Source organism: Streptomyces sp. NPDC048604 (assembly GCF_043199435.1).
GTDB lineage: Bacteria > Actinomycetota > Actinomycetes > Streptomycetales > Streptomycetaceae > Streptomyces.
Map to the genome: position 1 here is coordinate 56,393 of NZ_JBICVX010000006.1, position 115,343 is coordinate 171,735.

General features: G+C 73.5%; 92 protein-coding genes, 1 tRNA gene and 1 pseudogene (2 of these 94 running past the window's edge). 40 read left to right on the plus strand and 54 right to left on the minus strand.

Going from position 1 to position 115,343, the window contains the following annotated elements; genetic code table 11:
• The 3 genes in view from ACGFMM_RS14335 to ACGFMM_RS14345 are tightly spaced (at most 54 nt apart) and all read right to left on the minus strand, a layout consistent with a single transcriptional unit that may run on beyond the window.
• On the minus strand, positions 1–98 hold the start of the coding sequence (locus tag ACGFMM_RS14335) for a phosphoribosyltransferase family protein (protein ID WP_393646410.1). Its footprint begins 1,198 nt before the window's first position; 98 of the gene's 1,296 nt are visible here — the first part of the coding sequence; its start codon is at positions 96–98; its stop codon lies off the left edge, out of view.
• A 13-nt stretch (positions 99–111) separates the two neighbouring features.
• The gene (locus ACGFMM_RS14340; RefSeq protein ID WP_393646412.1) at positions 112–1,224 is read right to left on the minus strand and encodes a CapA family protein; all 1,113 of its coding nucleotides are present in this window, start codon (positions 1,222–1,224) and stop codon (positions 112–114) included.
• Positions 1,225–1,278: 54 nt separating this feature from the next.
• On the minus strand, positions 1,279–2,040 hold the full coding sequence (locus ACGFMM_RS14345) for a hypothetical protein (protein ID WP_393646414.1): 762 nt from the start codon (positions 2,038–2,040) through the stop codon (positions 1,279–1,281).
• 112 nt (positions 2,041–2,152) lie between these two features.
• Here ACGFMM_RS14345 and ACGFMM_RS14350 point away from each other — a divergent pair, with 112 nt between their 5' ends.
• The 4 genes from ACGFMM_RS14350 (at position 2,153) to ACGFMM_RS14365 (ending at position 5,960) form a co-directional block, all read left to right on the plus strand.
• Entirely contained in the window at positions 2,153–2,539 is a 387-nt protein-coding gene (locus ACGFMM_RS14350; RefSeq protein WP_393646415.1) for a PadR family transcriptional regulator, read from the plus strand.
• Positions 2,536–3,120, plus strand: coding sequence for a hypothetical protein (locus ACGFMM_RS14355; protein ID WP_393646417.1), 585 nt, complete (start codon positions 2,536–2,538; stop codon positions 3,118–3,120). Before ACGFMM_RS14350 ends, ACGFMM_RS14355 begins: the two co-directional genes overlap by 4 nt.
• 73 nt (positions 3,121–3,193) lie before the next feature.
• The gene (locus ACGFMM_RS14360; RefSeq protein ID WP_393646961.1) at positions 3,194–3,364 is read left to right on the plus strand and encodes a hypothetical protein; all 171 of its coding nucleotides are present in this window, start codon (positions 3,194–3,196) and stop codon (positions 3,362–3,364) included.
• Positions 3,365–3,581: 217 nt separating this feature from the next.
• A complete protein-coding gene (locus tag ACGFMM_RS14365; protein ID WP_393646419.1) occupies positions 3,582–5,960 on the plus strand; it encodes an ATP-binding cassette domain-containing protein in 2,379 nt (792 codons plus the stop codon).
• 60 nt (positions 5,961–6,020) lie between these two features.
• Here the strand turns inward: ACGFMM_RS14365 and ACGFMM_RS14370 are convergent, their stop codons facing one another.
• The 7 genes from ACGFMM_RS14370 to ACGFMM_RS14400 all read right to left on the minus strand — a co-directional run bounded on the left by ACGFMM_RS14370 (position 6,021) and on the right by ACGFMM_RS14400 (position 16,650).
• Entirely contained in the window at positions 6,021–7,589 is a 1,569-nt protein-coding gene (locus ACGFMM_RS14370) for a GMC family oxidoreductase (RefSeq protein WP_393646421.1), read from the minus strand.
• Entirely contained in the window at positions 7,589–9,145 is a 1,557-nt protein-coding gene (locus ACGFMM_RS14375) for an APC family permease (protein ID WP_393646423.1), read from the minus strand. The genes ACGFMM_RS14370 and ACGFMM_RS14375 overlap by 1 nt, the downstream gene beginning before the upstream one ends.
• Positions 9,146–9,188: 43 nt before the next feature.
• Complete coding sequence (locus ACGFMM_RS14380; RefSeq protein WP_393646425.1) at positions 9,189–10,661, minus strand: aldehyde dehydrogenase family protein; 1,473 nt, start codon at positions 10,659–10,661, stop codon at positions 9,189–9,191.
• A gap of 130 nt (positions 10,662–10,791) precedes the next feature.
• The gene (locus ACGFMM_RS14385; protein WP_393646427.1) at positions 10,792–11,940 is read right to left on the minus strand and encodes an aromatic ring-hydroxylating dioxygenase subunit alpha; all 1,149 of its coding nucleotides are present in this window, start codon (positions 11,938–11,940) and stop codon (positions 10,792–10,794) included.
• A gap of 10 nt (positions 11,941–11,950) precedes the next feature.
• On the minus strand, positions 11,951–13,105 hold the full coding sequence (solA, locus tag ACGFMM_RS14390; protein ID WP_393646429.1) for an N-methyl-L-tryptophan oxidase: 1,155 nt from the start codon (positions 13,103–13,105) through the stop codon (positions 11,951–11,953).
• A 24-nt stretch (positions 13,106–13,129) separates the two neighbouring features.
• Complete coding sequence (locus ACGFMM_RS14395; RefSeq protein WP_393646940.1) at positions 13,130–15,541, minus strand: FAD-dependent oxidoreductase; 2,412 nt, start codon at positions 15,539–15,541, stop codon at positions 13,130–13,132.
• A 311-nt stretch (positions 15,542–15,852) separates the two neighbouring features.
• Positions 15,853–16,650 (minus strand): IclR family transcriptional regulator, encoded by a 798-nt coding sequence (locus ACGFMM_RS14400; RefSeq protein WP_393646431.1) that lies wholly within the window; start codon positions 16,648–16,650, stop codon positions 15,853–15,855.
• Between the two features lie 188 nt (positions 16,651–16,838).
• Here ACGFMM_RS14400 and ACGFMM_RS14405 point away from each other — a divergent pair, with 188 nt between their 5' ends.
• Positions 16,839–17,159, plus strand: coding sequence for a bifunctional 3-phenylpropionate/cinnamic acid dioxygenase ferredoxin subunit (locus tag ACGFMM_RS14405; protein WP_393646941.1), 321 nt, complete (start codon positions 16,839–16,841; stop codon positions 17,157–17,159).
• Positions 17,156–18,328: an NAD(P)/FAD-dependent oxidoreductase gene (locus ACGFMM_RS14410; RefSeq protein ID WP_393646433.1), complete on the plus strand. Its 1,173-nt coding sequence runs from the start codon at positions 17,156–17,158 to the stop codon at positions 18,326–18,328. The genes ACGFMM_RS14405 and ACGFMM_RS14410 overlap by 4 nt, the downstream gene beginning before the upstream one ends.
• 48 nt (positions 18,329–18,376) lie before the next feature.
• Here the strand turns inward: ACGFMM_RS14410 and ACGFMM_RS14415 are convergent, their stop codons facing one another.
• Positions 18,377–19,339: a LysR family transcriptional regulator gene (locus ACGFMM_RS14415; RefSeq protein WP_393646435.1), complete on the minus strand. Its 963-nt coding sequence runs from the start codon at positions 19,337–19,339 to the stop codon at positions 18,377–18,379.
• 83 nt (positions 19,340–19,422) lie between these two features.
• On the opposite strand from ACGFMM_RS14415, the gene ACGFMM_RS14420 reads away from it, so the two are divergent.
• Positions 19,423–20,118 (plus strand): type 1 glutamine amidotransferase domain-containing protein, encoded by a 696-nt coding sequence (locus ACGFMM_RS14420; RefSeq protein ID WP_393646437.1) that lies wholly within the window; start codon positions 19,423–19,425, stop codon positions 20,116–20,118.
• 86 nt (positions 20,119–20,204) lie between these two features.
• Positions 20,205–22,016, plus strand: coding sequence for a tetratricopeptide repeat protein (locus tag ACGFMM_RS14425; protein WP_393646439.1), 1,812 nt, complete (start codon positions 20,205–20,207; stop codon positions 22,014–22,016).
• Positions 22,017–22,070: 54 nt separating this feature from the next.
• Here the strand turns inward: ACGFMM_RS14425 and ACGFMM_RS14430 are convergent, their stop codons facing one another.
• The 4 genes from ACGFMM_RS14430 to ACGFMM_RS14445 all read right to left on the minus strand — a co-directional run bounded on the left by ACGFMM_RS14430 (position 22,071) and on the right by ACGFMM_RS14445 (position 26,752).
• On the minus strand, positions 22,071–23,363 hold the full coding sequence (locus ACGFMM_RS14430; protein WP_393646440.1) for a serine hydrolase domain-containing protein: 1,293 nt from the start codon (positions 23,361–23,363) through the stop codon (positions 22,071–22,073).
• A gap of 123 nt (positions 23,364–23,486) precedes the next feature.
• Positions 23,487–24,716: a PP2C family protein-serine/threonine phosphatase gene (locus ACGFMM_RS14435; protein WP_393646442.1), complete on the minus strand. Its 1,230-nt coding sequence runs from the start codon at positions 24,714–24,716 to the stop codon at positions 23,487–23,489.
• 10 nt (positions 24,717–24,726) lie between these two features.
• Complete coding sequence (locus ACGFMM_RS14440) at positions 24,727–25,323, minus strand: phosphatase PAP2 family protein (RefSeq protein WP_393646942.1); 597 nt, start codon at positions 25,321–25,323, stop codon at positions 24,727–24,729.
• Positions 25,324–25,405: 82 nt separating this feature from the next.
• Complete coding sequence (locus ACGFMM_RS14445; protein WP_393646943.1) at positions 25,406–26,752, minus strand: diacylglycerol/lipid kinase family protein; 1,347 nt, start codon at positions 26,750–26,752, stop codon at positions 25,406–25,408.
• A gap of 134 nt (positions 26,753–26,886) precedes the next feature.
• Between ACGFMM_RS14445 and ACGFMM_RS14450 the strand changes: the two genes are divergently transcribed.
• A complete protein-coding gene (locus ACGFMM_RS14450) occupies positions 26,887–29,841 on the plus strand; it encodes a HAMP domain-containing protein (RefSeq protein ID WP_393646444.1) in 2,955 nt (984 codons plus the stop codon).
• 7 nt (positions 29,842–29,848) lie between these two features.
• Here the strand turns inward: ACGFMM_RS14450 and ACGFMM_RS14455 are convergent, their stop codons facing one another.
• Positions 29,849–32,164, minus strand: coding sequence for a SpoIIE family protein phosphatase (locus ACGFMM_RS14455; RefSeq protein WP_393646446.1), 2,316 nt, complete (start codon positions 32,162–32,164; stop codon positions 29,849–29,851).
• A gap of 149 nt (positions 32,165–32,313) precedes the next feature.
• Here ACGFMM_RS14455 and ACGFMM_RS14460 point away from each other — a divergent pair, with 149 nt between their 5' ends.
• Positions 32,314–32,646 carry a DUF3040 domain-containing protein gene (locus ACGFMM_RS14460; protein ID WP_393646448.1) on the plus strand — a complete coding sequence of 111 codons (333 nt, stop codon included), beginning with the start codon at positions 32,314–32,316 and terminating at the stop codon, positions 32,644–32,646.
• 33 nt (positions 32,647–32,679) lie between these two features.
• Positions 32,680–33,606: a glutaminase gene (locus ACGFMM_RS14465; RefSeq protein WP_393646450.1), complete on the plus strand. Its 927-nt coding sequence runs from the start codon at positions 32,680–32,682 to the stop codon at positions 33,604–33,606.
• 25 nt (positions 33,607–33,631) lie between these two features.
• On the opposite strand, the gene ACGFMM_RS14470 is transcribed toward ACGFMM_RS14465, so the two are convergent.
• Positions 33,632–35,269 carry an FAD-dependent monooxygenase gene (locus ACGFMM_RS14470; RefSeq protein ID WP_393646452.1) on the minus strand — a complete coding sequence of 546 codons (1,638 nt, stop codon included), beginning with the start codon at positions 35,267–35,269 and terminating at the stop codon, positions 33,632–33,634.
• Between the two features lie 168 nt (positions 35,270–35,437).
• On the opposite strand from ACGFMM_RS14470, the gene ACGFMM_RS14475 reads away from it, so the two are divergent.
• The 12 genes from ACGFMM_RS14475 (at position 35,438) to ACGFMM_RS14530 (ending at position 49,565) form a co-directional block, all read left to right on the plus strand.
• The gene (locus tag ACGFMM_RS14475; protein ID WP_393646454.1) at positions 35,438–36,283 is read left to right on the plus strand and encodes an N-formylglutamate amidohydrolase; all 846 of its coding nucleotides are present in this window, start codon (positions 35,438–35,440) and stop codon (positions 36,281–36,283) included.
• A 95-nt stretch (positions 36,284–36,378) separates the two neighbouring features.
• The gene (locus ACGFMM_RS14480; RefSeq protein ID WP_393646456.1) at positions 36,379–36,975 is read left to right on the plus strand and encodes a TetR/AcrR family transcriptional regulator; all 597 of its coding nucleotides are present in this window, start codon (positions 36,379–36,381) and stop codon (positions 36,973–36,975) included.
• Positions 36,976–37,126: 151 nt separating this feature from the next.
• Positions 37,127–39,196 (plus strand): discoidin domain-containing protein, encoded by a 2,070-nt coding sequence (locus tag ACGFMM_RS14485; protein ID WP_393646458.1) that lies wholly within the window; start codon positions 37,127–37,129, stop codon positions 39,194–39,196.
• A 196-nt stretch (positions 39,197–39,392) separates the two neighbouring features.
• Positions 39,393–41,741, plus strand: coding sequence for a collagenase (locus tag ACGFMM_RS14490; RefSeq protein WP_393646460.1), 2,349 nt, complete (start codon positions 39,393–39,395; stop codon positions 41,739–41,741).
• A 52-nt stretch (positions 41,742–41,793) separates the two neighbouring features.
• A complete protein-coding gene (locus ACGFMM_RS14495) occupies positions 41,794–42,510 on the plus strand; it encodes a GntR family transcriptional regulator (RefSeq protein WP_393646462.1) in 717 nt (238 codons plus the stop codon).
• 65 nt (positions 42,511–42,575) lie between these two features.
• Positions 42,576–43,742 carry an NAD(P)/FAD-dependent oxidoreductase gene (locus tag ACGFMM_RS14500; protein ID WP_393646464.1) on the plus strand — a complete coding sequence of 389 codons (1,167 nt, stop codon included), beginning with the start codon at positions 42,576–42,578 and terminating at the stop codon, positions 43,740–43,742.
• A 33-nt stretch (positions 43,743–43,775) separates the two neighbouring features.
• A complete protein-coding gene (locus tag ACGFMM_RS14505) occupies positions 43,776–44,096 on the plus strand; it encodes a (2Fe-2S)-binding protein (RefSeq protein ID WP_393646466.1) in 321 nt (106 codons plus the stop codon).
• Positions 44,077–45,543, plus strand: a complete 1,467-nt coding sequence (locus ACGFMM_RS14510) for an NAD(P)/FAD-dependent oxidoreductase (RefSeq protein WP_393646468.1) — start codon at positions 44,077–44,079, stop codon at positions 45,541–45,543. The genes ACGFMM_RS14505 and ACGFMM_RS14510 overlap by 20 nt, the downstream gene beginning before the upstream one ends.
• A 76-nt stretch (positions 45,544–45,619) precedes the next feature.
• Positions 45,620–46,531 carry a dihydrodipicolinate synthase family protein gene (locus ACGFMM_RS14515; protein WP_393646470.1) on the plus strand — a complete coding sequence of 304 codons (912 nt, stop codon included), beginning with the start codon at positions 45,620–45,622 and terminating at the stop codon, positions 46,529–46,531.
• A gap of 32 nt (positions 46,532–46,563) precedes the next feature.
• Positions 46,564–47,568 carry a proline racemase family protein gene (locus ACGFMM_RS14520; protein WP_393646472.1) on the plus strand — a complete coding sequence of 335 codons (1,005 nt, stop codon included), beginning with the start codon at positions 46,564–46,566 and terminating at the stop codon, positions 47,566–47,568.
• Positions 47,565–48,956, plus strand: a complete 1,392-nt coding sequence (locus tag ACGFMM_RS14525) for an aldehyde dehydrogenase family protein (RefSeq protein WP_393646474.1) — start codon at positions 47,565–47,567, stop codon at positions 48,954–48,956. The genes ACGFMM_RS14520 and ACGFMM_RS14525 overlap by 4 nt, the downstream gene beginning before the upstream one ends.
• A gap of 54 nt (positions 48,957–49,010) precedes the next feature.
• Positions 49,011–49,565 carry a flavoprotein gene (locus tag ACGFMM_RS14530; protein WP_393646476.1) on the plus strand — a complete coding sequence of 185 codons (555 nt, stop codon included), beginning with the start codon at positions 49,011–49,013 and terminating at the stop codon, positions 49,563–49,565.
• A gap of 30 nt (positions 49,566–49,595) precedes the next feature.
• On the opposite strand, the gene ACGFMM_RS14535 is transcribed toward ACGFMM_RS14530, so the two are convergent.
• Positions 49,596–52,148, minus strand: coding sequence for a PEP/pyruvate-binding domain-containing protein (locus tag ACGFMM_RS14535; protein WP_393646478.1), 2,553 nt, complete (start codon positions 52,146–52,148; stop codon positions 49,596–49,598).
• Positions 52,149–52,249: 101 nt separating this feature from the next.
• Here ACGFMM_RS14535 and zapE point away from each other — a divergent pair, with 101 nt between their 5' ends.
• Positions 52,250–53,311: a cell division protein ZapE gene (gene zapE / locus ACGFMM_RS14540; protein WP_393646480.1), complete on the plus strand. Its 1,062-nt coding sequence runs from the start codon at positions 52,250–52,252 to the stop codon at positions 53,309–53,311.
• Between the two features lie 160 nt (positions 53,312–53,471).
• A complete protein-coding gene (locus tag ACGFMM_RS14545) occupies positions 53,472–54,275 on the plus strand; it encodes a pyridoxamine 5'-phosphate oxidase family protein (protein ID WP_393646482.1) in 804 nt (267 codons plus the stop codon).
• Here ACGFMM_RS14545 and ACGFMM_RS14550 read toward each other — a convergent pair.
• The 5 genes from ACGFMM_RS14550 to ACGFMM_RS14570 all read right to left on the minus strand — a co-directional run bounded on the left by ACGFMM_RS14550 (position 54,226) and on the right by ACGFMM_RS14570 (position 61,818).
• Positions 54,226–55,701 carry an oxidoreductase gene (locus ACGFMM_RS14550; protein ID WP_393646484.1) on the minus strand — a complete coding sequence of 492 codons (1,476 nt, stop codon included), beginning with the start codon at positions 55,699–55,701 and terminating at the stop codon, positions 54,226–54,228. The two genes, ACGFMM_RS14545 and ACGFMM_RS14550, sit on opposite strands and share 50 nt — an antisense overlap.
• A gap of 22 nt (positions 55,702–55,723) precedes the next feature.
• A complete protein-coding gene (locus ACGFMM_RS14555; protein ID WP_393646486.1) occupies positions 55,724–57,790 on the minus strand; it encodes a protein kinase in 2,067 nt (688 codons plus the stop codon).
• A 79-nt stretch (positions 57,791–57,869) separates the two neighbouring features.
• Positions 57,870–59,495 carry an ABC-F family ATP-binding cassette domain-containing protein gene (locus ACGFMM_RS14560; protein ID WP_393646488.1) on the minus strand — a complete coding sequence of 542 codons (1,626 nt, stop codon included), beginning with the start codon at positions 59,493–59,495 and terminating at the stop codon, positions 57,870–57,872.
• A 258-nt stretch (positions 59,496–59,753) separates the two neighbouring features.
• Entirely contained in the window at positions 59,754–60,497 is a 744-nt protein-coding gene (locus tag ACGFMM_RS14565; protein WP_393646489.1) for a class E sortase, read from the minus strand.
• Between the two features lie 70 nt (positions 60,498–60,567).
• Complete coding sequence (locus tag ACGFMM_RS14570) at positions 60,568–61,818, minus strand: FAD-dependent monooxygenase (protein ID WP_393646491.1); 1,251 nt, start codon at positions 61,816–61,818, stop codon at positions 60,568–60,570.
• A 102-nt stretch (positions 61,819–61,920) separates the two neighbouring features.
• Here ACGFMM_RS14570 and ACGFMM_RS14575 point away from each other — a divergent pair, with 102 nt between their 5' ends.
• Positions 61,921–62,670, plus strand: a complete 750-nt coding sequence (locus ACGFMM_RS14575; RefSeq protein WP_393646493.1) for a TetR/AcrR family transcriptional regulator — start codon at positions 61,921–61,923, stop codon at positions 62,668–62,670.
• Positions 62,671–62,677: 7 nt separating this feature from the next.
• On the opposite strand, the gene ACGFMM_RS14580 is transcribed toward ACGFMM_RS14575, so the two are convergent.
• Positions 62,678–64,024 (minus strand): YhgE/Pip domain-containing protein, encoded by a 1,347-nt coding sequence (locus ACGFMM_RS14580; RefSeq protein WP_393646495.1) that lies wholly within the window; start codon positions 64,022–64,024, stop codon positions 62,678–62,680.
• Positions 64,025–64,075: 51 nt separating this feature from the next.
• Here ACGFMM_RS14580 and ACGFMM_RS14585 point away from each other — a divergent pair, with 51 nt between their 5' ends.
• Positions 64,076–64,288 (plus strand): hypothetical protein, encoded by a 213-nt coding sequence (locus ACGFMM_RS14585; RefSeq protein ID WP_393646497.1) that lies wholly within the window; start codon positions 64,076–64,078, stop codon positions 64,286–64,288.
• Between the two features lie 150 nt (positions 64,289–64,438).
• Complete coding sequence (locus ACGFMM_RS14590) at positions 64,439–66,976, plus strand: ATP-dependent Clp protease ATP-binding subunit (RefSeq protein WP_393646499.1); 2,538 nt, start codon at positions 64,439–64,441, stop codon at positions 66,974–66,976.
• 285 nt (positions 66,977–67,261) lie between these two features.
• Here ACGFMM_RS14590 and ACGFMM_RS14595 read toward each other — a convergent pair whose 3' ends face one another.
• The 5 genes from ACGFMM_RS14595 to ACGFMM_RS14615 form a co-directional block, all read right to left on the minus strand.
• Positions 67,262–68,179 (minus strand): LysR family transcriptional regulator, encoded by a 918-nt coding sequence (locus ACGFMM_RS14595; RefSeq protein WP_393646944.1) that lies wholly within the window; start codon positions 68,177–68,179, stop codon positions 67,262–67,264.
• 1 nt (position 68,180) lies between these two features.
• Positions 68,181–69,053 carry a formate dehydrogenase accessory sulfurtransferase FdhD gene (gene fdhD, locus ACGFMM_RS14600; RefSeq protein ID WP_393646501.1) on the minus strand — a complete coding sequence of 291 codons (873 nt, stop codon included), beginning with the start codon at positions 69,051–69,053 and terminating at the stop codon, positions 68,181–68,183.
• A 52-nt stretch (positions 69,054–69,105) separates the two neighbouring features.
• The gene (locus ACGFMM_RS14605) at positions 69,106–69,441 is read right to left on the minus strand and encodes a hypothetical protein (RefSeq protein ID WP_393646503.1); all 336 of its coding nucleotides are present in this window, start codon (positions 69,439–69,441) and stop codon (positions 69,106–69,108) included.
• A 63-nt stretch (positions 69,442–69,504) separates the two neighbouring features.
• Positions 69,505–71,799 (minus strand): FdhF/YdeP family oxidoreductase, encoded by a 2,295-nt coding sequence (locus tag ACGFMM_RS14610; protein WP_393646505.1) that lies wholly within the window; start codon positions 71,797–71,799, stop codon positions 69,505–69,507.
• Positions 71,800–72,002: 203 nt separating this feature from the next.
• Positions 72,003–74,318, minus strand: a complete 2,316-nt coding sequence (locus ACGFMM_RS14615; RefSeq protein WP_393646507.1) for an FdhF/YdeP family oxidoreductase — start codon at positions 74,316–74,318, stop codon at positions 72,003–72,005.
• 210 nt (positions 74,319–74,528) lie between these two features.
• On the opposite strand from ACGFMM_RS14615, the gene ACGFMM_RS14620 reads away from it, so the two are divergent.
• From ACGFMM_RS14620 to ACGFMM_RS14635, 4 genes are read left to right on the plus strand one after another with little or no spacing between them, the layout of a single operon-like run.
• Positions 74,529–75,521 carry a Dyp-type peroxidase gene (locus ACGFMM_RS14620; protein ID WP_393646509.1) on the plus strand — a complete coding sequence of 331 codons (993 nt, stop codon included), beginning with the start codon at positions 74,529–74,531 and terminating at the stop codon, positions 75,519–75,521.
• Positions 75,521–76,333, plus strand: coding sequence for a family 1 encapsulin nanocompartment shell protein (locus ACGFMM_RS14625; protein ID WP_393646511.1), 813 nt, complete (start codon positions 75,521–75,523; stop codon positions 76,331–76,333). The genes ACGFMM_RS14620 and ACGFMM_RS14625 overlap by 1 nt, the downstream gene beginning before the upstream one ends.
• Positions 76,334–76,374: 41 nt before the next feature.
• Positions 76,375–77,001 (plus strand): DUF1345 domain-containing protein, encoded by a 627-nt coding sequence (locus tag ACGFMM_RS14630; RefSeq protein WP_393646513.1) that lies wholly within the window; start codon positions 76,375–76,377, stop codon positions 76,999–77,001.
• Positions 77,002–77,045: 44 nt separating this feature from the next.
• Positions 77,046–78,482 carry a phytoene desaturase family protein gene (locus ACGFMM_RS14635; protein WP_393646515.1) on the plus strand — a complete coding sequence of 479 codons (1,437 nt, stop codon included), beginning with the start codon at positions 77,046–77,048 and terminating at the stop codon, positions 78,480–78,482.
• Between the two features lie 25 nt (positions 78,483–78,507).
• Here ACGFMM_RS14635 and ACGFMM_RS14640 read toward each other — a convergent pair whose 3' ends face one another.
• Positions 78,508–79,014, minus strand: coding sequence for a GreA/GreB family elongation factor (locus tag ACGFMM_RS14640; RefSeq protein WP_393646517.1), 507 nt, complete (start codon positions 79,012–79,014; stop codon positions 78,508–78,510).
• 192 nt (positions 79,015–79,206) lie between these two features.
• Here ACGFMM_RS14640 and recQ point away from each other — a divergent pair, with 192 nt between their 5' ends.
• Positions 79,207–81,168: a DNA helicase RecQ gene (gene recQ, locus ACGFMM_RS14645; RefSeq protein ID WP_393646519.1), complete on the plus strand. Its 1,962-nt coding sequence runs from the start codon at positions 79,207–79,209 to the stop codon at positions 81,166–81,168.
• A gap of 29 nt (positions 81,169–81,197) precedes the next feature.
• Positions 81,198–81,392: pseudogene (locus ACGFMM_RS14650) on the plus strand (SAV_915 family protein); the annotation flags it as partial.
• A 140-nt stretch (positions 81,393–81,532) separates the two neighbouring features.
• Here ACGFMM_RS14650 and ACGFMM_RS14655 read toward each other — a convergent pair.
• The 6 genes from ACGFMM_RS14655 to ACGFMM_RS14680 all read right to left on the minus strand — a co-directional run bounded on the left by ACGFMM_RS14655 (position 81,533) and on the right by ACGFMM_RS14680 (position 87,785).
• Entirely contained in the window at positions 81,533–83,773 is a 2,241-nt protein-coding gene (locus ACGFMM_RS14655) for an MMPL family transporter (protein WP_393646521.1), read from the minus strand.
• 100 nt (positions 83,774–83,873) lie between these two features.
• A complete protein-coding gene (locus ACGFMM_RS14660; RefSeq protein WP_393646523.1) occupies positions 83,874–84,713 on the minus strand; it encodes a DUF4097 domain-containing protein in 840 nt (279 codons plus the stop codon).
• 295 nt (positions 84,714–85,008) lie between these two features.
• The gene (locus ACGFMM_RS14665; RefSeq protein WP_393646525.1) at positions 85,009–86,586 is read right to left on the minus strand and encodes an adenosine deaminase; all 1,578 of its coding nucleotides are present in this window, start codon (positions 86,584–86,586) and stop codon (positions 85,009–85,011) included.
• 81 nt (positions 86,587–86,667) lie between these two features.
• The gene (locus ACGFMM_RS14670) at positions 86,668–87,141 is read right to left on the minus strand and encodes a DUF5990 family protein (RefSeq protein ID WP_393646527.1); all 474 of its coding nucleotides are present in this window, start codon (positions 87,139–87,141) and stop codon (positions 86,668–86,670) included.
• A gap of 35 nt (positions 87,142–87,176) precedes the next feature.
• Positions 87,177–87,404, minus strand: a complete 228-nt coding sequence (locus ACGFMM_RS14675) for a twin-arginine translocase TatA/TatE family subunit (RefSeq protein ID WP_393646528.1) — start codon at positions 87,402–87,404, stop codon at positions 87,177–87,179.
• An 84-nt stretch (positions 87,405–87,488) separates the two neighbouring features.
• Complete coding sequence (locus ACGFMM_RS14680) at positions 87,489–87,785, minus strand: antibiotic biosynthesis monooxygenase (protein ID WP_393646530.1); 297 nt, start codon at positions 87,783–87,785, stop codon at positions 87,489–87,491.
• A gap of 100 nt (positions 87,786–87,885) precedes the next feature.
• On the opposite strand from ACGFMM_RS14680, the gene ACGFMM_RS14685 reads away from it, so the two are divergent.
• The gene (locus ACGFMM_RS14685; RefSeq protein ID WP_393646532.1) at positions 87,886–88,512 is read left to right on the plus strand and encodes a DUF998 domain-containing protein; all 627 of its coding nucleotides are present in this window, start codon (positions 87,886–87,888) and stop codon (positions 88,510–88,512) included.
• A gap of 55 nt (positions 88,513–88,567) precedes the next feature.
• Here the strand turns inward: ACGFMM_RS14685 and ACGFMM_RS14690 are convergent, their stop codons facing one another.
• The 3 genes from ACGFMM_RS14690 to ACGFMM_RS14700 all read right to left on the minus strand — a co-directional run bounded on the left by ACGFMM_RS14690 (position 88,568) and on the right by ACGFMM_RS14700 (position 91,473).
• A complete protein-coding gene (locus ACGFMM_RS14690; protein ID WP_393646533.1) occupies positions 88,568–89,923 on the minus strand; it encodes a radical SAM protein in 1,356 nt (451 codons plus the stop codon).
• 22 nt (positions 89,924–89,945) lie between these two features.
• Positions 89,946–90,431, minus strand: a complete 486-nt coding sequence (locus tag ACGFMM_RS14695; RefSeq protein WP_393646535.1) for a VOC family protein — start codon at positions 90,429–90,431, stop codon at positions 89,946–89,948.
• A gap of 145 nt (positions 90,432–90,576) precedes the next feature.
• A complete protein-coding gene (locus ACGFMM_RS14700; RefSeq protein ID WP_393646536.1) occupies positions 90,577–91,473 on the minus strand; it encodes an alpha/beta hydrolase in 897 nt (298 codons plus the stop codon).
• 108 nt (positions 91,474–91,581) lie between these two features.
• Between ACGFMM_RS14700 and ACGFMM_RS14705 the strand changes: the two genes are divergently transcribed.
• Complete coding sequence (locus ACGFMM_RS14705) at positions 91,582–92,616, plus strand: PucR family transcriptional regulator (protein ID WP_393646538.1); 1,035 nt, start codon at positions 91,582–91,584, stop codon at positions 92,614–92,616.
• A 7-nt stretch (positions 92,617–92,623) separates the two neighbouring features.
• On the opposite strand, the gene ACGFMM_RS14710 is transcribed toward ACGFMM_RS14705, so the two are convergent.
• Positions 92,624–93,346, minus strand: coding sequence for a hypothetical protein (locus ACGFMM_RS14710; RefSeq protein ID WP_393646540.1), 723 nt, complete (start codon positions 93,344–93,346; stop codon positions 92,624–92,626).
• 114 nt (positions 93,347–93,460) lie between these two features.
• On the opposite strand from ACGFMM_RS14710, the gene ACGFMM_RS14715 reads away from it, so the two are divergent.
• From ACGFMM_RS14715 to ACGFMM_RS14725, 3 genes are all read left to right on the plus strand, one after another.
• The gene (locus tag ACGFMM_RS14715; protein ID WP_393646542.1) at positions 93,461–94,027 is read left to right on the plus strand and encodes a PadR family transcriptional regulator; all 567 of its coding nucleotides are present in this window, start codon (positions 93,461–93,463) and stop codon (positions 94,025–94,027) included.
• A gap of 54 nt (positions 94,028–94,081) precedes the next feature.
• Positions 94,082–95,806: an acyl-CoA dehydrogenase family protein gene (locus ACGFMM_RS14720; RefSeq protein ID WP_393646543.1), complete on the plus strand. Its 1,725-nt coding sequence runs from the start codon at positions 94,082–94,084 to the stop codon at positions 95,804–95,806.
• 79 nt (positions 95,807–95,885) lie between these two features.
• Entirely contained in the window at positions 95,886–97,589 is a 1,704-nt protein-coding gene (locus ACGFMM_RS14725) for a serine/threonine-protein kinase (protein ID WP_393646545.1), read from the plus strand.
• Between the two features lie 54 nt (positions 97,590–97,643).
• Here the strand turns inward: ACGFMM_RS14725 and ACGFMM_RS14730 are convergent, their stop codons facing one another.
• Together ACGFMM_RS14730 and ACGFMM_RS14735 are read right to left on the minus strand one after the other, a co-directional pair.
• Positions 97,644–97,865: a ferredoxin gene (locus ACGFMM_RS14730; RefSeq protein WP_393646547.1), complete on the minus strand. Its 222-nt coding sequence runs from the start codon at positions 97,863–97,865 to the stop codon at positions 97,644–97,646.
• Positions 97,866–97,879: 14 nt separating this feature from the next.
• Positions 97,880–99,079, minus strand: coding sequence for a cytochrome P450 (locus ACGFMM_RS14735; protein WP_393646549.1), 1,200 nt, complete (start codon positions 99,077–99,079; stop codon positions 97,880–97,882).
• A gap of 162 nt (positions 99,080–99,241) precedes the next feature.
• Here ACGFMM_RS14735 and ACGFMM_RS14740 point away from each other — a divergent pair, with 162 nt between their 5' ends.
• Positions 99,242–100,576 carry a TerD family protein gene (locus ACGFMM_RS14740; protein ID WP_393646550.1) on the plus strand — a complete coding sequence of 445 codons (1,335 nt, stop codon included), beginning with the start codon at positions 99,242–99,244 and terminating at the stop codon, positions 100,574–100,576.
• A 22-nt stretch (positions 100,577–100,598) separates the two neighbouring features.
• On the opposite strand, the gene ACGFMM_RS14745 is transcribed toward ACGFMM_RS14740, so the two are convergent.
• The 12 genes from ACGFMM_RS14745 to ACGFMM_RS14800 form a co-directional block, all read right to left on the minus strand.
• Positions 100,599–100,671, minus strand: a tRNA-Ala gene (locus tag ACGFMM_RS14745).
• A 56-nt stretch (positions 100,672–100,727) separates the two neighbouring features.
• Positions 100,728–101,615, minus strand: coding sequence for an arginase family protein (locus ACGFMM_RS14750; RefSeq protein ID WP_393646551.1), 888 nt, complete (start codon positions 101,613–101,615; stop codon positions 100,728–100,730).
• 14 nt (positions 101,616–101,629) lie between these two features.
• Positions 101,630–101,971 carry a VOC family protein gene (locus ACGFMM_RS14755; protein WP_393646553.1) on the minus strand — a complete coding sequence of 114 codons (342 nt, stop codon included), beginning with the start codon at positions 101,969–101,971 and terminating at the stop codon, positions 101,630–101,632.
• 9 nt (positions 101,972–101,980) lie between these two features.
• On the minus strand, positions 101,981–103,231 hold the full coding sequence (locus tag ACGFMM_RS14760; RefSeq protein ID WP_393646554.1) for an amidohydrolase: 1,251 nt from the start codon (positions 103,229–103,231) through the stop codon (positions 101,981–101,983).
• Positions 103,232–103,346: 115 nt separating this feature from the next.
• Positions 103,347–105,308, minus strand: coding sequence for a TOMM precursor leader peptide-binding protein (locus ACGFMM_RS14765; protein WP_393646555.1), 1,962 nt, complete (start codon positions 105,306–105,308; stop codon positions 103,347–103,349).
• Complete coding sequence (locus tag ACGFMM_RS14770) at positions 105,305–106,060, minus strand: ABC transporter permease (RefSeq protein ID WP_393646557.1); 756 nt, start codon at positions 106,058–106,060, stop codon at positions 105,305–105,307. Before ACGFMM_RS14770 ends, ACGFMM_RS14765 begins: the two co-directional genes overlap by 4 nt.
• Complete coding sequence (locus ACGFMM_RS14775) at positions 106,057–107,073, minus strand: ATP-binding cassette domain-containing protein (RefSeq protein ID WP_393646559.1); 1,017 nt, start codon at positions 107,071–107,073, stop codon at positions 106,057–106,059. The genes ACGFMM_RS14770 and ACGFMM_RS14775 overlap by 4 nt, the downstream gene beginning before the upstream one ends.
• Before the next feature lie 41 nt (positions 107,074–107,114).
• A complete protein-coding gene (locus tag ACGFMM_RS14780; protein WP_393646561.1) occupies positions 107,115–108,251 on the minus strand; it encodes a metalloprotease in 1,137 nt (378 codons plus the stop codon).
• A complete protein-coding gene (locus ACGFMM_RS14785) occupies positions 108,248–109,381 on the minus strand; it encodes a lantibiotic dehydratase C-terminal domain-containing protein (RefSeq protein ID WP_393646563.1) in 1,134 nt (377 codons plus the stop codon). The genes ACGFMM_RS14780 and ACGFMM_RS14785 overlap by 4 nt, the downstream gene beginning before the upstream one ends.
• Complete coding sequence (locus ACGFMM_RS14790; RefSeq protein ID WP_393646565.1) at positions 109,369–112,161, minus strand: lantibiotic dehydratase; 2,793 nt, start codon at positions 112,159–112,161, stop codon at positions 109,369–109,371. The genes ACGFMM_RS14785 and ACGFMM_RS14790 overlap by 13 nt, the downstream gene beginning before the upstream one ends.
• A 19-nt stretch (positions 112,162–112,180) precedes the next feature.
• Positions 112,181–113,818, minus strand: a complete 1,638-nt coding sequence (locus tag ACGFMM_RS14795) for a nitroreductase family protein (protein WP_393646567.1) — start codon at positions 113,816–113,818, stop codon at positions 112,181–112,183.
• Between the two features lie 61 nt (positions 113,819–113,879).
• Positions 113,880–115,343: the 3' portion of a TOMM precursor leader peptide-binding protein gene (locus ACGFMM_RS14800; RefSeq protein WP_393646569.1), read on the minus strand. 489 nt of this gene lie beyond the right edge of the window; the window shows 1,464 of its 1,953 coding nt (coding positions 490–1,953); the start codon falls outside the window, past its right edge; its stop codon occupies positions 113,880–113,882.

Here is a 115,343-nt window from a genome sequence, read left to right on the forward strand (position 1 = left end):
CCCCGCGGCAGCCCCAGGACCACCGCGTCCGCGTCCTTGAGATGCGTCAGCCGGGCGGCGAGCTGCCGGCCCGCGTCGATCCGGTCGGTGAAGTACATGTCGCGCTCCTCGTCAGGCCGGCCGGGCCGTCGGCGTCCCGTCCGGCGCGAGCTCCACGCGCACGCCGAAGGGCCGGCTGATCCGGTCGAGCACCTCGTGCAGCCACTGCCCGTCCCCGGCGGAGGCATGCTCGAGACGCAGCCGCCTCGACCGGAACGGGGTCAGCCGGGCCTCCAGGAACGCGCCGTCGTCCGCGCCCACCGCGACGACCGGCAGCAGCCGCAGGTCGTCGCGGTACTGCTCGTAGCCGGAGATGCCCTCGTAGTCGTTGATCAGGTCCCCGCAGCCGTGCAGGACGAGCCGGCCCCGGTACGCCTCCAGGGGGCGCGGGTGGTGCGAGGAGTGCCCGTGCACCACGTCCGCGCCCGCGTCGACCAGCCGGCGCGCCAGGACGGCGAGGTCGCGCGGCACGCCGTAGCCCCAGTTCGAGCCGCCGTGCACGGACACCACGACGACGTCCCCGGGGACCTTGTCGGCGCGGATCCGCGCGGCGAGCCGGACCGCGGTCCGGTCCGCGGGACCGGCCGCGTAGTGGACCCCGGCGCGGTCCGGCCCGGCTGCCCAGTCGGGCGGGACGCCGCTGGACGCCAGGCCCAGGGCGTACACCACGACCCGGCCGCCGTGCGGCAGCGGGACCACGGCGGGCCGCCGGGCCTCCTCGTCGTCCCGGCCCGCCCCGGCGGTGCGCAGGCCGGCGGCCGCGAGCGTCGCGAGGGTGTCGTGCAGGCCGGCCGGCCCCAGGTCCAGGACGTGGTTGTTCGCGAGCACGCAGACGTCGGGGCGGGCGACGGTGAGTGCGGGCAGGTTCGCCGGGTGCATGCGGTAGTGCAGGGGCTTGCCGGGCGCGCGCTCGCCGTCCTCGGTCACCGCCGTCTCCAGGTTGACGATCCGCGCGTCGGGCGCGGCCCGCTCCAGGACGCCGAGGGTCTCGCCCCACGGGTAGGAGGGGTCCACCGGCCGGGGAACCGGCCCGTTGACCGCCTCGGCCAGCGCCACGTAGTCCCGTGCGTCGCGCACATACGGCTCGGCCAGCGCCGGATCCACCGGATGCGGCAGGATCTGGTCGACGCCCCGGCCGAGCATCACGTCACCGCACAGGAACAGCCTGACCTGCGCCCTGCCCACCCCTCCAGGGTAGGCCGACGGCCTGTGGTCGCGGTCCGTCGCCGGCCGTCACCCTCAGTGGCCGCCGACCTCGATGCCGGGCTCGTGGTTGGTCAGCACGCAGCCCGCGACGCTCGACTGCTCCAGGCGGTAGCCGGCCGGGGCGGTGAAGCCCGGCTCGCAGTTCAGGTACAGGAACTGCAGCTGGTACAGGCCGTACCGGACGCTGGGATCGTTCGTCTCGACGGCGATGTTCTCGCCGACGAGCAGCCGGCTCGCGGTGGCCTTGAGGCGGCCGTCGTCCTTCAGGTCCTCCTGCTGGGCGGCCTTCGCCCGTTCCTGAAGGGTCGTCATGTCGTCGACGATGTCGAGCCAGTTGAGGTCGCTCGCGCGCTGCGCGCCGCCCGGGTTGCCGCAGACCGCCCGGTCCTCGACGCCCCAGGAGCGGTGCTCGCCGGTGACGACGGGCTGGTAGTCGATCGACTCGATGGCGAGGTCGGCCGGATCGGTCGAGTAGTTGGTGCAGTCGACGGTGTGCGGGTGGACCATCTTCTTCAGTTCGTCCAGGCTGCCGGCGCGAGGCAGGCCGAGGCTGCCGGTGCTCGGTTGCCCCGGCTTCTCGGACGCGCCTCCGCCCGCCGGGTCCCGCGGGGCCCCGGTGGATGCGGTGGGCGCGGTGGACGGGGTGGGGCCGGTCACGGCGCTCGTGCGGTCGGTGTCCTCGCAGGCGGTGAGAAGGGCGAGGGAGGAGAGCGCGGCGGTCGCGGCGAGTATCCGCTTCAGGTGCATGGTCCGCTTTCGTGGAGGCGATTCGGCGCCGGTGGGTGACGTGGCCATGCTAGGCGGTGTCGATCTTCGACCGGGAATCGCCGGACGGCGGAGGCCGCTTGAGCCGGGAGCCGTCGAACTGTTTTGCGGTGCAAGGCAGTCGCCGACTATCTTGTGCCGCATGACAATGGAGCTGTCCGGGGCCGCCGGCGACCAGCGGCGCAGTCAGCTCCTGCGCGGTGTGCTCGACGTGTGCCTGCTCGCGCTGATCGCCGAACGACCGCGATACGGCTTCGAGTTCAGCCAGGCGCTCGCCGGCGCCGGCCTCGACCTGGTCCGGGAGGGCAGCATCTACCCGCTGCTCGCCCGGCTCGAACGAGGCGGCCTCGTCGACTCGTACCGGGCGGCGTCCGCCAGCGGCGGCGCCCCGCGCAAGTACTACCGGCTCACCGATGCCGGCCGCGCCGCGCTCGCCGAGGGGCAAGCGGCCTGGCGGGACTTCGCCGGCCCGGTGAGCCGGATGCTCGACGGCACCACATCCACATCCACGGGGGACCCCACGCCATGACGACCACGGACGGCACCACGCACGACCGCATCCTCGCGATCTGCCGCAGCAACTGGGAGTACCGCGGTATCGACGACGCCTCCGTGCGCGAGATGCTCCAGGAGCTCGAAGCCCACCTGGCGGACGCCGAGGCCGCCGGCCGGACGGCGCGGGACGTCGTCGGCGACGACGTTCCGGCCTTCGCCGCCGCCTGGGCCCGCGGCCGTGCGCCCCTGCACCGGCGCGCCCTGCGCCTGGCGGCCATGGCCTGCGCGGCCGTCGGCACGGTATGGCTGCTGCGCCACCTCGTGCGCTGGACCGCCGAACTGCCCGTCGAGGCCGCCGACCTGGCCTTCTGGGGGATGATCGCCACGGCCACCGTCGCCTGGGAGCTCAAGCGCGGCAGCCTCGGGTTCCGCAAGAGCTGGCTGCTCGCCTTCGTGGTCGGACTGCCCACGGCGCTGGCCGTCCGGCTGCTGGCCGGGGACGGGGTGCTGTTCACCCTGCCCGTGTGGGCGGCCCCGATCCTGCTGCTGCCCATGGTCCCGTACGCCGTCGCGGACACCCGCGCGAAGAAGGCCGAGGCAGCGGCGGCAGCCTGACATGCACCGTTTGTCCCCTTGTGTGAGGCTGGGGGTATCCCCTCGCCCGGGATCCACCACAGGAGGGATGATCGTGGGCAAGAAACAGACGCGCCGAAACGCCGGCGCCCGCACCGGCGGACACGCCGAACGCACCCCGCCGACGGAATCCAGGCCCGAGCCGCAACGATCCCCCACGACCGAGACCACCCGAGCCATCTCCGAGCCGTCGCACCGCAAGGAACGGAAGTTCGGCCACAACTAGACCACCAGGGACCCCGCGTCCCCGAGGGCGCCCGGCTTCGTCACTGCGACGGGCCGGGCGCCCTCTGCGTGCACGTGAGGGCACCCTCCGTGATGTTCCGGGGCCGGTCACGAATCGAGAAGCGCCGAGGGCGGGGGGTGGCTAGGTTGGCGGGAGAGCAAGGGGCCGCGGGCCTCGGGGACGGCGGCCGGCGGGGCGCCGGAGGGACGGAGAGACGATGAGCAGGACCAGCAAGACGGAGACGCACGCCGCGGACAGTCACGATCTGATCCGGGTGGTGGGGGCGCGGGAGAACAATCTCAAGGACGTCAGCATCGAGATCCCCAAGCGGCGCCTCACCGTGTTCACCGGCGTGTCCGGGTCCGGCAAGAGCTCGCTCGTGTTCGACACCATCGCCGCCGAGTCGCAGCGGATGATCAACGAGACGTACAGCGCCTTCGTCCAGGGCTTCATGCCCAGCGCGGCGCGCCCCGAGGTCGACGTGCTCGACGGGCTGACCACCGCCATCTCGGTCGACCAGAGCCGGATGGGCGGCGACCCCCGCTCCACCGTCGGCACCGCCACCGACGCCAACGCGATGCTCCGCATCCTCTACAGCCGGCTCGCCAAGCCGCACATCGGCGGCCCCAAGGCGTACTCCTTCAACGTCGCCTCCATCAGCGGGGCCGGCGCGGTCACCGTGAAGAAGGGCGGACAGACCGTCAAGGAGCGGCGCAGCTTCAGCATCACCGGCGGCATGTGCCCGCGCTGCGAGGGCCGCGGCGCCGTCTCCGACATCGACCTCGCCCAGCTCTACGACGACACCAAGTCCATCGCCGAGGGCGCGTTCACCATCCCGGGCTGGAAGTCCGACAACGTGTGGACCGTCGGCATCTACGCCGAGTCCGGCTTCCTCGACCCGAACAAGCCGATCCGCGAGTTCACCAAGAAGGAGATGCAGGACTTCCTCTACCGCGAGCCGACGAAGGTCAAGGTCAACGGCGTCAACCTGACCTACGAGGGTCTGATCCCCAAGATCCAGAAGTCCTTCCTGTCCAAGGACCGCGAGGCGATGCAGCCGCACATCCGGGCCTTCGTGGAGCGGGCGGTCACGTTCACGACCTGCCCCGAATGCGAGGGCACCCGGCTCACCGCCGAGGCCCGCTCCTCCAAGATCAAGCGGAAGAGCATCGCCGACCTGTGCGCCATGGAGATCCGGGACCTCGCCGAATGGATCCGCGGTGTGGACGAGCCGTCCGTCGCGCCGCTGCTCGCCACCCTGCAGCAGACCCTCGACTCCTTCGTCGACATCGGCCTCGGCTACCTCTCCCTCGACCGCGCGGCGGGCACCCTCTCCGGCGGCGAGGCCCAGCGGGTCAAGATGATCCGCCACCTCGGCTCCTCGCTCACCGACGTCACGTACGTCTTCGACGAGCCCACCGCCGGTCTGCATCCGCACGACATCCAGCGGATGAACGGCCTGCTGCTGCGGCTGCGCGACAAGGGCAACACCGTGCTCGTGGTCGAGCACAAGCCCGAGGTCATCGCCATCGCCGACCATGTCGTCGACCTCGGCCCCGGCGCGGGCACGGCCGGCGGCACCGTCTGCTACGAGGGCACCCTGGACGGCCTGCGCTCCGCCGACACCGTCACCGGCCGCCACCTCGACGACCGCGCCCGCGTCAAGGAGACCGTCCGCACGGCCGTCGGCGCACTCAAGATCCGCAAGGCGAGCGCCAACAACCTGCGCAACGTGAACGTCGACGTCCCGCTCGGCGTGCTCAGCGTCATCACCGGCGTCGCCGGCTCGGGCAAGAGCTCCCTGGTGCACGGCTCGATCCCGGCCGAGGAGGGCGTGATCTCCGTCGACCAGGCTCCGATCCGCGGCTCCCGCCGCAGCAACCCGGCCACGTACACCGGTCTCCTGGAGCCGATCCGCAAGGCGTTCGCCAAGGCCAACGACGTCAAGCCGGCCCTGTTCAGCGCCAACTCCGAGGGCGCCTGCCCCACATGCAACGGCGCCGGCGTCATCTACACCGATCTCGGCATGATGGCCGGGGCCAGCACCACCTGCGAGGAGTGCGAGGGCAAGCGCTTCGACGCCTCGGTCCTGGAGTACCGCTTCGGCGGCCGTGACATCAGCGAGGTCCTGGCGATGTCCGTCACCGAGGCCGAGGAGTTCTTCGGCGGCGGCGACGCGCACACCCCGGCCGCGCACCGGATCCTCCAGCGGCTCGCCGACGTCGGCCTCGGCTACCTCACCATCGGCCAGCCCCTCACCACGCTGTCCGGCGGCGAGCGCCAGCGGCTCAAGCTCGCCACGCACATGGGCGACAAGGGCGGCGTCTACGTCCTCGACGAGCCGACCACCGGTCTGCACCTCGCCGACGTCGAGCACCTCCTCGGACTGCTCGACCGGCTCGTCGAGTCCGGCAAGTCCGTGATCGTCATCGAACACCACCAGGCCGTCATGGCCCACGCCGACTGGATCATCGACCTCGGCCCCGGCGCCGGCCACGACGGCGGCCGGATCGTCTTCGAGGGCACCCCCGCCGAACTCGTCGCCGCCCGCTCGACCCTCACCGGCGAGCACCTCGCCGACTACGTGGGGGCCTGAGCCCGAACACACGGCGGCCCGGCCTCCACCCGGGACCGGGCCGCCGCACCCGCGCTCATCTCAGCGGGCGTCCTCCCGCAGCAGGTCCGCGCACTTCTCGCCGATCATCATGGTCGTGATGCACGGGTTCACCGTCACCAGCTCCGGCATCACCGACCCGTCGGCGACCCGCAGGCCCGGCACGCCCTTGACCCGCAGCCGCGCGTCCAGCGGCGCCGTCGCGTCGTCGTCCGCGCCCATCTTCACCGTGCACGCGGGGTGGTAGACCGTGTTGTGGGTGGTCCGGATGTACTCGAGCAGCTCCGTGTCGGAGCGCACGTCCGGTCCCGGCGCCAGCTCCGCGCCCGTCCAGCCCGACAGCGCCGGCTGCGCCGCGATGCGGCGGGCCAGCTTCAGACCGAAGGTCATCACACGCTCGTCGTGCTCGTGCGTGAAGTACCGCGGGTCCACCATCGGCTTGTCCCGGAAGTCGCGGGTCCGCAGCCGCACCGTGCCCCGCGACCTGGCCCGGGTCACGTTCGGCGTGAGGCAGAACGCGTTCTCCGACGTCGGATAGCCGTGCCGGGCGGTGTTCATGTCGAACGGCACCGAGCCGTAGTGGAACATCAAGTCGGGCCGGTCCAGGCCCGGTTGGGTGTCGTAGAAGATCCCGGCCTCCCACCACTGGCTCGACGTGGCCGGCATGGGCTGCTTCGCCTCCCACATGATCACGCCCTCCGGGTGGTCCTGGAGGTTCTCGCCCACGCCGGGCGCGTCGACGACCACCTCCACGCCGACCTCCCGCAGATGCGCCGCCGGGCCGATCCCGGACAGCATCAGCAGCTTCGGGGTGTCGATGGCGCCGCACGACACGACGACCTCGCGCCGGGCCCGCACCGTCCGGGTGTGCACCAGGTCCGGGTCGAGGTACTGGGCGCCCACGCACCGCCCGTCCTCCAGGACCAGCTTCTTCGCCCGTACGCCGGTGCGTATCTCCAGGTTGGGCCGCTTGCCCATGATCGGGTGCAGGTACGCCACCGACGAGGACTGCCGGATGTTGTTCTCGTCCGAGTTGATCTGGAACCAGTTGGCCCCGCGCACCACCGTCCGCCCGGTGTTGAACGGCGTCGTCGGGATGCCCGCCTGCGCACACGCCTCCAACAGGGCCGTACCGCACGGGTCGTCACCCTTGAGGGTGCGCAGCTTCACCGGGCCGGTGCGGCCGTGGTGCTCGCCCGGCGCGTCGTTGTTCTCCAGCCTCCGGTACAGCGGGAAGAGGTCCGCCGCGCTCCAGCCGGTGCAGCCGCCCGCCGCCCAGCCGTCGAGGTCCTCGGCCGGCGCCCAGAACGCGATGCACGAGTTGTGCGAGGAGCACCCGCCGAGCACCTTGGCCCGCGCGTGCCGCATGAAGCTGTTGCCGCGCTCCTGCGGCTCGACCGGGTAGTCCCAGTCGTAGCCGGACTCCAGGAGCCCCATCCAGCGCTCCAGCTTCATCACGTCGTCGTCGCCGACGTCGCTCGGCCCCGCCTCCAGGACGCACACGGTGACACCGGGGTCCTCGCTGAGCCGCGCGGCGACGACGTTGCCCGCCGTGCCGCCGCCGACGACGACGTAGTCGAAGATGTCGGAGTGTTCGTTCGGTGCGCTCATCAGTGGGAGACCTCCTTGGGCGCGGCGGTGTCCGGCGGCGTCACGGCCGCGTGGTCGGCCAGCACCCCCGTACGGTGCCGCTGGACGAACCAGTAGTACGCGAAGCCGCCGGTCGCGATCGCGCCCACGAACAGCACCGCGCCCCAGCGCAGGTACCAGTGGTGGGGTTCGGCGGCGTTGTAGACGGCGGCCCGCGGCCAGATCAGGTTGAGGGTCATGAATCCGCCCCACAGGACGGCCGCGAGGTTCACCGGAAGGCCCCAGCGGCCCAGCGAGAACTTCCCCTCGGCCGGCTGCCACCTGCCGCGCAGGCGGGCCACCAGCATGGGCCCCGTGACCAGCAGATAGGCGATGTAGATCATGACGATGCCGATGCTGGTGACCACCGTGAAGATCTGCGGCTGGCGGATGTTCACCAGCAGGATCGCCAGCGCGAGCACACCGATGATCACGGTCGGCAGCACCGGGGTGCCGAAGCGCGGGCTCACCTTCGCGAGCCGCGCCGCCCCCGGCAGGTTGTTGTCCCGCGCCATCGCGAACGCCAGCCGGACCGCCGCGGTGTGCACGGCCAGGGCGCACACGGTGACCGCGATCAGCACGCACCACAGCATCGCCTTGCCGGCCGTCGGGCCGAGCACGTCGAGGACGACGTACTGCAGACCGTCCGTGGACAGCTTCTCGCCGCGCAGACTGGACACGCTCATCAGCGCGAGCAGCAGGATCAGGCCGCCCAGCACGAACGAGGCCACGATGGCCCGGATGATGGCGCGCGGCGCGTTGCGCGAGGGATCGAGCGACTCCTCGCCCAGCGAGGCGGCCGTGTCGAATCCGTACATGACGTACGCGGAGGCCAGCGAGGCGATCAGGAACGCGCCGAGGTAGCCGAAAGGCTGCCCCGAACCGGTGCCCGCGGTGTCGGTCACGACCTCCGGACCGCGTACCACGTTCACCGCCAGCAGCACGATCAGCACGACGGTGGCGATCAGTTCGAGAAACACGCCGGCGGTGTTGATCCGCGCCATCAGCTTCACGCCGAAGGCGTTCACCACCGTCGTGAACAGGATCAGCACGGCCGCGAGCAGCACCGCGTTCGTCGCCACGTCGTACGTCCCCGTGCCGTCCCCGACGAACTGGAAGAAGGACGAGATCTGAGGCAGCGTCAACTGGTAGGCGAGCGCCACGGCCGCGATCGACACGACCGAGGCAAGGAGCATCATCCAGCCGGCCAGCCAGCCGACGTGCGGATTGCCCACCTTCTTCGCCCAGTTGTAGATCGAACCGGCCACCGGATAGCGGGCCGCCAGCTCGGCGAAGCACAGCGCCACCATGAACTGGCCGGCGAACACCAGCGGCCAGGACCACCAGTACGCGGGCCCGCCGCTGGCGAAGCCGAAGTAGAACAGCTGGAAGGTGCCGGTGAGGATCGAGATGTACGAGATCCCCGCGGCGAAGGTGTGGAAGTTGCCCAGGGTGCGCTTGAGCTCCGGGCGGTACCCGAACTCCGCCAGTTCGGCGTCGTCACCGGCGGCTCTCGGGCCGGGAGGGGCAGTCGTCATGGTCGTCTCCTGGAAGTGTGGGGGAGGGCGTGGACGCGGGACGTCAGGCGAACCAGCCCTGCGGCTCGGGAGCGGTGTTGCGCCAGATGTGCTTGGCCTCGCGGTACTCGGCGAGCCCGGCCGGACCGAGCTCGCGGCCCGTGCCGGACTGCTTGAAACCGCCCCACTCCGCCTGCGGCAGATAGGGGTGGTAGTCGTTGATCCACACCGTGCCCAGCCGCAGCCGCGCCGCGATCCGCCGCGCGCGGGCCTCGTCGGAGGTCCACACCGCGCCGGCCAGGCCGTAGATCGTGTCGTTGGCCAGCCGGACCGCCTGGTCCTCGTCGCCGTCCCGGAAACGCTCGACGGTGAGCACCGGACCGAACGATTCCTCCCGCACCACCGACATCCCCGCATGGCACTCGTCGAGCACGGTCGGCCGGTAGTAGAAGCCGGCGTCGTACTCCGGACCCTCCGGGCGGGCGCCGCCGCAGCGCAGCACCGCGCCCTCCGCCAGACCGGCCGCGACGTACGCCTCGACCTTCGCGCGGTGCGCCGCCGAGACCAGCGGCCCGGTCTGCGCCCGCTCGTCGAACGGGCCGCCGAGCCGGATCAGCTCCGCGCGGCGCACCAGCTCGTCCACGAACCGGTCGTGCAGCGAGTCCTCCACGAGGAGCCGCGCCCCGGCCGAGCAGACCTGGCCGGAGTGCAGGAACACCGCGGTCAGCGCCATGTCCACGGCCGCGTCGAAGTCGGCGTCGGCGAACACCACGTTGGGGTTCTTGCCGCCCAGTTCGAGCGCCACCTTCTTCACCGTGCCCGCCGCGGCCGCCATCAGCCGGCGGCCCGTCAGCAGACCGCCGGTGAAGGACAGCAGGTCCACGTCCGGGTGCTCGGCGAGCGGCGCTCCGGCCTCGGGCCCGGCGCCGAGGACCAGGTTGGCCACGCCCGCAGGCAGCCCGGCCTCCTCCAGGAGACGCATCAGAAGGATCGCGGTGTGCGGGGTCAGCTCGCTCGGCTTCAGCACGAGCGTGTTGCCCGCGGCGAGCGCCGGGGCGACCTTCCAGGCCGTCTGCAGCAGCGGATAGTTCCACGGCGTGATCAGCCCGCACACGCCCACCGGCTCGTACACCACCCGGCTGTCCGTCGTCGCCGAACCGGTGTCGACCACCCGGCCGTCCTCGGTGGCCGCGAGCCGCCCGAAGTACCGGAAGCAGGCGGCGACGTCGTCGACGTCGTACGCGCTCTCCACCAGCCGCTTGCCGGTGTCCAGCGACTCCGCGCGGGCCAGCGCCTCCTTCTCGCGCACCAGCAGGTCGGCGACCCGCAGCAGCAGGTCGCCGCGGTCCGCGGCGGGCGTGGCGGGCCAGGGGCCCTCGTCGAAGGCCCGGCGGGCGGCCGCGACGGCCTCCACGGTGTCCTTGGCGCCTGCCTCGTCGACGACGGCGACCAGGCCGCCGTCGGCGGGGCAGCGGATCTCACGGGTCCGCCCGTCGAGCGCGGCCCGCCACGAGCCGCCGATGAAGAGTTCGGGCATATGTCTCGTTCCTCCTGGTCAGCGCCTGTCGACAGACGCTCCTAGGGACAGGTGCCTCACCGGACGGCCGCGATCCATGCCGAAATGTGACGGGCCTCATACCGGGTCGGGCGTTATGGCGGCCCGTGCGTCACGCCAGGTCGGCCGACCGGTCGCCGGACCCGGCGGCCAGCAGGTCGCGCACCCATGCGTGGAAGATCCCGATGTGGTGCTCGCTCGGCACCAGCACCCCGCCGTCCCGGTACGCCCGGGACGCCATCCCGGGCTGGGTGCGCTCGCAGGCGTCGAAGTCCTGCACGTTCACCCGGTGGAACAGCTCAACCGACCGCGACACGTCCGCCCCGTCGGCCACCACCTCGGGCGCGTACAGCCAGTCGCACTCCACCACCGTGCGGTCCTCGGCCAGCGGGAACATCCGGTGCAGGATCACGTGGTCGGGCACCAGGTTCACGAACACCGTGGGCTTGACCGTGATCGCGTAGTACCGGTTGTCCTGCTCCTCCGCGAGGCGCGGCAGCCGGGCGAAGCCGGCGCTGCCGTCGACCGTGAAGCCCTTGATCCCCTCGCCGAACTCCGCGCCGTGGCCCACGTAGTACTGCGCCGCGTACCCCTCCGCGAACTCCGGAAGCACCTCGGTGAGTTCGGGATGGATCGTGGCGCAGTGGTAGCACTCCATGAAGTTCTCGACGATCAGCTTCCAGTTGGCCCGCACGTCGTACGTGATCCGCCGGCCGAGCGCCAGCTCTTCGGTGCGGTACCGCTCGATCGAGGCGGCGTCGCCGAGCCGTTCCACCGCCGCGCCGATCACCGTCTCCTCGAACGACGGCGGCTCGGCGGCCAGGCACACCCAGGCGTAGCCCAGCCACTCCCGCAGCGCCACCCGCACCAGGCCGTACGCCGTCCGGTCGACGTCCGGCATGCTCGCCAGGTTCGGCGCGGCGACCAGCCGGCCGTCGAGGTCGTACGTCCAGGCGTGGTACGGGCACTGCAGCGAGCGCCGGACCTCGCCGGACTCCTCGGTGCACAGCCGCGCTCCGCGGTGCCGGCAGCTGTTGAGGAAGGCGCGCAGCTCGCCGGCCCGGTCGCGGGTGACGATCACGCTCTCCCGGCCGATCTGCACGGTGCGGAACGCGCCCGGCCGGGCGAGGTCCGCCGAGCGGACGGCGCAGAACCACAACGCCTCGAAGATCCGCTCCTGTTCGAGCCGGAACACCTCGGGATCGGTGTAGGCGCGGCCGGGGAGGGTCGCGATCAGGCTGGGGGATGCGTGCGTCGTCACGGCGTGCTCCTCAGGCGGACGCGGCGGTGGGCCGGCGGGGGTCGAACAGCTCGATGGGGTGCGCGGTGGTCCCGGTCAGCGCCAGATCGGCGAGGATCTCGCCGACGACGGGCGTGAACTTGAAACCGTGCCCGGAGAACCCGCACGCCACGGTCACCGAATCGGGGTGGGCGGGATGGCGGGCGATCACGAAGTGCTCGTCGGGGGTGTTGGAGTACATACAGGTCGCGGCCTTCAGGAAGCGCCCCGGAAGCGTCGGCAGGCAGCGCGACAGCTGGTCCGCCATCGCCGCGACCTCCTCGTCCCGCACGGTCCGGTCGATGCTCTCCGGGGTGCACGGCACGCCCCGGCGGAAGAACGCGACCTTCGCGCCCCGCTTTGGGCCGTCGATCGCGGGAAAGCCGTAGATCTGGACGCCGTCCGCGTCCTCCCAGATGTAGACCGGGTGGCGCTCGGGCTCGAACGGCCCGGTGCCGCCGTCCGGCTGGAACCAGTACATGACCTGCCGCTCGATCGTGAACGGCACCCCCAGATCGCTCAGCAGCCGCGGCGCCCACGCGCCGGGACAGAGCACCAACCGGCCCGCGGTGTAGGCGTTCTCGGCGGTGTGCACCCGGACCCCGTCGCGACAGGGCTCCCAGCGCAGCAGCGGCTCCTCGAAGTGCAGCTCCGCGCCCCGCTGGGTGGCCAGCTGCAGATGGGCGGCGACCGTGTTCTCCGGGCGCAGCAGACCGGCCCGCGCCTCGTACAGCCCCACCTCGTCGTCCGCGGGGGTGAGCGTCGGAAAGCGGCGGCGCAGCTCCTTCGCGTCCAGCAGCTCGTGCGGCAGGTCCCACTGCCGCGCCGAGCGCAGCGAGCCCGCGACCGTACGCGACCCGGGCCGGCCGACCATCACGCCGCCGCACAGCGTCGCCACGTTCCGGCCGGTGTCCCGTTCCAGCGCCTCGTACAGCTCGTACGCCCGCAGCAGCAGCGGCACGTACGCCGGGTCCTCGAAGTACGACTGCCGGGTGATCCGCGAACCGCCGTGGCTGGAACCGCGGTTGTGGACCGGACCGAACTTCTCCAGGCCGAGCGTGCGGGCCCCGCGGGCGGCCAGATGGGCGGCGGCGGCGCTGCCCATCCCGCCCAGGCCGACCACGATCACGTCATAGGTGGGTGACACGGAAAGGTCCTCCCTGGCAGGCGTTCAGCGGCGGATGCGGTCCATCTGCGGGTCGAACAGCGGCTCGTCGGCGACCGTCGCCGGAACCTTCTCGCCGAGGTACTCGACATGGACCGGCGTGCCCGCGGCGAGCGGCGGCAGCCAGGCGTACACGACGCAGCGCCCGAGCATGCAGCCGTACGCGGCGCTGGTCACGTACCCGGCGGGGGACCCGTCCAGATACACCGGCTCCTTGCCGAGGACCACGGCCCCCGGGTCGTCGAGCAGCAGCGCGGTCAGCCGGCGCCGCGGCGCCCCGGCCCGTTCCAGCGCGGCCCGTCCCGTGAAGTCGCCCTTGTCCATGCGGACGGCGAAGCCGAGCCCGGCCTCGTACGGGGTGTGCTCGGCGGTCATGTCGCGTCCCCAGGAGCGGTATCCCTTCTCCAGGCGCAGGCTGTCGAACGCCGACCGGCCCGCGGCGATCACGCCCAGCCGCTGCCCGGCCTCCCAGAGCGTGTCCCACAGCCGCAGACCCAGATCGGCGCTTGTGTACAACTCCCAGCCCAGCTCGCCGACATAGCTCAGCCGCAGCGCCGTCACCGGCACATGGCCGACGTACGCCCGCTTCGCGCGGAAGTAGCCGAAGCCCTCGTGCGAGAAGTCGTCCCGGGTCAGCGGCTGCACCAACTCCCGGGCCAGCGGCCCCCACACGCCGATGCAGCAGGTGCCGGAGGTGACGTCGCGGACGGTCACCCCGTCCGGCGCATGCCGCAGCAGCCAGTCCTCGTCGGCCGGCGTGTTGGCCCCGATCTGGAACCGGTCGGGGGCGAGCCGCGCCACCGTCAGGTCGGAGCGGATACCGCCCGCCTCGTCGAGCAGCAGGGTGTACGTCACCGCGCCGGGCTTCCTGGCGACGTTGTTGGTGGTCATCCGCTGCAGGAAGCCGAGCGCCCCCGGACCCGCGACCTCCAGCCGGCGCAGCGGCGTCATGTCGTACAGCGCGACGCTCTCCCGGGTGGCCCGCGCCTCAGCGACGGCGATCGGCGACCAGTGGCGCGCCGACCAGGGGTCCCGCTCCGGGAGTTCGAGCCCCTCGGCGAGCGGCGCGTTCGCCTCGTACCAGTGCGGCCGCTCCCAGCCGCCGCCCTCCAGGAAGTACGCGCCCAGCTCCCGCTGACGGGCGTGGAACGGCGAGACCCGCAGCGGGCGGGGCGACTCCATCGGCTGCAACGGGTGCAGCACGTCGTACACCTCGGCGAACTGCTGCGCGCCGCGCTCGGCGACGTACGCGGGGGAGCGCTGCGCCTCCTCGAACCGTGTCAGGTCGCAGGCGTGCACGTCGGTGCGCGGCCGGCCCTCGGTCATCCACTCGGCGACGGCCCTGGCGACGCCCGCCGAGTGCGTCACCCAGACCGCCTCGGCCAGCCAGAAGCCGCGCAGCTCGCGGGACTCGCCGAGCACCGGCATGCCGTCGGGGGTGAAGGAGAAGACCCCGTTGAAGCCCTCGGCCAGTTCCGCGTCGGCGAGCGCGGGAAGGAGCCATCGGCAGTCCTCCCAGCTCGGCGCGAAGTCCTCGGGCGTGAACGGGTACGAGGACGGCATCACCGGGGCCTCGTCGTACGCCGGCACGGTGAACGGGTCGACCGGCAGGGGCCGGTGGGCGTAGCTGCCGATGCCGATGCGGTCGTGGTGCTCGCGGAAGTACAGATCGCGGTCCTGGAAGCGGAGGATCGGCCGGGTCGCCTCGGGCCGCGGGCCCCCGGCCCCGGCGAGCCCGGGCAGCGGCCCGGTGCGCGCGTACTGGTGGGCCAGCGGCAGCAGCGGTACGTCGACGCCCGCGAGCCGGCCGAGCACCGGGCCCCAGAAGCCGGCCGCCGACACGACGTGGTCGGCGGGGAACGTCCCCCGGTCGGTGACGACGCCGGTGACCCGGCCGCCCTGCCGCTCGACGCCGGTGACGGTGTGCCGTCCCAGGAAGCGGGCGCCGCGCGCCTCGGCGCGCACGGTCTGGGCGCGGCAGGCGAGGACGGCGCGGGCCAGGCCGTCGTCCGGGGTGTGGAAGCCGCCGATGACCTTGCGGACGTCGAGCAGCGGCCAGAGCTCCCGGCAGCGCTCGGCGGAGACCAGCTCGCCGCGGACGCCCCAGGACGCCGCGTACCCGGCGCGCCGGTGCAGCTCGGCCCAGCGTTCCTCTGTGGTGGCCAGCTCCAGGCCGCCGACCCGGTCGAAGCAGGACTGGCCGTCGACCTCCAGGGCGGCGAACTTCTCGATGGTGTACCCGGCGAAGTCGCTGAGGGTCTTGGACGGGTTGGTGCGGAAGACCAGTCCGGGGGCGTGCGAGGTGGAGCCGCCCGCGGCGGGCAGTGGGCCCTGGTCGAGGACGGTGACGTCGGTCCAGCCGCGGGCGGTCAGCTCGTCGGCGAGTGAGCAGCCGACGATGCCCGCGCCGACGATCACGACACGGGGGCCGCGGGGGGAGACGACGGCTGGGCTGTTCTCGGTGGCAACGGCGGCACGGACCTCTGGGGGCACGACAGGCTCCTCGGGTTGTTGCACAGTGCACGATGGGTTGCGCGATGGGGAACATCGTGGGAGCGGCCCGACGGAGCGTCAAGAGGGCGTGAGGAAGGCGGCGGAAACCCGTGCGGCCGGATGCGCGGCGTCCGCCGGAAACGCCGACGCGGGGCCGGGCGGAGGCCCGGCCCCGCGTCGTGGGGGCGTGCGGCGTGTCGGCCTCGGAGGCCGGCGGGGCGGGGCGCCCCGGCGGCTCAGAAGCCGTAACCCATGCGCCGGGACAGCTCGTTGGCCGCGACCGCCGTGCGGGCGGCCAGCTCCGGCAGCCGGTCGCGCTCCAGGCGGTACGCCGGACCGGACACGCTCAGCGCCCCGATCACCCGGCCGTCGTGCGCGCGGACCGGCGCGGCCACCGCGTGCAGGCCCAGCTCCAGCTCCTCGGCGGCGATGGCGAAGCCCTGCGCGCAGGCCGCGTCCAGCTCGGCGCGCAGCAGGCTCGTGCTGGTCAGGGTGTGCTCGGTGAACCGGGGCAGCGCGCGGGCCAGCAGGCCCTCGCGCAGCGTCATCGGCAGATGCGCGAGCAGCACCTTTCCGCTGGACGTGGCGTGCAGCGGGGTGCGGCGGCCCAGCCAGTTCTGCGCGGTGACCGAGGCCGGGCCGCGGGCCTGCATGATGTTGACCGCGGCGTTGTCGTCCAGGACCGCGATGTTGACCGTCTCGCCCAGCTCGTCGGCGAGTTCGCGGCAGACGGGCACGCCCTCCTGGGAGATGTCCAGCCGGACCGCCGCCGCGCCCGCCAGGCGCAGCACGCCGGCGCCGAGGAAGTACTTGCCCCGGTCCTGCGCCTGCGAGACCAGGCCGCGGTTCTCGAGGACGCCGAGCAGCCGGAAGGCGGTGGACTTGTGGACCTCCAGCTCGTCGGCGATCTCGGTGACCCCCGCCTCGCCGAGCCGCGCGAGGATCTCCAGGACGCTCACCGCGCGGTCCACGGACTGGATGGCGCCCGCGCTCCCCTTGGAGGCCCGCTCGTGCGTCGTCTCGTCGGTCGTCATCGCTCAACTCTCGCCGTGGTGCGGTCGGTCGGGGCGGGGAAGCCCGGGAAGGGATGTCCGGGAAGGGGATGTCCGGGGAGGCTCTTGACGCGGTGGGCGCACCACCCGGATTCTGTTGCGCATAGCGCTCCCTCATGCGCCATGTGCAACATCATCTTATCGAAGAGTCCTGGACCGAGGGGGGCACGTTGATACCCGTCTGCCGTCTCGAAGACCTTCCCGCGGGCGCGGCCGTCCGCATCGACACCACACCGCCGATCGCGGTGTTCAACGCCGCCGGCGCGTTCTACGCCATCGACGACACATGCACTCATCAGGACGCCTCCCTCTCGGAGGGCTGGCTGGAGGGTTGTCTGGTCGAATGCCCGCTGCACGCCGCGGCATTCGACATTCGTACCGGGGAGCCGACGTGCCTGCCGGCGCGGCGCCCCGTGCGGACCCACGAGGTGGTCGTGGCGGACGGCGTCGTGCACGTCCGGCCCGGCGCGCGGGAAGGCAGCGCGGTATGAGGACGGTCGCCGTCGTCGGCGCCTCGCTCGCCGGACTGTACGCCGCGCGGGCGCTGCGCGCGCAGGGCTACGACGGACGCCTCGTGATCGTGGGCGAGGAGCCCCACCGCCCGTACGACCGGCCGCCGTTGTCGAAGGGCTTCCTCACCGGCGCGACGGGCGAGGCGGAACTCGCGCTCGCCGACCCGCAGGAGGAGGCCGAACTCGCCGCCGAATGGCTGCTGGGCGTACGGGCGAGGGCGCTGGACGCCCGCGGGCGCACGCTCCTCCTGGACGACGGGCGGAGGGTCGTCACGGACGGCCTGGTCGTCGCCACCGGCGCGCGGGCGCGGCCGCTCCCGGGCGCGGAGGGCCTCGGCGGCGTGCACACCCTGCGCACCCTGGACGACGCCCGCGCGCTGCGGGACGCGCTCGGCGGCCCCGCGCGCCGGGTCGTCGTCATCGGCGCCGGTTTCATCGGGGCGGAGACCGCCGCGTCCTGCGCCGTACTCGGCCACGAGGTCACCGTCGTGGAAGCGGCCCGCCTGCCGTTGGTGCCCCAACTGGGCGCGGAGATGGCCGAGTTCTGCGCCGGACTGCACCGGCGCGGGGGAGTCCGCCTGCTGACCGGCGTCCGGGTCGCCGCCCTGCACGGGCGCGCCGCCGTCACCGCCGTGGAGCTGGCCGACGGCCGGGTGCTGCCCGCCGACCTGGTGCTCGCCGGCATCGGCGCGGTACCCAACGACGGCCGGCCGGCGGGCTCCGCCCTGCCCGTCGCCGACGGCGTCGTCTGCGACGACGGCTGCGTCACGGCCCTCCCGCAGGTCGTCGCGGTGGGCGACGTGGCGCGGGTCGGCGGCGTCCGGTCCGAGCACTGGACCGCCGCGACGGAGCAGCCGGCGGTCGCCGTGCGCAACCTGCTCGCCGGCCGCACCGTCGCCCACGTCCCCCGCGCCCCGTACTTCTGGTCGGACCAGTACGGCGCCCGTATCCAGTTCGTCGGCCGCCGCCACGACGGCGACACGCTCCGGCTCGTCGAGGGCTCGCTCGAAGAGGGCTCCTTCCTCTGCCACTACGAGCACGCGGGCGTCACGACCGCCGTCCTGGCCGTCGACCGTCCCCGCGCCTTCCTGCCCGCCCGGCGCGCACTGGACCGCGCCGGGGCGCAGCTGCTCGGCGGCCCGCGGTGATCCCCGTGGACGTCCCGACCGGGCGCGTCCCGCCGCGCCCGCCCCGGCTCACCAGTCGCGGGCCGCCGCCAGCAGATGGTCCCGGACCAGGGCCACGTGCGGGTTCCCCGACGAACCGGGCCGCTGCACCAGGAAGCCCGTGTTGATCGGCGGGTCGTCCGGCTCGTTCAGCGCGACCAGCGCGCCCGACGCCAGCTCCGCGGCGCACAGGTAGCGCGGGAGCACGCTGAACCCCGTGCCGCCCGCCACCGCGGCCTTCACCGCGTCCAGGTCGGGCATGGTCACCGCCGGCTGGCGCACCAGCCGCTTGCCGAACACATGCCGCCAGTAGCGGCGCACGATCGGCACGTCCTCGGCGTACGCGACCAGGGGCGCCCCGTGCAGCGCCGCCGGCCCCTCGGCCGCGATCCGCGCCGGACCGCCGATCCGCTCCGCCCACGGCGGCGACGCGACCAGCACGAACTCCTCGTCCGACAGCGGGACCGCGGCCAGGGCCCGGCCGCGCGGCCGGTAGGTGGCGATCACCAGGTCGTACCGGCCCGCCCGCAGCTCGTCCAGAAGCGGTTCCGTGAGGCCGGGCGTGATGCGCAGCCGTACGCCCCGGTCCACCAGCGGCGCGAGCCCCGGCAGCACGCAGTGCGTCAGCAGCTCGACCGGCCCCGCGAGCTGCACCGGCTCCGGCGCCGCGTCCTCCGCCGGGCCGCCCGGACCGGCCACCGCGGCCAGCGCGTCCAGCGGCTCGACGACCCGCGCGGCCAGCTCGTCGGCGAACGGCCCCGGGGCCACCCCGCGCGCCAGCCGCTGGAACAACTCCCGGCCCAGCTGCCGTTCCAGGGCCCGGACCTGCGTGGTCACCGTCGGCTGTGACAGTCCGAGCAGCCGGGCCGCGGCCGTGAAGGATCCCGTGCGGTACACGGCCAGGAAGGTCCGCAGCAGGTTCAGGTCCGTCGGGCCGGTCCCCGCGCCGCCCGTCTGCCGCTCGCTGCTCCCATTGGAATCCCTATTCCTCATATGTGTGAGCCTATTGGATTTCGATGGGTGACCGGACCTACGGTCGGATCCATCGCAGTCACTCCCCGGGAGAGCAGCAAGACATGTCGAAGATCCTTTTCGTGATGACCGGCGCCGACCAGTGGACGCTCGCCGACGGCTCCCAGCACCCCACCGGCTACTGGGCCGAGGAGGCCGCAGGCCCGTACGAGACCTTCAAGGCCGCCGGGCACGAGATCGCCGTCGCCACCCCCGGCGGCGTCGTCCCGCCGGTGGACCGCGGCAGCCTCGCCGCCGCGGCCAACGGCGGCCAGGAGGCCGCCGACCGCGTCGCCGCGACCCTCGAGTCCTTCACCGAGCTCCGGCACCCGCTCGCCCTCGACGACGTCCGGCTCGACGACTACGACGCCGTCTTCTACCCCGGCGGCCACGGGCCCATGGAGGACCTCGCCGTCGACCCGGTCTCCGGCCGGATCCTGACCGGCGCCCTGGACGCCGGCACCCCGCTCGGCGTGGTCTGCCACGGCCCGGCCGCGCTGCTCGCCGCCGAGCGGCCGGACGGCTCCAACGCCTTCGCCGGGTACGAGGTCACCGCGTTCAGCAACGCCGAGGAGACCCTCGCGGGCCTGGCCGGCAAGGCCAAGTGGCTCCTGGAGACCCGGCTCGTCGAGGCGGGCGTCCGCGTCACCGTGGGCGAGCCGTGGGCTCCGCACGTGGTTGTCGACCGCAACCTCGTCACCGGCCAGAACCCGGGCTCCTCGGTCGCCCTCGCCGAGGAACTGCTGAAGAAGGTCGGCTGACCCGCCCGCCGGCCTCTCCTCCGGGGAACCACCCCGGTCGCCCACGCGTGAGAACAGCGGGGCGTCGAACCGGGGGAGGGCCGGCAGTGCCGCACGGGGACATCGAGCAGCAGGAACACGAGCGGAGACCGGGGGAGGGCACGTCCGAGTCCCGGGCGTCACACGCCGAGTACCGGCCCGACCCTTCGGAGGTCGCGTACGAGCGGGACCTGGCGCAGGCGGAGCGGGTGCTCGACGAGCAGCGGCGGCTGGCCGCCGCCGACTCCTTCCGTCATCTGCCCGGTCTCGCCCACGCGTCGGCCGAGGCGGCCCGCCTGCTCGCCGGCCATCCGCGCCGCTACGAGGAGTCGGCCGGCGTGTACGCCGAGGCCGTCGTCCTCTACCGGCGGCTCGCCGCCGCCGAGCCCCGGCTCTACCTGCCCGGCGTGGCGAAGAACCTCTACGGCCGGTCGGTGGTCGTGGGCATGCTGGGCCGCCGCGCAGAGGCCCGGGACCTCGCCCGGGAGGCCGTCGAGCTGTACCGCGGGCTGGCGGAGCGCGAACCGGACTGCCTGCCCGAACTCGCCGACGCCGCCAGGGGACTCGGCGGACAGCTCGCCGAACTCGGGCGGCACCACGAGGCCCTGGAGCTGATGCGGGAGGCCGTCGCGATCCGCCGCGGCCTCGTCCGTCCGGCCACCGGGTCCGGCCGCGCCGAACTGGACTCCGCACTGGGCGATCTGGGCGTCGCGCTGGCGGAGACGGGCCGCGCCGACGAGGCCGTCGCCGTGCTCGACGAGGCCCTCGCCGGCTGCCGGGCCCGGGCCGTCGCCGCGACCGTCACCGACCGGGGTCTGCACTGGGCGGTCGCCGTCGCCGCCGCCGACGCCCTCACCCGCGCGGGCCGGATGCGCGAGGCCGCGCCGTACCTCACCGAGGCGGTCGCCCTGCACCGCGAACTGGCCCGGATCAGCCCCGGATACATCGCGCTGATGGACGACGTCATGGGCCGGCACGGCTACCGCCTCACCCCGGCCGGCCGCGCCGAACGGCTCGGCGGCCCGCACCCGCCCTCCGCTCCGCCCACCCCGGACCTCGCGCTGCGGGAGCGGGTCGCCCGGCTGAACGACGACGGCCTGGCCCTCGCCCGCTCCGGCAGCCTCGACCTCGGCGCGGGACTGCTGGGCGACGCCGTACGCCTCGGCCGCGAGGGCCTGAAAACAGACCCGGACCTCGTGCCGGCGCTCGTGCTCGCCCTCGGCAACCTGGCCCTCGCGACCGCGTGGGCCGGGCGGCGCACCGAGGCCCTCGAGGCCGCGGACGAGGCGGTGGACCTGTGCCGACGGCACCTGGCCACCCGTCCCGACGTGCTGCGCCCCCTGCTCGCGGCCGGCCTCGACAGCCTCGGCAACCGCCTCGCCGCCCTGGGCCGGCACGCCGACGCCGTCGCCCCCGCCGCCGAGTCGGCGGCCCTGCACCGCCAGTTGGCGTCCGTCGACCCCCGCGCGTACGAGGGCGAACTCGCCCGGGTGCTCAACAACCTGAGCATCCGGCTCTGCGACGCCGACCGGCACGAGGAGGCCCTGGAGGCCACCCGCGAGGCGCTGGACCTGCACCGCGGGCTGTACCGGGCGGATCCCGGCGAACACCGGGCGGGCCTCGTGCACGTGCTGGCCAACCTGGCGCTGCGGCTCGCCCGCGTCGGGCGGCACGACGAGGTCGCCGCCCCCGCCCTGGAGGCGGCCGACCTGCTGGGCGAGCCGACACGGTTCGAGCCGCGGGACGACGTGGCCGCCCTGACCGAGTCCCTCGGCTGGCTGGCCGGACACCTGAAGCGCCACGGCCGGCGGCACGAGGCCCGGGCCGTCGGCCGCGCGGCCGACGGCCTGCGGACCCGGAAGCCCCCGCGCCCGGGTTGAGCGCGGGGCCGCCGGGCGCCAGGGCCTGTTCGGCCCTGCACCGCCGGACGGGTGCTAGCCGTCGATCGTCAGCGGCACGTCCGGCGAGAGGTACGCGGCGATGCGCTGGGCCACGATCTCGGCCATGTTGCCGTCCGCGGTCTCGGCCGTCTTGGTGGCCGAGACGGCGATGGCGAGCCGCTTCGACGGCAGGTACGCCTGGATGGCCGCGTACCCGGAGAACGACGGGTTCTGCACGAGCCAGCCGTTGACCACGATCACGCCGAGGCCGAAGTGCGCCTGCTCGGTCTGCTTGAGGCAGATCGAGGCCGGGCACGTCGCGGTGCCCCCGCCGAGGCCGACCGTGCCGGGGTTCAGCAGCGTCCGGTACGAGTGGGGCGACAGCATCGCGCCCCGGCCCACGGCCTCCGCCGAACGCGCCAGGTCGCAGATGTGCGTGGTGATCACCGCGCCGGGGCCCGTGGTCCAGGAGGGGTTCCAGAACGTGGACTCCTCGTAGAGCCCGCGATCGGAGGTGAAGGCGTGCAGAACGGGTTCCGGGATGTCCGGGGTGAAGTTGTTGCGGGTGTTGTGCATCCCGAGCGGACCGGTGAACCGCTTCTTGACCAGCTCGTCGATCCGGGTGCCGGTGATCTTCTCCAGGGCGGCCTCGAGCAGCACGTAGTTCGCGTGCGAATAGCTCCAGCTGGTGCCCGGCGGGTACCAGGCCGGGTGGCTGAAGGCGTAGCCGAGCAGCTCGTCCGTCGTCCACTGACGGAACGGGTGCTTCTCCAGCACCGCGTCGAACGCCGGGTCGGTCACGTAGTCGTGGATGCCGGTGGTATTGCCGGCCAGCATCCGCAGCGTGATCTTGTCGTTGTCGCGCAGGTCCGGCAGCCAGCGCTCCACGGTGTCGTCCAGGCTGACCTTCCGCTCCTGGACCAGCTGGAGCAGGACGTTGCCGATGTGGGCGAAGGCCACCGAGCCGGCCCGGAAATGCATGCCCGGCTCGGCCGGGACGCCGGTCATGGACTCGCCCAGGGCGTCGGTGACGACCTCGCGGCCGTCGAGGGTGACCTTCAGCTGCAGGGCGTTCAGCTTGAGTTCGTCCTTGGCGCGCCGCGCGATGTCCATGACCCGGTCGCCCTGCTCGCCGAGCGGGCCCCGGGTCGCGACGCAGTCGCGCGGGCCGCCGCCGGGACGGCCGGGACCGCCGGGGCCGTCGGGTCGGCCCGCGAGCGCGGGGCCGGCCACTGCCGTCTGGACCGTGACCGCGAGCAGGGCGGCGCACAGGAGCGCACGGCGGGAGCGTGAGCGGGTGCGCGGACGTTTGCGCAGCGCACCCGGGAGAAAGGGGGTGGGTCTCATGCCCCGCACTATGTCGGGGCGAACGGTTCAAACCCTTCGCGAACCGCCTGAATCACTCCGGGGAGGGTCCCGGACCCGTCCGACTGGTGCAGGCCGTCCGGGAGCCGTCGGCCGGCCACGGACTCACAGCCGTACGACGATCAGCGCTGTGTCGTCCGTCGCGCCGCCCACCGGCAGCATGTCGAGCAGCAGCCTGTCCGCCAGCGCGTCGGGACCGGCGTCGTGGTGCCGCTCCAGCGCGCCCGCGAGCCGGCGAAGACTCGCGTCGATGTCCTCGTGCCGCCGCTCGATCAGCCCGTCGGTGTACAGCACCAGCGTGTCGCCCACCGCGCACGCGATCTCCGCCTGGGGCCGCGGGGTGTGCGCGAGCCGCGCCCCCAGCGGGGGATCGGTGGCCGCGTCCAGGAACTCCACGGTCCCGTCCGTCCGCAGCAGCGCCGGCGGCGGGTGACCGGCGCAGCTGTACGCGATCACGCCGCGGTCCCAGTCGATCCAGGTCTCCACGGCCGTGGTGTTCTCCGCGCCGTCCACCGAGCGGGCGTACAGGTCGAGGACGTCCAGCGCCTGCGCGGGCCCCGCGACCACGCGGGACGCCGCGCTGAGGGCGCTGCGCAGCTGCCCCATGACCCCGGCCGCGGCGAGACCGTGCCCGACCACGTCGCCGACCGCCACGCCGATCCGGTCACCGCCGGACAGCGCCACCAGGTCGTACCAGTCCCCGCACACGTTCAGCGCGCCCGCGGCCGGCCGGTAGCGCACCGCCGTCGGGTGCTCCCCGATCGGCGCCGGCGCGGGCAGCATCGCCTCCTGCAGCGCCAGCGCCACCTCCCGCTCCCGGGCGTGCGCCTCCCGCAGCCGCTCGTTCACCTCCTGGAGCTCGCGGGCGCGGGTGTACAGCTCCGCCTCCAGAACCTGGGCCCGGCCGCCGGTGCGCTCGCCCCGGGCGCGGATCAGCTCGGTGACCTCCTCCACCCGGTGCACCAGAAGCACCACCCGCCCGTCCGGCCCCAGGACCGGGGCGTTGACCGGGCTCCAGTACCGCTCGTCCCACTCCCCGGGCCGCCCCGGCATCTGCACGTCGTAGCGCTGCAGCGCCATGGCGTCGCGCTCGCCGGTCTCCAGGACCCGGTGCAGCGAGGCCGCCAGATTGCGGGCCCCGCTCGCCGCCGGGTCGCCCGGGTTGTCCGGGAACACGTCGAACAGGTACCGGCCGACGACCTGTTCCCGGGTGCGGCCCGACATGCGCAGGAACTCCTCGTTGGCGTCCGCGTACACCAGCTCGGGCGTGAGCAGCGCGACCATGCCGGGCAGCGCCCGGAACACCTCCGCGTAGTCCGTCTCCGGCTCGTTCATCGTGCGGCGCTCACGGCTCGGAGCGGTGTCGGGGGCCGTACGAGAGCGCCAGCGACACCACCGCGGACGTCAGGCCGAGGACGGCGCCGGCCGCGACGTCCCCGGGGTAGTGCACGCCGGTGTGGACCCGCGAGTAGCCGACGGCGGAGGCCAGGATGCCGAGCGGCACCGCCGCCGGGGGCAGCACCACGCCCACGGCGGTGGCGAACGCGGTCGCGGAGGCCGTGTGGCCCGACGGGAACGACGCCGACTTCGGCATCGGCACATGCCGGTCGACGACCACCCGGGCCGCCTCCCGGTCGGGCCGCCGGCGGCGGACCATCTGCTTGCCGAACAGGTTCGCCGCCGTCGAGGCGATCATGATCGCGCCGACCCCGGCCAGCGCGGCCTGCCGCGGCCGGCCGGGCTTCAGGGCCAGCCCCGCGGCCACGGTCAGGGAGATCTTCGAGTGGTCGGCCGTGTGCGAGAGCCGCCGCAGCGCCCGGTCCAGGGTCGGCGTCGGCGTGTCGGCCACGGCCGCGTACAGGGCCCCGTCGATCGCGTCCAGGTCGCCAAGGACGGCGGTCACGGCCGTCCGGGCGGCGGCCAGCGAGCGCCACAGCGACACCCCGGACGCGGCGGACCCGGACGGCGAGGGACCCGACGGCGGGGGACCGGACGGCGGGGGACCGGACGGGGCCGGGTTCGGTTCAGGCACGCTTCGCTCCCACGGAGGCCAGGTCGCCGTGGCCGACAGCGAGGTCGAAGAGCAGCCGCCAGTTCACCGGCGGCGCGGGAAGGACGACACCCGGACGGTCGTGCGGCACCAGGACCCGCAGCGCCTGCGGGCGCAGCACGCACACCACCGGCGTGGGCATCCGCAGCGCCTCGCCGTCCACCGCCACCGCGATGTCGGCCGCGTCCGAGGTCACCTCCACCCCGTGCGCGGTGGTCACGGTCAGCGCCGGCGACTGGGAGCCCCGTACGGCCAGGTCCGCGGCCTGCGCCGCGCCCTCCACCCGGATCCCGACCACGCCCAGCTCGCCGCCGTCGAGCCGCGGCCGTTTGGCGCCGCCGGTCCAGGCGTCCGGGGAGGTGTACGGGTTGTTGCTGACCAGCAGCGCCTGCTGCCCCGTCAGCCGCTCGGCGTCCACCCGTGCGTCGAGCCGCCGCACCCCCTCGCCGACCAGCAGGTCGGGCATCAGCTTCAGCACCGTGCCCGCCTTGTCGTCGCGGTACTCGGGCCGCTGCACCACGTCCGCGTACACCCCGAACGACACGGTGTTCACGAACGGCCGGCCCGCGACCTCGCCCAGGTCGATGCGCAGCTCCTCGCCGCCGGACAGGGCGTCGAGGCAGCGCGACGGATCGGCCCGGTCGAGGCCGAGGTCCATGGCGAAATGGTTGCGGGTGCCCGCGGACACCACGAGGAACGGCAGGTCATGGTCGGCGGCCACCGCCGCCACCAGGGCCTGCGTGCCGTCGCCGCCCGCGACGCCGAGCAGGTCGGCACCTTCGGCGACCGCCTGCCGGGCCAGTGCCGTCACGTCCTGGTGGGTCGACGGGTCGAGCAGGATCACCCGCGCCCCGAGCTCCTCCGCCCTGTCCACCAGCCCGAACTGCTCGACCTTCCCGCCCCCGGACTTCGGGTTCATGATGAGCACCGGCCGCCGGGGCCCGGGCACGCTCCGCCCGTGCCGGGTCTTCCTCGGCCGTGTCCCGCGCAGCGCCGCTCGGGCGAGGAAGAGCGCCAGGACCCAGAGAAGGGTGGCGAACAGCGCGATCTTCCACAGCCCGTCCGTCGTGAACAGCAGCAGCACGGCCAGCGGGGCGGCCACCGCGAGCACCGCCCCGAACAGCCGTACCAGGCCCCGGTGCGCCAGGAACCACCACCCGCCGGCCGCACAGGCGACGAGCCCCGCCAGCCCCCCGCCCACGACGAGCAGCCCGCCCTCGCCGAGCCCCAGCAGCAGCACCGCCACGGAGCCCAGCGCGGCCAGCACCGCGCAACGTGCCAGCCACCGCGCCGCCACGACTCCGCCGCCCGTACCCGTCATCACGCTCCCGCTCACGTCTACCACCCCGGGGACCATCGTCCCCGCTCGCGCCACCCCGCGTACCCCGCCCGTGCCATACGGGTGAGCCCCGGGCCCGAACGGCGCACCCGACCTATGGTGGAACCGAGGCACCGATGGCAGAGCACCGATCACGCCCCGACGACCCACGCCGCGAGCCCGGGCAGGAAGGGCTCCGGCAGCTGCTCGCCGGGCTCACCGCGGTACGGGACGGAGACCTCTCCGTCCGGCTGACCGTGCCCGCCGGCCCCGCCGACCCCCTCCTCGGCGAGATCGTCGCGGTCTACAACGAGACCGTCGACCGGCTCTCCCTGCTCACCTCCGAGGTCACCCGCGTCGCCGGCGAGGTCGGCGGCCGGGGCCTGCTCGGCGGTCGGGTGCGCGAGCCGCGGGCGCAGGGCGCCTGGCAGGAACTCACCTCCGGCGTCAACGCCATGGCGGACAACCTCACGTCCCAGGTCCGTTCCATCGCCCAGGTGGCCACCGCGGTCGCCCGCGGCGACCTCACGCAGAAGATCCGGGTGGACGCCCGCGGCGAGATCCTGCAGCTGAAGGAGACCATCAACACCATGGTCGACCGGCTCTCCTCGTTCGCCGAGGAGGTCACCCGCGTCGCCCGCGAGGTCGGCACCGAGGGCAATCTGGGCGGCCAGGCGACCGTCCACGGGGTCTCCGGCACCTGGAAGGACCTCACCGACAACGTCAACTCGATGGCCGACAACCTGACCAACCAGGTCCGCAACATCGCCCAGGTCACCACCGCCGTCGCCCAGGGCGACCTGACCAGCCGGATCGACGTCTCCGCCCGCGGCGAGATCCTGGAGCTCAAGACCACCATCAACACGATGGTCGACCAGCTGTCGTCGTTCGCCGCCGAGGTCACCCGGGTGGCCCGCGAGGTCGGCACCGAGGGCCGGCTCGGCGGCCAGGCCGAGGTCGAGGGCGTCTCCGGCACCTGGAAACGGCTCACCGAGAACGTCAACGAACTGGCCGGCAACCTGACCCGGCAGGTCCGCGCCATCGCCGAGGTCACCAGCGCCGTCGCCGAGGGGGACCTCACCCGCTCCATCACCGTCGACGCCCCAGGCGAGGTCGGCGACCTCCGCGACAACATCAACTCCATGGTGGAGTCGCTGCGCGCCACCACCCGCGCCAACCAGGAGCAGGACTGGCTGCAGACCAACCTCGCCCGCATCACCGGCCTGCTCCAGGGCACCCGCAGCCTCACCGGCATCGCCGAGCTGATCATGGCCGAGGTGCCGCCGCTGGTCTCCGCCCCGTACGGCGCGTTCTTCCTCGCCGAGGAGGGCGAGCACGGCCCCGAACTCGTCATGACCGCCGCGTACGGCTCGCCCGTGCCGCTCGGCGGCGCACCGCGCCGCTTCGGCCTCGGCCAGTCCCTCGTCGGCCAGGCCGCCCGCGACCGCCGCACGCTGGTCGTCGACCGGGTGCCCCCGGGCTACGCGACCGTCGCCTCCGGCATCGGCGAACACGAGCCCGGCACCCTGATCGTGCTGCCGATCGTGGTCGAGGACCAGGTCCTCGGCGCGGTCGAACTCGCCTCCCTGCACCCGTTCACCGCCCTGCACCGCGACTTCCTCGACCGCCTCGTCGACAGCGCGGGCGCCGTCCTCGGCTCCCTGGTCGCCAACATCCGCACCGACGAGCTGCTCGGCCAGTCCCGCCGGCTCACCGACGAACTGCGGTCCCGCTCCCAGGAGTTGCAGGCCCGTCAGCAGGAACTCCAGCGCTCCAACGCGGAGCTGAAGGAGAAGGCCGCACTGCTCGCCCAGCGCAACAAGGACATCGAGTCGAAGAACCGGGTCATCGAGCAGGCCCGGCAGGAACTGGAGGAGCGCGCCCAGGAACTGTCCCGCACCTCCATGTACAAGTCCGAGTTCCTCGCCAACATGAGCCACGAACTGCGGACCCCGCTCAACAGCCTGCTCATCCTCGCCCGGCTGCTCTCCCAGAACCCCGAGGGCAATCTGACGGAGAAGCAGGTCGACTACGCCGAGGTCATCCACTCCGCCGGCTCGGACCTGCTCCAGCTGATCAACGACATCCTCGACCTGTCGAAGGTCGAGGCCGGCAAGATGGACATCCGGCACGAGCCGTTCTCGCTGCGCCGGCTCCTGGAGTACCTGGAGGCCACCTTCGGACCCGTGGCCGACGAACGCGCCCTGGAGTTCGCCCTGAGCGTCGCCCCCGACCTGCCCGAGCAGCTCACCACCGACGAGGCGCGGGTCCGGCAGATCCTGCGCAACCTGGTCTCCAACGCCCTGAAGTTCACCGACGAGGGCCGCGTCTCGCTGACCGTGGAGTACGCCGCCCCCGAGGAACCTCCGGTCGACCTGCGCGGCGACCGGCCCGTCCTCGCCTTCCGGGTCGTCGACACCGGGATCGGCATCCCCGCCGAGCGCCTGGAGCACATCTTCGAGGCCTTCCAGCAGGGCGACGGCACCACCGCCCGCCGCTACGGCGGCACCGGCCTCGGCCTGTCCATCAGCCGCGAGGTGGCCGGACTCCTCGGCGGCACCATCCGCGCCGAGAGCACGCCCGGCCGCGGCAGCCGGTTCACCTTCTACCTGCCCGATCCCGCCCCCGCCCGGGCGCAGCCCACGGCCGACGACGGGAACGGCGACGCCGGCGCGGACCGGGCCGCCCCAGCCCCCGCCGAGGCCGCCCTGCCGGAGACCGCGCGCGGGACGGTCCTCGTCGTCGACGACGACCCGCGCAACGTGTTCGCGCTCACCGAGGTCCTCGAGGGCAACGGACTGCGCGTGCTCACCGCCGGCGGCGGCGAGGAAGGTCTCGACCTGCTCGGCGCCCACCCGGAGATCCGGCTCGTCCTGATGGACGTGATGATGTCCGGCGTGGACGGCTACGCCGCCATCCGGGCCCTCCGGCAGCTCTCCGACCGCGAGGACCTGCCCGTCGTCGCCGTCACCGCCAAGGTCATGCCCGGCGACCGGGCCCGCGCCATCGACGCGGGGGCGGACGACTATCTGCCCAAGCCGGTCGACGAGAACGCCCTGATGGAGAAGATCCGCCGCTGGCTCCCGGAATGACACACCGTCAGGATCCTGAGCCTTCCCCCTCGTCCTCGTCCGCACCCGCGTCCTCGCCCCCGCCGCCCAGCCGCAGCGCGACGATGCTCGTGTCGTCGTCCGTGTCGCCCGTCGCCGCGCCGAGCAGCCCGTCGAGCAGCCGGGCCAGCGGCAGCTCCGCCAACCGCTCGGCCTCCTCGGCCAGTTCGAGCAGCCCCGCCCCCAGGCCGTCGTGCCGGCGCTCCACCAGCCCGTCCGTGTACAGCAGCAGCGTGTCCCCCGGACGCAGCACGGTCCGCCGCTCCTCGTACGCGAACGACGGCACAGCGCCCAGCAGCACGTCCTGCGGCGGGTCGACCAGCCGCGCCCGGCCGTCCCGGACCAGCAGCAGCGGCAGATGGCCGGCGCTCGACCACAGCAGCGTCCGTTCCTCCGGGTCGTACAGCGCGCACACCGCCGTCGCCGTCGTGCCGGCGCCGGTCCGCAGCGTCACCTCGTTCAGCAGGCCCATCAGCCGGCGCGGCGAATGGCCGGTGAAGGCCAGCGCCCGCCCCGCGTTGCGCAGCGCCACCATACCGGTGACCGAGTCGATGCCGTGCCCCGCGATGTCCCCGACCGCGACCAGGATCCGGCCGCCGGGCAGCGGCAGCACGTCGTACCAGTCGCCGCCCACCTGGTACTCCTCGCCGGCCGGCCGGTAGCGCGCGGCGACCTCCAGATCGCCCGGCAGCTCCTGCACGCCGGGCACCTCCGGCACGATCGCCTGCTGCAGCTGGAGCGCCAACTGCCGCCGCATCTCGGCCTGGTTGCGCACCACCGTCAGGTGGTCGAACGTCGCCGTCAGCGCGGCCTCGGTGCGCAGCGTGTCCGACACGTCCTGGTACACGCCGGCGAAGCCGGTGACGTCCGCCCCGTCGAGCAGCGGCTGCGCCGCCACCCGCAGATGCCGCACCGAACCGCCCGGCATCACCACCCGCAGCACCGCGTGCGCGCCGGTCTTGCGCTCCGTCAGCGTCCGCAGCAGCTGGGTCAGCGCCTCCCCGTCGCCCTGGTGCAGCCGGGAGCGCAGCCCGAGGAGCGGGACCGGCGTCTCGTCCCGGGCCATGCCGAACAGCGCGTACGCCTGCTCCGACCAGACCGTCCCGCCGCCGGTCAGACTGTCGTGGAAGGTCGCCACCCCCTGGAGCTGTGCGACGGCGCGCTCCGTCGCGAGCCGCGGGTCGCCCGCGGTGTGCCACAGCACCACCGTGCGGTCCTCGCCGCCCGGCAGCACCCGCACGTCGAGCAGCGGCGGGGCCTCGTCCGGGCGCGCCGTCGCGGGCAGCCGGGCGGCCCGCTGGACGCGGCCGCTCGCCGCGGCCCGCCGGGCGAGCCGGACGACGTCCTTGTGCACGAGCGGCAGCGCCGACGCCGGCGAGCGGACGTCGGGAAGTTCCGGCCCGTCCAGCGCCGCCACCGCCGCCTCGTTGAGGTGCTCCACGACGGGGACCCCGGACCCGCCGGCACCACGCAGCAGCAGCGCGGGATGGACCAGCGCGTCCAGCACGTCCACCAGCACCGGGACCGCCGGCTGCGGGGACTCCGCGCCGTCCAGGACGGTCGCGGCGACCTCAAGGAGACCGTCCACGGCGCGCCGCACCGGCGCGTCGAACTCCGTGGGACCGGGCCAGCAGACCAGGGCGAGGCCCACCGTCGTACGGTGCCGGCGCAGCGGGACCAGCGCGCGGGCCGCCTCCCGCACGGCCCCCGGCAGCACCTCCCCGCCCGTCGGGCCCTGTGCCAGCCACGCGGGCACGTTGTCGGCGAGCACCGCGCGGAACGGCTCGCCCACGGACGGCGGGAGCCACTGCCAGGCCGCCGCCTCCAGGGCTCCGACCCCGGCGTGCCCGGCGAGCCGCAGCCCCCCGGACTCCGCGCACCGCCACAGCCACAGACTGTCCGCGCCGAGCGGGGCGAGCCCGCCCTCCAGCAGGGCCCGCGCCGCCTCGCCCACGGTGTCGGCGGTCTCCGCCGCGGCGGCGGCCCGGCGCTCCCGGCGGGCTTCCCCGGCCTCCGCGTCGTCGGGGGCGGCGACCGGCCCGGCGCCGGGCGAGGGGTCCCCCGGCGCGGCGTTCACGATGTCCGCGGCGACGTCGGCGACCGGCAGCCCGGTCGCCTCCGCGAGGCCCTCCAGGTGCTCGGCCGCGTCCCGCAGGGACAGGCCGAGCTGGGCGGACAGGATGCCGGTGGCCAGATCGAGCAGATGACGGTGTGCGGCACGGGCCCGCAGCCGCCGGTTCTCGGCGAGCAGGCCGGCGTACGCGGACGGTGTCCGGGGCCTGGACGGGCCGGCAGAGCTGGTCAAGGCGACCTCCGTACCCACCGGAGGAACGTGCCGCTGGTCGCTCCCGATTCTACGCGTGCGGAAGCCTCCCTTCCGGGTCTGAGAGCGGCCAGGAACGGGTACCAGCAGGGGGCGGACATGCATCCGCGGGACCGGGAGGAGGTGTCCGGATGGACTCCGAAAGGGACGACGCCCGGCTCTCGGAGAAGGAGCGGCGCATCCTCGACGAGATCGAGCACGCGCTGCGCGACGACGAGCCCCTCGAACGCAGTCTGAGCACCATGCGCCGCCACGGGCGCCCCGGCCTCGCCGGCTTCGGCGTGTCCGTGACCGCCGTCGTCCTGCTGGGCGCGACGACCCTCACCCTGCTCGTCCTCGCCGTCGCCACCGAGGCGCCCGTGCTGGTCTGGGCCTTCGCCGCCACCTGGGTCCTGACCCTGGTGTGCCTGCTGCGGCTGGTCATGCGCCGGGCGAGAGCCTGGTCCCGGCGGCGTACCGGCTGAGGCAGTGCGCCCCGGGCCGGCAGGCACGGCACAATGCCGATCATGGTGCTGTCCTTCCAACCCGTCCTCGAACTGATCGCCGAGGAGATCCGGACCCTCGGCGAACGGGGCCGGCCCGCCGACTACATCCCCGCGCTCGCCGCCGGCGACCCGAACCGCTTCGGCATGGCCGTGGCCGAGCTCGACGGCACCGTGTACGGCGTGGGGGACTGGCAGCGGCCGTTCTCCACCCAGTCGGTCACGAAGGTCTTCACGCTCGCCCTGGCCCTCGCCCACGAGGGCGAGATCCTCTGGGAGCACGTCGGACGCGAACCGTCCGGCAACCCGTTCAACTCGCTCGTGCAGCTGGAGTACGAGAACGGCATCCCGCGCAACCCGTTCATCAACGCCGGCGCGCTCGTCGTCACCGACCGGCTGCAGCGCCTGACCGGCGACGCCTCCGGCGCGCTGCGGGACTTCCTGCGCGCCGAGAGCGGCAACGAGGACCTCGACTTCGACCACGACGTCGCCGCCTCCGAGAACGCACACGGCGACCGCAACGCGGCGCTGGCCCACTTCATGGCCTCGTACGGCAACATCACCACGCCCGTGCCGGCGCTGCTGCGCGAGTACTTCCGCCAGTGCTCCGTCGAGGCGTCCTGCGCCGATCTGGCCGTCGCCACCGGCTTCCTGGCCCGGCACGGCATCCGGGCCGACGGCGCCCGGCTGCTGACCCGCAGCCAGGCCAAGCAGGTCAACGCCGTCATGCTCACCTGCGGCACCTACGACGCGGCCGGCGACTTCGCCTACCGGGTCGGGCTGCCCGGCAAGAGCGGCGTGGGCGGCGCGATCATCGCCGTCGTCCCCGGCCGCTGCACCCTGTGCGTCTGGAGCCCCGGCCTGGACGCCCGCGGCAACTCCGTGGCCGGCGTGGCGGCCCTCGACCGGTTCACCACCATCACGGGCCTGTCCGTCTTCTGAGTCCCCTGAGCCCCGGCGGCTCGTCTCAGACGCGGAAGACGGTCGCCAGCCGGTCCGCGAGCGGCCCCTCGCTCAGCGCGGTGAACCGCGCGCCCAGATACCCGTCGGGCCGTACCAGGAAGGCCGTGGGGACCCGGACCCCGTACTGCTTCGCGAACTCGCCGCGCGCGTCCCGGTACACGGGCAGACCCGTACCGCCGATCGGCGTGCCGCCGTCCGCGAGCACCGCGCAGGACTCCACCCGGCCGCGCGACAACAGCCCGGCCGCGTAGGCGAGTCGGTGCAGGTCGGTGGCCGCGGCGCCGTCGCCGTACAGCAGCAGGACGTGCCCGCGGCCGCGCAGCAGGTCGTACAGGCGAAGCGGGTAGGCGGCGAGGTCCCCGGCGAGCCCGCCGCAGTCCGGGGCGCGGTCGCCGGGCTGGGGCCCGCCGTCCGCGCCGGCGGACGGGTCGGGCTCGCCCACGATCGGGCTGCCCCGGTACGCCACCAGCAGCTGCGCCTCGCGCAGCATCAGCGTCTCCGGGTCGGCGGTGTCCGCCTGCACGCCCTCGGCGGCGTGCCGCACGGTCCGCCCGACGACCTCCGCGCCGACCGGCCGGCGCTCGGCGTCGTAGCTCGCGAGCAGTCCGGCGTTCGCGCCGCCCTCCACCGCGAGGGCCAGCTTCCACGCCAGGTTGTAGGCGTCCTGGATCCCGGTGTTCATGCCCTGCGCACCGGTCGGCGGATGGATGTGCGCGGCGTCCCCGGCGACGAACACCCGCCCCTCGCCGTACCGGTCGACCAGCCGGTGACTGATCCGGAACACCGACGACCAGCGCAGGTGCGAGGCGGTCACGGGCTGCGGTGACAGCCGGTCGAGGACGGTCTGGATGTCGGCGAGCGTCGGGGCGCGACCGCCCTCGAGGCCGTGCGCCACGCCGTCCGGCCCGTCGGCGGCGGGGGTCAGTTCTGGCGGGACCGTCATCGACATGCGGTACCGGCCGTGCCCCGGCAGCGGAATGGCCACCAGGGTGTCGTCGATCGCGCCGTCCGGGCCGCGGTGCATGGAGCGCAGCGCGTACCCGGCGGGCAGGTCCCAGCCGACCTGGACGTCCCCGAGCATGTACGCGTCCGGGAACGCGCCGCCCTCGAAGCCGAGCCTGAGTCCCTTCCGTACGGTGCTGTGCGCACCGTCGCAGCCGACCATGTACCCGCAGCGCACCTCCTCCTCCGAGGTCCTGCCGTCGCCCTGGTTCCAGACCAGCCGGGCCGTGACGCCGTCCGCGTCCTGCTCGAACGACACCAGCTCCGCACCGCGCTCGATCCGGGTCCCGAAGCCGCCCAGGAAGTCCTCCAGGATCCGCTCGGTCTCGTACTGCGGCAGCGCGGCGAAGCCGTACGGCACCTCGGGCGGCAGCGCGAGCCGGATCCGGACCTGTTCGACGCCGTCGACATAGGCCAGCTGGCCGCGCAGCGGCTCGGCGGCGTCCAGAGCGGGCCGCACACAGCCCATGAGGTCCCAGATCTCCAGGGTGCGCGGCTGGATCCCGACGGCCTTGGCGAACGGCAGCCGGGCCTTGAGCCGGTCGACGATCCGCACGTCGACGCCGCGCCGGCGCAGTTCCGCCGCGGCGGTCAGCCCGACGGGCCCGGCGCCGACGACGAGGACGGACACATGCCTCATTGGCCCTCCCGAGGTGGGGCCCCTCTCCTCATGGTCGGCCGACAGGCGCGGAACTGCACGTCAGGGGGATCACGGCAGGGAGAGACGGACGGTGTCGCGGGCACGGGGAACGGCCGGCGCACGTTGATCCACACGACGACGACCACATGCCCGGCGACAAGGAACCCGATGAACGACGCCCCCGAAGCGACCGACGCCCCCTCCGTCCCCAGCCACCCCGTGCCCGCCTCCTTCCGGCTGCTGCCGGGCGACCCCGCGTCCCCGGTGATCCTGCACATCCCGCACTCCTCCCGCACCGTGCCGCCGGAGGTGCGCGCGGACCTCGTCCTCGACGACCGGGCGCTGGAGGAGGAGTTGGACCACATCACGGACGCGCACACGGCGGAGCTGGCCGCGGCCGCGGCGGAGCGGTGCGCGGTGCGGCCCTGGCGGTTCGTCAACCTGATGTCCCGGCTGGTCGTGGACCCGGAGCGGTTCCCGGACGAGCGGGAGGAGATGCTGGCCGTCGGGATGGGCGCGGTGTACACGCGCACGACGCACCGCGCACCGCTGCGGTCGGCCGGCTTCGACGGCTCGGCGCTGGTCGGGCGCTACTTCCGGCCGTACGCGCAGGCCATGACGGAGGCGGTGGCGGACCGGCTGCGCGCGGTGGGCCGGGCGGTGATCGTGGACGTCCACTCGTACCCGACGGTCCCGCTGCCGTACGAACTCCACGGCGCGGGCCCGCGCCCGCCGGTCTGCCTCGGCACGGACGGCTTCCACACGCCGCGGTGGCTGGTCGACGCGGCGGCGCAGGCGTTCGGACGGCTGGGGGAGACCGGCCTGGACACGCCGTTCGCCGGCACGTACGTCCCGCTCCGCCACTACGGCACCGACGCCCGGGTCTCTGCCCTGATGGTCGAGATCCGCCGGGACGGCTACATGCACGAGCCGGGCGGCGCGCCCCACCAGGGCCTGGACGCGCTGGCGGCGGCGCTGGCGGAGGTCGTCGCCACGGCGTCCCGACCGCGCTGACCGGAGGACGCCGGCCGTTCCGCCCCGGCGGACCCCGCCGAGGCCCGCCGGGGGCAGCGGCTACTCTGTGGCCGGATCCCAGGAGGTGCGTGCGCATGGCGCGGATGCCGTCGGCCGAACGACGCCGGCAGTTGGTCGAGGCGGCGATCAGGGCGATGACGCGGGACGGCGTCGCCCGGACGACGACGCGGTCGATCTCCGCCGAGGCCGGGGTCTCGCTGAGCGTCTTCCACTACTGCTTCGACTCGAAGCAGACCCTGCTCGAAGCCGCGATCGAGACCATCATCGGCGACTACGTCGCCCGCGTCATGCAGGCGGCCGTCGAGCCCAAGGCCACCCTCCGCGACACCGTGCGGGTCGCCCTCCAGTCGTACTGGGACGACGTCGTCGCCCACCCCGGCGAGCACATGCTCACCTACGACCTCACCCAGTACGCCCTGCGCGAGCCCGGTTTCGAGCATCTGGCCCGCGCGCAGTACCGGCAATACGTGGCCTCGGCCACCGCACTGATCGGACAGGTCTGCGCCGCCCGCGGGATCGAGCCGCGGCTCCCGGTCGAGGTGATCGCCCAGTCCCTGGCCGCGATCATCGACGGGCTCACCCTCCAGTTCCTCGTCCTCGGCGACGAGCAGGCGGCCGCGTCCCAGCTCGACATCACCGCCGACCAGATGGTCTCGCTCATCGAGGGCTGAGGTCACGGGCACGTGCCGCCGAATAGGGGTCGGGGCACCCGAAAATGAGTAGTAGGTCATTTGACCCGGACTATTGACTCGGTCTCTGATACCCGCGATTCTCTGGGCCCTGAGCACGTATCTCCCCCCACTGACCGAGGGCTTCGTGACCATGACTCGTTCCGCACCACGCAACCGCCGCAGGAGATTTACTCTCCTGCCCCTGTTCCTCGCTCTGGCCGCGGTGCTGTTCGGCTCCGCGCCGGTGCCCGCCGCCGCCGGCAGCGCCTGGTGGGAGCCCACCGCCCGCCCCGCCCCCGACTCGCAGACGAACGTCACCGGCGCGCCGTTCACCGGCACGAACGCCGACGGCGAGGTCCGCGGCTTCGTGGACGCGCACAACCACCTCATGTCCAACGAGGGCTTCGGCGGCCGCATGATCTGCGGCCAGACCTTCTCCGAGCAGGGCATCGCCGACGCCCTGAAGGACTGCCCCGAGCACTACCCCGACGGTCGGGGGGCGCTCTTCGAGCACCTCACCGGCGGCGACGACGGCACCCACGACCCCGTCGGCTGGCCCACGTTCAAGGACTGGCCGGCCCACAAGTCGCTGAGCCACCAGCAGAACTACTACGCCTGGGTGGAGCGCGCCTGGCGCGGCGGCCAGCGGGTCCTCGTCAACGACCTCGTGACCAACGGGCTGATCTGCTCGCTGCTGCCCCGGGACCGCAGCTGTGACGAGATGACCTCGATCCGGCTCCAGGCCCGCAAGACCTACGAACTGCAGGACTACGTCGACAAGATGTACGGCGGTGCCGGAAAGGGCTGGTTCCGCATCGTCACCGACGCCGAACAGGCCCGCGAGGTGATCCAGCAGGGCAAGCTCGCCGTCGTCCTCGGCGTGGAGACCTCGGAGCCGTTCGGCTGCAAGATGATCCTCGATGTCGCGCAGTGCGACCGGGCGGACATCGACGCCGGCCTCGACGAGCTGTACGACCTCGGCGTCCGCAGCATGTTCCTCTGTCACAAGTTCGACAACGCGCTCTGCGGCGTCCGCTTCGACAGTGGCACCACCGGAGTCGCCATCAACATCGGCCAGTTCCTCTCCACCGGCACCTTCTGGATGACCGAGAAGTGCGCCGGCCCCCAGCACGACAACCCGATCGGCCTGGCCGCCGCGCCGCCCGCCATGGCGAAGAAGCTGCCGGCCGGGGTGGGCGTGCCCAACTACGCCTCGGACGCCAAGTGCAACAAGCGCGGCCTCACGAGCCTTGGCGAGTACGCGATGCGCGGCATGATGGACCGCGGCATGATGCTGGAGCTCGACCACATGAGCGTGAAGGCCGCCGGCCGCGCGCTCGACATCCTGGAGTCCTCGAAGTACCCGGGCGTCATCTCCAGCCACAGCTGGATGGACCTCGACTGGTCCGAGCGCGTGTACCGGCTCGGCGGCTTCATCGCCCCGTACATGCACGGTGCGGAGGGATTCATCGGCGAGGCGCGGGAGAAGGCCGAGCTGCGTGAGAAGTACGGCGTCGGCCTCGGCTACGGCACCGACATGAACGGCGTCGGCGGCTGGCCCGGCCCGGTCGGCGAGGGTGCGTCCAACGCGGTGAAGTACCCCTTCCGCAGCTTCGACGGCGGTTCGGTGATCCAGCGTCAGGTCACCGGTGAGCGCACCTGGGACATCAACAAGGACGGTGCGGCGCACAACGGCCTCGTCCCGGACTGGATCGAGCAGATCCGTCTGACCAGCGGCGGCCCCGCCGTCATCGGTGAGCTGGCCAAGGGCGCCGAGTCGTACCTGGGTACCTGGAAGAAGACCGAGGACCACGAGGACGGCGTCAACTACGCGGCGAACGTGCCGACGTCGGCCAGCTCGACCGAGTGGTGGAACCCGTTCGTGAGCTACGCCTCCGGCCGCGCGGTCGACGGCGACAGCGGCACCCGCTGGGCGAGCGAGTGGTCCGACGACCAGTGGCTGCAGCTCGACCTCGGCAGCGTGCGCCAGGTGGGCAAGGTCGTCCTCGACTGGGAAGCCGCGTACGCCCGCGGGTACCGGATCGAGCTCTCGGAGAACGGCACGGACTGGCGCACCGCCTGGTCCACCGACGAGGGCGACGGCGGGCTCGACACCGCGACGTTCGACACCGAGGCGGCCCGGTACGTCCGCGTCCACGGGGTGAAGCGGGGTACCGGCTGGGGCTACTCGCTCCAGGAGGTCACGGTCCACCGGTCCTGACCGCAGCTCCACACGCACCGCGCCCGCCGGGTCAACTACCCGGCGGGCGCGGTGCGTTGGGATGTCATCTCTTCGAACTGGCAGGCGCATAAGGCTTGTCAGTGCAATTTCACATTACTATGTTACAGCTCACGCAGTGCTGCGCTTCCGCTCCACGCACCATTTCCCCCACTTCTCCTCAGACCAGGAGTCCTTGGTGTCCCAGCACAGAGCCGTGCGCTCCTCCCTGCTCGCCACCGCCGTCGCGGTGACCCTCGTCGCCTCGACCGGACAGGCCGTCACCCAGGCCGCCGAACAGCCCGCCGAACGGCCCGCCGCCACACCGGCGTCGGCCGCCGCCAGGCCCGCCGCCCCCGCGCCCACCGCGCCGAACCCGTTCGACGAGGTCGAGCGGCACGCCACCGCCCGCTCGGCGAAGCCCGTCCCGGCCCCCGCGCCCGGCGGAACCCGCGCCGGAGCCCGCGTCCCCGGTCCGGCGAAGAGCGCCAAGCGAACCGTCGCGGGCCGCACGGCCGCCGGCGTGCCCTGCACCCTCGACGGCATCACGGGCCTCGCCCCGGAGCAGTTCGCCGACTTCCTCGCCGACCCGGCCGTCCTCGCCGACGGCTGCCTGCGCGGCCTGATATGGACCTGGGACGCGCGCCTGGCCCCGGTCATGTCCGACGCCCACGTCCAGGCCGTCGCCCGCCGGGCGTCCGCCCTGGCGGCCGCCCACGACGGGCGCAACTCCTCGCACCTGGAGGAGATGTTCACGTACCTGCACGCCGTGGCCTACCACGACTTCTCGCGCACCGAGATCGACATCACCGACGCCCCCACCGTCGAGGCCATGCGCCGCGCGATCGCCGACTTCGGCAGCGCCGCCCACACCTTCGACGTCACGCCGACGAACGCCGCCACCCTCCGCGAGGCCCTGTACGCCGCCAGCGCTCCGGGCCTTCGTCAGCACCAACTCGGCCTGATCCAGAAGGTGCTGGCCACGATGGACGCCGCGCACCACGCCACCCACAAGGACCCCGCGTGGGCGGGTGCCGCGCTGGCCGCGCTCTCGGTCAACTACCTCGGGGTCTACCCCGGCAACCAGGACCGCGCCTTCCACGCCGCCGTCGCCGCCGACCCCGCGTACCGCGCCGCCCTGCGCGCCTTCTCCGACCACACCCACCTCAAGGGCACGGCCAACGCCTGGGTGGTCCGCGACGCCCTCTCCGAATACGGCCGCCTCGCCCAGATCGACGCCCTCAAGGCCCAGATCGTCCCCGACCTCGGCGCCCTGCTCGCTCCCGTGGAATCCGCCTTCGGCTACGGCAGCGAGCCGTGGGCCAAGCTGGTCGGCTGGCTCGGCTTCTTCGACGCCTGCGCCCCGTACGGCGTCTGCAAGGCCGACATCGAGAAGCGGATCTTCCCGTACACGTACACCTACGACAACGGCGCGATCAAGGTCCGTACCGGCCTCGACCGGGCCACCGTCGACCAGCTCTACTACGCCTCCAAGCAGGTCAAGGCGCAGTACCACCGCGTCCTCGGCACCGCGCAGCCGCTGGCAGGCGACCCCAACGCGACCCTGAACATCGTGCTCTACGGCTCCCGCTCCGACTACGTCGTGTACCACCCGATCCTGACGGGCTACGACACGAACAACGGCGGCATCTACATCGAGCGCGGCGCGACCTTCTACACCTACCAGCGCCGCGTCCCGCAGGACTCCTCGCTCACCCTGGAGGAGCTGTTCCGGCACGAGTACGTGCACTACCTCAACGGCCGCTTCGCCGTCCCCGGCTTCTTCGGCGAGGGCCCCTGGTACGAGGGCGACCGCACCACAGCCATGGACGAGGGCACCGCCGAGTTCTTCGACGGCGCCACGCGCGACGACGGGATCGCCGTGCGCAAGTCGCTGGTGCGCAGCATCATCGACGACACCGCAGGCGGCGGCCCCCGGATGAGCGTCGAGCAGTTGCTCAACGCCACCTACGAGGGCGACGGCTTCCGCTTCTACGCGTACGCCGGCACGTTCTTCGAGTTCCTGTGGACCGAACGGCCCGCGTTGCTCCGCGAGATGTACGCGCACCTGCGCGCGGACGACGTGGCCCGGTACGACGCCTGGCGGCACCGCCTCGGCGCGGACACGTACCTCCAGCGGGACTACGACCGGTTCCTGGACGCGCAGATCGCCAAGGTGGACGAGCTGTTCGTGCCGAACACGACGTACACCCCGAACGAGCGGCTGCGGGATGCCACGCTCGCCGGGGTGAAGTCCTCCTTCGCGGCAGCCACTTACAGCACGCCGGACTGCGTGGAGAACGGCGACCCCGGCATGCGGCGGTTCGTCTGCACCGGCCGCATCACGGCCAACCTCGGCGACTGGCGCAGCGAGGACAGGGTCTTCAAGGACATGTCCGAGACGGTCGACTACTTCCTTCTCGACCGGGCCGGCGCCGCCACGAACAACCTGGCGGACATGAACTGTTCCTTCGGCCCGGTGGAGATCTGGTCGACGAAGACGGCCGGCACCTCGGACTACACCTGCGAGGGACCGCTGCGGAGCTGACGGGAAACGTGACATTGTACGCTGTGCCTCCGCGAGTTCTCGGAGGCACAGCGTGGGCGACCTGAAGCAGCACGGGCTCATCAAGGCGCAGGAGCGGCTCCGCGACCAGGTCGGTCATGCGCTGCGAGCGGCCCTGATCGCCGGCGAGCTGAAGCCCGGCGGGGTGTACTCCGCCCCCGGGCTCGCGGCCGAGCTCGGCGTGTCGGCCACCCCCGTGCGCGAGGCGATGCTCGACCTCGCGCGCGAGGGGCTGGTCGAGCCGGTGCGCAACAAGGGCTTCCGGGTCACCGAGGTCAGCGAGAAGGAGCTCGACCAGTGCACCGAGCTGCGCATGCTGATCGAGGTGCCGACAGTCGCCCGGATCACCGAACTCGCCACTGCCGAGCAACTCGAGGAACTGCGCCCGCTGGCCGAGGAGATCGTCGCCAAGGCCCGGGCGCACGACCTCATCGGCTATCTGGAGGCCGACCGCCGCTTCCACCTCACCCTGCTCGGCCTGGCCGGAAACGACCGGCTGGTGGAGACCGTCGGCGACCTGCGCAAGCGCTCCCGGCTCTACGGCCTGACCGGCCTCGACGAGGCCGGCAAGCTGGTCTCCTCGGCCGAGGAGCACGTGGAGCTGCTCGACCTGATGATCGCGCGGGACGTCGCGGGCGTGGAGGCCTGCATGCTCCGGCACCTGGGCCATGTCCGCTCGCTGTGGGCGGCGGCCCGCGACCGGCCGGTGGAGCGTCCGGCGGGCCGGCTGGGCGCGCTGCGCCGGGGCTGATCCTTCCAACTGCCGTGTGCTGCACGGCTCTTGGCAGCACCAGTGCAATGTGAAATATTACTGACGTGCTCACGAGAAGACTCTCGGACGTCATCGTGGTCGGCGCCGGCGTGGTCGGCGCGGCCTGCGCCGCATATGCCGCACAGGCCGGCCTGCGTGTCACGGTCGTCGACCGTGGCGCCGTCGCGGGCGGCACCACCGGAGCCGGCGAGGGAAATCTGCTGGTCTCCGACAAGGAACCCGGCCCCGAACTCCAACTCAGCCTGATCTCCGCCACGTTGTGGGCGGAACTCGCGGCCTCGGATCTGCCGTCCGCCGTCGAGTACGAGGCGAAGGGCGGACTCGTCGTCGCCCGGGACGCCGCCGGGGCCGCGGCGCTCGCCGCGTTCGCCGCGCGGCAGCGTGCGGCAGGCGTCGACGCGGAGCCGGTCCCCGCCGACCGGCTCCAGGACCTGGAGCCGCACCTCGCCCCCGGCCTCGCGGGCGGCGTGCATTACCCCGCGGACGCCCAGGTCATGCCCGCGCTGGCCGCGGCGCACCTGCTGCGCGGCTGCGGCGACGCCGTCACGCTGCGCCTGGGGGAGGAGGTCACCGGCGTGCTGCGCGGCCCCGCCGGGGAGGTCCGCGGGGTGCGCACGCCACGGGGCGAGATCCACGCCCCGTACGTGGTGAACGCCGCGGGCGTGCACGGCGGCGAACTGGCCCGGCTGGCCGGCGTCCACCTTCCCGTCCTGCCGCGCCGCGGCTTCGTCCTCGTCACCGAACCCCTGCCGCGCGTCGTCCGCCGCAAGGTGTACGCCGCCGACTACGTCGCGGACGTGGCGAGCGGCTCCGCGGCGCTGCAGACCTCGGCCGTCGTCGAGGGCACCCCCGCCGGTCCGGTCCTGATCGGCGCCAGCCGGGAACGGGTCGGCTTCGACCGCACACTGTCCCTGCCCGCGCTGCGGCGGCTCGCCGCCGGCGCCGTCGCGCTGTTCCCGGTCCTCGCCGGGGTGCGGGCCATGCGCACCTACGCGGGCTTCCGCCCGTACCTGCCCGACCATCTGCCCGCGATCGGACCCGACCCGCGTGTGCCCGGCCTCCTGCACGCCTGTGGCCACGAGGGCGCGGGCGTCGGGCTCGCGCCCGCCACCGGGCTCGTCGTCGCCCGCTGCCTCACCGGCGGCGAACTCCCCCTGGACATCGCACCGTTCCGCCCCGACCGCTTTCCGGCCGCCGCGGCATCCGCCTGAGAACCCGCACCGTCGTCACGAGAGGAGGGGCCCGTGGCCCGCACCCCCGCCGAGCTCGCCGGCGCGCAGCCCGGTCCGCCGCACGAGTTCGCGTTCACCTTCGACGGCCGTACCGTCACCGCCCGGCCCGGCCAGTCCGTCGCCGCCGCGCTGTGGGCGGCCGGGATCCTCGCCTGGCGCACCACCCGCGCCGGCGGCCGCCCGCGCGGCGTGTTCTGCGGCATCGGCCAGTGCCACGACTGCCTGGCGACCGTCAACGACCGCCCCAACCGCCGTACCTGCCTCACGCCCGCGCGCGCCGGCGACGTGGTCACCACCCAAGAGGGGCACGGCCATGACCGCCACGCCGTCTGAGCGGTACGACCTTGCGGTCGTGGGGGCCGGACCAGCCGGCCTGGCCGGGGCGGTGACCGCCGCCGAACTGGGGCTGCAAGTCGCCCTGTTGGACGCGGCGGCGCAGACCGGAGGCCAGTACTACCGGCATCCCGCCCCGGAAATGGGCGCGGCACGGCCCGAGGCCCTGCACCACGACTGGCCGGCCTACACCGGCCTGCGCGACCGGCTGGCCCGCAGCGGGGCCGACCACCTGCCCCGCCACCACGTCTGGAGCGTCACGAAGGACGACGCCGCTGCGGGCTGGTCCGTGCACGCGGTCACCGGCGCCGACGGCGACGACGAGACACCCGTACGGATCCAGGCCCGGACCGTCCTCCTCGCGACCGGGGCGTACGAGCGTCATCTCCCCTTCCCCGGCTGGACGCTGCCCGGCGTGGTGGCCGCCGGGGGAGCGCAGGCGATGCTCAAGTCCGGCCTCGTACTGCCCGGACGACGTGTGGTGGTGGCGGGCAGCGGCCCGCTGCTGCTCGCCGTCGCGACGTCGCTGACGGCCGCGGGCGCACGGGTGCCGGCGCTCGTCGAGGCCGCGGGATACCTGCGCTACGCCCACAGCCCGCGGGCGCTCGCCGCGAACCCGCGCAAGGCCGCCGAGGCGCTGGTCCACGGCGCGGCGCTGCTGCGGCGCCGGGTGCCGGTACGGACCGGCAGCGCGGTCACCGAGGCGCACGGCATCGACCGCGTCGAGGCGGTCACCGTCATGAGGCTCGACCGCGACTGGCGCCCCGTCCCGGGCACGGAGCGCCGCATCGCCTGCGACGCCGTGGCCGTCGGCCACGGACTCGTCCCCCAGATCGACCTGGCCACCGCCCTCGGCTGCGCCGCCCGCGTCCTGCCCGACGGCACGACGGCCCTCCGCCTGGACGACCGGCAGGAGACCAGCGTGCGCGGGGTGTGGTCGGCGGGGGAGACGGGGGGTGTAGGTGGCGCTGAACTGGCCGGAGCGGAAGGTGAGTTGGCAGCCCGTGCCGTGGCCGCCCGGCTGCGCGGAGGCGCTCCCTTCACCCCGTCCCTGCGCCGCCGCCGCGACCGCCTGCGCGCCTTCGCGGCCGTCATGACCACCGCACACGCCCCCGGCCCCGGCTGGACCCGCTGGCTCTCCGACGACACCGAGGTCTGCCGCTGCGAGGAGGTGACGGCCGGCCGCGTCCGCGAGGCGGTCGACACCCTGGGCGCCCGCGACCCGCGCACCGTCAAACTGCTCACCCGTGCCGGCATGGGCTGGTGCCAGGGCCGCATGTGCGGCCAGGCCGTGGCCTGCCTCACCGCGGACGGCACACCGCCACCCCCCGACCGCCGGCCCCTCGCCACGCCCGTGCCCCTGGCCGTACTCGCCGCACTCGACGACGCGTCCGAGTCCGTGTCCTTGTCCGACGACGCGCCCGCACCCGAGCGCGCCGACGACTGACGCGGTCCAACCTCGCGCCCTCCCACCGAGCCCGCACCGTTCCGCACCTCTCCTCACCCGCCGAAAGGTTCCGCACATGGCCTTCCCCGCCGCCCCCGCCTGGACCCCCGAACGCCCCTGGCGCGGCATCATGGTCGCGACCGCGCTCCCTCTCCGCGCCGACCACTCCGTCGACTACGACGCCTACGCCGAACACGTCCGCTGGCTGCTCGACAACGGGTGCGACGGCGTCGTGCCCAACGGGTCGCTCGGGGAGTACCAGACCCTGACCGACGACGAGCGCGAGCGCGTCGTGCGGACCGCCGTCGAGGTGGCCGGGGGCGCGCGGGTGATGCCCGGGGTGTCCGCGTACGGCAGCCGCGAGGCGCGCCGGTGGGCCGAACACGCGGCGGAGCTGGGCTGCGGGTCCGTGCTGCTGCTGCCGCCCAACGGGTACCGCGCCGACGAGCCCGCCGTGCGGGCCCACTACGCCGAGGTCGCCGGGGCCGGCGTGCCCGTCGTCGCGTACAACAACCCCGTCGACACCAAGGTCGACCTCACTCCCGACCTGCTCGCCCGGCTGTACCACGACGGGAGCGTGGTCGCGGTGAAGGAGTTCAGCGGAGACGTGCGGCGCGGCTACGGGATCGCCGAACTCGCCCCCGATCTCGACCTGCTGATCGGGGCCGACGACGTCCTCCTGGAGCTCGCCGTCGCCGGTGCGGTCGGCTGGATCGCCGGATACCCCAACGCGCTGCCCGCCGCCTGCGCCGCGCTCTACCGGGCCGCCGTGGCAGGGGACCTGGACACCGCCCGGCCCCTCTACCGCACCCTGCACCCGCTGCTTCGCTGGGACTCGCGGACCGAGTTCGTGCAGGCGATCAAGCTGTCCATGGACGTCGCCGGCCGCCCCGGCGGCCCCACCCGGCCGCCCCGCTTCCCGCTCGCCGGCGAGACCGAGGCCGCCGTGCGCGCGGCGACCGAGAAGGCCCTCGCCGACACCCTCTGAAGGGCCGAACCAGCTGAGACAAGGAGCCGCCCGTGCGCACCCGCCACGTCTTCCACGCCGTCGACTCGCACACCGAGGGCATGCCCACCCGCGTGATCACCGGGGGCGTCGGCGTCGTCCCCGGCGCCACCATGGCCGAACGCCGGACCCACTTCGCCGAGCACCTCGACCATCTGCGCACCCTCCTCATGTACGAGCCGCGCGGCCACGCCGCGATGAGCGGCGCGATCCTGCAGCCGCCCACCCGCCCCGACGCCGACTACGGCGTCCTGTACATCGAGGTCTCGGGGCTCCTCCCGATGTGCGGGCACGGCACCATCGGCGTCGCCACCGTGCTCGTCGAGACCGGCATGGTGCCGGTGACCGAACCGGTCACCACCGTCCGGCTCGACACCCCCGCCGGCCTCGTCTCCGTGGACGTCCAGGTCCAGGACGGCGCGGCCCGCGCAGTCACGCTCACCAACGTGCCCGCGTACTGCGTCGCCCTGGACGCCAAGGCCGAGGTACCCGGGTACGGCACCGTCACGTACGACCTCGCCTTCGGCGGCAACTTCTACGCCTTCGTCGAACTCGACGCCCTGGGACTGCCGTTCGACCGCGCCCGCAAGGACGACCTGCTCGCCGCCGGGCTCGCCGTCATGGACGCGATCAACGCCTCGCCGCAGCGCCCGGTGCACCCCGAGCAGCCGGAGATCGCCGGGGTGAAACACGTGTACCTCGCCGCGCCCGGCTCCGACGCGCACCGCTCGCGGCACGCCATGGCCATCCACCCCGGCTGGTTCGACCGCTCGCCCTGCGGCACCGGCACCTCGGCCCGGATGGCCCAGCTGCACGCCCGCGGACTCCTGCCGCTGGGCCGGGACTTCGTCAACGAGTCCTTCATCGGCACCCGGTTCACCGGCCGGCTGACCGAGGAGACGACCGTGGGCGGGCTGCCCGCCGTCGTGCCCACGGTCACCGGACGCGCCTGGATCACCGGCACCGCCCAGTACTTCCTCGACCCGGACGACCCCTTCCCCGGAGGCTTCCTCCTGTGACCGGCACCGCCTCTCCCACGACCACACACATCACCTCGCACAACCCCGCCGACCCCTCCGACGTGCTCCTGCGGATCCCCGCCCCCGGAGCTTTCGCCGTCGCGGACGCCGTCGAGGCGGCCCGCGAGGCCCAGCCCGAGTGGCAGCACTCCGGCGCGGCCGCCCGCGCAGCCGCGCTCGCGGCCGTCGCCGACGCCGTCGACGCGGCCGCGGCCGAACTGGCCGCGCTCGCCGTACGGGAGGTCGGCAAGCCGATCGCCGAGGCCCGCGCCGAGGTCGCCCGCACCTCGGCGATCTGGCGGTACTACGCCCAGGCCCCGTACGAGCCAGTCGGCGCCGTTCACGAGCCGGCGGCCGGCCCCGGACTGCTGCTCACCCGCCGCAGGCCGCACGGCGTCGCCGGACTCGTCACGCCCTGGAACTTCCCCTTCGCCATCCCCAGTTGGAAGGCCGCCCCGGCCCTGGCAGCCGGCAACGCGGTCGTCCTCAAGCCCGCGCCCGAAGCCACCGCCTGCGCCCTCAGACTTGCCGAACTCGTCCAACAGGCCCTGCCGGAAAGTGTGTTCACCGTCCTGCCCGGAGCGGCCACGGAAGGCAACGCGCTCGTCTCCTGCGCCGACGCCGTCTCGTTCACCGGCTCGACCGCCGTCGGCCGGGCCGTCGTCCGCGCCGCCACGGCCCGGGGCGTCCCGGTCCAGGCCGAGATGGGCGGCCTCAACGCGGCGATCGTGCTGCCCGACGCCGACCTCGGGCGGGCGGCGGCCCACCTGGCCGCGGCCGTCGCCGGGTACGCGGGACAGAAGTGCACCGCCACCAGCCGCGTCATCGCGGTCGGCGGCGCGCTCGACCCCCTGCGGGAGGCCCTCGCCGAAGCGCTGCGCGCCGTACCGGTCGGCGACCCCGCCGACGAGGCCACCGTGTGCGGCCCGCTCATCGACCGGCAGGCCCGCGACCGGGTCGCCGCGGCCGCGCAGGGCCTGACGACGGTGGTCGCCGGCGGCACGCCGTCCGACGGCCCCGGCTGGTACGCCGCGCCGACCCTCGTCGAGAAGGCCGAACCGGGCCACCGGCTGCTCCGCACCGAGGTCTTCGGCCCGATCGCGGCCCTGCTGCCCGCCGACGACCTGTCCCACGCGGTGCGGATCGCCAACGCCGTGCCGTACGGCCTGGTCACCTCGGTCCACACCGCCGACCTGAGCGCCGCCCTGCACAGCCTCGACCGCCTCGACACCGGCATGATCCGAATCAACGCGCCGACCACCGGCGTCGACTTCCACCTCCCCTTCGGCGGCACCAAGGACTCCAGCCACGGCCCACGCGAACAGGGCCGCGCAGCAATGGACTTCTACACATCAACCCACACCTACACCCTCACCCCGTCCGCCTGACACGGTCCCGTACGCTGCCCGGGTCCCGCTTCGCCGACCGACCTGGAGTACTGCGTGACCGACCATGCCTCCGCCACCCGCAAGCCATTCCTGTACGTCGTCGTCTGCGGCGCCGGCGTCGCGGACGACGTCGGCCTGCTGATAGGGGCGGCCCAGGAGCAGGGCTGGGAGGTGGCCGTCGTCGCGACGCCGCAGGCCATGGCCTTCATCGACGCCGAGGCGGTGACCGCGCAGACCGGGCACCCGATCCGCTCGGAGTGGCGCGCTCCCGGCGACGACCGCCCGCTGCCCCCGGCGGACGCGATCGCCGTCGCCCCGGCCACGTTCAACTCGATCAACAAGTGGGCTGCCGGAATCGCCGACACGCTCGCCCTCGCCATCCTGTGCGAGTCGTACGGCCAGGGCGAGCCGACGGCCGTCCTCCCGCGTGCGAACGCGGCCCTGTCGGCGCACCCCGCCTACGCCCGGAGTCTGGACCGGCTGCGGGAGATGGGCGTGCTGATCGGCTCCGGTGGTCCGCAGGACGGCCAGGAGGCGGCGGGCGGGTTCCGGTGGGAGGAGGCCCTGGAGCTGCTCGCGCCCGTGCTTGAGGAGCGGACGGCCGCCTGAACCGGCCGCCCGCCCGGCCGGTTCCGCGGGTCACGCGGCGTCCAGCACCTCCACCGTGCCGCGGCCGCCGTCCACGCGGATGCGCTGGCCGCTGCGGATCCGGGTCGTCGCGTTACCGCAGCCGACGACGGCCGGGATGCCCAGCTCGCGGGCCACGATGGAGGCGTGCGAGAGGTTCGCGCCGACGTCGGTGACGATGGCCGAGATACGGGTGAACAGCGGCGTCCAGCCGATGTTGGTCACCGTCGTCACCAGGATCTCGCCCGGCCGCAGCGACTCGCCCTCCTCGACCGTCGCCACCACCCGCGCCACGCCCTCGACCACGCCGCCGGAGGCCGGCGAGCCGCTGACCGTGTCCGACGGCGGCACGGAGGCCTGCGCGTCGTACAGGTCCGCGCGCCGGTCCGGGTCGGCCGCCCAGGTCTGCGGGTCGAACTCGCCGCGGATCAGGGTCGGGTACGTGGGCAGGCTGCGGTACAGGTCGTACGCCGCGCGCCGCGCGGGGACGGCGGCCAGCGGCTTCTCGTCCCCGCCGAGGACCGCCAGGATCTCCTCCGCGTCCAGGAAGAACAGCTCCTCGCCGTGCCCGGTCAGCTCGCCGGCCCGCAGGACGACGTCGCGCACCAGCCAGAAGACGCGGGCCACTTCGGTCCGGGCGGCCTCGCGCAGCCGCGCGGAGGCGGCCCACCGCTCCACCTCCGTCCGCATCGCCCGGACCCGCTTGGGGTGCCGCGCGCCGAACCGCTCCCAGGCCGCGGTGCGCGCCTCGTACTGCCGCACGAGGCGGACGTCGGCGTCCTCCTCGACCGTGCCGAGCGCGGCGAGCTGCCGGTCGATCCAGTCGGGGTCCTCGGCGGGGCGGGGCAGCGAGATCTCGAACTCGTGCGGGCCCCGGTGGCCGTAGGTCCTGGCGTACGTCTCGCGGTCGATGTCGCCGCGGGCCAGGCGCTCCAGGCCGAGCAGCGGGCCCATGCTGGCGAGCTGGCCGTCGTCGCCGAGGCCCGTGGTCATCAGGTCGGCGTCCGCCTCGCCGACCAGGTCCCGCAGGGTGCCGCGGACCTTCACGAGGGTGTCGCCGTCCTTGCGGGTGGCCGCCTGGAGCATGTGGCAGCAGCGCCGGAAGTACGCCTCGACCTCGCCGTCCCACAGCTCGCGCAACTCCCGGGCGTCGGCCGCCCTGGCCACCCGGCCCCGGAGCTGCGCGCAGCGCTCCGGCGCGCGCTCCAGGAACGCGGGCAGTTCCTTGCCGTTGGCGCGGATCCGGCTGACGACGGCGAACGCCTCGGCGATCGTCTCCCGCCACACCCGGAAGCGGGACGCCGGCAGCAGCGGGATCTCCATGCCCTCGGGCAGCCGGCCGAAGACCAGCTCGTTGGCCTGCGCGAACTTCTTCGCCTGCCCGAACGCGGCCGCCAGCGTCGCCGTCACACTCAGGTTCATGTAGAAGCGGCCGCCGATGCTGCCGTACATCGGCCGCCCCTCCAGGGTGGCCCCGACCATGACCTCGCCCATGAACCGCCGGACGAACGACCAGGTCGCCGGCGTCATCACGTCGGGCACGGCCTCGCCGAGGTTGGCGCTGGTCCACAGCGAGTCCGTGCCGAGGCTGTCGTTCCACACCTCGGGCGCGGGCGCGGTGGCCGTGGTGACGGGACGCGCCTGCAGGATCAGGAACTCCCCGTCCTCACGCGCCCATTCGATGTCACGGGGGTCGCCGTACAGCTCCTCGATCCGCAGTCCGAGCCGGGCCAGCTCGACGGCCTCGGCGTCGCTCAGGACGGGGGCCTCGCGCCGGTCGGCGGGTACGGGCTCCTCACGGGTCCCGTCGGCGGTCGGCACGGTCATCACCTCCTTGGCGGCGGTGATCCGCTCGGCGACCGTCAGCTCCGCCCGGTCGACGTACACCGTGTCGGGCGTGACCAGGCCGCTGACCACGGCCTCGCCCAGGCCCCAGGCGGCGTTGACGACGAGCCGGCCGGCCGGGCCGCCGAGCGGGTCGACGGTGAACATCACCCCGGCCGCGTCCGCGGTCACCAGCTCCTGTACGACGACGGCCAGCGTCACGTCCTCGTGGGCGATGCCGGCCCGGGTCCGGTAGGCGATGGCCCGGTCCGTCCACAGCGAGGCCCAGCAGTCCCGCACCGCGCTCAACAGGGCTTTCTCACCCTGGATGTTGAGGTACGTGTCCTGCTGGCCGGCGAACGACAGGTCCGGCAGGTCCTCCGCCGTGGCCGACGACCGCACGGCCACCGTCGCCGCGCCGTCGCCCAGCGCGGCGTACGCGGCGAGCACGGCCTCGCGCAGGCCGTCGGGCAGCTCCGACCCGCCGAAGAGCGCGCGGATCCGGCTCCCGGCCTCGTCCTCACCCTCGGCGAGGGCCTCGCCGATCCGCTCGGTAAGACCGGCGGCGGAGACGAACTCCCGGTACGCGTCGGTCGTCACCTGGAAGCCGGAGGGCACCGGCAGTCCCCCGCGGGCCAGTTCGCCGAGCGCGGCTCCCTTGCCGCCCACGGTCTCCAGCGTCGCCGCCGGGTCGTCGAGCGTCCTCACCCAAGGCTTGCCGTCCCCCACAGGGTCCCCCATTCCGTCCCCACAAATGATCAAGGTGACCGTAGTGTGCCAGAGGACGTCATGAACATGATGTGATGTGCCGAAAGTGCAGTGATCCTGCCTGTGGGGGCGACATGTCGGAGCGGTTCGAGCAGGCGGCGCAGCGCGACGGTCTGGTCCTCGACGCCGGCCAGCGAGCGGTGGCCGCACGCCTCGCCCGGCTCGCCGAGGAGCTGGAACACAGTGGCCGCAGGCGCTGGTTCGGCCGGGCGGCGGCCGCCCCGGTGCGCGGGGTCTACCTCTGGGGCTCGGTCGGCCGCGGCAAGAGCTGGCTCTCCGACAGGCTGTACGAGAGCGTGCGGATCGAGGAGAAACGCCGGCTGCACTTCCACGAGTTCTTCCGCCGGTTCGACGCCGCCTACGGCCGGCACCGCGACGAACCGCGGGCCGGCGAGCTCGCCGTGGCCGAACTCCTCGGGGACTGCCGGTTTCTGTACTTCGACGAGTTCCACGTCCACGACGCGGGCGACGCGATGCTGATCGGCCGCGTCGTCGGCGCGCTCATGGACCGCGGCACGACGCTCCTCGCCACCTCCAACTACCCGCCGTCCGGGCTGCTTCCGAACCCGGTCTTCCACCCGCTCTTCGAGCCGACCATCGCGCTCCTCGAACGCTCCCTCGACGTCGTCGGCCTCACCCACGGCCCCGACTACCGCGCCGCCGGAGCCGCCTCGCGCGCACGCACCGGCTTCGCCGCCGGCCGCTACCTCCACCACGAGGGCGGCCTCGACACCCTCGGCACGGACCCCGCCCCGCCGCGTCCCGAGGAGCGGCGGCCCGTGCCCGTCGGCCACGACGCCGTCGAGGCCCTCGCCGTGCGCGACGACCTCGTCTGGTTCGACTTCGCCGAACTCTGCGACCGGCCGCGCTCCACCGGCGACTACCTCGCCCTCGCCGACGCCCACCCCCGCTGGGTCGTGTCCGGACTGCCCCGCCTCGCGGACGCGGGACGCGACGCCGCCCAGCGGTTCGCCAACCTCGTCGACGTGCTGTGCGACCGCGACGTCCCCCTCACACTCGTCGGCCGGACGCCGCTGGCCGAGGCCCTCACCGGGGACGGGCTGCCCGCCGACGTCGACCGCACCGCGAGCCGGCTCTCGCTGCTGACCGAGGAGACCGTCACGGCCGTCCGCTGAGCCGGGGCCCGTACCACCGGGCGGGAAGCCGGACCGGACCCATACCACCGGGCCGGACCGGATACGTACGTATCGCGGGAATCCCGTCTGGGAGCGGGCAATCGGGGCACACTCGGACTCCCCGTGCGAAGACCGAACGAGATGTCCCGCGAGGCGACCGATGGATGCTCCCACCACCCAGCCACCCCTCCCACCCCAGCCCGCCCGGCCCGTGCCGATCCGGAGCTCCCGGCCGGGCAGCGACGGCGAGCATCTGGTGCAGTTGCGCACCGGCACCACCGCGCGCGCCGACAAGTTCTACGCCGAGCAGGTCCTGGACCGGCTCAACGCGCGGATGCGGGAGTTCGTCGCCCGGCAGGAGATGTTCTTCCTAGCCACCGCCGACCGGCACGGCTCCTGCGACAGCACCTTCCGCGCCGGCCCGCCCGGCTTCCTGCACGTCCTCGACGACACGACCCTCGCCTATCCCGAGTACCGGGGCAACGGCGTCCAGGCCAGCCTCGGCAACATCGAGGAGAACGCCCAGGTCGGCATCCTCATGGTCGACTTCGTCCGGGACCGCATCGGACTCCACGTCAACGGCGCCGCACGCGTCCTCGCCGACGCCGACATGCGCCGCGAACGCCCCGGCCTGCCGACCGACCCCGCGCCGGGCCGGCGCCCCGAGGTGTGGGTCGTGGTCAGCGTCGACGAGGCGTACGTGCACTGCTCCAAGCACATCCCGCATCTGCAGAAGGTGCCGCTGACCGGCCCCGGACGCTCCTGGGGCACCGACGACTTCCGGCGCAAGGGCGGCGACTTCTTCGGCGCGGCCGCCGAGGCGGGCGAGCGCGGCCCGTACGCACCGCCGCCGCGCGCCGGGCGGACCCCCTGGAAGGAGGAGCCGACCGAGCCGGTCGCGCCGCCCTCGCGGACTAGTTCCGGCTCAGGATTCGTGTCACGCCTGCTACGACGGCGGTCGTGAGCACCCACCCCGCCGCGACCAGCGCGTACGCGAGCCACTGGCTGACGTCGTCCGTCCAGTACCAGGCCGTGCGGTGGCCGAGCCCGCCGAACGGGATCAGCAGGTCCAGGGTGTACACGAACGGCTGGAACGGCGCGCCCTCGCCCGGCTTCACCGGTGTGGGGGAGTGCGCCCGGAACACGAGCGTGCCGCACAGCGTCAGCGCCGTCAGCCACAGGCCGGCCAGCCACGGCCGGAAGCCGTAGCCGACGGTCGTGTCCAGCATCCGGCCCCAGAGCCGTCCGGTGAAGTGCAGCGTGCGGCGGTGCCGGCGCTGCTTCTCCAGGAGCACCCGGCGCGCGTACGTCTCGTGGCCCATCTGCCGGTACCAGAAGGCGAGTTGCTCGTACGGCTGCGGGGAGTACCCGGGATGGCGCGCGATCCACGCCAGCCTGCGATGCAGATCGCCGCGGTCGAAGGTCGTACCAGAGTCGAGGGAGCCGTAGACGAAGCCTTCGACGAGGATCCGCGACGGCCAGGTGTCCTCACCGTCCCGGTACGACGTCACCCGGGCGGACGTGAGGTCCACGGTTCCCGTGGGCGGCGCCGCAGTGCGCAGGTCCAGATCGCCTGCCTGCAGGGCTATGGCGACCAACTCGCCCTCCAGCAGGGCGCCCTCGAAGGTGAGCAGGTCCTCGATGCGCGCCTTGCGGAGCCGTACCGTGCCCTCCGCGGTGAACCCGCCCGAACAGTCGACGGTGGAGGCGGACAGCTGGTCGGCGACCAGCGCGGCACCGCCGGGATTGCGGAGCGCCGCGCCGGTGAGGAACAGCCCGCGGGGCAGGGCCGCGCCGGGAAGCCGGAGCCCGCCGACGGTGGTGAGCCGCTCGGCGAACATGGCACCCTCCGTGGTGAGGCCACCCGCCATGACGGCCCACTCGCCCACCCCCGAGATCCGAGCGTCGGACAGTTTGACCTCACCGGCCACGGTGGCGTTGGCGAGGAGCAGCCCCTCGCCGTCGAGTACCGAGCCCTGCAGCCGTACCGAGCCGTCGAACCGGGCGAGCCGCGCGTCCAGGCCCGGTAGCCGGCACCCCTGGACCCGCACGCTCCGCGCCGTGGTCCCCACCAGGCTCACCGCCTCGTCGAGCCGGCAGTCCTCCAGCGACAGCGCGTGCGCCAGCTCCGCCCCCGACAGATCGAGCCGCCCGGTGATCCGCGCCCCGCTGAGCCGCAGCGCGGGCACCGAGCCGGAGGGCGGGTCGTTCGCGCCGAGCAGCAGCGCCGCCACCACGGCGGCCCGCACGGACCGCTCTTCCGGCCACACGGCGTCGCCCGCCGGGTCGTCCGTGCCGGGATCGCCCGACCGCAGGTCCACGGCACGGCCCTCGGGGAACGCGTCCCACAACGCCCGCTCGGACGGCGTCAACTGGTTGTAGGTCAGCACCCTTTGAGGGTAGGCGTGCGCCCTAACGCCACCAACTGCGCCCCTCACGGGACTTGTTGGGGAGCCGCTCCCGGTTCCAGTCCCGTTCCCGCAGTGCGCCCTGGACGTCCGTGTGGTCCGCGCCGCGCGCCCGGATGTAGGCGTCCATGAACGAGTCGTACTCGCGGACCGCCTCCTCGTGCCGGCCGGTCTGGCCGAGGTTCCACGCGAGGTCGTGGCGTACGGCCAGCGTCTCGGCGTGCCCCGCTCCCTTCACCCGGGCGAAGTCCGGCACGGCGGCGGCGAGGAGCCGCGCCGCCTCGGCGTGCCGGCCCGACCTGCCGAGGTTCCAGCCGTGGTCGTGGCGGGCGGCGAGACTGTCCGTGTGGTCCGGTCCGCGCATCTGGATGTACGCGTCGATGAAGCCCCCGTACTCCGTGGCCGCCTCCGCGTGCCGCCCCGCCTTGCCGAGGTTCCAGGCGTAGTCGTGCCGGGCGATCAGGCCCTTGGGGTGCTCCGGCCCGCGCACACGCAGGAAGTCCTCGATGAAGTCGTCGTACTCGCGCGCCGCTTCGGCGTTCCGCCCCGCCTTGCCCAGGTTCCAGGCGTAGTCGGGGCGGGCGGACAGCACGTCCTCGTGCTCCCGTCCGCGCACCCGGATGTAGGCGCCCATGAAGGCGTCGTACCGCCGGGCCGCCTCCTCGTGCCGGCCGGTCTGGCCCAGGCTCCAGGCGTGGTCGTGCCGGGCGGCCAGCGTGTCGGGGTGCTCCGCGCCCTTGACCCGGATCATGTCCGGCAGGACGTCGTCGAGCAGCAGCAGCGCCTCCGCGTGCCGTTCGGCCTTGCTGAGGTTCCAGCCGCGGTCGTAACGGGCGGCCAGCGTGTCGCTGTTGTCCGCGCCGCAGACGCGCACGTACGCGTCGATGAACTCGCCGTACTGGCGGGCCGCCTCCGCGTGCCGGCCGGCCTTGCCGAGGTTCCACGTCAGGTGGTGCCGGGCGGTGAGCGTGGTCGCGTGCTCCGCGCCTCTGAGACGGGTGAGGTCCCGGACGGACCGGTTGAGCAGCGGCACCGCCTCCGCGTGCTTGCCGGACTTCCCGAGCGTCCAGGCGTGCTGGTACTGGGCGTCGACCGTGTCCGCGTGCGCGGAGCCGAGCGTCTCCTCGCGGCGCCGGGCGAGCTCGGCGTACGCCGCGGCCGCCTCGCTCCACCGCTCGCCCGCGGTCGCGGCCCGCCCGCGGGCCTCGAGGCCGGCCGGGTCGGCGGAGGAGGGGCCGGGCTCCGGCCGCGGCCGGCCGCCCGGGGCGAGGCAGGTGCGCAGCCGGTCCCGCAGCTCCCCGGCCGAGGCGGGCCGCTGGTCCGGGTTCTTGGCCAGCAGGTCCATCACCAGCCGGTCCAGGGCGGCGGGCAGGTCCGGGCGGTGCGTGCTCGGCGGCTCCGGCTCCTCGCTGATGTGGGCGTACACCTGTGCGTGGTAGTCCAGGACCGAGAACGGGGTCCGCCCGGTGAGGAGTTCGTACAGCACACAGCCGAGCGAGTACAGGTCGGACCGGCCGTCGCCGGTCTTCCCCTTCAGCCGCTCCGGCGGCATGTACGCGGGTGTGCCGATCACGCGGCTGGCCATGGTGACCGTGGACAGGTAGCGGGCGATGCCGAAGTCGAGGATCTTCACCGAGCCCGACCGGGTCACCATCAGGTTGTCGGGCTTCAGGTCCCGGTGCACCACGCCCGCCGTGTGCGTCGCGGCCAGCGCGTCCGCCACCTGCGCGGTCCAGTCGACCGCCTCCGCCGGCTCGCGCGGTCCGTCCTGCCGGAGTACGGAGCGCAGGTCCCGGCCCGAGACCAGCTCCATCACCAGGAAGACCGAGCCGTCCTCCTCCTGCCCCAGGTCGTAGACCGTCACCACGCCCGGGTGCGAGAGCCCGCCCGCGGTGCGGGCCTCGCGGAAGAACAGTTCGAGCATGTCCGGCGAGGACGCGTGGTCGTGAATGACCTTCACCGCCACCTGACGCTGCAGGCGCCGGTCGTCGGCGGCCCAGACCTCGCCCATCCCGCCTCTGCCCAGCAACTGCCGGAGTTCGTACCGCTGAGCCAGGACCCGACCCGCCACCAAGACCCCCTGTAGTCGTTCCGCGGTGCACAGCCTACGGAGAGGAGGCGGTCCCGCTCCAGCCGATCTCCGGGACCGGTCAGCTCTCCCGCAGCCCGCCGTCGCACAGTTCGAGCCGGCGGGTCGCCGAGATCCCGGCCAGGAAGCGCTCGTCGTGGCTCACCACGACGCACGCGCCCCGGTAGGCGGCGAGTGCGCTCTCCAACTGCCCGACGCTCACCAGGTCCAGATTGTTCGTCGGCTCGTCGAGGAGCAACAGCCGGGGCGCGGGCTCCGCGTGCAGGACACAGGCCAGGGTGGCGCGCAGCAGCTCGCCGCCGGACAGCAGACCGGCCCGGACGTGCGCCCGGGCACCGCGGAACAGGTAGCGGGCGAGGAGGTTCAGCCGGTCCGCCTCCGGTGTCTCCGGGGCGGCCATCGCCAAATTCTGAGCCACCGTCAGCTCGCGGTCGAGCAGATCCAGACGCTGCGTCAGATGGACCACCCGACCCTCGGCCCGCCGGATCTCGCCGCGGTCCGGCTCCAGCTCCCCGCCGACGAGACGCAGCAGCGTCGACTTGCCCACCCCGTTCGCACCGGTCAGCGCGATGCGCTCGGGCCCCCGGACGACCAGGTCCACCCCCGCGAACAGCTCCCGGCCGCCGCGCGAGGCGGCCAGGCCCGTACCACTGAACAGCGTGCGGCCGGCCGGGACCTCGGTGTCCGGCAGCTCCAGAACGAGCCGGCGGTCGTCCCGGACCGCCCGCCCGGCCTCGTCGAGCCGGGCCCGCGCCCCGTCGACCCGCGACGCGTGCATCCGGCCGGACCGGCCGGCCGCCTCCTGCGCGCCGCGCTTCATCGTGCCGGCGAAGATCCGGGGCAGCCCGGCGTCCTTGAGGTTCCGGGCCGCGTTCCCGGCGCGGCGCTCGGCCCGCTCCCGGGACAGCCGGAGCGCCCGCTGCTCGCGCCTCAGCTCCTGCTCGGCGGCGCGGACGTCCCGCTCGGCGGCCTCCCGGCCGATCCGCAGGGACTCCTCGTACGCAGTGAAGTTCCCGCCGTGCAGCCGCAGTTCACCGCGGTCCAGCTCGGCGATGCGGTCCATCCGGTCGAGCAGCTCCCGGTCGTGGCTGACGACGAGCAGACAGCCCTGCCAGTCCGTCAGGACGTCGTGGAGCCGCTGCCGCATGCGCCGGTCGAGGTTGTTGGTGGGCTCGTCGAGCAGCAGTACGTCGGGGCGCTTCAGCAGCTGCCCGGCGAGACCGAGGGCGACGATCTGACCGCCGCTGAGCGTGCCGGTCCCGCGGTCCAGGGCGACATCGCCGAGGCCCAGCCGGTCCAGTTCGGCGCGGCTGCGTTCCTCGACGTCCCAGTCGTCGCCGATGGCGTCGAAGTGGCGCGCGTCGGCGTCGCCGGACTCGATGGCGTCGATCGCGCGCACGACGGGGGCGATGCCGAGGACGTCGGCGACGGTCGGCGCGGAATCGGCGGCGGCGATCGGCAGGTCCTGGGGGAGATGGCCGAGGACGCCGGACACGGTGACCGCGCCGGCGGACGGCCGCAGTCGCCCGGCGATCAGCCGGAGGAGGGTGCTCTTGCCGGCGCCGTTGGGTGCGACGAGGCCGGTGCGGCCGGGACCGACGCTGAACGACAGGTCGGTGAAGACCGGGGTGTCGTCCGGCCAGGCGAAGGACAGGTGGGAACAGGTGACGCCGGAGTGCTGAGACATGGTGGAAGACCTCGGGTGCGTCGCAGGGCGCGCCGTGCACGGCTCAGCCGGGGCGCGCGGCACTGCGGAGGGCGGGAAACGGGCAGAGAGGGACTGGCCACCCACGGCAGCGCGTCTTTCACGCGCCGGCCGGTGGCCTGCACCGCGGGGCTCACCCCGAGATGTCTACGTCACCTGCCACGTTTCGGTCTCCTCGGTCTCGGACACGTCATGCCGACCGTACGCCACGCCTGCCGCGGACGCCTCCGGTTTTCGCCGCTACCCGGCCGCCGGCCTCGTCGCCTTGAGCACGCCGATCTTGTCGATGCGGTGCTCCGGGTTGTTGTTCGCGTCGCGCCAGAAGTTGCCCTCGGCGTTGTCCTCGGGGGTGGCGCAGGTGGAGAGCGTGATCATGGCCTTGGTCGGCTTCTCGCCCGGCTCGCCCGGGACCGCCGCGCGCTGGGCGGCCAGGGAGGCGGCGGAGCGGAAGGACGTCTCGCGGGTGGCCGTGATCTCGTACTCGTAGACGGTGTCGCCCGCGGTGACCAGGACGGAGTCGCCCACCTCGACGTCGGGAAGCTCGCGCAGGGGGCCGCCCGCGGAGAGGCGGTGAGCGGTGACCAGGTAGTTCCCGATGTCGCCGGGACCCACTCCGCCCCGCTCCCCGTACGGGCTGGCGGCCACGCCGCGGTCCTGGATGCGGGTGCCGGGGCGGTCGTCGGTGGTCCCCTCGTACGGGACGACCCGCAGGTCCTGGACCCCGATCGACGGTATGTCCAGCTCGGCGGCGCGCGGCCGCACGGTGGGAGAGGGCTCCGGCGTCGGTTCCGGCGAGGGGGCCGCGACCGGGGGAGCGGAGACCGGCGGCGCCGCGGACGCGGGCGCGGAGCTCGGCGGGGCCGAGGCGGCCGGGTTCTTCGAGGTGTCCACGGCCTGCCCGGCGTCGCCCGCGCCGGCGCACCCGACGACGAGGCCCGTGGCCAGCGCGGCGAGAGCGAGGGAGGCAGTGCGTGTACGGTGCATGGTCTTCCAGGATGCGCCGAAAACCGCCGGCTGAAAACCCCTGGCTGAAAGGCGCGGCCTCAGGGACGCCTCACACCCCGCCCGCACCCGCCTGCACCGGCCGGAGGTCCGTGCCGTAGTCGGGGAGCGGGACCGTGCTCACCTTCTGGCCCTCCTTGAGCATCAGGTTCATCAGGGTGCGACGTTTCAGCAGGCCGTTGCGGAGCCGGAGCCCGGCCCGCGTGGCGGGGGCGAGGAACATGCCCGTACGGTCGCCGCCCTTCTGGCAGTTCTCCGCGTAGCCGCGCAGCAGGCCCTCGTACCGGGCGAACGCCGTACGGTGGTCCCCGCCGGCCCGCCCCAGCTCCCCGGCCAGCACATACGCGGCGACCACTCCGGTGCCGGTGCCCATGCCGCCGATCGTCGCGCCGCAGGCCGCGTCCCCGACGAGGGCGACCCGCCCGGCCGACCAGGAGGGCACGTCGGCCCGGCTGATCGAGTCGAAGTACAGCTCGGGCGCCTGCCGCAGCGAGTCGAGCAGCCGGGGCACCTCCCAGCCCAGCCCCGCGAACGCCTCGGCGATCAGGGTCTTCTGCCGCTCGACGTCGTGCCGGTCGTACGCCAGCGGGGGCGAGGCGAAGACGAAGAAGGCGCCCGCCCTCGTCGGGTCCCGGTGGTCGGCGCCCACGCTCGCGAGCCGCCCCGGGGCGTTGAGGCCCACCGAGCCCGCGGCGACGCCCAGGTGGTTGGGGAGGGTCCAGGTCGCGGCGTAGTGGCCGAGGTGACTGACGTAGTCCTCCTCGGGCCCGAAGGCGAGCCGGCGCACCTGGGAGTGCAGTCCGTCCGCGCCGATGACCAGGTCGAACGTGCGCGGCGGGCCGTGCCGGAAGGTGACGTGCACGGCGTCGGCGGTCTGGTCGAGGCCGGTGACCGAGTCCCCGAAGACGTACTCGGTCCAGGGGAGGCTGTGGTCGTGGAAAACCCGGGACAGGTCCCCGCGCAGAACCTCGACCTCGCCGCCGGCGAACTCGGCCGGCAGGTGCAGCAGCGTCCTGCCGCGCTCGTCGACGAAGCGCATCGGGCTGCCGCCGGTCTGGATGCGGCGCAGTTCGTCGAGCACGCCCATGCGCTTCAGCACGGTCAGATGCGTCTCGCCGCGGAAGTCGACCGCCTGGCCGCCCTGGCGCAGGCCGGGGGCGACCTCGACCACGGTGGGCCGGAAGCCGTACCGGCCGAGCCAGTAGGCGAGCGCCGGCCCGGCGATTCCGGCACCGGAGATCAGGACGCGCCGAGCGCTCCGAGTGTTCTGGGCATTCTGAGTGTTCTGGGTATTTCCGGACATGCTGCCACCCCTCGTGAAACTGTGTCCATCGGACGCTGTTTTCTTCTGTGTACGGTAGACACAGTTACGGGTGCCTGGCAAGGGCGGACGAGGGAGCGAGACGTGGGCGACGGGAATCCCGGCACCGATCCGGGCGCGGCCGTACGGCTCCTCTGGGAGCCGCAGCCGCAGCCCGCGCGCGGGCCGAAACGGGCGCTGAGCCTGGAGCGCATCGCGCAGGCGGGCATCGAGATCGCCGAGGCCGAAGGACTCGCCGCGCTGTCCATGCAGCGCGTCGCCGGGCTCGTCGGCGTCACCAAGATGGCGCTCTACCGCTACGTCCCGGGCAAGGCCGAACTCGTCGCCCTCATGGTGGAGGCGGCCCTGGGCGAGGGCCCGCCCCCGCAGGACGTGCACACCGGCTGGCGGGACCGGCTCGGCGACTGGGCCCGCGCCATGGGCGGCGTCTTCGGGCGGCACCCGTGGCTCCTCGACGCCACCGTCGGACCCCGCGTCCTCGGCCCTCATGAGCTGGCCTGGATGGAACAGGCCCTCACCGCCCTCGACGGCACCGGACTCACCGGCGCGGAGCGGATGGACGCGGTGGTCCTGCTCGCCGGCCATGTGCGCGGCATCGTCCAGCAGGAACGCGCCACGGGCGGGACCGCCGGGCCGGAGGCCCAGTTCGACGAGCAGCTCGGGCTGGTGATGCGGGCGCACGGTGAGCGCTACCCCGCGCTCTGCGCCGCCCTCGCCTCGGTCGCGGCGGAGGGCGGACAGGACCAGGCCCTGGAGTTCGGCCTGGCCCGCATCCTGGACGGCCTCGGCCTGCTCGTCGCCGAGCGGTCCGCCCCGGGCGCTCGGACAGGCTGAGCCGCGCTCACGCCGGCTGCGGCGTCAGCCGGTGCAAGCCCTTGCGGTCGTAGTAGCGGGTCATCGCGAAGCCGAAGACCAGCGCGGCGGCCGTGCCGACCGCGATCATGATCCAGCCGCGGGCGAGACCGGCATCGGCGCGCGCGTCGAAGTACAGGATGGACCGCACCCCGGAGGCGAGCTGGTGCATCGGCTCGAAGGTGCTGAGGAAGCGGAAGAAGCCCGGGGTGGCCTGCAGCGGCACCGTCGCCCCGGACGAGGGCAGCGCCAGGGCGATGAAGACGAACATGGACACCAGCTGCCCGATGCCCCCGAACGCCGCGTTGATCGCCTGGACGCCGAGCCCCACCGCGAGGATCGCGCAGTACGAGAACAGCCACAGCATCGGCAGGTGCGGGGCGTCCATGCCGAGGATCGTCACCGTCGCGACCATGACCAGCGTCGCCGCGAGCACCGAGACACCGGCCGTCATCACCATCTTCAGGACGAGCGTCTGGGTGCGGCTGATCGGCACCGTCGGCCGGCGCGTGTGCCAGGGGCCGAGCTCGCTGTCCATGTAACCGAGCGAGGTGTCGACGCCCGTGCTGATGAGGTTGCCGCCGATGAACCCGCCGAGCACCAGCAGGAGCGCGTAGTAGAACGCCGAGAGCCCGAGGCCGCTGTGGTCCCCGATCGGATGCCCCACCTGCTGCGCCACCGACACGGGGTCGGACAGGAGCAGCCGGGTCCTCGGGTCGGCGGCGCGGTCGGCCGCCGTGAGCTGTCGGCCGATGTCCAGGGACGCCTGGCGAGCCGCCTTCGTGTTGATCTGCGCCGCCATGCCGGAACCCAGGCTGCCGACGCCCGGGTTGGTGAGCACCTGGATCGTCGGCCGGGTGTCCGCCTGCTCGGTGGTCAGGGCCGCGACGGAGGCGGTGAAGTCCGCGGGGACCACCAGCGCGCCGTACACCTTGCCGGCGGCCAGCGCGTCCGCGAGCCCGGCGCGGTCGAGCCGGCGCCAGTCGACGGTGTCCTCCGTGGCCTTGGAGGCGGCGACGGCGTCGGTGATCTGCTTCCCGAGGTCCTCCCGCTGCCCGGGCAGCGGACGGCCCTCGTCCTCGTCGACGAGCGCGATCGGCAGCCGGCTCAGGCTGTCCGTCGGATTCACGATGCCGCCCATGTAGAGCAGCGACAGCAGCAGCGTGACCAGGGCGGTCAGCACCGTCGGGAGGACCCACAGCGCGGGGCGCCGGAGCAGCGCCGCGGCGCGGGCCTGCGGCCGGTCTGCAGTCGGTTCGCCGGAGGGCTGCGCGCCGTCGGTCTGTTCGCCGGACGGCTGTGGATCGGGGGACTGCGGGGGCGTCGCGGAGCTCATCCGGCCATCGTCGGCGGCCGCTTCGTCCAGGCGGGCGGAACACGCCGGGCCGTGCGAAGCTCGGCGCATGAATCCGGCAGACTTGGACGTTCCGGCACAGACGACCGGGACCGGCGGCTCCACGCTGTACTTGCCCACGTCGAGTCCTACGGCGTCGTCGGCACCCCCGTCGCCTGGTACGACGACGACGTCGTCCAGGTCCTCCAGCCGGACGACGGCCCCGCGGTCACTCCACAGGACTTCCTGCCCCAGCTGACCGGCTGAGAGACCGCCCGGCGCGGTCGGGGGAACCCGGTGAAACCCGATGGGAATCCGGCGGGAATCCGGTGGGAATCCGGCGGGCCGCACCGTTTGCGGAGCGCCGAGCCTCGGGTTTCAGTGGTGAGGACCCCACTCGCTCGTCAGGAGCTCGGCATGTCGATGGCTTTCGGTTCCTCCTTCGGTTCGTCAGACCCCTTCGCCGACCTGCTCAACAGGTTCTTCGGCATGTCTCCCGCCTCCTCGCCGCCGGCGGTGCAGCGCGTTCCGATCGGCCGGCTGCTGACCGAGTCCTCGCACGAACTCATCAACCTGGCCACGCAGAAGGCGGTCCAGGACGGCACCACCGACCTCGACACCCAGCACCTGCTGTGGGCCGCCACCCAGGTCGAGCCGTCCCGCGGACTGCTGGCCCGGGCCGGGGTCGACCCGGAGACCCTCGGCAGCCAGATCGCCCAGGTGCTGCCGAAGGAGTCCGGCGAGCCCTCCGCCGAACCCGGCCTCACCCCGGCCGCCAAGCGCACCCTCGCCGCCGCCTACGCCAACTCCCAGGCCACAGGCGTCTCCTACATCGGCCCCGAGCACATCCTCGGCGCCCTCCTGCAGGACCCCGACTCCGGCGCCACCCGCCTCCTGCGCGCCGAGGACACGGACGTGCGGAAGCTGCGCGGCCTCGCCGACCAGGCGGCCCGCTCCGAAGGAACGCCCGCCGCCGTCAAGCCGCAGCAGCCCGCCACCACCCTGGACGAGTTCGGCCGAGACCTCACCGAGGAGGCCAAGGCCGGCAGGCTCGACCCGGTGGTGGGACGCGCCGAGGAGATCGAGCAGACCGTCGAGATCCTCTCCCGCCGCTCCAAGAACAACCCCGTGCTCATCGGCGAACCCGGCGTCGGCAAGACCGCCATCGTCGAGGGCCTCGCCCAGCGCATCGTCGCCGGCGAGGTGCCCGAGACCCTGAAGGACAAGCGGGTCGTCTCCCTGGACATGTCCGGGATGGTGGCCGGGGCCCAGTACCGCGGCCAGTTCGAGGAACGACTCAAGAAGGTCATCGAGGACGTTCAGCAGGCCGAGGGCGAGATCATCCTCTTCATCGACGAACTCCACACCGTGGTCGGCGCCGGGGCGACCGGCGAGGGCGCCATGGACGCCGGCAACATGCTCAAGCCCGCCCTCGCCCGCGGCGAGCTGCACGTCGTCGGCGCGACCACCATCGACGAGTACCGCAAGCACGTCGAGAAGGACGCCGCCCTCGAACGCCGCTTCCAGCCCGTCCTGATCCCCGAGCCCACCGTCGAGGAGACGGTCCAGATCCTCGAGGGGCTCCGCGACGCCTACGAGGCCCACCACCAGGTCCGCTTCGCCGACGGCGCCCTCGCCGCCGCGGCCGAGCTGTCCGACCGCTACATCGGCGACCGCTTCCTGCCCGACAAGGCCATCGACCTGATGGACCAGGCCGGAGCGCGGGTACGGCTGCGCAGCGCCTCCCGCTCCACCGAGGTGATCAGCCGCGAGGACAAGCTCGCCAAGCTGCTCCGCGAGAAGGACCAGGCCGTCGCCGGCGAGCAGTTCGAGAAGGCGTCCGAGCTGAAGGCGCAGATCGCCGAGGTCGAGGCCGAGCTCGCCGGCATCGAGGAACGCCGCGAGGGCGTCGTCTCGGTGACCTCCGGCGACATCGCCGACATCGTCTCCCGCCGGACCGGCATCCCCGTCTCCCAGCTCACCGCCGGCGAGAAGGAACGGCTGCTGAAGCTGGAGGAGGAGATGCACGACCGGATCGTCGGCCAGGGCGAGGCCGTGACCGCCGTCTCCGAGGCCGTCCGCCGCAACCGCGCCGGCATGGGCGACCCCAACCGGCCCGTCGGCTCGTTCCTGTTCCTCGGGCCCACCGGCGTCGGCAAGACCGAACTCGCCAAGACCCTCGCCGAGCTGCTGTTCGGCCAGGAGGACCGGATGATCCGGTTCGACATGAGCGAGTTCCAGGAGAAGCACACCGTCGCCCGGCTGGTCGGGGCGCCGCCCGGATACGTCGGCTACGAGGAGGCCGGGCAGCTCACCGAGAAGGTCCGCCGCCACCCGTACAGCGTCGTGCTCTTCGACGAGGTCGAGAAGGCGCACCCGGACGTCTTCAACACGCTGCTGCAGATCCTCGACGACGGCCGGCTCACCGACGGCCAGGGCCGCACGGTCGACTTCCGGCACTGCGTCGTCATCATGACGTCCAATATCGGCGCGCACCGCATCCTCGCCCACGAGGGCGACGCGGCCGAGCTGAAGGACGAGCTGATGGAGGATCTGCGCGGCCGGTTCCTGCCCGAGTTCCTCAACCGGATCGACGACATCATCGTCTTCCACAGCCTCACCGAGGAGAACCTCTCGGAGATCGTCGGCCACCTCCTGGCCCGCAGCGAGCACCGCGTCCACGCCCAGGGCCTGAAGCTGGAGGTCACCGAGGCGGCGAAGAAGCTCCTCGTCGCCCACGGCTACCAGCCCGAGTTCGGCGCCCGGCCGCTGCGCCGCACCATCCAGACGGAGCTCGACAACCGCATCGCGTCGCTGCTCCTCGGCGGCGAGGCGAACCCCGGCGACACGATCGTCGCCGACGTGGTGGACGACTCGCTGCACTGCACCATCCGCAGGAACGAGTTCGGGGAGGGCGCGGCGGGCGAGGAACCGGCGACCCCGGCCGCCGCCTAGGACCCGGACGGTCCGTTCGACTGCCGCCGCCGGCCTGGCAGTCTCCACGCCCGGCGCGAAGGGGTCGCGGGTCGGACAGGCTCCTAGGGGTGTCTGACAATTCCCCGCGGCGTCGCGACGTCCGGCACGCACGCTCGCCGCGTTGCCGAAAAGGCCTAGTAGCTCCTTCCCCAAGCTCTCAGCTCCGTTCGAGCAGGGGAGACCCCATCCGAGGACTCTCCGGCGCCTTGCGATCGCACGCACCGGACGCCGCTCCTTGTTCCGCGGGGAATTGTCAGACACCCCCTAGTCCCCGGGAAGCCGCTGCAGGATCCCGGCGACATCCGTGCGGCGGGCGACCTCCACCAGGGCCCGCGCCATCACCGACTCCGGCTCCCGTGCCGCGACCACGAGCCCGACCGGCACCGTGCGGTCGGGCTCCGTCATGGGGAGCGCGCGCATGCCGTGCGGGACGCCGAAGACGTGCAGCCAGGTGTGCGGGACGACGCTCGCCCACCGGCCCGTCCGCGCATGGGCGAACAGCGCCGCGACGGAGTCCGTCTCGACCCGCGGCGAGGGCCGCACGCCCGCCTCGGCGAACAGCTCGTCGAGGACCCGGCGCCCCTGCATCGCCTCCGTCAGCAGGCACAGCGGAAGCCGCGAGACCTCCGCCCACGTCGCCGCCTCGCCCGGGGCCGGGCGGTCGGCCGCTTCGGTGAGCAGCACATACCGCTCCTGGTACAGCGGCACCGCCTGGAAGCCCTCCGGAAGGTCCTGGTGCAGATACGTGATTCCGGCGTCGAGCTCGAAGTCCCGCAGCTGCCGCAGGATGTCCCGCGACTGGAGATCGGCCCTCAGCTCCACGGTGACCAGCGGGTGCTCCGCGCAGAACGGCCCGGTCAGCTGGGCGACCGCGCCGGACGCGGTCGGCACGGCGCCGACCCGCAGCCGGCCGCTCAGCCCGCTGCGCAGCGCGCCGACCTCGGTCCGCAGGGCGTCCCGGTCGGCGAGGATCCGCTGTGCCCGCAGGACGATGCGCTCGCCCTCCGGGGTCAGTCCCTCGTACGTGCGGCCACGCCGGACCAGCGGTACGTCCAGCTCGTCCTCCAGCTTCCGGATGGCCTCGGACAGGGCCGGCTGGGAGACGTGGCAGGCCTGCGCGGCGCGCGCGAAATGGCGCTCCCGGGAGAGCGCCACCAGGTACTCGAGTTGACGGAACAGCACGTCACGGGAATACCCCACCGCCGGAGGGAACGCCAATCGACGCGTCCGGCGCGCCCTGGAGCCGCTCCGCCCCCGTGTACACGTTCATCGACGTACCGCGCAGGAAGCCGACCAGCGTCAGCCCGCTCTCCGCCGCCAGGTCCACCGCCAGCGACGACGGCGCGGACACGGCCGCGAGCACCGGGATCCCGGCCATCACCGCCTTCTGCACCAGTTCGAACGAGGCCCGGCCGCTGACGATCAGCACCGTGCCGCGCAGCGGCAGCAGCCCCTCCCGCAGGGCGTGCCCGACGACCTTGTCCACGGCGTTGTGCCGGCCGACGTCCTCACGCAGACAGAGCAGCTCGCCGTCGGCGGAGAACAGCCCGGCGGCGTGCAGTCCGCCGGTGGCGTCGAACACCCGCTGGGCCGCCCGCAGCCGGTCCGGAAGCATCGTCAGCACCTCCGGCCCGACGCGTACCGGATCCTGCGCGACCGACCACGCCGCCGTGGTGCGCACCGCGTCCAGACTGGCCTTCCCGCACAGTCCGCAGGACGAGGTCGTGTAGAAGTTCCGTTCGAGCGAGGCGTCGGGGGCCGCCACGCCCGGGGCGAGAACGACGTCGACCACGTTGTACGTGTTGCCCCCGTCGGAGGTCGCCCCGGCGCAGTACCGGATCCCGGCGACGTCGCGTGTCCGGTGCACCACGCCCTCGCTCACCAGGAACCCGGCCGCCAGGTCGAAGTCGTCGCCCGGCGTGCGCATGGTCACGGTCAGCGGCCGGCCGCCGACCCGGATCTCCATCGGCTCCTCGGCGGCCAGCGTGTCCGGGTGGTGGGCGGCCACCCCGTCGCGGATGCGCAGCACCCGCCGTCGTGCGGTCACTCGTCCCATGGTTCGCTCCTCTTCCCGGAGTTCCGTCCCCCGGAGTTCCGTTCCGGCGGTCTCACGGCAGGTCCCGGCGGCTGTAGCGCGCGGTGACGGCCAGGCTCAGCAGGCCCACGGCCGCCAGGCCCGCGAGCAGGGCCGGGTACGACGCGGCTCCCGCCGTGACGGCGAGCAGCAGCGGCGTGAGGAAACCGGTGCAGGTCGCGCCGTGGTAGACGGACGCCGCGGACGGCCGGTCCTTCGGCGCGGCCAGCCGCTCGATCTCACGCAGCCCCGAGGCCAGCGTCAGCCCGTACCCCGCCCCCAGCAGCGCCGCCGCGGCCAGGACGAGCCCCGCGGACTCGCCGTGCACGGCGTACGCGCTCAGCAGCAGCCCGCCGATCACCGCCGCCATCGCGGCCAGCGTCGCCCGGGAGCCAGCCGCGCCGCGAGCCGCGCCGCCGGGTGCGGTCCGCGCTCACGCGCCGGCGCGCGCGGGTTCGAGCCGGATCAGCACGCCCTTCGAGGTGGGGCAGTTGCTGACGTCGGCCACGCTGTCCAGCGGCACCAGGACGTTGGTCTCGGGGTAGTACGCCGCCGCCGAGCCCCGGCTCGCCGGGTACGCGACCACCCGGAAGCCCTCCGCGCGCCGCTCCCGGCCGTCGTGCCAGACGGTGACCAGGTCCACCAGGTCCCGGTCGGCGAGGCCGAGTTCGGCCAGGTCGTCCGGGTTGACCATGACGACCCGGCGGGCGTTGTGGATGCCGCGGTAGCGGTCGTTCGGCGCGTACCAGATCGTGTTCCACTGGTCGTGGCTGCGCAGCGTCTGCAGCAGCAGATGACCCTGCGGGATCTCGGGCATCGTGAAGTCGTTGCGGGTGAAGACGGCCTTGCCGCTCGGGGTCGGGAAGACGCCGTGGTTCACCGGGTTGGGCAGGGTGAAGCCGCCGGGCGCGGCCACCCGGGCGTTGAAGTCCTCGAAGCCGGGCACGACACGCGATATCCGGTCCCGGACCGTGGCGTAGTCGGCCTCGAACTCCTCCCAGGGGACGGCGGGTTCGTCGCCGAGGACGGCCCGCGCGAGCCGGGCCACGATGGCAACCTCGCTCAGCAGGTGCGGCGAGGCGGGCGGCAGCTTGCCCCGGGAGGCGTGCACCTCGCTCATGGAGTCCTCGACGGTGACGAACTGCTCGCCGGCCGCCTGCACGTCCCGGTCGCTGCGGCCCAGGGTGGGCAGGATCAGCGCGGTCTCGCCGCACACCGTGTGGGAGCGGTTGAGCTTGGTGGAGACGTGGGCGGTGAGCCGGCAGCGGCGCATCGCCTCCTCGGTGACGGCGCTGTCCGGGGTGGCGCGGACGAAGTTGCCGGCGACGCCCAGGAACACCTTGGCCCGGCCCTCGTGCATCGCCCGGATGCTGTCGACCGCGTCCAGGCCGTGGTGCGCCGGCGGGGTGAAGCCGAACTCGCGGCCCAGCGCGTCCAGGAACGACTGCGGCATCCGTTCCCAGACGCCCATCGTGCGGTCGCCCTGCACGTTGCTGTGCCCGCGCACGGGGCAGACCCCGGCGCCGGGCCGGCCGATGTTGCCGCGCGCCATCAGGAAGTTGACGACCTCGCGGATCGTGGGCACGCCGTGCTTGTGCTGGGTGAGTCCCATCGCCCAGCAGACGATGATCCGCTCGGCCTCGAGGACCCGCGCGAACAGCTCCTCGATCTCCGTGCGGGGCAGGCCGGTCGCCGTGAGCACGTCGTCCCAGGAGGTCTTGCGGGCGTGCTCGGCGAACTCCTCGAAGCCTGCGGTGTGTTCGCGGATGAAGTCGTGGTCGAGCACGGTGCCCGGGGCCGCGTCCTCCGCCTCCAGGAGCATCAGGTTCAGGGCCTGGAACAGGGCGAGGTCGCCGCCGGCCCGGATGTGCAGGAACTGGTCGGCGATCGCGGTGCCCCGGCCGAGGATGCCGCGCGCCTTCTGCGGGTGTTTGAAACGCATCAGCCCCGCCTCGGGCAGCGTGTTGACCGCCACCACATGCCCGCCGTTGCGCTTGGTCTCTTCCAGCGCGGAGAGCATCCGCGGATGGTTGGTGCCCGGGTTCTGCCCCACCACGAGGACCAGGTCGGAGCCGTGGATGTCGTCGAGGGAGACGCTGCCCTTGCCGATGCCCAGCGTCTGGTTGAGGGCGGCGCCACTGGACTCGTGGCACAGATTGGAGCAGTCCGGCAGGTTGTTGGTGCCGAAGGCGCGGGCGAACAGCTGGAGCAGGAACGCCGCCTCGTTGTTCAGCCGGCCCGAGACGTAGAACAGCGCCTCGTCCGGCGAGTCCAGCCGCTTCAGCTCGCCGGCGAGCAGGCCCAGGGCCTCGTCCCAGCCGATCGGCTCGTAATGCGTCGCGCCGGGCCGCTTCACCATGGGCTCGGTGAGCCGGCCCTGCTGGTTCAGCCAGTAGTCCGACTTGCCGTCCAGCTCGGCGATCGAGTGCTCCCGGAAGAACTCCCGGGTGACGCGGCGCGAGGTGGCCTCGTCGTTGATGTGCTTCGCGCCGTTCTCGCAGTACTCGTTCATGTGCCGCTTGCCCGGCGCGGGCTCGGGCCAGGCGCAGCCGGGGCAGTCGATGCCCTTCGGCTGGTTGATGGTGAGCAGCGTGAGCGCCGTGCGCCGCGGGGACGTCTGGCCCAGCGAGTACTCCAGTGCGTGCGTCACCGCCGGCAGCCCCGTCGCCCAGGTCTTGGGCGGGGTGACCCTCAGATCGTCGGTCGGGTCCTCGATGGCGCTGCTCATGTCCGTCTGCCTCTTTCCGAATTTCCGGATGACGCTGCCCCCAGCAGCTTCACGAGAGACGGATCGCATTGTCAAAGAGGGGGCTCCGATGACGAGATAGGCGGCTCCTATCAACCGTTGTCGGCACTGCCCGAGCAGGGCGGTTGCGCTATTCCCGAGGGTTTTCGAGAAGGGGTGAGAAGGGGTGAGAATTCCCCGACCGCTCAGCTGGACGGAACGATCGTGACCTTCACATGCTTCATGATCGGCTGGTCGCTCTGGGTGCTGTAGTCGCCCAGCGCGCACAGCACGTTCATCTCCGGCATGTATCCGGCCGCGCAGCCCCGCGGAATGTCGTACGGAACGGCCAGATGGCCCGCGAGGAAACGCTGAGTACCGTCCTTGGCCGTACTCGTGATGTCCACCGGAGCCATGTCCTCGATACCGCGCTCGCGCATGTCGGCCCGGTTCATGAAGACCAGCGTGCGCAGGTTCTTGATCCCGCGGTACCGGTCGTTGTCCGAGTAGATCGTGGTGTTCCACTGGTCGTGCGAACGCATCGTGCCCAGCGCCAGCATGCCCGGCTCGGGCACCACGTCCGGCAGCGGGGCGGACGAGAACTCGGCCCGTCCGGACGGGGTGAGGAACACCAGCTCCCGGGCCGGCTGCTTGATCCGGAAGCCCAGCGGCAGCCGCACCCGCCGGTTGAAGTCCTCGAAGCCGTCGAGGGCCCTGGCCATGGTGTCGCGGATGCGGTCGTAGTCCTCGATGTACCACTCCCACGGCGTCGAGCTGTCCGGCAGCGCCGCCCGGGCCATGCCCGCGACGATCGCCGGCTCGGACAGCAGGTCCTTGGAGGCGGGCCGCTTCATGCCGAGCGACAGATGCACCATGCTCATCGAGTCCTCGACCGAGGTGCTCTGGACGCCCTTGCGCTGATGGTCCTTCTCGGTGCGGCCCAGGCACGGCAGGATCAACGCCTGCCGCCCGTGCACGATGTGACTGCGATTCAGCTTGGTGCTCACCTGCACGGTCAGCTCGCACTTGTGCAGCGCCGCGTACGTGTACGGGGTGTCCGGCGCGGCCAGCGCGAAGTTGCCGCCCATGCCGATGAACACCGTCACGCCTCCGCTGTGCATGGCCTTGATCGTGCCGACCGTGTCCAGGCCGTGCTCGCGCGGCGGGTCGATCTCGCAGACCTCGGCGAGCCGGTCCAGGAACTCGGGGGCGGGCCGGTGGTCGATCCCGCAGGTCCGGTTGCCCTGGACGTTGCTGTGGCCGCGTACGGGGGAGGGGCCCGCGCCCTCGCGGCCCAGGTTGCCGCGGAGCAGCAGCAGGTTCACGATCTCGCGCACGGTGTCCACGCCGTGCTCGTGCTGGGTGAGGCCCAGGCACCAGCTCACGATGCTGCGGTCGGCCTCCTCGTACACCCGCGCCGCCGTGAGCACGTCCTCGCGGCTCAGTCCGGACTGGCGCTCGATCTCCTCCCACGGCGTGCCCTCGCACAGCGCGCGGTACTCCTCGAAGCCCTGGGTGTGCCGCTCGATGAACTCCCGGTCCAGCGCCTTCGGGTCGGTGACCGACTGCTCCAGGACGGCCTTCGCCATGCCGCGCAGCAGCGCCATGTCGCCGCCGATCCGCGGCTGCAGGTTCAGCGTGCTGGTCTTCGTCGTCTTGTACAGCGCCATGTCGAGGAAGTCGTGCGGCACGATCGTCCGGGTCGCGGCCGCCTCGACCAGCGGGTTCACATGCACGATCTGCGCACCGCGGTGGTACGCCTCGGACAGCGCGGTGAGCATGCGCGGGGCGTTGGAGGCGGCGTTGACGCCGAAGATGAACAGCGCGTCGGCGGTCTCCCAGTCCTTGAGGTCGACCGTCCCCTTGCCGGTGCCGAGCGACGCCGTCAGCGCCCGGCCGCTGGCCTCGTGACACATGTTGGAGCAGTCGGGCAGGTTGTTGGTGCCCAGCTCCCGGGCCATCAACTGGTACAGGAACGTGGCCTCGTTGCCGAGCCGGCCCGAGGTGTAGAACGCGGCCTTGTTCGGGTCGTCCAGCGCCCGCAGGGTGCGGCCGACCAGCTCGAAGGCCTCCTTCCAGCTGATGGGGACGTAGCGGTCCGATTCCGGGTCGTAGACCATCGGCTCGGTCAGCCGTCCCTGGTCCTCGAGGTCGTAGTCGCTCCACTCGGCCAGTTCGGTCACCGTGTGCGCGGCGAAGAAGTCCCGGCGGACCCGCTTGGCGGTCATCTCCCAGGTGACGTGCTTGATGCCGTTCTCGCAGATGTCCAGATGGAGACCCTTGGTGTCGTCCGGCCAGGCGCAGCCCGGACAGTCGAACCCGGTGTTCTCGTGGTTCATCTTCATGATCGCCCGCGGGCCGTCCACCAGCGCCTTCTCGCGCACCAGGAAGTGCGTGACGCTCTTCGCCGCGCCCCAGCCGGCGGCGGGGTGGTGGTACGGGTGGAACTCCGGGTCCCCTTGGGGGACGGGGCCGACGCGGGGTTCCAGGGCGGCTTCCGGCTCGTCCTTCTCGACGGTCACGACACTCAGCCCTTCCCAGCGGGGATGCACCTTCGAGCAGGCTAAGTCCGGCTCCGGGGTCCTGCCATTCGGCGGTCCACGGCACGGGGCCTCACCCGGCGGAACCCGGGCTGCGGGGCGGGAAGGCCGCGCATAGGGTGACGATGCCCTTTCAGCTGTTTCGTCCTCTTCCATGCCCTTTCCTATGCATCGTGGTCCGACGGGAGTCCCATGGCCGCATCCCAGACCGTGCTCATGCCGCCCGCCAAGGCGGCCGTCTTCCTCGTGGCCACGATCGCTCCCGGCGCGGAGCGCGCCGTCCGCGAGGGACTGGGGGACCTGGCCGGGCTCGCCCGGTCGGTGGCCTTCCGTTCCCCCGACGACACCCTCGGCCTCGTCACCGGCATCGCCTCCGACGCCTGGGACCGGCTCGCCGGCGGCCCGCGCCCCCGCGACCTGCACCCCTTCCAGCCGCTGCAGGGCCCCCGCCACCGCGCCCCGGCCACCCCCGGAGACCTGCTCTTCCATCTGCGCGCCCGGCGCATGGACCTCTGCTTCGAGCTGGCCCGGCTGGTCGTGGAGCACTTCGGCGCCGCGCTCACCGTCGTCGACGAGGTGCACGGCTTCAAGTACTTCGACGAGCGCGACCTGCTCGGCTTCGTCGACGGCAGCGAGAACCCCGAGGGCCGGGCGGCCACAGACGCAGTCCACATCGGCGACGAGGACCCGCTTTTCGCGGGCGGCAGCTATGTGATCGTGCAGAAGTACCTGCACGACATGACGGCCTGGGACGCGCTCAGCGTCGAGGAGCAGGAGCACGTCATCGGCCGCACCAAGTCCGGCAACGTCGAACTCCCCGACGGCGTCAAGCCCACCGACTCGCACGTCGCGCTGAACACCGTCGAGGACGAGGACGGCACCGAGCGGAAGATCCTGCGCGACAACATGCCGTTCGGGCAGGTCGGCAGCGCCGAGTTCGGCACGTACTTCATCGGCTACGCGCGCACCCCCGGCGTCACCGAACGCATGCTGCGCAACATGTTCCTCGGCGACCCGCCCGGCAACACCGACCGGGTCCTCGACTTCTCCCGCGCCGTGACCGGCGGCCTGTTCTTCGTGCCCGGCGCCGACCTCCTCGGCGACCTCCCCGCCCCGGCCGCCGAGGCCGCCCGGTCCGGCGACGCCTCGCTGGGCATCGGCAGTCTGAAAGGAGTCCGGTCCTGATGACGACCCCCGCCACGAACAACCTCCACCGCGAACTCGCCCCCATCACCCCCGGTGCCTGGGCCGAGATCGAGGAGGAGGCCGCCCGTACCTTCCGCCGCCACAGCGCGGGCCGCCGCGTCGTCGACGTCCCCGAAGCCGCCGGCCCCGATCTCGCCGCCGCCGGCACCGGACACCTGGACGAACTGTCCCCGCCCGCGCCCGGCGTCACCGCCCGGCTCCGCGACGCCCGGCCGCTGGTGGAGCTGCGGGTGCCGTTCACCGTGACCCGGGCCGCCGTCGACGACGTGGAACGCGGCGCGAAGGACTCCGACTGGCAGCCCGTCAAGGACGCGGCGCGCACCCTCGCCTTCGTCGAGGACCGGATGGTCTTCGACGGCTACGACGCCGCCGGCGTCGAGGGCCTGCGCGACCGCTCCTCCAACCCGGTCCTGCGGCTGCCCGTCGAGCCCCGCGACTACCCCGACGCGGTCAGCCGGGCGCTGACCTCGCTGCGCCTGGCCGGCGTCGACGGTCCGTACGCACTGCTGCTCGGCGCCGACGAGTACGCGGCGGTCAGCGAGACCTCCGACCACGGCTACCCGATCGCCGCCCATCTCGGCCGGATGCTGGACGGCCCGCCGATCTGGGCGCCCGCGCTGCGCGGCGCTTTCGTCCTGTCGATCCGCGGCGGCGACTTCGAACTGCTCATCGGCCAGGACGTGGCGATCGGCTACACGTCCCACGACGCCCGCGGCATCGACCTGTACCTCCAGGAGACGCTGACGTTCCTGCCCTACACGGACGAGGCCGTCGTCGTCCTCGAAGCCTGAGCGCGTAGCGCCCCCAGCCGGCCCCACCCCCGCGAGGCCCCATGCCGCTCTCCACCGTCCCCCGCGCGCTCGGCGCGCTGCTCGCCGGCGCGGTCGTCGGCACGGCCGTCGGGCTGCCCACCGAGAGCGCGGAGCTGGGCTTCCTCTCCAGCGTCGCCGCGGCGGAGACCTTGTTCGTCGTCTCCGGCTGGCTCGCCCTGTGGCCCATGGACGCACAGGCCACCCGGCACAACGCCCGCCGCGAGGAGTTCCGGCCCATCGTCGAGGAACTCGCCGTCGTCGGCACCGCCGTGGGCGGACTCAGCGCCATCGGCGTGCTGCTCGTCGCCGACAAGTCGGGACTGAGCCAGGCCGCGGCCGCCCTCGCGCTGCTCGGCGTCTTCATGACCTGGGCCTCGCTGCACCTGATGTACGCGGCCCGGTACGCGTACATCTACTACTCGGCGCCGGAGGGCGGGATCGACTTCAACAACCAGGACCACCCCCGGTACATCGACTTCCTCTACTTCAGCTACAACCTCGGCATGACCTACCAGGTCTCCGACACCAACGTCGTCACGACCGGACTGCGCGGCGTCATCCTCCGGCACTGTGTGCTCTCCTACATCTTCGGCACCAGCATCCTCGCCACCGCCATCAACCTCGTCGTCGGGATCTTCGGCGGCTGAGCCGGGGAGCCGGGGAGCCGGCGAGCCGCGGGATACTCGGCCGTATGAGCTCCCGGAACAGCGCGGTCGTGGTCGGCGGCGGACCCAACGGCCTTACCGCGGCCGCCCTCCTGGCCAGGGCCGGCCTGGACGTCAAGCTCCTGGAGGCCGCGGACGAGGTCGGCGGCGGCACGCGCAGCCACGAGGCGATCCTGCCCGGACTGCTGCACGACCACTGCTCCGCCGTCCACCCCATGGCCGTCGCCTCGCCCGCGCTCCGCGCCCTCGATCTGGAGGCGCACGGGCTGCGCTGGCGGCTCCCCGAGATCGACTGCGTGCACCCCCTCGACGACGGCACGGCCGGGGTGCTGCTGCGCTCCGTCGACGAGACCGCCGCCGGGCTCGGCGCCGACGAGGACCGCTACCGCGCCTTGCTCGGGCCCTCCGCCCGGCGCTGGGACGCCCTCGCCGGCGACGTCATGGGCCCGCTGCTGCGCGTCCCGGCCCACCCGCTGCTGCTCGCCCGCTTCGGCGCGCCCACCGTCCTGCCCGCCACCGTGCTCGCCCGGCTCTTCCGGACCCCGCAGGCGCGCGCCCTGTGGGCGGGCGTGGCGGCCCACGCGTTCCAGCCCCTGTCGCACCCGTTCAGCTCCGCGATCGGGCTCGGCATCCTCACCGCCGGCCACGCCGCCGGCTGGGCCGTCGCCGAGGGCGGTTCACAGGCCGTCGCCCGCAGCCTCGCCGCCGTGCTGCGCGCGCACGGCGGCACGATCGAGACCGGCGTACGGATCACCGACCGCCGGCAGCTCCCGCCCGCGGACGTCACCCTCCTCGACCTGGACCCGGCCCAGGTCGCGGCGCTGTACGCCGACCGGCTCCCGGCCCGCGCGAAGGCCGCGTACACCCGGTTCCGCCGGGGCCCCGGCGCGTACAAGGTCGATCTGGCCGTGCAGGGCGGGGTGCCCTGGACGGACCCGCGCGCCCGGCGCGCCGGAACCGTCCACCTCGGCGGCACGCTCGCGGAAGTGGCCGGTACGGAACGGGAGGTGACGGCGGGCCGGATGCCCGAGCGCCCGTTCGTCCTGGTGGGCCAGCAGTACCTCGCCGACCCCTCGCGCTCCGTCGGCGACGTGCACCCCGTCTGGACCTACGCCCACGTGCCGCACGGCTACGACGGCGACGCCACCGAGGCGGTGCTGGGGCAGATGGAGCGCTTCGCCCCCGGCGTCCGGGACCGGATCGTGGGGCTCCGCGTCACCCGCCCCGCCGACTTCGCCGCCGCCAACCCCAACTTCACCGGCGGCGACATCCTCACCGGGGCGAAGACCGTGCCCCAGCTGCTGCTCGGCGCACGGCCCGCGCTCGACCCGTACGCCACCGGCGTGCCCGGCGTGTACCTCTGCTCGGCCGCCACCCCGCCCGGCCCCGGGGCGCACGGCATGTGCGGCGCGGGCGCGGCGGCCTCGGCCCTGCGCCACCTGGGCGTCCGGCAGGAGCGGTAGGACGGTCGGCGTGGCCGGCGCCCGGCTAGGACGCTGCGCCCGCGCTGCCGCCGCCGGGGCCGCCCTTGCCGCCGACGGACACGACGACGGCGCTGGTCGGGCCGTCGGGCGCCTTGTACGTGACGGTGTCGCCGGCGCGGCGGCCCATCAGTGCGCTGCCGAGAGGGCTGTCGGCGGTCACCATGGCCGCGTCGTACATCTCGGCGACCTCGCCGATGTGCAGGGTCTGCTCGTCCCCGTCCGCGAAGCGCACCGTCACGGTGCTGCCCGCGCCGACCTCGTCGGTGGACGGGGCCCCGGCGACGTCCGCCTCCTTCAGCCGGCCCTCCAGCTCGGCGATGCGGCGGTCGAGCCGGGCCAGCTCCGTGCCGCGCTCCAGCTCGTCGGCCTGGTCGACGCGGTCGCCGGTCTGGTCCCCACCGCCGCCCCGCAGGGTGACGGCGACGGCCTCGCGCTCCCGGCTCAGATCGGCCAGTTCTTGCTCGACGGCCGTACGGGCCGCGGCGCTCATGGGTTCGGGTCCACCGGTCATTCCAGATCCCGTCGTGCAGGCGGCAGGGTCGGTAGCCGGATCGTATATCCAGCATTTCGTAACGTATCAGCAGCAACCGGTGACGGCCTGGGGGCGGCGGACGGGGTCCTGAGGTCCAGGGGCGAGGCCGGGTCGTCCACAGGTTCCGGTCGCCCGGACCGGGCTGTCCGCGGCGCCGGATAGGCTTTTGGAATGGCCCTCACCGACGCCTCTCCCGAGATCTCCGACGCCCTGAAGGTGCTCCACCGCGTCTTCGGCTATGACGCGTTCCGCGGAGAGCAGCAGCAGATCATCGAGCAGGTCGTCGCCGGCGGCGACGCCCTCGTGCTGATGCCGACCGGCGGCGGCAAGTCGCTCTGTTACCAGATCCCGGCGCTGGTCAGAGAGGGCACGGGCGTCGTCGTCTCACCGCTGATCGCGCTCATGCAGGACCAGGTGGACGCGCTCAACGCCCTCGGCGTGCGGGCCGGATTCCTCAACTCCACCCAGGACCCCTACGAGCGGCAGGCCGTCGAGCAGGCCTTCCTCGCGGACGAGCTTGACCTGCTGTACCTGGCCCCGGAGCGGCTGCGCACGGAGGGGACGCAGCGGCTGCTCGACCGGGGCAAGGTGTCGCTCTTCGCGATCGACGAGGCGCACTGCGTCGCCCAGTGGGGTCACGACTTCCGGCCCGACTACCTGGCCTTGTCGATGCTCCACGAGCGCTGGCCCAAGGTGCCGCGGATCGCGCTCACCGCGACGGCCACCGAGGCCACCCACGCGGAGATCGCCCAGCGGCTCGGCCTGGCGGACGCCAAGCACTTCGTCGCCAGCTTCGACCGGCCCAACATCCAGTACCGCATCGTCCCGAAGAACAGCGCGCAGAAGCAGCTGCTCGAACTGATCAGGACCGAGCACGACGGCGACGCCGGCGTCGTGTACTGCCTGTCCCGTGCCTCGGTCGAGAAGACCGCGGCCTTCCTGGTCGAGCAGGGCGTCGACGCCGTCCCGTACCACGCGGGCATGGACGCCCGGCACCGCGCCGCCAACCAGGCCCGGTTCCTGCGCGAGGACGGCGTCGTGGTCGTCGCCACCATCGCCTTCGGCATGGGCATCGACAAACCGGACGTGCGTTTCGTCGCCCACCTCGACCTGCCGAAGTCCGTCGAGGGCTACTACCAGGAGACCGGCCGCGCGGGGCGTGACGGCGAGCCCGCCACGGCCTGGCTGGCGTACGGACTGCAGGACGTGGTGCAGCAGCGCAAGCTGATCGACTCCTCCGAGGGCGACGAGGCCCACCGGCGCGGCCTCGCCGCCCACCTCGACGCGATGCTCGCGCTCTGCGAGACCGTCGACTGCCGGCGCGTCCGCCTCCTCGAGTACTTCGGCCAGTCCTCGGAGCCCTGCGGCAACTGCGACACCTGTCTGACCCCGGCCGAGTCCTGGGACGGCACGGTCGCCGCGCAGAAGCTGCTGTCCACCGTGTGGCGGCTGGCCCGCGAGCGGCGCCAGAAGTTCGGCGCGGGCCAGATCATCGACATCCTCCAGGGCAAGAAGACCGCCAAGGTCATCCAGTTCGACCACGACGGGCTGTCGGTGTTCGGCGTCGGCGCCGATCTCGGCACGGCGGAGTGGCGCGGCGTCATCCGCCAGCTCCTGGCGCAGCGGCTGCTGGCCGTGGAGGGCGACTACGGCACGCTGGTCCTCACCGACGGCAGCGGCGAGGTGCTCGGCGGCCGCCGCACCGTCCCCATGCGGAAGGAGAAGGCCCCGCTCCCCGCCTCCCGCAAGTCCTCGGGCTCCCGCTCCGGCGGCAAGGGCAACCGGGTGCCGGCCGACCTGCCGGAGGCCGCCGTGCCGGTCTTCGAGGCGCTGCGCGCCTGGCGCGCGGCGACGGCCCGCGAGCAGGGCGTCCCGGCGTACGTGGTCTTCCACGACGCCACCCTCCGCGAGATCGCGACGACCTTCCCGGCCACGATCGCGGAGCTCGGCACGGTGGGCGGCGTCGGCGAGGCCAAGCTGACCAAGTACGGCCAGGGCGTCCTCGACACACTGGCGGACGCCCCTGGCGGGGCTGCGCCCGCGGCGGCGAAGCAGCCCGCATCCCCGCCGGAGGACGAGGAACCGCCGTTCGACCCGGACGAGGTCGACCCGCCGTGGGACGACTGGGAATGACGGTCTGACGGCCCGGGACCCGGGCGGGCGTGGGGAATGGCGTCAAGCTGCCGTCAGGGGCTCGTCAGGGGAGTCCCGGCGGGCCCGGGGGCCGCACGGCGGTGGCCTTCACGTCACCGGACCCACCCCGCGCCGTCCTCGGCGCTGCACACCCCTGGATCCCCCTGGCGGAGCCCGCGCTCTGCGTCCTGACCCGCCCCCTGGGCGTGACGACGCTGACCCTCGACCCCGCCCTGACGGCCCCGACGCCCGCCCGCGCCGAGGTAGCGGCTCCCGGGATCACGGGCCGCACGAGGTGTCCCTCGTACGCCGAAGCGCCCGGCCCGGCGGTGGACCGCCGGGCCGGGCAACGGAGGGCAGGGCGTCAGCCGACGAGGTGGGACTCGTGGGCCGGGTGCTGCCGGGCGGGTACGGGCTGCGCCGACAGCTTCTCGCCCTCGACGTCGATCGCCGGCAGGATTCGGTCCAGCCAGCGCGGCAGCCACCACGCGGACCGGCCGAGCAGGGCGAACAGCGCGGGCACCAGCGCCATGCGGACCACGAAGGCGTCGAACAGCACCGCCGCCGCGAGACCGAAGCCGATCATCTTCACGAAGTCGTTGTCCTCCATGATGAAGCCGGAGAAGACGCTGGTCATGATGATCGCCGCGGCGCTGACCACCCGGCCGCCGTACCGGAAGCCGGTGACGACCGCCTCGGCGGGCCGGGCGCCGTGCACGTACGCCTCGCGCATCCGGGACACCAGGAACACCTCGTAGTCCATCGCCAGGCCGAAGACCACGCCGATCAGGAAGATCGGCAGGGTGCTCATCACCGGGCCCGGCTGGTCGACGCCCAGCACGTCCGCGAGCCAGCCCCACTGGAACACCGCCACGACCGCGCCGAGCGCCGCGGACACCGAGAGCAGGAAGCCGAGCGCCGCCTTCAGCGGGACCAGTACGGAGCGGAACACCAGCATCAGCAGCAGGAACGCCAGGCCGACGACCAGAGCGAGGTACGGCAGCAGCGCGTCGTCGAGGGTCTGCGAGAAGTCGATGAACATCGCGGTCTGACCGGCCACCAGGATTGTGCTCGCGCCGGTACGGGTCTCAAGACCGCCGGCCCGGTCGCGCAGTTCGTGCACCAGGTCCTCGGTCGCGGACCCGGTCGGGCCGGTGGCCGGGACGACGTTGATCAGCGCGGTGTCGCCGCCCGCGTTCGCGGCGGCCGGGCCGACCGCGGCGACCCCGCGGACCGTCCGCAGCTCCGTCCGCACCTGCTCCGCCGCGCCCTTGGCGTCCGCCGCCTGGACGGTGACCGTCAGCGGGCCGTTGAAGCCGGGTCCGAAGGACTCCGACAGCAGGTCGTACGCCTTGCGCTGGGTGGTCTCCGGCGCCATCGTGCCCTCGCCGGGCAGACCCAGTTCGAGGCTCGCGGCGGGCACGGCGACGGTGCCCAGGCCCAGTACGCCGACGATCAGGACGAGCAGCGGCCGGCGCAGGACGAACCCGGCCCAGCGGGCGCCCAGGTTGGGCTTGGTGCGCGCCGCGCGCTTCGCGGCCCGGCGCTGCTGACGCACCGTCAGCGGCTTGCCGGTGTACTGCTTGCGGTCGCGGCGGGCCAGTACCCGCACCGGGGCGAAGCCGAGGAGCGCGGGCACGAACGTGATCGCGACGAGTACGGCGACGGCGACGGTGGCGGCCGCGGTCAGGCCCATCTTGGTGAGCATCGGGACGTTCACGACGGCGAGCCCGGCCAGCGCGATGATCACGGTGAGCCCGGCGAACACCACGGCCGAGCCGGCCGTGCCCACGGCGCGCCCTGCGGCGTCCGCCCGCTCGCGGCCCTCCGCGATCTCGGAGCGGTACCGGGAGACGATGAACAGCGCGTAGTCGATGCCGACCGCCAGGCCGATCATCAGCGCGAGCGTGGACGTGGTGGACGAAAGGCCGAGCGTGCTGCCGAGCGCGGTGATGCCGCTGATCCCGATGCCGACGCCGATCATCGCCGTCAGCAGGGGCATCCCGGCGGCCACCAGGGATCCGAAGGTGAGCAGCAGGACCACGGCCGAGACGAGGATGCCGAGCTTCTCGCCCGTACCGCCCATCGCCTGCTCGATCTTGACGGCGTCGCCGCCCGCCTCGACGACCAGGCCCGCGTCACGGGCCTTCGCCATGGCGTCGGTGAGACCGTCGTGCGCCGCGTCGGTCAGCTCGGTGGCGGTCGCCTCGTAGGTGACGTACGCGTACGAGGTCGTCCCGTCGCGGCTCACCGCGTTCGTCCGGAACGGGTCGGCCACGGCGGCGACTTGGGGTGCCTTCGCGAGGTCGGCCAGGAGGGCCTCCACCTGGGCCTTCCGGGCCGGCGAGGTTATCTTCTCGGCGCCCGGTGCGCGGACGACGACGCGCGCGGCGGCGCCGTCCGTCTTCGCGTCGGGGAACTTCTGCTGCAGGAGGTCGAAGGCCCGCTGCGACTCCGTGCCCGGCATCGAGAAGGTGTCGGCGGGCGGGGCGGGCGCCTTGGAGGCGGCGAAGCCCGCGCCCACCAGGGTCACGAGCCACAGGAGGACCACCAGCCCGCGTCGCCGGAAGGCGAAGCGGCCCAGTGCGGAGAGGAAGGAAGCCATGGCGGAGGAAGTCCTGTCGAGGAGGTGAGGCGGTGAGGAAGTGAGGAAGTGAGGAAGTGAGGAGGTGCGGAGGCGGGGAGGGCTCAGGGGCGGCGGGAGGTCAGGGGCGGCGGATCAGGACGTCGCCGACGCGGGCGCGGGCGTGGATGTCGACCCGCTCGTCCGCGCCGCCGGGGCTCTGCTCCGTACCGAGGGCGTTGCGGACCCGGCCGAACCCGGACCGCACGTCCAGCCGGGCCGCGCAGGACTCGCGGACGCCGACCTCCACGTCGCCGACGGCCGCCTCCAGCCGGACCGCGCCCCGGGCGACGTCGTGCACGCCGATGCCGCCGTTGTCCGAGGCGGCCTCGACCGAGCCGCGCGCGACGCCGACCGTGATGCGGCCGTTGGCGGCGCGGGCCTTGAGGTCGCCGGTGATCTCGGCGACCGCGGTGTCCCCGTTGGCGTTCACGACGGTGGCCGCGCCGCCGATCCGGCCGAGTTCGATCCGGCCGGCCGCGTGGACCTCGGCGTCTCCGGCCGTCCGGTCGACCCGGACGTCGCCGTGGCTCGTGCGCAGGTCGACGCTGTCCGCGCGCTCGATCCTGATGCGGCCCAGCGAGGTCCGGACGGTGCACCTGCCGAGCGTGCCCTCGGCGGCGTAGTCGCCCACCGGGGAGACGGACCGGAGGTTCGAACCGGCGGGCAGCGTGACGGTCACGTCGACCGAGCCGCTCTTCCTGCCGAACAGATGGTGCTTCTTGGGGCCCTTGAGAGTGAGGGTGCCGTCGGCGTACCCGACGACGGTCTGCTCCGCCGCCTGCACGTCCAGCGGTTCGGTGGCATCACTGGGTGCCACCTCGACGACCGTGTCCCGGCGCTCGCCCGCGGTGATGCGGACGTGGCCGATCTCGAACTCGAGTATCGCGGTGATGGGCTTCGGGGTCGCGTACGAAGGCATGACGGTGCCGTCCTTGTGGGTGTGGTGGGAGGACGCGCAGAAAGTCCGAACTCCGCTGCGCGCGAGGCCGTGCCGTTCAGTGGTGCCATCTTGGCATCGCGGTGATGCCAAGTACAAGTAGGGGTGGCTCTGAATGGCGCAAGGATGGCGTTGGGTGGCACTAGAGGTGGTGTGGTGTGGTGTCACGTGGCGTCATCTGGCGCACAGTGGCGCCGTCCGGCCGGGACGTCGAGGCACTGTTCGCCGACGTCCCGGCCGCGGGGGCTGAGTCGCCCCGCTGGGTCAGCTGGGCCCGCTAAGCCCGCTGCTCGAACGCGGCGAAGGCGCCCTCCTGCCGCCACTGCGTCGACGCCTTCGCGCTGCCGTCGATCAGCCGGCGGCACGCCCCGGAGCGGATCGGCGTGCCGGGAAGCTCGCCCCGGCACGCGCCGGCGACGCGGTAGCCCTGCGCGGTCGGGTTGCCGCGCCACAGGCTCTCGCCGGGCAGGAACGCGTACTCCAGGGAGGCGCGGGCGAGATCCTTCAGCTCCGGGTACGACAGCCCGTACGTGCGGGCGGCGTACGCGTACTCGTGGCTGACGTCGATCCGGGAGATGCCCGGGTCGTCGGTGGCCAGCACCACCGGCACTCCGTGGGTCCGGTACGTCTCGAACGGGTGGTCCGCACCCTTGACGCCGAGGATCTGGGCGTTGCTGCTGAACGGCACCTCGACGGCGATCTCCCGGGCGGCCATGGTGCGGGCCGTGTTCCGCCAGTTCGTCTCGTGGACGAGATCGACTCCGTGCCCGACGCGCTCGGTGCGGGCGACGTCCACGGCCTCCCGGATGTGGAAGTCGAGGTCCTCGGGCTTGACCAGGCCGGGCCACAACTCGCCAGCGTGCAGCGTCACATGGGCCTTCGGGTACACGGTGCGGAGATACGCGACCATGCGCATGTGCAGGCTGTAGTCGCGCAGCGAGACGTCCCAGTCCTCCGGCTGGACCAGGTTGATCGCGACGAAGCGCCCGTCCCGCTCGGCGAGGCGCATGCCGAGCGCGATCTGGGTGAAGACCCGCTCCGGCGCGGAGGCGCGGGTGACCTGCGAGATCCATCGGACCGTCAGATCGCAGCCGGGACGGGCCCGTTCGGTGCCGCAGGCGGCCGCGGTGCGGAACTCGGCGTCGCCGTCGTCGGCCTCCTTGCGGGCCTCGGCGACCACGGCGTCCAGCTTGCCGCCCGCGACGAGCCGGCCGTGCAGCGCGGCCAGATCGGGGTCCCAGCCCACCTCGGCGGCGAGCTTCCTCGCCCCGTCGGAGGCCGGGCTGATCATGGTCTCCAGATAGAACTGGTTCTGGCCCGCCACGTCGTCGGCGACCTCCGCGAGCAGCTTGCCGCGGTTGCGCCAGGTCACCTCGCCGAACTTGCCGAAGGTGTCGAAGAAGTGGTCGTGGCCGTTGCCGTCCGGCGGGAAGTCCTGCATCGACCAGGCCCGCACCAGAGCGTCGTGGAACGCCGGGTCGGTCCCCGCGTCCGTGGCCGGCCGCCTGCCCGGCCCACAGGGCGGTACGACGGCGGTCATCGTGGCGGTGTCGATGCACAGACCGTCCTCGCCGGCCAGCCGGATCAGGTACTCCGTGGACACGGCGCCCGAGAGGTGGTTGTGCAGCTCACCGCCCTTGGGCAGCCGGCGGAAGAAGTCGGCGGCCTCGGCGGGCCGCCCGCGCACGGCGGACAGCAGGGCGTCGGTGCGCGCCTCGGCGGCGGTGGGCGGACGCTCGCCGCCGCCCGCCGGCCGGGCGGTGGCGGGAAGGGTGGACGACAGGGACAGGAGGCTGAGAGCGGCCACGGCGACGGGAACGGCCCGGCGGCGTGCGGCGGTTCGGGAGTGGATCACCCGAACATGATCGTCTCGGTCCGCCCACCTCGGCGGGCCGTCGACCGGCGTGTACGGTCCGACCACCCGACCGAGTGATCGTCAGGACGCGGGTCCGGCGGACCAGACCACGAGCGGCGGCCGCACCGCGGCGCACGTCGGCTGCCCCCGCCCGTCGGTGAGCCCGAGCCGCGCCACGAGCAGCCCGGACGCGACGGCGTCCGCGAGCGTCTCGGGTGCGACCCCGTCGAGCATCAGCTTGGCCCGCCGGAACATCGCGAACGTCCCGTCCTCGCCGGCGGCCTCCCACGACAGATACACGAACCGGCCGCCCGGCCGCCCCTGGATCCAGGGGCCGGTGACGTCGAATCCCGTGTCCTTCGCCGCGACCGTGCAGTCCAGCACCCAGGTCGCGGACGGCGCGTCCCCGGGGTGCGGATCGAGCAGCTCGTCCGCCCGGCCACGGCGCTGGACGCCGACCCGGATGCCGCTGTACCCGGGGAAACCCGGGGCCGGCGCGCATGTACGCCCCGGCAGGTCGAAGCCCTCGATCCTGATCCGCATCGGCCTGCGCATCCGCCTCTCACTCCTGCCCGGCTTCCGGGCCGCGATCAGGACGCGGCGGAGGAGCCCTCGGCCACGTCCTTCAGCGGCCGGGTCTCCTTCACCACGTACGTCGCCTGCTGCGGTGCCTCGCCGTCGGCCTTCATCGCCTTCGCCTCGCTCTTGAGGACACGGGCCGCCTTGCCGGCGTTGCGGGCCAGTTCGGGCAGCTTCTTCGCGCCGAGCAGAAGGACGACCACGATCGCGAGGATCGCCAGCTCACTGATACCGAACACCGTTCTCCGCTTTCCTCGTACACGTTCCCCCCGAAACCTACCGACCCGGTCCGCGTCACCGGTCGACGGGGTGGGCCGCCCGGGTCAGTCCAGCGGGGCGGACGTGAAGTGGCGCAGCCGCAGCGGTGCGAGGAGGTACTCCTCCTCGCCGGGCAGGACGACCGGCTCGTCGCGCCAGTTCTCGCCCGCGTATGCGACCAGGTCCTCCTCGCCGCGCCAGCGGCTCACGTACAGCAGGGAGTGCGGCGGCGCGACCAGCACCTCGTGGTCGAGCAGCCCCGGGTTGTTCGCGGGGAAGTCGCGCACCGCGTCCACGATCAGCGCGTGGAACGCCTCGAAGCGCTCCGGACGGACGACGGCCTCGCTCACTCGGACGATCATGAGGGGCAGGCTGTCACACCGGACCGCCCCCTGAGAACCCCCGGACGCCACGCCTCGCCGCGTGAGCGCGCGACGACTTGGGCGGCTTTATCGTGTTTCGATGCACTCTGTTCCACGATGGGCCCTGATCTCGTCGGGGTGCGCCCCCGTCCTCCTGATCAGCGGCTGGATGATCGCGGGGCATCTCGAGGGCACCGCGTACGACCCCGTGCGGCAGACGATCAGTGTCCTGGCGGCGTACGGAGCGGCCGGGTTCTGGGTGATGACCGGCGCGCTCTTCGGGCTGGGCGTCTGCCACCTGTTCACCGCCTACGGCCTGCGCACGGCCGAGCGCGCCGGACGGCTCGCCCTCGCCGGCGGAGGAGTGGCGGCGCTGGTGGTGTCCTTCGTCCCCGCGCCCAGCAGCGGAGGCTCGCTGCGGCACGGCTCGGTCGCCGCGGTCGGCTTCGTCCTGCTGGCCGTGTGGCCCGTCCTGGCGGCCGTACGCGGCCGGACCGCGGCCGCGCCCTGGGGGCTGAGGCCCACCCCGGCCCTCGGCGCGACCGCCGTGATGGGCCTCTCCGCGGGCTGGTTCCTGTACGAGATGACCACCGACGGCGCCGCCGGCGTCGCGGAACGCGTCGTGACCTGCATGCAGGCCGTCTGGCCGCTGGTGGTCGTCGCCTCCTGTCTGCGCGCCCGCGAGGTGTCGGCCCGGCAGCCGGACGAGGCCGACAGCAGGCCCTGAGCCCCGGTCCGTCCGGCCCCGGCCCCTCTCGCCCCGCCCCGTCCGCCCGCGTCCGTCAGGACTCCGGCTGCTCCAGCCCCTCCAGGCTGTCCATGAACGAGCTGACCGAGAACACCGCCCGCCCCGGACCGGCCGGACCGTACCCCGGCGGGGAGCTCAGCCCGAACTCCTCCAGCGTCGCCCGGTACGTCTCCAGGAGCCGGATGTGGTACTCCAGCGGCGCGCCCAGAGGGTTGGCCTTGCCCAGCGGGGTGGTCGGCTCCGGGCACCAGGTGGTGAACCGGGGCACCACGCCGTGCGACATGAAGAACCGCAGGCCCTCCTGCGTCGACGCGATCGCCTCGTCGACCTTCGTGAAGCCGAACGGCTCCGCCATCTCGATGCCGGCCACGAAGTTCGGGATCACGTTGCGCGGCCCGAACACCTCCGTGGAGTCCAGGATCCGGCGGTGCCACTCGTCGCGGCCGACGTACCGCTCCTTGCCGGGGCAGTGCAGCTCGAACAGCCGCCGGTCCCACACCTCGAAGTTGGGGTGGTAGATCCGGACGCCGTAGTCGTGGAACCGCTGCACGGCGTCACGCGGCAGCGCCTGCGCGACGACCTTGCCGGTCCAGCGCCCGGGGAAGCGCTCCTCGATGGCCTTGGCGTAGTGGCCGTAGAAGTCCGCCTCGTCGCGGCCGGCGACCTTCGAGGTGATCGAGCCGCCGGTGAGCGTGTACGCGCGGGAGGTGCCGGCCGTGTCGTACCGGTCGATGATCTCCAGCGCCTCCAGCACCTCCTCGACCGGCTTCACACCGGTGTACGGCCGTCCCGCGGCCTTGTGCTGGCGCCAGTTGTGGTTGATGTCGCAGAACTGGCACTCCTCCTTGGCCCCGAAGTACTGGCAGACCCGGAACACCGTCAGATAGATGAGGTAGCCCCACTGGATGGTGGGCGCGACCTCCATCACCGACTTCCCGTTGGAGAGCTTGTGCCGGTAGTACTCCGGCATCGGCGGCAGGCCGACGTCGGAGATCCGCCGGCCGTCCAGGTACAGGCCGAGGGAACCGTCCTCGCCGCCGCGCACCACGTACGGGGAGTCGGGGTTGACCCGCACCGACACCACCGTGCGACGCAGCTCGTAGGGGCCGCCGGTGAGCACGATCTCCTCCGGAGGGCGGTTCAGCGCGGCGGCGCCCAGCTCCGGCAGGGTGCGGTGGTCGAAGGAGAAGATGAAGTACGACTTCGGCTTCACGTCCCCGGAGCCGCCGTCCGCGGTGCCGCTGAGCGCGGACTCGTCGAAGGCCATGCCGCCGCGCAGCAGGTCCTCCTTGATCACCGCCTCCCGCGGCACGTGCGGGAACCGCCCCATCAGCTCCTCGACCAGCGCGGTACGACTCGGGCTGTCCTTGTGCGTGGGCGTCGCATTCATACGGGACAACCTATCTGCCCGCTCAGCTGCTTTTCGCGTCGGGGTCCATGCCCTCCATGGCCTTCGCGGCCCGCTTCTCCATCTCCTCCGCGGAGACGTCCTCGATGTGCGAGGCCACGCTCCAGCGGTGGCCGAACGGGTCCTCGAACTGGCCGGCCCGGTCGCCGTAGAACTCGTCCTTGACCGCCGACAGCTCCTTGGCGCCCTGGGCCAGGGCCTTGGCGAACACCGCGTCGACGTCCTCGACGTACACGTGCAGCGTCATCGGCGTGCCGCCGATCGCCTTCGGGGAGCGGAAGTTCATGTCGGGGTACTCGTCGGCCAGCATGACGATCGAGTTCCCCAGCTGGATCTCGGCGTGGCCGATCTTCCCGCCGGGCGCCGGCATCCGGGACCGCTCCTCGGCGCCGAGCACGGACACGTAGAAGTCGATCGCGGCGGCGGCGCCGTCGACGCACAGGTACGGGGTGATGCGCGGATACTCCGCGGGAACGGGCTGGACTGCCATGGGGCGCCCCTCTCGGGTCGGGCTCGGACGCTCGCCTCGTCGAGGCGGCTGCGGCCATGGATAACCGCAAGCCGCCATAGCCGCGCCGCCCTTCGGGGCGGTTGCCCCGAATGGCGGCGGTCCGGCGCCCTTCCCGTCCCCCGGGTCAGTCCGCGAGCGCCCGGCGCAGCGCCGCGCACAGCTCGGCGTTCTGCCGCTGCGAGACGTCCGCCGACAGCAGCGCCTGCGAGCCGTGGAAGGTGCCCGGCCACTGGTGCAGCTCCACCGTGACCCCGGCCTCCATCAGGCGCAGCGCGTACGCGATGTCCTCGTCACGGTTCGGGCAGTACTCCGCGGTCGAGACGTACGCGGGCGGCAGCCCGGACAGGTCGGCCGCCCGCGCCGGCGCCGTGTACGGGGTGGCCGGCCGCGAGCCGAGGACGTGCCGCCACGCCAGGGCGGCCTTCCTGCTGTCGAACCAGGGGGTGTCGGTGAAGTTCCGCGCCGACCAGGTCTCCTGACGGTCGTCCAGGCCCGGCTGGTTCAGCAGCTGGAACCGGATCGCCGGCCCCTTCTCGTCACGCGCCCGCAGCGCCACGCCGGCCGCGATGCCGCCGCCGGCGCTGTGCCCGCCGACGGCGATGCGCTCCGGGTCGAGGCCCAGCTCCGCCGCGTGCCCGGCGGCCCAGGCCAGCACCGCGTACGCGTCGTCCTGGGCGGCGGGGAACGGGTGCTCGGGGGCGAGCCGGTAGCCCACCGAGATCACCGTCGCCCCGGAGCCCTCGGCGATCCGGGCCGCCCAGGGGTGCTCGGTGTCCAGGGTGCCGAAGACGCCTCCGCCGCCGTGCATCCACACGATCGCGCCGTGGGCGTCGCGCGGGCGGTAGATGCGCACCGGGACGTCCGGGTCGGCCGGCACCGTGCGGTCCTCGACGTCCAGGTGTGCGGTGTCCGGCGGGGGCGCGGCGGCGGCGCGGTCGGCGAAGGCCCGGCGGGAGGCGGCCGGATCGCGCATGTCCATCTCGGGCAGGAACGGGATGAAGGCTTCGAGTTCGGGATCCATGCGAGCCATCGTGCCCGCCGGACCCCGGCCGGATCAGCCGCCGGACGTCGCGCATCCGGCGCCCATGACGCACCGAACGGCGCGCCGCCCCCGCTCTATCCTTCAGGCATGGAGGCACTGGCCGTACGCCTGTCGGGACTCGATCCGTATGTGGACGGCGCGTTCCGCATCGTCGCGTTCTACGACACCCTGATGCGCCGGCGGGTGGACCTCCCGGCGCTCGCCCGCTCCTCGGCGGGCCTCGCCGAATGCGTGGCCGGGATCCGGCTGCACGGAACGGGACGGGCGATCCGCATCGCGCCCGAGGGCACGCCGGCCGCCGGACCGGCCGGGCCCGCGTCGACGACGACGCCGGTCACCCTCGACGACGAGGAGATCGGCACGGTCTGGCTGGAGCGCCCCGGACCGCCGGGCCCCCTCGACGAGGTGCTCCTCGACCGGCTCGCCCTCGCCGCCGCCGCGGCCGTCGAACGGTACGGCCCGGCCCGTACGACCATGGCCGACCCGGCCCTCGTCGAACTCGTCGTCAGCGCCGGCAGCGACGAGGCGGCGCGGGCCCGCGCGCTGCGGCTGCTCGGCTTCGCCGCGGACCGGCCGGTGCACGTCGTCGCCGTGCGGTCGGAGCTGCCGCTGGACCGGATCGGCGGCCTGATCTGCGCGTCCCGCCCGGTCAAGGCGGCGCCGCTGGCCGACGTCGGCGTCATCCTGGCCGCCGCCGTGGACGCCGGACGCTTCCCCGCCGGGGTACGCGCCGGCATCGGCGACGACGGCGCACCCCACCGCGCCTGGCGGCAGGCCCGCGCCGCGCTCCGCTTCACCGGCCCCCGCGAACCCGTCGTCCGCTACGCCGACCTGGGCGCCCTCGCCCTGCTCGACGAGATCCCCGAGGCCGCCTGCCGCGACAACGCCGACGTGGCCGCGGTCGCCCGCATCGCCGCGCACGGCGACGACCTGGAGACCCTGGAGGCGTACTGCGTCACCGGCTCGCTGCGCCGCGCCGCCGACCTGCTCCACCTGCACCACAGCAGCGTGGCCCGGCGCATCGACGCCCTGGGCAGGGCCCTGGGCGTCGACCTGACCGAGCCCGCCGGCCTGACCAGGGCCAGGCTGGCCCTGAGTATCTGGCGCCTGCTCGACGCCTGAGCCGGGATCAGGCCGAGGCCTCCCAGGCGGCCCACAGCCCGTCCAGCCAGGCCGGCGGCAGCTCGGCCGCGTCCCACTCCTCCCGCAGCGGCTCCGGCACGGAGCCGAGCCGCTCCAGGACGGCGATGCAGGTGGGGGAGTGGAGGAGCGAGTACCGGCCGTGGATCGCGATCGGGCTCCCGGGCCCGTACTCGGCGAACAGCCGCTCGAGCCGGACGCGACGATCGGCCGCGTACTCGGTGAGCAGGCCCGCGTACCCGGCGCGCTCCCGGGCGGTCATCGTGGCGAGCACGGCGACCAGCACCTGCTCGGAGACCTCGGGGTCGAGCGCGGACTCGGCGGTGAACGTCAGGTGCAGCGGCGTGACCGCGACCTTCGCCCGCTCCACCTCCATCCGCCCGACGGGCGTCCGCCCTTCGGCGGCCTTGTCCGCCCGCACGGCCTGCAGCAGGGTCCGCTCCGACAGCGCGCCGAGTTCGACGGCCACGGCCCGCACCCCGTCGTGCCACCCCGACTCGTACAGCTCCCCCTTCTCCCGCGGCGCCTGCTTCTTGACCTCCCGCGCCTCCCGGTGCGCGACGGCCAGCGCCCCGGCCTCGACGATCCCGATCAACTCCTCCGCGTCCCCCGAGTAGACCCCCGCCCGTCCCAGAAGCTGCACGAGCGTGGTCTTCGCATTGAGAACGCTGACCGCGTCCAACTGCTGCCGGCCGGCATCGGCGGAGTTCATGGACCCTCCTCGTCGCAAGGTTGCCGCCCCGAGCCTACGTTCCTCCCGCTCGAGAACAGGGAGAGGCCGCGACCAGACTTGCTATGCAACGAGTTGCATAGCAAGATCTGGGGCATGGCGCTCGAACACGCGATCCTCGTGTCGCTCCTTGAGAAGCCGGGTTCCGGCTACGAGCTGGCCCGGCGGTTCGAACGGTCCATCGGCTACTTCTGGACCGCCACCCACCAGCAGATCTACCGCGTGCTCAAGCGGATGGAGAACGACGGCTGGATCGACGTGCGGGAAGTGCCGCAGCACGGCCGGCCGGACAAGAAGGAGTACTCCGTCGCCGACCTCGGGCGGGCCGCGCTCACCAGCTGGCTGCACGACCCGATCGAGCCCGAGACCGTGCGCCACGACCTCGCCGTGAAGATCCGCGGCGCCGCCTTCGACGATCCGGCCGCCCTGATCCGCGAGGTCGAGCGGCACCGCCGGACGCACGCCGAACGGCTCGACCACTATCTCGCCGGTGAGACACGGGACTTCGGCAGCCGCCCCGACGACGGCTCCTACGGGCCCGCCGACTCCGAGCGGGAACTGCAGCACGTCGTGCTGCGGGGCGGCATCGCGTACGAACGCATGATGATCGCCTGGCTCGACGACGTGCTCGCCACCCTCCACCGGTTCCGCGCCGAAAGCTGACCCCGAACCTCCCGATCCGTCACCGAAATCCGTCACCGAAAGGCGGCACCAGCCATGGCCGACGCGCTCCTGTTCAACCCGAAGACGTACGACCCCGCGCACTTCGACCCGGAGACCCGCCGGCTGCTGCGGGCCACCGTCGACTGGTTCGAGGAGCGGGGCCGGCGGCAGCTGATCGAGGACTACCGCACCCGCGCCTGGCTCGGCGACTTCCTGGCCTTCGCCGCCAAGGAGGGGCTGTTCGCGACCTTCCTCACCCCCGCGTCCGACGCCGGCCGGGACGGCGCCGACAAGCGCTGGGACACCGCCCGCATCGCCGCGCTCAACGAGATCCTCGGCTTCTACGGCCTGGACTACTGGTACGCCTGGCAGGTCACCATCCTCGGCCTCGGCCCGGTCTGGCAGAGCGGGAACGCCGCCGCGCGCGCCCGCGCCGCCGAACTCCTCGCCCAGGGCGAGGTGTTCGCCTTCGGCCTGTCCGAGAAGACGCACGGCGCCGACATCTACTCCACCGACATGCTCCTGGAGCCCGACGGCCGGGGCGGCTTCCGCGCCACCGGCTCCAAGTACTACATCGGCAACGGCAACGCCGCCGGACTCGTCTCCGTCTTCGGCCGCCGCACCGACGTCGAGGGCCCCGACGCCTACGTCTTCTTCGCCGCCGACAGCCGGCACCCGGACTACCACCTGGTGAAGAACGTCGTCGACTCGTCCAAGTTCGTCAGCGAGTTCCGGCTCGAGAACTACCCCGTCGCCGCCGAGGACGTGCTGCACACGGGCCGCGCCGCCTTCGACGCCGCCCTCAACACCGTCAACGTCGGCAAGTTCAACCTCTGCACCGCCTCCATCGGCATCTGCGAGCACGCGATGTACGAGGCCGTCACCCACGCCCAGAACCGCATCCTGTACGGCCGCCCCGTCACCGCCTTCCCGCACGTGCGCCGCGAGCTCACCGACGCGTACGTCCGGCTCGTCGGCATGAAGCTGTTCAGCGACCGCGCCGTCGACTACTTCCGCACCGCGGGACCCGACGACCGCCGCTACCTCCTCTTCAACCCGATGACGAAGATGAAGGTGACCACCGAGGGCGAGAAGGTCATCGACCTCATGTGGGACGTCATCGCCGCCAAGGGCTTCGAGAAGGACAACTACTTCGCCCAGGCCGCCGTCGAGATCCGCGGACTGCCCAAGCTGGAGGGCACGGTCCACGTCAACCTCGCGCTGATCCTCAAGTTCATGCGCAACCACCTGCTCGAACCGGTCGAGTACCCCGCCGTCCCGACCCGCCTCGACGCGGCCGACGACGACTTCCTCTTCCGCCAGGGCCCCGCCCGCGGCCTCGGCTCGGTGCGCTTCCACGACTGGCGGCCCGCCTTCGACGCCTACGCGCACCTGCCCAACGTCGCCCGCCTGCGCGAACAGGCCGACGCGCTCTGCGAGTTCGTCGCCACCGTCGCCCCCGACGAGGAGCAGAGCCGGGACCTCGACCTGCTGCTCGCCGTCGGCCAGCTGTTCGCGCTGGTCGTCCACGCCCAGCTCGTCCTGGAACAGGCCGCTCTGACCGGTCTCGACGCGGACGTGCTCGACGAGCTGTTCGCCGTCCTCGTCCGCGACTACTCCGCGCACGCCGTCGAACTCCACGGCAAGGACTCCGCGACCGAGGCGCAGCAGGAATGGGCGCTCGGCGCGGTCCGCCGCCCGGTCGTCGACACGGAGCGCTCGGGGCGGGTCTGGCAGCGCGTCGAGGCGCTGTCCGGCGCGTACGACATGGCGCCGTAACCGCGCCGCGGCACCCTTCGCCGGGTGACAGGCCGGGCCCCCTCCGGTCTGTCACCCGCACCGCCTACGATGACCGCCCATGAGCACGAATGACGACCGAAGACCCCTGGTCGACGGACGCTTCCGACTGATCTCCCGACTCGGCAGCGGCGGCATGGGCACCGTCTGGCGCGCCCGCGACATCGCCCTCGACCGCGACGTCGCCCTCAAGGAGGTCCGCCCGCCCGACCCGGCCGTCGAGGAGGCGACCCCCGGCTTCGCCGAGCAGCTGCGCGAACGCGCCGTCCGCGAGGCCCGCGCCCTGGCCCGGCTGTCGAACCCGCACGTCGTGACGATCCACCACATCGTCGACCCGCTGGACGGCTCGCACCCGTGGATCGTGATGGAGCTCGTCGAGGGCCGCTCGGTCCACGACCGGCTCGCCGAGGGCCCGATGTCCGTCCCCGAGGCGCTCGCCCTGGGCCGCCAGGTCCTCTCCGCGCTGCGGGCCGCGCACGCCGCCGGCATCCAGCACCGCGACGTCAAACCGGCCAACGTCCTGCTCCGCCGCGAAGGCGGGGCCGTGCTCACCGACTTCGGCATCGCCGCGTTCGACGGAGCCACCTCCCGGCTCACCTCCACAGGCGACCTGATCGGCTCGCCCGAGTTCATCGCCCCCGAGCGGGTCCGAGGCGAGGAGGGCAACCCGGCCTCCGACCTGTGGTCGCTCGGCATGCTCCTGTACGTGGCGACCGAGGGCCACCACCCGCTGCGCCGCGCCACCGGCCTCGCGACCGTGGTCGCGGTGCTCGACGACCCGATCCCCGCGCCGGTGCGGTCCGGCGCGCTGGGTCCCGTACTGACCCGGCTGCTCGTCCGCGACCCGGCGCAGCGGCCGGACGGAGCGCTCCTGGACCGGCTGCTGGCCCACGCGGAGACCGGCGGCGCCGGCGACGCGCTCGCGGCCGTGCCGGCGGCACAGGCCCCTGCCGCTCCCGGCCCCGGTCCCGCGGCCCCCGGCCCGTACGCGCCGACGCCGTACCCGCACCCCGCCTACGGTCCGCCCGTCGCGCCGGGCGGGCCGGGCGGCCCGGGCGCGGGCTTCGGTCCGCCGACCCTGCCCACCACCGCTGCCGCCGGCCCGCGCAAGCGCGCCGCCGGGGTCGCCGTCGGCCTCGTCCTCGCGGTCGCCGCGGTCGTCGGCGTGGTGAACCTGCTGCCGGACGGCGGCGAAGGCGGCGGCGGGAAGACCGGGGCGAAGGGCGGTGCCTCGCCGACGAGTTCGGCCCGCACCCCGGGCCGCGACTCCGGCGTCGGCACGACACCGTCCTCCGCCCCCGAGGTCCGCGGCAGCCTCCTCACCACCGCCAACGTCCGCGCCGTCGTCGAGGCGTTCCGTCAGGCCGGCGGGAGCACGACGATGAAGGACCTGACGATCTACGAGGAGTACGCCCTCGCGAACATCCCGACCCGGCCGGGCGCGAAGACCTACGACGCGTACCAGTACCGGGACGGCGTGGCCAGGAAGACCGGCCCCGGCGGCACCATCAGCGCCGACGACGCCGACGAGCAGCCCTTCGACGTGTCCACGATGCCCTGGGACAGCCTTCCCGCGCTGATGAAGCGCGCCGAACGCGACCTCAAGGTCGACAAGCCGACGATGCGCTACGTCGTCGTCGACCGCTGGACGTTCAACGACGACCGCCCGACGCTGCGCTTCTACCTCATCAACGAATACCGGGCCAGCGGCTATCTCGCCGCCGACGTCTCGGGCAAGGTCGTCTCGACCCTCCCCGCGTCCTGACGCCCCGCGTGCCGCGCGCGCCCGCCCCGGATCCGGCCGGGGCGGGCACGGGCGTCAGCCGCCGGACCCGCGGACGGTGTCCCGGACGGTGACCGCCCCCACCGGGCAGGCGCGGGCGGCCTCGCGCAGCATCGCCCCGCCGGCCTCCTCCCGGCCCGGCCGTACCGTCCCGAAGCCGTCGTCGTCCTGGCTGAACACGTCCGGCGCGGTCAGGGCGCACTGGCCGGCGCCGATGCATACCGTGCGGTCGACGGAGTTGCCGACGGGCAGAGACATGCGGGTGGTTCCTCTCACCAGGTGACGGGGAGTTCGAGCAGGCCCTGGATCGTGTCGCCCGGCTTGAACGGCACCTCGTCCGCAGGCACGGCGAGGCGCAGCCCCGGCAGCCGGCGCAGCAGCGAGCCGAGCGCGATCTCCAGCTCCGCCCGGGCCAGGTTCTGCCCCAGGCACTGGTGGATGCCGTATCCGAAAGCCACGTGGTGGCGCGCGGAGCGGCCCCAGTCGAGCGCGTCGGGCTCGCTGAACGCGGCGGAGTCCCGGTTGATCACGGACGTCGAGAACACCACTCCCTCGCCCGCGCGGATCACCGCCCCCGGCACCCCTTCGACGGGGATGTCCTCACGGGCGACGCGCAGCATCCCGTCCGCGATCGACAGGAACCGCAGCAACTCCTCGACGGCGACCGGGACGAGCGCCGGGTCCGCCCGCAGTTGGGCCAGCCGCTCCGGGTGGCTCAGCAGCGTGTACGTGCCCAGGGAGATCATGTTCGCCGTGGTCTCGTGCCCGGCGACCAGCAGGATCGTGGCGAGGTCCACCAGCTCCTGGCGGCCGGGACCGCCCTCCTCCCAGGCCCGCGTCACCAGATCGTCGAGAACGCCCTCACCGGGCTTGTCGCGCTTGCGGTCGATCAGTTCGCCGAGGTAGCCCTCCAGCCGCTCCAGGGCCTCCTCGGCGTCCGCCGCCGTCGGGCCGCGCAGCAGCCGCCGGGACTGCTCCTCGAAGAAGTCGTGGTCCTCGTACGGCACGCCGAGCAGTTCGCAGATCACGATGGACGGCACCGGCAGCGCGAACCCGCCGACCAGTTCGGCCGGCGGCCCCTGGGCCTCCAGGGCGTCGAGGAGCCGGTCCACGATCTCCTGGATGCGCGGCCGCAGCCGCTCCGCCCGCTTGAGCGTGAAGCTCGGGATCAGCAGCCTGCGCTGGGCGTTGTGCTCCGGGTCGTCCATGCCGAGCAGCGCCGTCCGGCGCCGCCGGGCCAGGCCCACGGCGCGCTCGCTCGGGATCGGGAAGTCGGCCCGGGTGGTGTCGGTGGAGAGCCGCTGGTCCGCGAGGAGCGCGCGGGCGGCCGTGTGCCCGGTCACCAGCCAGACCTGACGTCCGTCCCAGAGCGTCGCCCGGGACAGCGGGCGCTCGTCGTCGGTCTGCGGGTAGCCGGTCGGGGGGTGGTAGGGGCAGCTGCGGTCTTGGGGGAACGCCACGGCTTTCGACATCTCTCCACTACATGCCCCGGGCACCTATGTGGTCTACATGCAGTTCGGCCAAATCACCGGTACGTGGGCACTTGCCCGGAGTGCGGCCCGGCTGCAAGATCGTTCCGTGATCGACAGGGGTGGGGACTTCTCGGAAGGGGTCGGTGCAGCACTGTGGGGGCGATGATCAAGGGAGCCAACGGCTTCGTGCCGACCGTGCCGTTGCGGATCGCCGTGACCGGCGGCGTGGACGCGATGGCGCTGCTGCTCACGGAGAGCGGAGTGGTGCGGGGCGACGCGGACGTGGTGTTCCACGGCGCGCCGGCGCATCCGACGGGCACGGTGCGCCTGTCGGATGCGCAGGCCGGCACGGCGTGGCTGGAGGTGGCGCTGCAGGCCGTGGAGGAGCAGATCGCCCGCGTCCTGATCGTCGGCTCGACGGAGGGCGGACGGGCGATGCGGGACGTGGCCGGCCTGGCCGTGGAGGCGTTCGCGCCCGACGGCACGCCGGTCGTCCGGTACGACGTGACCGACGCCGCGGGGGAGACGGCGATGGTCCTGGCGGAGCTGTACCGGCGCGCGGGCGGCTGGAAGTTCCGCGCGGTGGGCCAGGGTTACGAGAACGGCATCGAGGGCCTGGCCACGGACCACGGGGTGGCGGTCGCCGGCGCGGGCCCCGCGCCAGCCGCGCCGGCGGAGGCGTACGCCCTGCAACCGCCCGCACCGCAGCACACGCTGCCGCACCAGCCCGTACCGCAGCAGCCGCTGCCTCCAGCCCCGCCGCCGATGCCGCAGCCGGCCGTCCCGCAGTACGCCGTGCCCCAACCGCCCGCACCGCAGCACACGCTGCCGCAGTACGCCGTGCCCCAGCAGCCCGTGCCGTTGCCCGTCCCGCCCGTCCCGGTGGACCCGTGGACGTACGGCGCGGTCTTCCAGCCGTACACGCTGAGCGGCCGGGACAACGACGTGATCACGGTGGACGGGCTCCCGCCGGGCCCGGTCGTGGTCGAACTCGACGTGCGCGGCGACGGATACACCGGCCTGACCGTCCTGAACTGGCGCAACAAGGAGAAGGAGAACCTCGTCAACAGCACCGAGGAGAACTTCTACGGCCGGGTGCTCGCCACCGTCCCGAAGAACGGCACCCTGCGCCTGCGACTGGAGGCGGAGGGCCCGTGGCGGGCGGCGGTGCTGCCGCTCGCGGCGTGCCGGCTCCTGACGGAGGAACAGGCGGACCTCCGCGGCCCCGACGTGCTGCTGCACACGGCAGGCGTCGCGGATCTCGTCATCCGGTACCGCGGCGACGACAACCTCATCGTCAACACCTTCGAACTCGCCGGCCACGACGACCCCACGGCCCTGCCCGAGGACGAGAACGTGGTCAACGAGATCGGCAAGCGCCGCGAGGTCGTCCCGCTCCCCGAGGGCCCGCTGCTGGTCCAGTTCGAGATGGCCGACGGCCCTTGGCAGGCCGGCCTGACCCGCGTCCACCCCCGCACCGGCCAGACGGAGGGGTAGTTCGGCGGAGTGGGCGAGGGGCGGGGGCCGGCCGGATTCGAACCGGCGTCCTCCCTCATGCCATGAAGGCGCGACTGCCCCTGCGCTACGGCCCCGTCCCGACCGTCATCCTACGAGGGCCGGGACGGCGGGCGGTGCGGCGGCCGAGGGCTCAGCCCCTCCGTGCCGACAGACCCCTGTGCAGGCACGCGGCGAGGCGGGCGGCGATCGTGCCGTCCGGGTCCAGGCGGGGGTTGAAGATCGTGACGTCCAGACCCACGGCCCGTTCGTCCGCCAGAGCCGTCCGCAGCACGGTCTCCAGCTCCTGCCAGGTCAGTCCGCCGGGCAGGCGGTAGTCGACGGCCGGCATCACGGCGTCGTCCAGGACGTCGGCGTCGAGGTGGACCCAGTACCCGGCCGCGTCGCCGGAGGTGAGCCGGCCGACCGCCTCCCGCGCCGCCGCCGCGGCCCCGGCGGCCCGTACCTCGGCGAGGTCCATCGCCCGCAGCCGCGGCGGCAGCGGCTGCATGCCGGCCGCCGCCGACTCGGCGGCGTCGCGGAAGCCGAGGGCCACCACGTCCTCGTCGCGCAGCAGCGGGCCGCGGCCCTCCAGGTCGGTGAGCGCCGACGGGCCGCGGCCGGTGGCCAGGGCGAGCTCCATCGAGGCCGCCTCGCCCGTCGGCTCCGCCGACGGCTGGTAGAAGTCGGTGTGGCCGTCGAGGAACAGCAGCCCGTGGCGGCCGCGGCGGCGCAGGGCCAGCAGGTTCCCCAGCAGGATGCTGCAGTCGCCGCCGAGCACCACGGGGAACCGCCCGCGGTCCAGCACCGCGCCGACCGCGTCCGCCAGCTCGGCCGCGTACCGCGCGATGCCGTCCGGATTGAGCACTCCCGTCGCCGCGTCCCGCCGCGGGTCGTAGGCCGGCGGCTCGACCCGGCCCGCCCACTGTGCGCCCAGCCTCTCCCGCAGGCCGGCGCCGAGCAGTGCGGCGGGCAGGTCCTGGACGCCGGACGGCCGCAGCCCCAGCACCGACGGCGCCTCGATGATCACCGGCTCCCGCATGGACGCACCCTGCCTCAGGCCACCACGCCGCCGAAACCGAACTCGTTGCCGTCCGGGTCGCGGTACACGAACTTGTTCACGCCCTCGGGGTACGTCTCGCGGCGCGACGGCTCCATGCCCCGCTCCGCGATCTGCCCGACCCGCGCCACGACGTCGTCGACGAAGGCGGTGTGCATCGCGTGGCCCGCGTGCTCGGGCAGCAGCTCGATGTACACGTAGCGGTGCTCCGCCAGCTCCCACACCGCCTCCCGCTCGTTCGGCTGGAACGCGGGCGGCGAGCCCAGCAGCCGCTCGTACCAGGCCTGCGAGGCCGCGTAGTCGGTGACCGGGATGCCTGCGAAGAAGTCCAGGGCCATGTCCGCATCCTAGGAGAAGCGGTCGAGCGCCGCCGCCGTGAGCGCCGCGATCGCCGGCCGCAGGGCGGTGCGCACGTCGGGGGCGAAGGACGGGGAATGGTTCGCCGGCGGGGGCGCGTCCGGCGTGGCGCGGCTCCACTCCTCCGGGCCGGTCACGCCCAGCATCCAGTAGACGAGCGGGACCCGGCGCTCGCCGTGGAGCCGCGCGCCCGCGTCCCCGTACAGCGGGAAGTCCTCCGTGGCCAACGAGCCCGGCCAGGGCAGCACCCGCCCCGGGCCGAGGAGCCGGGCATGGGCGCCGCGGACCGAATCCGTCGCCTCCGGGTCGCCGGCCAGTGCCGCGGACCGCGACACGACGGTCACCTCGGGGTCCTTCGGCGCGCCCGAGGCCGCGCACTCGGCGTACACGACACGCCGTACGGCGGCGAGCGCCCGGTCCAGCGACGCCTCGCCCGACGCGCGGACCCCGACGCCGAGTTCGGCGCGGTCAGGGATGACGTTCGCGGCCGTCCCGGCGCGCAGCGTCCCCACGGTCACCGTCACCTGGTCGGCCGGCGCGGTCTCGCGGGCGACGACGCTCTGGAGCCGGGTCACGATCGCCGCCGCCGCGACGACCGGGTCCACCGCCAGGTGCGGCGTGGCGGCGTGGCCGCCGACCCCGTGCACCGTCACGTCGAGCACCGCGCCAGCCCCCGTCATCGGGGCGGCCCCCGTGCTGTGCGCGACGGTTCCGGACGGCAGCGGCGCGGCGTGCTGGGCGAGCACCGCGTCCGGCCGGCCGAACCGCTCGTACAGTCCGTCGCGCAGCATCGCCTCCGCCCCGCTCAGGGTCTCCTCCGCCGGCTGCCCCACCACGACCAGCGTGCCGCGCCACCGGTCGGACAGGCGGGCCAGCAGCTCCGCCGCGCCGGTCGCCGCCGCCAGGTGCAGATCGTGCCCGCAGGCGTGCATGACGCCGTCGGCGCGGCTGGCGTACGCGAGCCCCGTCCGCTCGCGCACCGGCAGCGCGTCCAGCTCCGCCCGCAGCCACACCCGGGGCCCGTCCCCGTTGCGCAGGACCCCGACGACTCCGTGGCCGCCCACCCCGCGCGTCACCGCGCCGCCCGCCTCCGTCAGCCGCGCGGCGAACCGGTCCGCCGTACGGGCCTCCTGCCCGGACAGCTCGGGATGCGCGTGCAGGTCCAGATAGTGGCCGAGCGCCGGCCGCAGGACGTGTCCGGCGAGGACGAGGAGTTCGTGGGGCTGCGCGGGCGCGTTCATCGGCCGGTGCTCCGTGGGCGGGCGGGGCCCGCGCGCGTACGGCGCGGGCCCGGCGGACGGTCGGGGGAAGAGGCGGCGGTCGAAGGGGCCGTCGGGGGCAGGGGCAAGGGGGCCGTCAGGGAAAGGGGTGCGGGGCCAGGCGGAGTTCCGCGTCGGTCAGGTCCCGGTCCCGGTGCCCGCCCCGGCGCAGCGCGGTGCGCAGCCGGGGCATCAGCAGGGCCCGCTGCCGGTTCCAGCCGAAGTCGATCGGCAGCAGCCCCGGCACCACCGTGGCCACCGTGCGCAGCCCCATCCGCTCCTGCTCCGGCGACGTCTGGTCGACGACGATCACGTCGTGGCCCGCCGCGACCAGCTCGTCGCGGACCACGGCGACGTCGTCGCGCAGATCGCCGGTGCGCGGCCGGCCGCCGTGCTCCCAGTCGCGGTACACCTCGGCGAACGGACGGGCCTGCGACGGCTCCAGATAGCCGTCCGCGTACCCGGCCATGCGCGGCAGCCCGTACAGCTGCGGGTGGTCCTTGAGATGGCGCACCAGCGCGAAGTCGTCGGCCATGGCTTCCAGTTCGGTGCGCCGCTCGGCCGTCTGCCGGGACAGGTGCGGGATGTAGCTCAGCACCTCGGACAGCGCCCCCTCGACGGCGGACCGCGGATCGAGCGAGGCGGCCGCCGCGAACGACAGCGTGCCCGGACCCCCGTCCCGGCGCACCCCGACCACCGTCACGGCCGGGATCGCCAGGTCGATCCGGTTGTCGAAGGCGTGCACGTCGTAGCCCTGCAGGGCGGCCCGCTCCACCATGGCGGCGACCGTCCGGCCGCCGACCGTCGCGAGGTCGATGCGGGGCAGCCGGGCCGCGCCGTACCAGCCGTTCAGGAACGAGTCCCGCTCGACCAGTTCCAGCAGTCCGCCCAGCACCGCCTCCTCAAGGCAGCCGCCGATGGCGCAGCCGTTGGAGCACTCGAAGACGAAGTCGTCGTCGGCGAGCGGGATGCTGTAGTAGACGAGCCGCGACGGCACCAGGACCGGCCGCTCGTCCCGCAGCGACCAGCCCCACTCCCACGGAATCGGCCGTGCCGGGTCGAAGGGCCGGACCGACGGGTCGTCCCGGTACGTCTCGGGCGCGTACAGACCGCACTCCGACGGGTCCACGGCCTGCGCCCGCAGCTCCTCGTACGAGCCGACGACCGGCGCCTGCCCGCCGCGCCGGCGGGTGCCGGCGTGCCGCTCCAGGCCCTCGAGGAACGCGAGCCGGCGGCTGGTGGCGAACGAGTTCTCCTGTCCGCTCCATGTCACGTCGTGCAGCCCCGCGTACCCCCGGATGAACACGCTGCCGGCCACCGGCGCGGTCGTGGAGGAGGTGAGGTCCGTCCAGGTGCCGGCCCCCAGCGCCCCGCAGACCGGATTGGCGAGGGCTTCGACGGGCAGCGGGTACGAGAACGCCGAGCACAGCCGGTATGTGTCCGGGTCCGGCTTGGGCCGGGACTCGGGCGCGAGCGGCCGGACCTCGTCCGCGGTGAGGGTGCGCGCGGGCGGGCCGCAGTCCGGGCACTGCGGGTCGGCCAGCAGCGGGTACGTGCGGACCGTCAGGTCCGCCAGGTCGAGCCGGGTCACCTGCGACAGCGCCCGGTCCGCCGGGTGCCCGGCCGGCGGTACGGGGCGGGGCCCGTACAGGAGGGCCTCGCACAGCGCGGTCACCGTGTCGTGGACGTGAGCGGTGAGCAGCGGCCAGGCCCCGGCCGGGCGCGGCCCGTCCGGTCCGCCGGTCTCCAGCGCGTCGCGCTCGCTGCGGCTGCGCAGTCGCTGCCGGCGCAGGGCGAGGCAGCGGCCGCAGGCCGGCGCGCCGCCGTCGCCGCCCCAGGGACCGAGCAGTACCGCCGAGGCGGTGAGGTGGACCAGCGCCGTCGGCCGCTCGGCCGCCCACGGGTCCGCCGTCCGGGTGTCGCCGCCCCGCGCGCCGACCCCGCCGACCGGCACCACGCGCGGGGCGCCGGCGCCGAACCGGCCGTCCAGGACGGCCTGGAGGGCGTCGACGGCCCCCGCCATGGGACGGGGCAGCGGCGGCCGGGTCGCGGTCGTCATGACTTCTTCGTCCAGCGGAAGGTGCGCGCCGCGAGCGCACCGAACACCACGGCGAACACGACGAGCCCGAGGCAGCCCACGCCGATGTCGGAGACATCGCCGCGGCCCGTCAGGGAGCCGGACACCGCGTCGTTCAGGTAGCGCAGCGGCAGCACCAGCGAGACGCGCTGCAGCCATTCCGGCATGGAGTCCAGCGGGAAGAACGAACCGGACAGGAACGCCATCGGCAGCATGATGAAGTTGGCGATGCCGGCGACCGACTCCGGAGTGTCGGCGATGCTTCCGATGACGACGCCGAGCAGCAGGAAGCTCGTGATCCCGAGGACCAGCACGGGGATCAGCAGCGGCCACCGGGACGCGGGCACAAGGTCGAAGCCGGGCAGCATCGCCACCCCGACGAACAGCACCGACTGCACCAGCCCCACGCCGAGGGCGAGGACATAGCGGGAGCCGATCACGGCGGACAGCGGGGCCGGCGACATGCGGATCATCCGCAGGATGTCGTCCGCCCGCCACTGCATCAGCGTGAACCCGATGCCGAAGACGGCGGCGTTGGCGACACCCCAGGACAGCACGCCGGCGGCGGTGTAGGAGAGATACGAGTAGCCGCTCTCCTCGACCTGCTGTCCGCGGAAGATCAGCCCGAACACGACGAGGAAGATCAGCGGGAAGGCGAAGGTGAAGAAGACGGTCGTCAGGTCACGGACCTGGGCCCGGAAGCCCGCCGCGGTCAGGGCGGAGTACGCGCTCATGCCTGCTGCTCCTGGTTCTCCGGGGCGACGGTGGTGCCGGTGGTGCCGGTGGTGCCGGCCGTGTCAGGGGCGCCGGCGGTGTCGGGCTTCTTCCGGGCGGTGAGTTCGAGATAGACGTCCTCGAGGCTGGGGGTGCGGGTCTGCACGCCGTCCAGGCCCGTCAGGGCGTCGAGGGCGGCGAGCACCCGGCCGGTGGCCCGGGTCTCCAGGACGAGGTGCCCGCCCTGCACGGCGACGCCGTCCACGCCCGGCAGCTCCCGCGCCTGCTGCTCGTCGATCCGGCCCAGCGGCACCAGGAGCCGGCTGCCGGCGCCGAAGGTGTGGATCAGGTGTTGCGGCTCGTCGGTGACCACCAGCCGGCCGTCCACGAGGATGCCGACGCGGTCGCAGAGCGCCTCCGCCTCGTCCAGGTGGTGCGTGGTGTACACGATGGTGCGGCCCTCGGCCTTCAGGCCCCGCAGCACGTCCCACAGGTCGCGGCGGCCCTCCGGGTCGAGCGCGGCGGTCGGCTCGTCGAGGAAGATCAGCTCGGGTCCGTGGACCAGCGCGGACGCGATGGCGAGCCGCTGCCGCTGCCCGCCGGACAGGTTGTCGACCCGGACGCCGCGCTGTCCGCCGAGGCCGACGGCGTCGAGGGTGGCGTCGACGGCCGCGCCGTCCGCGCCGAACAGGGCGGCGACGGTGCGCAGATGCTCGTGGACGGTCAGCCGCACGAAGAACGCCGAGGTCTGGGTCTGCACGCCCATCCGCGGCAGCAGGTCGGTGTTGCGCGGCCAGGGCGACGCGCCGAACACGCTCACCGTGCCGGAGTCGGCCTTGCGCAGCCCTTCCATGATCTCCACCAGGGTGGACTTGCCGGCCCCGTTGGGGCCGAGCAGCCCGAAGAACTCGCCGCGCCGGATGGACAGCGAGACCCCGTCGACGGCCCTGCGGTCGCCGTACGTCTTGGTCACGTCGGCGACCGCGACCGCCGGCCGGTCTCCGGAGCCGGTGGTGGGGGAGGTGGAGCTCATACGGGTACCTCATTCATGAGTTGCGGTCTCTCGTGTCGACGTCAGCGGAACAGCAGGAGGACGACGGCCGTGCACGTGCCGCCCACGGCGAGCAGCACGAGGCCGGCCGCCGTCACGGCGTACCACGTGTGGATCCGGCGGGCCCGCGGCGGGTACGCGGCCACCGCGTCCCGACCGGTCCGGCGCAGAAGGAGATAAGTCCGGGTCTCCGGGGCGAGGTTGGCGACGCGGAGGGTGTGGCTGAGGATGCGGTACCCGTCCAGCGGCGGCAGCGGCACCAGATTGCTCAGGGCCTGCACGATGCCGACGAACAGCATCCCGGTCAGCAGCGGCCGCACCGGGTCCGCCGGTTCCAGGAGCGCCCACCACAGCGCGAACGGCAGCAGGAGTACGAGGTTGACGTGGGCGCCGGCGGCGGCCACCACCAGTTTCGCCCGGAGTCCGGGCAGGAACAGGTAGTTGTCGACCGTGCAGTACATCATCATCGCCGGGAACCGCCAGCGCAGCCCGATCTCGGTGACCACCCCGCCGTAGTGCCGGGCGGCCACGCCGTGGGCGAGCTCGTGCAGACAGATGCTGAACCACAGGAACACCGCGAACGGGACCAGCACCAGCGGCCGGCCAAGCAGCTCCAGCGTCCCGTCCGCCAACGCCGCCGGATCCGCGAGCACGGCGACCGTCATCGCCAGCACGGCCGCCAGCAGCGGGAGTTGCACCCAGGGGCGCAGCAGCGGCGCGAGCAGCCTGTGCAGCCGGCCGGCCGTCCGGTGCGCGTCGGCGACGGTCCGCCGGCTGCCCTTCCAGAAGGTGCCGGTGCGGGCGGGCGGCGGCTCGGGCGGCGCCGGATCCGGGGAGCCCTCGAGCAGTCCGCGGGCGCCCAGCAGACCGAGCAACCGGGTCCACTGCTCCTCGGGGAGCCGGCGCCGGTACGCGGACGCGTACGCGGCGACCACGTCGTCCAGGTTCCGCGTGCCGTCGAGCAGGCCGATGACGAAGTGCTCCTTCGGCCCGATCTCGAACGTGCCGCCGCCGACGGGGTGTTTGACGAGATGGACGGTGCGCGGGCCGCGCAGTACCGCCGGTCCGATCAGCACGCCCGGGCGCAGGGCGGGCCGGTAGGCGCGCAGGGCCGCGGCGCCATCCGCGGCGCGGCCCCCGGCACGGTCCGCGGCGGTCACGAGGCGTCCTGGGTGCCGGGCGCGGGCTCGCGCAGCACACGGCCCAGGACGAACGACAGGTACGCCTCGTCCCGGATCGTCACATGCAGCCGGTTGTTGGTCATGTGCATGTACGGCGACAGGAGCCGGGGCAGGACCGCCGGCGCGTGCGTGACCGTGACCAGCGGCGCCGCGTCCGGATCCGCCGTGCGCTGCTGACCGGTGTCCTCACGGGCCGGACCGTCCCAGGCCGGGAACGCCAGCTCGCCCCGACCGGTGAGGTCCACGACCCGCTCGCGCAGCTCCAGGCAGTGCTCGGCCCAGCCGCGCAGGAACGCCGGCAGCCGGCCCGGGTCGCCGCTCCCGACCGCCTGCCGCACCTGCGCGAAGCGCGCCCCCAGCGACGGCGCCATCCGCGCGTACGTCTGCTCGTACTCGGTCGAGCCGATGAAACCGGTCCCCGGGAACAACCGGTGCCAGAACGCGTAGTACGAGTCCAGATAGTCCGCGAGCCGCTCCTCCTCCGGCAGGAAGCAGCTCGCCATCACCATCATCAGCTGCGCGGACGTCCCGAGCAGCACGGTCCGCAGATGCAGGTTCATGCTCCGGTACGCCTCCAGGACCAGGTCGCTGGAGTGCCGGAAGTGCCACTCGGCGAGCTCCACCCCGGCCGGGCCGCCGTACTTCGCGTACTCGGGGGCGTACACCTCGTACGCGTACGAGTTGTTCGGCCGCAGGTTCATCCGGCCGTCCGCGCCCATGTACGCGGCCCGGTCCTCGCCCGGGAACTCGATGTCGAACAGGGCGTTGTAGAAGTCCTTGAGGAAACCGGAGTCGACCTCGTACAGCGCCGGGCGGCGCTTCAGGAAGCCGCCGATCGCCTCCTCGGCGCGCCGGCGCACCTCCGCCTCGGCGTCCGGACGGCTCGGCCGCAGCCGGAGCCGCACATGCGGGCCCTCCAGCCAGTAGTTGATGAAGAAGTACCCCGAGACCAGGCCCTCCTCGGAGAGCCGGTCGACGAGCGGGCGCACGCAGTCGACGAGCAGCGGCTGCGGATTGGCGGCGTAGAAGACGTGCAGCGCCAGCCAGGGCGGGGCGTCCGCGCCCTCCGGAGCCGCCCGGAAGGCGGCGGGCTCGGTCAGTTCGGGCATGACGGGACGACCTCCGGGCGGGACGCGGGGACGGGACGGGTGGTGAAGGTCTCGACGGCGAGCTCGGCGACATGCCGGCCGAGCGGCGAGGCGACGTGCAGGGCGTCCTCGGCGGGGAGCATCTCCTGGAACGCGACCCGCGTGCCGGGCTTCCGCTCCACCAGGGCGTCGAGCGCGGACAGCGACAGCGGGCTGTCGAAGTCGACGTACACCGGCTTCGCGCCGACCGGGCCCCGGCCCGGGTGGGAGACCGTGGCGAAGCAGCGGTCCGGCAGCCCGTGCGCCCGCCGCCAGCGCTGCCAGGCCAGGTAGTACGCCTCCTCGCCCGCGGCCGGGTCGCGCGTCGGCAGGACGTCCGCGCGGGCGGTCCAGGCACGCCGGGCGACCACCACGTTCCCGTGCCGGACCCGTGGCCTGCGGGTCACCCCGTCCTCGGCCGCGCCCTCCGGAACGCCCGCCCACACGTCGAACGGGGCCATGGTGCTGGGGGAGAGCAGGAGCAGGGTGCGCGGGATGGCGGGCAGCGCGATCGGCACCAGATAGCCGAGGTAGACCGGCACCACCTCGCGGCCGAGCCGGCGCGAGCGCAGCACCAGACGGCCGGCCCGCTCGTCGTGCTCGACATACAGGTCGTCCAGGTGGATCCGGGCCTCCTCGGGCACGGTGGTGGTCTCGCCCGGGCAGACGATGTGGTGGTCGGTGAGCCGTCCGTGCAGGTTCAGATTGCTGCTCACCGGCCCGCCGGTGACCTCCGCGAACACCGCGCCCTCCGGGCGGCGCAGCGCCAGCTCCGCCCGCAGCGCCTCGGACAGGCCGCCGGCACCAAGGCCGTCGGGGCCGCCGCCGTCGTACAGGTGGGTGAACCGGCTGAAGGGGAAGGCCAGTCCGCCGTACGACTTGTTCAGCACGACCAGCTCTTCTCCGGTTTCGGGCCGGGAGAGCTGCAGATGGTGGCTCTGCGGGACGAAGCGCGGGGTGAGCGGCACGAGTTCGGCGGCGGTGCCGGACAGCAGCTCCTCCGGCAGTTCGAACTCCTCGGCCTCCGCGGTCCCGTGCACTTCCCACAGTGCCCGCATCCCGTCGTGGAAGCGCCGGCGGGCCGCGTCGAGCACCTTCATCTCGCCCTGCCCGAGCCAGTTCTCCTCGGGCACGTACGCGCCCTGCTCGTCGAAGGGCGCGCGGGTGGCGGTGAAGGACACGTACTGGTCGAAGAAGTCCTCGTGGAAGTCGTGGACGAGGCCCAGCAGGTCGTCGCAGCGGCCGCCGCGGCCGTACCGGGCGAGGAAGAAACCCAGGAGCGTGATGCGCTGGGGAAGCGTCAGGTCGAACAGCGGCAGCACGCCCTCGACGGCCCGCAGCGCCCGCCCGGTCTCCCCGGAAAGCACGCCGGGCCCGCAGACCAGCGCGTCGCCGGAGCTGACGTCCTCGTACACCAGGGTCTGCGGCAGCGACGGCTCCGCGGCCCCCAGTTCGCGCTGCGCGTCCCCGAGCCGGGCGCGCAGGGTGGCCAGGAGCGTGCGCCGCTCGGCGACATCGGCCCGCGGGTAGCGGGCGAGGCAGTCGGCGGGGCCGTCCAGGAGGCCGGCGAGCCGGTCCGCCCAGGGCGCGCCGAGGGAACGCAGGGCGTCCTGGTAGGCGCGCAGCGGGTCGTGGCTGTGCACGTCCGTGCGCAGCACCGGCACCTGCACCATGCCGACGTTGAGCAGCGCCGACGCGTACCGCTCGCAGTCCTCCCGCTCCGTGCGGTGCTCCGTCGCCAGCCAGTCGACGAGGTCCCGGTATCGCACCGCCCCGTCCCGGCCGCCGAGCCACTCCAGGAGCCGGTCCAGGACGCCGCTGCTGCGCAGGAAGAACAGCCGGTCGCGGACCGCGTCGAAGGTGACGGCCGCGCTGTCGTCGCCCGCGGTGGTGACATGCCGGACGTACCGGATGCGGTCGGCGTCGCGCTCCCAGCCGGGGGAGAGGACCACCGGCAGGTCCTGGCGACGGGCGGGGTCGGCGCCGATCAGCTCGGTCAGCCGGGTCAGCGCCACGACGTTCAGCCGGACGTGGCTCATCCCGTCCTCGCCGATGTCCAGGGCGGCCCCGTCGTCCGCGCCACCGGTGAAAGAGGCGAGGCCGATGGAGGTGAAGGTGCTGAAGGGGCTCGTCTTGCACGCCGTGCGGTACAGGTAGGTGAGCGCGGCGCGCTCGATCTTGCGGAGCCGGTTGCCGGTGCGCGCGCTGCTGTCGCGCAGATAGCCGTCGAGCCGGCCGTCCAGGGTCGGCGAGGCCAGCAGCAGTCCGCGGCGCAGCCGCTCGTCGGCCAGCACCCGGCGCAACGCGGCTCGGCTCTCCCCGAGTTCGGCGGCGACCTGCTGCGCCCCCTCGGCCCGCAGCCGGGCGAGCCCGGCGTGGTCCCGCAGCCAGGCGGCGGTCCGCTCGCCGGTCTCCGTGTCCAGCTCCGTCACCAGGCGGACGGCGGCCGTGGGGTCCGCGGGCGGCCGGCCGTTGAACACCCGCCGCCGCAGGTCCAGCAGGCCGCGGCGCACCGCCGCGTCGCCGGGACGCTCGTCCGGCCCGGTGGTCGCCTTCACCAGGGCGTGCAGGAGGTCGCTGAGGGCGGCCCCGGCGGTCGCCAGGCGTTCCTCCTGCTCCAGCACGGCGTCCGCCCAGCGCCGGGCGCCCGGGCAGCGCAGCCCGTGCACCGTCTCGATCGGCAGGCCGGCCGCACGGAGCACGAAGCGCCGGCCGGGCTCCCAGGGGGCTTCGGAGCCCGCGGCGGGCTCTGTCTGTGTCATGGGGGATCCTCCGGGCCCGTCAGGCCAGCTCGTGGCGGAAGTCGGCGGGCGCGGGCCGTTCGTGGCCGAGCGCCATGATGAGCAGGGGCGCCTCGTCGCCGTCCGCGAGCCCGAGCCGCTCGACGTACGAGACGTTGTCGAAGCCCAGCGCCACGCCCGCGCCCAGGTCCAGGGCGGCGGCCGCCAGGTAGAAGCTCTGCGCGACGGCCCCGGCGGTGCCGACGGCGAGCCGGTAGCCGCGCTCGCCGACCGCGTCCAGGACGGCGGTGGTGCGCACGGTCGGCACCAGGACCGCCCCGGCCTGCTCCAGGTTGTAGTTGGCGAGGAAGTAGTTCGCCTGCAGGAAGGCGCCCTGCGGACCGGCCGCGGCCAGGCGCAGGTCGCCCCGGTCGGGGTCGTACGCGTACGCGCCCGGCTCGACGCCCTCCACATGGCCGGCGAACACGTACAGCCGGGCGAGCCGCAGCTCCCCGGAGGGATCGCTGTCGCCGGCCAGCCGGGTCCCGGCGCAGGCCGCGAGCACCGCGGACAGCTCCCCGGCGGTCACCCGGCGGCGGGCGTCGAACCGGCCGAAACTGGACCGGCGTTCGCGCAGGGCCCGGCGCACGCCCGTGCCGGGCAGGACCGGCGCGGGCAGCGCCGTGCGGGCGCCCCCGCCGTCGTCCGGGAGCGCGGCCGCGGCGGCCAGCGCCCCGGGCGCGGGACGGGCGGTCGCGCCGTCCAGGGTCGCCTCGTGCATGCGCTCCAGCGCCGTGAAGTCCAGCAGGGTGCGGGAGCGTTCGACGTCCCGGTGCCGCAGGACCGCGGGCCGGTGGCGCGGGTCGGTGCGCCGTGCGGCATGGTCCGGGCGTGACGGCCCGTCCGGGCGCGGCGGCCCGTCCCACTCCAGCGGAACGACGGCGAACACCGCCTCCTCCTCGCCCGGCACGCCGAGGAGTTCTCCGAGGCCGGGCTCGTCGAACCAGAGCGCGGGGGCGAGCCGCAGCCCCCGGGCCGCCGCCCAGACCCGCCAGGTCTGCACGAGGGTGCCGAGGTCGGTGGAGACCACGTGGAAGGAGAAGCTGTTGTACTTGAACGAGTTCTGCCAGTACTTGACCCCGAGGATCAGGTACTGGTCGGTCTTCAAGGCCTGCGCGGGGGCGTCCGGGCCGAGCGCGGCCCGCACCCGGTCGGTGACGTCGCCCGCGAGCAGCCGCTGCACGGCGTGCCGGTGGACGTCGTAGTAGTGCAGCCCCGGCAGCAGCGGGCCGGAGGGGCCGGACGCCCAGTGGATGCTCACCGGGTAGAGTCCGCCGCCGCCCGCGGTGCCGCGCGACCAGTTGGCGTGGGTGTAGAACGGCAGCCCGGGCAGGTCGGTGTTGGCCTGGACGCCGAGGCGGCGGCCGGTCAGCCCGTACGAGTCCTTGAGCATGGCCGAGAGCAGCGGCAGGGTGAACCCCTCGGAGCCGTCCGGGACTTCGGCCGTCCCCGGGAGCAGGCCCGGGGCGATGGGGACGTCGGGGAGGTCCTCCGTCTCCGGCAGCGCGAACGCCTCCGCATGCGGGTAGTACTTGCCCTTGCGCGGGCCGTCGGCCCAGTTCACGACATGGTCGGTGGGTTCCATCGGGACGCGGCCGCGGTGCAGGACGGCGTGCGCGTACTCATGGGCGTACCCCATGGGATCCCCCTCTCCTCGGTGCTCGGCGCGCTCGCGCCGGTGCGGACGGACGGACGGCCGGTCACGGGAACGGGTGCGGGCCGGGGTTCAGGTCGGCCTCGGTCAGGTCGGCCGGCCGCAGGCCCGCCTCGCGCAGCGCGGTGCGCATCCGGGGCAGGCGCCGGGCGCGCTGCCGCGTCCAGCCGAAGTCGAGCGGCAGCAGCCCCGGAACCAGCACCTTCACCGTGTGCAGGCCCAGCGCCCGCTGCTCGGGCGCGGTCTGGTCGACGACGACCACGTCGAAGCCGGCGGACGTCACCGCGTCCACGGCGGCCAGCAGGTCGTCGCGCACGTCGGCGCCGGAGCCGTCGGCCCGCGACCAGCGCAGCCCGGCCACGCTCACGGGGGCCGGCGGCGCGGCCGGCCGGAGCAGGAAGTCGGCGTAGCGGCCCATCTCCGGCACCGCGTAGACCAGCGGATGGTCGTGGAGGCTGGTGATCCGCTCGTGGTCCGCCGCCATGGCGCGGTACGCGGCCTCGTCGCGTTCGAAGCGGTGCAGGAGCTGGACCGAGTCCGTGGCGATCTCGCACAGCGCCGCGGCCAGGGCCGCCTCCGGGTCCAGGGACGCGCCCGCGCCGAAGCACATCCGGGCCGGGCCGCCGTCGAAGCGCTCGGCGACCGCAGTGACCACGGGCACCGGGAAGGTGATCCGGGTGTCGAAGAACCGGGCGCGGTAGCCGTACATGGCCATGCGCTCGACCATGACCCGGGTGAGCGGGTCGGCACTGGTCGCCGGGTCGATCTCGGGGAGCGGCTGCATGCCGTGCCAGGCCAGCAGGAAGGCGTCCCGTTCCAGGACCTCCATCAGACCGCCGAGCACGGCCTCTTCCAGACTCCCGCCGGAGGCACAGCCGTTGGAGCTCTCCTGCACGAACCGGTGCTCGATCCCCGGCTTGTGGTAGTACGCCAGCACCTCTGGTACGGCGCGCGGCGCCGCGTCCCGCAGCGACCAGCCCCACACCCACGGGACGGCGCGGTCCGGGGCGAACGGCGGCACCCATGGGTTGGCCCGGTGGAACGCGTCCGTGTACAGCCCGGTCTCGCGCGGGTCGACGGCGGTCGGCCCGAGTTCGTCGAGGGTGGCGGTCAGGGTGACCGAGCGGCCCCGGGCCCGCATCCCCGCGAAGCGCTCCAGGCCCTCCAGGACGCCGACCAGGGTGCTCGCCCGGTACGTGTCGGTGTGGCCGCCCCAGAACGTCTCGCGCAGATAGTCCCCGGACCGGCTGGAGAAGCAGCCGACGGTGGCCGAGGTGGTGGGCGAGGTGACGTCGCACACCACCGACGGACCGACCGCGCCCCAGTGCGGGTTGGCGAAGGCGTCCACGGGCAGGCCGTACGCCTCCACCGGTCGGACCCTGCTGACGCCCGGCGTGTGCTTCGGCGCGGGGCGCAGCACGAGCGCGGCCGCCTGCGCGGTCAGCGGCTCGGCGGCGCCGCAGCCCGGGCAGTCCGGCTCGGGCGCCAGCGGATGGTGACGTACCGTCAG

Bases quoted from the DNA above. Each gene is read 5' to 3' on its own strand.
- ACGFMM_RS14345 (WP_393646414.1), bottom strand. From the start codon at position 2,040: ATGGCCACGTCACCCACCGGCGCCGAATCGCCTCCACGAAAGCGGACC.
- ACGFMM_RS14350 (WP_393646415.1), top strand. From the start codon at position 2,153: ATGACAATGGAGCTGTCCGGGGCCGCCGGCGACCAGCGGCGCAGTCAG.
- ACGFMM_RS14355 (WP_393646417.1), top strand. From the start codon at position 2,536: ATGACGACCACGGACGGCACCACGCACGACCGCATCCTCGCGATCTGC.
- ACGFMM_RS14365 (WP_393646419.1), top strand. From the start codon at position 3,582: ATGAGCAGGACCAGCAAGACGGAGACGCACGCCGCGGACAGTCACGAT.
- ACGFMM_RS14370 (WP_393646421.1), bottom strand. From the start codon at position 7,589: ATGAGCGCACCGAACGAACACTCCGACATCTTCGACTACGTCGTCGTC.
- ACGFMM_RS14375 (WP_393646423.1), bottom strand. From the start codon at position 9,145: ATGACGACTGCCCCTCCCGGCCCGAGAGCCGCCGGTGACGACGCCGAA.
- ACGFMM_RS14380 (WP_393646425.1), bottom strand. From the start codon at position 10,661: ATGCCCGAACTCTTCATCGGCGGCTCGTGGCGGGCCGCGCTCGACGGG.
- ACGFMM_RS14400 (WP_393646431.1), bottom strand. From the start codon at position 16,650: ATGACGACCGACGAGACGACGCACGAGCGGGCCTCCAAGGGGAGCGCG.
- ACGFMM_RS14410 (WP_393646433.1), top strand. From the start codon at position 17,156: ATGAGGACGGTCGCCGTCGTCGGCGCCTCGCTCGCCGGACTGTACGCC.
- ACGFMM_RS14415 (WP_393646435.1), bottom strand. From the start codon at position 19,339: ATGAGGAATAGGGATTCCAATGGGAGCAGCGAGCGGCAGACGGGCGGC.
- ACGFMM_RS14420 (WP_393646437.1), top strand. From the start codon at position 19,423: ATGTCGAAGATCCTTTTCGTGATGACCGGCGCCGACCAGTGGACGCTC.
- ACGFMM_RS14430 (WP_393646440.1), bottom strand. From the start codon at position 23,363: ATGAGACCCACCCCCTTTCTCCCGGGTGCGCTGCGCAAACGTCCGCGC.
- ACGFMM_RS14435 (WP_393646442.1), bottom strand. From the start codon at position 24,716: ATGAACGAGCCGGAGACGGACTACGCGGAGGTGTTCCGGGCGCTGCCC.
- ACGFMM_RS14445 (WP_393646943.1), bottom strand. From the start codon at position 26,752: ATGACGGGTACGGGCGGCGGAGTCGTGGCGGCGCGGTGGCTGGCACGT.
- ACGFMM_RS14450 (WP_393646444.1), top strand. From the start codon at position 26,887: ATGGCAGAGCACCGATCACGCCCCGACGACCCACGCCGCGAGCCCGGG.
- ACGFMM_RS14460 (WP_393646448.1), top strand. From the start codon at position 32,314: ATGGACTCCGAAAGGGACGACGCCCGGCTCTCGGAGAAGGAGCGGCGC.
- ACGFMM_RS14465 (WP_393646450.1), top strand. From the start codon at position 32,680: ATGCCGATCATGGTGCTGTCCTTCCAACCCGTCCTCGAACTGATCGCC.
- ACGFMM_RS14470 (WP_393646452.1), bottom strand. From the start codon at position 35,269: ATGAGGCATGTGTCCGTCCTCGTCGTCGGCGCCGGGCCCGTCGGGCTG.
- ACGFMM_RS14475 (WP_393646454.1), top strand. From the start codon at position 35,438: ATGAACGACGCCCCCGAAGCGACCGACGCCCCCTCCGTCCCCAGCCAC.
- ACGFMM_RS14480 (WP_393646456.1), top strand. From the start codon at position 36,379: ATGGCGCGGATGCCGTCGGCCGAACGACGCCGGCAGTTGGTCGAGGCG.
- ACGFMM_RS14485 (WP_393646458.1), top strand. From the start codon at position 37,127: ATGACTCGTTCCGCACCACGCAACCGCCGCAGGAGATTTACTCTCCTG.
- ACGFMM_RS14510 (WP_393646468.1), top strand. From the start codon at position 44,077: ATGACCGCCACGCCGTCTGAGCGGTACGACCTTGCGGTCGTGGGGGCC.
- ACGFMM_RS14515 (WP_393646470.1), top strand. From the start codon at position 45,620: ATGGCCTTCCCCGCCGCCCCCGCCTGGACCCCCGAACGCCCCTGGCGC.
- ACGFMM_RS14535 (WP_393646478.1), bottom strand. From the start codon at position 52,148: ATGGGGGACCCTGTGGGGGACGGCAAGCCTTGGGTGAGGACGCTCGAC.
- zapE (WP_393646480.1), top strand. From the start codon at position 52,250: ATGTCGGAGCGGTTCGAGCAGGCGGCGCAGCGCGACGGTCTGGTCCTC.
- ACGFMM_RS14545 (WP_393646482.1), top strand. From the start codon at position 53,472: ATGGATGCTCCCACCACCCAGCCACCCCTCCCACCCCAGCCCGCCCGG.
- ACGFMM_RS14560 (WP_393646488.1), bottom strand. From the start codon at position 59,495: ATGTCTCAGCACTCCGGCGTCACCTGTTCCCACCTGTCCTTCGCCTGG.
- ACGFMM_RS14565 (WP_393646489.1), bottom strand. From the start codon at position 60,497: ATGCACCGTACACGCACTGCCTCCCTCGCTCTCGCCGCGCTGGCCACG.
- ACGFMM_RS14570 (WP_393646491.1), bottom strand. From the start codon at position 61,818: ATGTCCGGAAATACCCAGAACACTCAGAATGCCCAGAACACTCGGAGC.
- ACGFMM_RS14580 (WP_393646495.1), bottom strand. From the start codon at position 64,024: ATGAGCTCCGCGACGCCCCCGCAGTCCCCCGATCCACAGCCGTCCGGC.
- ACGFMM_RS14590 (WP_393646499.1), top strand. From the start codon at position 64,439: ATGTCGATGGCTTTCGGTTCCTCCTTCGGTTCGTCAGACCCCTTCGCC.
- fdhD (WP_393646501.1), bottom strand. From the start codon at position 69,053: ATGGGACGAGTGACCGCACGACGGCGGGTGCTGCGCATCCGCGACGGG.
- ACGFMM_RS14605 (WP_393646503.1), bottom strand. From the start codon at position 69,441: ATGGCGGCGGTGATCGGCGGGCTGCTGCTGAGCGCGTACGCCGTGCAC.
- ACGFMM_RS14610 (WP_393646505.1), bottom strand. From the start codon at position 71,799: ATGAGCAGCGCCATCGAGGACCCGACCGACGATCTGAGGGTCACCCCG.
- ACGFMM_RS14620 (WP_393646509.1), top strand. From the start codon at position 74,529: ATGGCCGCATCCCAGACCGTGCTCATGCCGCCCGCCAAGGCGGCCGTC.
- ACGFMM_RS14625 (WP_393646511.1), top strand. From the start codon at position 75,521: ATGACGACCCCCGCCACGAACAACCTCCACCGCGAACTCGCCCCCATC.
- ACGFMM_RS14630 (WP_393646513.1), top strand. From the start codon at position 76,375: ATGCCGCTCTCCACCGTCCCCCGCGCGCTCGGCGCGCTGCTCGCCGGC.
- ACGFMM_RS14635 (WP_393646515.1), top strand. From the start codon at position 77,046: ATGAGCTCCCGGAACAGCGCGGTCGTGGTCGGCGGCGGACCCAACGGC.
- ACGFMM_RS14640 (WP_393646517.1), bottom strand. From the start codon at position 79,014: ATGACCGGTGGACCCGAACCCATGAGCGCCGCGGCCCGTACGGCCGTC.
- recQ (WP_393646519.1), top strand. From the start codon at position 79,207: ATGGCCCTCACCGACGCCTCTCCCGAGATCTCCGACGCCCTGAAGGTG.
- ACGFMM_RS14655 (WP_393646521.1), bottom strand. From the start codon at position 83,773: ATGGCTTCCTTCCTCTCCGCACTGGGCCGCTTCGCCTTCCGGCGACGC.
- ACGFMM_RS14660 (WP_393646523.1), bottom strand. From the start codon at position 84,713: ATGCCTTCGTACGCGACCCCGAAGCCCATCACCGCGATACTCGAGTTC.
- ACGFMM_RS14670 (WP_393646527.1), bottom strand. From the start codon at position 87,141: ATGCGCAGGCCGATGCGGATCAGGATCGAGGGCTTCGACCTGCCGGGG.
- ACGFMM_RS14680 (WP_393646530.1), bottom strand. From the start codon at position 87,785: ATGATCGTCCGAGTGAGCGAGGCCGTCGTCCGTCCGGAGCGCTTCGAG.
- ACGFMM_RS14685 (WP_393646532.1), top strand. From the start codon at position 87,886: ATGCACTCTGTTCCACGATGGGCCCTGATCTCGTCGGGGTGCGCCCCC.
- ACGFMM_RS14690 (WP_393646533.1), bottom strand. From the start codon at position 89,923: ATGAATGCGACGCCCACGCACAAGGACAGCCCGAGTCGTACCGCGCTG.
- ACGFMM_RS14695 (WP_393646535.1), bottom strand. From the start codon at position 90,431: ATGGCAGTCCAGCCCGTTCCCGCGGAGTATCCGCGCATCACCCCGTAC.
- ACGFMM_RS14700 (WP_393646536.1), bottom strand. From the start codon at position 91,473: ATGGATCCCGAACTCGAAGCCTTCATCCCGTTCCTGCCCGAGATGGAC.
- ACGFMM_RS14705 (WP_393646538.1), top strand. From the start codon at position 91,582: ATGGAGGCACTGGCCGTACGCCTGTCGGGACTCGATCCGTATGTGGAC.
- ACGFMM_RS14710 (WP_393646540.1), bottom strand. From the start codon at position 93,346: ATGAACTCCGCCGATGCCGGCCGGCAGCAGTTGGACGCGGTCAGCGTT.
- ACGFMM_RS14715 (WP_393646542.1), top strand. From the start codon at position 93,461: ATGGCGCTCGAACACGCGATCCTCGTGTCGCTCCTTGAGAAGCCGGGT.
- ACGFMM_RS14720 (WP_393646543.1), top strand. From the start codon at position 94,082: ATGGCCGACGCGCTCCTGTTCAACCCGAAGACGTACGACCCCGCGCAC.
- ACGFMM_RS14725 (WP_393646545.1), top strand. From the start codon at position 95,886: ATGAGCACGAATGACGACCGAAGACCCCTGGTCGACGGACGCTTCCGA.
- ACGFMM_RS14730 (WP_393646547.1), bottom strand. From the start codon at position 97,865: ATGTCTCTGCCCGTCGGCAACTCCGTCGACCGCACGGTATGCATCGGC.
- ACGFMM_RS14735 (WP_393646549.1), bottom strand. From the start codon at position 99,079: ATGTCGAAAGCCGTGGCGTTCCCCCAAGACCGCAGCTGCCCCTACCAC.
- ACGFMM_RS14740 (WP_393646550.1), top strand. From the start codon at position 99,242: ATGATCAAGGGAGCCAACGGCTTCGTGCCGACCGTGCCGTTGCGGATC.
- ACGFMM_RS14750 (WP_393646551.1), bottom strand. From the start codon at position 101,615: ATGCGGGAGCCGGTGATCATCGAGGCGCCGTCGGTGCTGGGGCTGCGG.
- ACGFMM_RS14755 (WP_393646553.1), bottom strand. From the start codon at position 101,971: ATGGCCCTGGACTTCTTCGCAGGCATCCCGGTCACCGACTACGCGGCC.
- ACGFMM_RS14760 (WP_393646554.1), bottom strand. From the start codon at position 103,231: ATGAACGCGCCCGCGCAGCCCCACGAACTCCTCGTCCTCGCCGGACAC.
- ACGFMM_RS14765 (WP_393646555.1), bottom strand. From the start codon at position 105,308: ATGACGACCGCGACCCGGCCGCCGCTGCCCCGTCCCATGGCGGGGGCC.
- ACGFMM_RS14770 (WP_393646557.1), bottom strand. From the start codon at position 106,060: ATGAGCGCGTACTCCGCCCTGACCGCGGCGGGCTTCCGGGCCCAGGTC.
- ACGFMM_RS14775 (WP_393646559.1), bottom strand. From the start codon at position 107,073: ATGAGCTCCACCTCCCCCACCACCGGCTCCGGAGACCGGCCGGCGGTC.
- ACGFMM_RS14785 (WP_393646563.1), bottom strand. From the start codon at position 109,381: ATGCCCGAACTGACCGAGCCCGCCGCCTTCCGGGCGGCTCCGGAGGGC.
- ACGFMM_RS14790 (WP_393646565.1), bottom strand. From the start codon at position 112,161: ATGACACAGACAGAGCCCGCCGCGGGCTCCGAAGCCCCCTGGGAGCCC.
- ACGFMM_RS14795 (WP_393646567.1), bottom strand. From the start codon at position 113,818: ATGGGGTACGCCCATGAGTACGCGCACGCCGTCCTGCACCGCGGCCGC.